This window comes from Streptomyces sp. RPA4-2 (assembly GCF_012273515.2).
Taxonomy (GTDB): Bacteria; Actinomycetota; Actinomycetes; order Streptomycetales; family Streptomycetaceae; genus Streptomyces; species Streptomyces kaempferi.
In genome coordinates this window covers 7,051,894-7,165,397 of the sequence record NZ_CP050975.2, presented here as the reverse complement: position 1 = coordinate 7,165,397, position 113,504 = coordinate 7,051,894, and the positions used below count along the sequence as shown (strand labels likewise).

Below are 113,504 nucleotides of genomic sequence, written 5' to 3'. Positions count from 1 at the left end.
GGCGACACCCAGGGGAGCAAAGTTGTCTAGATAACTTCGCTCCATAGCAAGCCGTCCCTCGGCGACGGCCCCGTGAACGAGAGATTGCCTCCGCCTGGGAGGAAGACGGAACTCTGGGGTTTCCCCGCGCGGGCCGAAAGGCCTGGATCCGGCCAACAGTGGCCTCTGACCTGCACATTCCGGTACTTACGACCCCCTGTGCAACCCGCGGAGGCCGCCGGGTCCACATTCCTTCACCCCACCGTCCGAAGGGATACGGCACGTCGCACCCTTCGCCGGGACGCACCTCCGCTGTGCACAGCCAAGGGTCGAGCGACCACACGTGCGGAGGGGGCGCGCGGGCTCCGGCCGGTGTTCTCGACGGCCCTGAGGACGACGTCCTGCGGCGCCTCGCACTCGACGGCGTACGTGGCGCCGTCGGCGGTGGTGAACCCCCGAACCGGCGCGACCGCGCGAGGTCGCCAACTGCCGGACGCGCTCGTCCGGATGAACGTCGTCGCCTTGGTCGGCGTCGGCGTCGGCGCCCCTCCCCGTCAGGCTCCGGCGGCCAGCAGCCCCCGCACCCGGCGGGCCGTCGCCTCGTCCCGGGCCGCCGTGAACGGCAGCGCGTTGCCGCCGGTGACGCGGAACGGCTCACCCGTCAGCGTCAGATGGGTACCGCCCGCCTCCTCGACCAGCAGCAGACCCGCCGCGTGGTCCCAGGCCGCCTCCCAGGAGAAGGCCGTCGCGTCCAGCTCGCCGCGGGCGACGGCCAGGTACTCCAGGCCGGCCGAGCCGCACGGGCGGGGCCGGACGCCCTCGGTGTTCAGGCCGAGGAGGGCTCGCTTCTGCTCGTCCGTCGTGTAGTCGGGGTGCGAGGTGGCTATCTCCAGGTCGCGGCCGGGCGCGGGTGAGCCGGAGCGCAGCGGCTGTCCGTCGAGGTGGGCGCCCCGGCCGCGGAGGGCGACGGCGAGCTGGCCGCGGGCCGGTGCGTAGGTCCAGGACGCGTGGACTACGCCGCCCAGCGTGAGGGCGACGAGCGTGCAGAAACCGGACTCGCCGCGGACGAACTGGCGGGTGCCGTCGACCGGGTCGACGATCCAGACCGGGGCCGCGCCCTGGATCGCGTCGTACGTCGCCGGGTCGGCGTGGACCGCCTCCTCGCCGACCACGACCGAGCCGGGCAGCAGCTTGGGGAGCGTGTCGGTGAGGTACTCCTCGGCCTTGCGGTCGGCGTCCGTGACGAGGTCGTGCGGGCCGCTCTTCTGGTCGATCTCGTGCGCGGCGAGCTGCCTGAAGCGGGGCATGATCTCGGCGGCGGCCGCGTGACGGACCGCTTCTTCGACATCGGCTGTGCGGTGGGCGAGAAACTCGTCGATGGTTTCGGTATGTCCGATCATGGCTCCATGACAGCACGCGTCACTGACAATCCCTGCCCGTCCGGTGCACTTCAGGTGGATTCGGGGTGAATTCCCGGGGCGCCGGGCCGGGACCGGGAGGTTCGGACCGGCGCCCCGGGCCCCCGGCTCAGCGTCCGACCGCGTACCCCTGCATCCCCCGCGGATTCGCCGCGGCGGACAGCACCCCGGTGCGGGGGTCCCGGGCGACCGCGCACAGCCGGCCTTCCGACCATGCGTCGGATACCTGCACGTCGTGGCCGCGGCGGCGCAGCTCCGTGACGACGGCGGGGTCGGTGCGGGACTCGACGGTGAGGCTGCCGGGGCGCATGCCGCGCGGGTAGAAGGACCCGGGGAAGCTGTCGTTGTGCCAGTTCGGCGCGTCGATCGCGCCCTGGAGGTCGAGCCCGCCGCGTACTTCGGCGCGCAGCGCGACGGCCAGGAAGAAGTGGGTCTGCCACTGGTCCTGCTGGTCGCCGCCCGGAGTGCCGAACGCCATGACCGGCACCCCGTCGCGCAACGCCAGCGAAGGCGTCAGGGTGGTGCGCGGACGACGGCCGGGCGTCAGGGAGTTGGGCAGTCCCTCCTCCAGCCAGGCCATCTGGAGCCGGGTGCCGAGCGGGAAGCCCAGTTCGGGGACGACCGGGTTCGACTGGAGCCAGCCCCCGCTGGGGGTGGCCGCGACCATGTTGCCCCAGCGGTCCACGACGTCGAGGTGGCAGGTGTCGCCGCGGGTGGAGCCGTCCGGTGCCACCTCGGGTTCGGCGGGCGCCCGTGCCACGGTGGGTTCGCCCGCGCCGGGTACGGCCAGCGCGTCGAAGCCGGCCTCCCCGGAGGCCACCCGCCGGGCGTGGTGGCTCATCCTCGGGGTGCGTCCGCCGGGGGCGCCGGGGCGCAGCTCGTACGAGGCCTCGTCGCCGATGAGGGCGCGGCGTGCCGTGTTGTACGCGTCCGACAGCAGCGCGTCGAGCGGCACCTCGGCCGCGTCCCCGTACCAGGCCTCCCGGTCGGCCATGGCCAGTTTGCAGCCCTCGACGAGCAGGTGGACGTAGTCGGCGGAGCCGTGCGGCGGCAGTTCCGGCGGGAGCAGGGCGAGCTGCTGCAGGAGGACCGGGCCCTGGCTCCAGGGGCCCGCCTTGCACAGGGTCCAGCCGCGCCAGTCGTACGTCGCCGGTGTCTCGTACGTCGCGGACCAGGAGGCGAGGTCGGTGGCCGTCAGGGTACCGGCGTGGCGCTCACCGCTGGTGTCCATGGTGGGCCGTCCGGCCTGGCGCACCAGGGCCTCGGCGATGAATCCGGTGCGCCAGACCTCCCGCGCCGCCTCGATCTCGGCCTCCCGGCCCTCCGCTGCGGACACTTCGGCGAGCAGCCGCCTCCAGGTGGCGGCGAGCGCGGGATTGCGGAAGAGCTCACCGGGTCGCGGTGCCGTCCCGCCCGGCAGGTACACCTCCGCGGACGAGGTCCACTCCGTCTCGAACAGCTCACGGACGGCCTCCACGGTCTCACCGACACGCTCCACGGGCGCGTGCCCGTCCTCGGCGTATCCGATGGCGTACTTCAGGACGTCGGCGAGGGACTTCGTGCCGTGGTCGCGCAGGAGCAGCATCCAGGCGTCGAAGGCGCCGGGGACGGCCGCGGCGAGCGGGCCGGTGCCGGGTACGAGATCCAGACCGAGCCCCCTGTAGTGCGCGATCGTCGCCCCGGCGGGCGCCCCGCCCTGCCCGCACAGCACCCGTACGGCGCCGCCCGCCGGGGCGAGGATGATCGGGACCTCTCCCGCGGGTCCGTTGAGGTGGGGCTCGACGACGTGCAGGACGAAGCCCGCGGCGACGGCGGCGTCGAACGCGTTGCCGCCGTCCTCCAGGACCGCCATGGCGGACTGCGAGGCGAGCCAGTGGGTGGAGGACACCATGCCGAAGGTGCCCTGGAGGGTCGGTCGGGTCGTGAACATGCTGTGTCACCTCGCTGTGCGGAGCGATCAACCTCGGGCCCGACTATGGCACTCGCGATCCCCCGGAGGGCAGGGCGCCCCGTCCCCTGGAGGGGCCGCGGACCGCGCGCTTCCCGACCGGAATCAATCGCCGCAGGTCGGCGTTGGTGCCGGTGGAACGAACGGAGGCGGAGCGGTGCACGGTGAGTACAAGATCCCCGGCGGCAAGCTCGTCGTGGTGGACCTGGACGTCGAGGACGGGGTGCTGCGCCACGCGCGCGTGGCGGGCGATTTCTTCCTCGAACCGGACGAGGCGCTGGACGCCGTGAACGACGCGCTGGAGGGCGCCCCCGCCGACACGGACGCGGCGGGCCTGGCGGCCCGTGTCGACGCCGCGCTGCCGGCGGGCACGGTCATGTACGGCCTGACCTCGGAGGGCATCGGGATCGCGGTGCGCAGGGCGCTCGCGCACGCCACCGACTGGACGGACTACGACTGGCAGCTGATCCACGAGGGGCCGCAGTCCCCCGCGCTGCACATGGCGCTGGACGAGGTGCTGACCGCGGAGGTCGCCGCCGGCCGTCGCCCGCCGACGCTGCGCGTGTGGGAGTGGGGAGCCCCGTCCGTGATCATCGGCAGTTTCCAGTCGCTGCGCAACGAGGTCGACGCCGAGGGCGCCGCACGGCACGGCATCGAGGTGGTGCGCCGGATCTCCGGCGGCGGCGCGATGTTCGTGGAACCGGGCAACACCATCACCTATTCGCTCTCGGTCCCGGAGGCGCTCGTCCAGGGCCTGTCGTTCCAGGACAGCTACGCCTATCTCGACGACTGGGTGCTCGGTGCGCTCGCGGACATGGGGATCAGGGCCTGGTACCAGCCCCTGAACGACATCGCGACGGAGCAGGGGAAGATCGCGGGAGCCGCCCAGAAGCGGGTGGTGGGTCCGGGCGGCGGTGCCGGTGCCGTGCTCCACCACGTGACCATGTCGTACGACATCGACGCCGACAAGATGCTCGAAGTGCTGCGCATCGGCCGGGAGAAGCTCTCCGACAAGGGCATCAGGAGCGCGAAGAAGCGGGTCGATCCGCTGCGCCGGCAGACCGGGCTCGCGCGCGAGGAGGTCATCGGGCGGATGATCGACTCCTTCCGCGGCCGCTACGGGCTCACGGACGGCGGGGTGACACCCGCGGAGCTGGCCCGCGCCGAGGAGTTGGCACGCTCGAAGTTCGGGTCGGCCGAGTGGACGGCGCGGGTCCCGTAAGGCCTGCCGTTCGGATCATGTGGCGGGACGCGGGGCAGCCGACAAGCCACCGCGCCCGGGTGCCGTCAGGACGGGCGGCGGTCAGGAAGGCCGGCCGTCAGGACGGCGAGGGGGCCCACGCCGTCGTGCCGAGCGTGTTCTCGGGTCCGATGTCGAGTGTCTCCGGTGGCCGCACGTCCACGGCGGCGCGTCCCTTCTGCGGGACGACCCGGAGGTACGTGCCGTTCTCGGCCGCCATCCGCCAGTACAGGGCCGCCCGCGCGCTCCCGCCCGGGGTCAGGGTGAACGGCTCGGCCCCCGGGTCCTCGGGGGCCATGGGGACCTTGTCGGTGCCCTGGACGGTTCGCACGCCGGTGAGCGGGGCGCCCTTCTCGTCGAGGACGCGGACGGAGGGGTAGCCGTTCATCCGGTACGGCCGCCCGGAACAGTTGGTGAGGGTGAGGCTCATCGCCCGCAGTCCCATGGCCCCGTCGACACGGCCGGCGTCGACGCGGACACCGGACGGCGGGCAGTCGCCGGCCGGCGGGACCGCGACGGCGGGCGAGGGGCCGGGCGCGGGCCGGTGGTCCGGCTCGGTGAAGAAGCCGCAACCGCTCACGGCGAGCGCCAGCGCGCCGGCGAGGACGGCGCTGCGGAGGGGTCTCGGACACGACGGTCTCGGGCACGGCACGGTCATTCGCCGATCTTCGCACGCCGCCACTGAGTGCCGCCTCTGGCCGTCACCAGTCCCGACTCGTAGGCGAACACGACCAGTTGGGCCCGGTCGCGGGCGCCCAGTTTGGTCATGGCGCGGCTGATGTGCGTCTTGGCCGTGAACGGGCTGATGACCATGTGCGCGGCGATCTCCTCGTTGGTGAGGCCGCGCGCGGCGAGCGCGGTGACCTCGCGTTCGCGGCGGGTGAGGCACTCCAGGCCCGGCGCGGTGGCCCGGTCCGGGGGCCGGGCCACGAACTCGCCGATCAGCGTGCGGGTCACGGACGGGGACAGCAGCGCCTCTCCGCGCGCGACGACCTCGATGGCCTGGAGAAGGTCGGCGGGCTCGGTGTCCTTGAGCAGGAAACCGCTCGCCCCGGCCCGCAGCGCCTCGAAGACGTACTCGTCCAGACCGTAGTTGGTGAGGATGAGGACGCGCACGGCGGACAGCCACGGGTCCGCGGCGATCCGCCGGGTCGCCTCGATGCCCGACATCACCGGCATCTGTACGTCGACGAGGGCGACGTCCGGCCGCTGGGCCCGCACCAGCGCGAGCCCCTGCTGCCCGTCGGCGGCCTCGCCCACCACCTCGATGTCGTCCTCGGCGTCCAGCAGGGCACGGAATCCGGCGCGCATCAGTGCCTGGTCGTCGACGAGCGCGACCCTGATCACGACACGTCCTCCGGTACTCCCAGGGGCAGTTGGGCATGGACGGAGAAGCCACCCCCGACGCGCGGGGCGGCACGCAGGGTGCCGCCGAGAGCCGTGACGCGTTCCCGCATCCCGGTGAGGCCGATGCCGGGCGTGGGCGGGCGGGACGGGTCGGCGCCGCCGTCGTCGTCCACGGAGATCGCCAGCTCGGCCGCCGAGTAGTCGAGCCGGACGGTCACCTCGGCCGGGCCCGCGTGGCGGGCGGCGTTGGTCAGCGCCTCCTGGACGATGCGGTAGGCGGCGCGGTCCACCGTCGCCGTCAGCGGCCGCTCGTCGCCGCTGACCGACAGCTCGACGGCGAGCCCGGCGGCGCGGGCCCGCTCCACGAGCAGCGCGGGGGTGCCGGTCGGCTCGTCGGTGCGCAACACCTCGAGCGTGGCGCGCAGTTCGCGCATCGCCTCGCCGCCCGCCGCCTGGATGGCGAGGAGCGCGGGCGGTACCTCCTCGCCGCGTTTGCGGGCGAGGTGGACGGCGACACCGGCCTGGAGCTTGACGATCGAGATGCTGTGGGTGAGCGAGTCGTGCAACTCGCGGGCGATCCGCAGCCGTTCCTCGCCGGCCCGGCGCAGGGCGGCTTCTTCCCGGGTGCGTTCCGCCTCCAGCGCGCGCTGTTCGGTCTGTCGCAGATACGCCTGCCAGTTGCGGTCGGCGAGGCCCGTCACCAGGGCGCACAGGAACCAGCCCGCCAGCAGCAGGGTTCGCTCGACGATCTCCTGCCGGGTGGGGCCCGTCGCGACGAAACCGGCCAGGAACGCGGCACTCGCGAGGGCGGCCACGCCCCGGTGGCCGGCGCGCGCGGCCGTGTGGACGGCGCCCAGGACGGGCAGGGCGGCGAGGGGCCCGGGGTGTGCGTGCAGAACGTACGCCGTCGTGGTGACCGTACTGACGGCGAGGACCTCGCGCGGTGCGCGGCGGTAGGCCGCGAGGGCCAGGGAGGCGAGGGCCATCAGGACGTAGTCGGCGGGGGCGGTGCCGTCGTCGAAGGCGGCCGCGGTCATGACGAGGGCGCCGACGACGATCGCGAGGGCGGTGTCGGCGAGCTGTCGGCGGGCGGCCCGGTCCAGCGTCATGTCCCGCACGATAGACGGCTGTTCGGCCGGTCGCGTCAGACCTGTGGAGGGGGCGCGGCCTACTCCCGGCGGAGTAGGCCGGGCCGCGCCCGGACCGGGTGGGGTAGCCCGGAGTGCCTTCGGCCGTACGACGCCCGCGCACCCCCCTGTGGACCAGTGTTGCCGTGTCGGTGGCCGTCGGCGCCGCATCACCCGCCAGGAGGAACCCCGTGCCCAGTCCCTTCCGCCACACCACTCCACCGGAGCCCGCGTCCGCCGCCGGACCCGTGCGCGCCGTCTACACCCAGCTCGCCAGGGACTTCGGCATCACGCGGGCGCCCACCTTCGTCGTGCTGTCCTCCGTGCCCGAAATCATGGCCTCCGCCTGGGCGTTGATGCGTGAGTCGCTGATCGCGGGCGACGGCGGCAGGACCGGGAAGGAACTCGCGGCGCTCGGAGTGTCCGAGGCCAACAGGTGTCCGTTCTGCGTGGACGCGCACAAAATGCTGCTGCACGCGACCGGCGACCACGCGCTCGCGGAGAGGGTGGCCCGTGGTGAGCAGCCCGCCGACGAGGACCAGGCGCGGGTGCTGGCGTGGGGCAGGGCGACCCGGATCCCCGGGGCTCCGGAGCTGACCCCGTACCCCTTCCCCGCCGCGCACGCACCCGCGTACATCGGCACCGCCCTCGCCTTCCACTTCATCAACCGTGTGGTGTCGGCGCTGCTGACCGAGCGGTTGCTGCCGGGCAACGTCCAGCGGTTCCGGGCCGTACGGAGCCTGGGCGGGCGGTCCCTGTCCAGGACGGTGCGCCGTCACCCCGCTCCCGGTGCCGGTCTGACCCTCCTCGACGGTGCCGGTCTGGCCCTCCTCGACCACGCGGGTCCCGGGCCTGACTGGGCGCGCGCGACCACGGTCGGGCCCGCCTACGCCGCACTGCGTGCCGCCGCCGGCGAGGGCGAGCGACTTCTCGACGCCGACGACCGGATCCTCGTACGGGAGACGCTCGGCGCCTGGGACGGCGCGCATCCGCCGCTCGCGTGGGACGGGCTTCCGGGCCGTGACCGCCCCGGGGCCCGCCTGGCACTCCTGGCGGCGCTCGCCCCCTACCGGATCACGGAGGAGGACGTGGCGGCCTGGCGCACCCCCGACCGTACCGACGCCGCTCTGGTGCGCCTCGTCGCGTACGGCGCGTTCGCCGCCGTCGACCGGATCGAGAGCGCGCTGCCCGTGCGCACGGCGAAGGAGGCCTCATGACGCGGATCGCCAACTCCGTTCAGGCGCAGGTGTGGAACGGTCCTCTCGGCGGCCACTGGGCCACCCACCACGCCCGCTACGACGCCCTCGTGTCGGGTCTCGACGACGCGCTCTTCGCGGGTGCCGCGATCGCCGCGGGCGACCGTGTCCTGGACGTCGGCTGTGGGGCCGGCGCGACGACCAGGACCGCGGGCCGGCTGGCCGCGCACGGACACGCGGTCGGTGTCGACATCTCGGCGCCCCTGCTGGACCGGGCGCGGGCGGCCACCGCCGCGGCGGGGGTCACGAACGTCGCGTACGAACTCGGTGACGCCCAGACCCACCGCTTCCCGGCCGCCGGATACGACGTGGTGATCAGCCGGGGCGGGGTGATGTTCTTCGCCGACCACGCGGCCGCGTTCCGGAACCTGGGACGGGCGCTGCGGCCGGGAGGGCGTCTCGCGTTCGTCTGTCCGCAGCCCGCCGGCCCGCATCTGGAGGAGTCGCGCGCCCTGAGTCTCTTCGCGAAGCTCCTCGACGCGCCGGACGCCCACACCGTGGCGGCGCAGACCGCGATGGCCTCGCTGTCCGACCCGGCTCGGATCCGTGAGGTGCTGGCGGGCTGGGAGAAGGTGAGTGTGACGTCGGTCGGCACGGAGGCGGTGTGGGGGCGGGACGCGGCCGACGCCGTCGGCTTCATCCTCTCGCGTACGCCCGGACGGGTCGTCGACCCGGTCACCCGCGAAGCCCTGGAGGACACTTTGCGCCCTTATACGACGGATCGTGGCGTGCGGCTGCGGGCGGCGGTGTGGCTGGTGACGGCGGAGTGGAGCCCTGGCGTCCGGCCGTGAACCACAGTCACCGCACAGGCACGGAGCGAGTTCGCCCTTCCGCCCCACAGAGAGTCATGTGACACTGTCGTCCCGTCCGCAGTGCGGACTCCTCCGCACCGTCCCCCACGAGAAGTGCGTCGTGCGTTCACTTCCTCTGCCGCTCGCCCTCACCGCGCGCCTGCTGCCGGTCGCCGTGCTCGCCTGCACGGGCTGGGTCATGTCGTCCGGTTCGTCTCCGGCGCCCGCGACTCCGACCGGACCCGAGCACAATTCGGCCCAGGACTCGCAGAGTCCCACCCAGCCCTCGACGACGGCGGCCGTGAAGACGTACACGGCCGCGCCCGCGCCGTGCACCAGCGTCACGACGAAGACGATCACGTCCCTGGTCCCCGGCACCAAGACGGCCGGCCAGGAGATCGCCTCGACCGACAAGTCCGTACGGCGCACCTGCTCCTGGAACGCGCTCAAGGGGTTCGACTACCGCTGGCTCGACGTGTCCTACGAGATCATGAGCTCGGACGCGGCGGCCCAGAAGTCGTACCAGGAGCGCGTGACGAAGAAGAGCGGCGGGGGCGCGGTGCCCGGCCTCGGCGACGGGGGCTACTCCGTCGTGAACCTCACCACCGAGGACAAGCAGCAGACCCGCGAGGGTGTGGTGATCGCCCGCGTGTCCAACGCGCTGGTGGCCGTCACCTACAACGGAAGCGACTTCGAGACGAAGAAGGCGCCCGGCACCGACGAGATCAACAAGGGCGCCATCAAGGCCGCCAAGGAAGTGGTGGCCACGCTGGAGAACGGCCGCAAGAGCTGACCGTCCTCCCTCGCGCGGTCGTGCGTCAGGCGTCGGCCTCCGGCCGGCCCCTCAGCAGCATCAGGCCCGTGTAGAGCACCAGCGACGTGCCCAGGCCCACCGCCCAGCCGTAGTCGGCGAGCGACGACAGCGCCGGGATGGGCCGCCCGTCGATCAGCGGGTGGAAGTCGGCGCCGCCGACGGCCAGGACACCGCCGGTGACGAAGGCGACGACGGCCCGCCAGTTCCAGCCGCCGTCGTACCAGTAACGTCCGCCGGCGCGGTACAGGTCGGCGAGGTCGAGCCTGGTGCGGCGCAGGATCCAGTAGTCGGCGATGAGGATGCCGGCGACCGTGCCGAGCAGACCGCCGACCAGACCGAGCCAGGTGAAGATGTAGCCCTGCGGGTCGGAGTACAGCTTCCAGGGGAAGATCAGCACACCGAGGACGCAGGTGGTCATGGCGCCGGCCCGGAAACTGATCCTCCTGGGTGCGATGTTGGAGAAGTCGAAGGCCGGGGAGACCAGGTTGGCCGCGATGTTCACGGACAGGGTCGCGACCAGCACGGTGACCAGCGCGAAGACGATGCCGGCGACGTTGTCCGTCTTTGCGGCCAGCTTGACCGGGTCCCAGATCGCCTCGCCGTACACGGCCTGCGATCCCGAGGTGACCATGACGGACAGGAAGGCGAAGAGCGTCATCGTGGTGGGCAGGCCGAGCGCCTGGCCCCAGGTCTGCGCCTTCTGGCTCTTGCCGTAGCGGGTGAAGTCGGGGATGTTCAGGGACAGGGTGGACCAGAAGCCGATCATGCCCATGAGCGAGGGCCAGAACAGCTTCCAGAAGCCGTCGCCCCAGCCGAGCTTGGAGGGTTGGTCGAGCAACGGGCCGAAGCCGCCCGCCTTGCTGCTCATCCACCACAGCATGACGCCGGCGCCGACGAGCACGAAGGGCGCCGCCCAGTTCTCGAAGCGGCGGATCGTCTCCATGCCCCGGTAGATGATCGCGACCTGCAGCACCCAGAAGATCACGAAGGACAGCCACATCGTCCACGCGTAGCCGCCGATGTGCGAGGCGTTCGCCCAGCTGTCCCCGAAGAGCTTCCCGGCGAGGAAGTAGATCGCCTCGCCGCCGATCCAGGTCTGGATACCGAACCATCCGCAGGCCACCAACGCCCGTACGACGGCGGGGAGGTTGGCGCCGCGGACCCCGAAGGAGGCGCGGGCGAAGACCGGGAAGGGGATGCCGTACTTGGGCCCCGCGTGCCCGGTGAGCAGCATCGGGACCAGCACGATCAGGTTGGCCAGCGCGATGGTGAACACGGCTTGCTTCCAGTCCATGCCCACGGCGATCAGACCGGAGGCCAGGGTCCAGGAGGCGGTGTTGTGGGCCATGCCGACCCAGAGCGCCGAGAAGTTGTACGTGGTCCAGGTCCGCTTGGCGACCGGGACCGGCAGCAGGTCCTCGTTGGCGTAGGGACCGCTGGGCGCCGGAGTGTCGGGGGCGATCTCCACCCGGCCGTCGGCGAGTGTGACCTGGGCGGTTGGCGGGCTGTCGGTGGGGACGGTCTCGGGCATGGGCAGGCCAATCAAGTGAGGAGTGACGGAAAGGCCGTGCGGGTGGCGCATGGGGGGTGCGCGGAGAGAGCGCCCTGGCCCCCTTCCCGGGACGGCGGGAAGGGGAGTACTAGGGCGTGTTGCGAAAGTCCCGTCGTCCGCCCGGAGGGCGGGCCTCGCGGCGTCTGGTGCGTGCTCTCGGTGGGCCGGGCGGAAGCCCGCGTACTGGACGTACTCGGGTTTTCGCCCGGTGCGGCGAGAGTGCGTGCCAGGCGTCGCGAGGCAGGCGGGACTTTCGCAACACGCCCTAGGGGCGGTGCGGGCCGGGCGAGAGGCGGGTGGCCTCAACGGCTCACTTTCCAGCAGTCGTTCAGATGGTCATCGGCCGTTGACGGCCGGGATGACCTTCGACCCGTAGGCGTCGATGGTGGCCTCCTGCGCGTCGTGCATGTCGTACAGGGCGAACTGGTCGACGCCCAGCTCGCGCAGCGCGTTCAGCTTCTCGACGTGCTGCTCGGCGGTGCCGATCAGGCAGAACCGGTCGACGATCTCGTCGGGGACGAAGGTGGTGTCGGGGTTGTCGCTGCGTCCGTGGTGGGAGTAGTCGTACCCCTCGCGGGCCTTGATGTAGTCGGTGAGTTCCTCGGGCACGGCGGCGGAGTGCTCGCCGTATTTGGAGACGAGGTCGGCGACGTGGTTGCCGACCATGCCGCCGAACCAGCGGCACTGCTCACGGGCGTGGGCGATCGCCTCCGGCGAGTCGTCCTCGGTGACGTAGGCGGGCGCGGCCACACAGATCGTGACCTCGGACGGGTCCCGGCCCGCCGCTGCCGCCGCGGTCTTCACCGCCTTGACCATGTACTCGGTCAGATAGAGGTCGGCGAGCTGGAGGATGAAACCGTCGGCCTCCTCACCGGTCATCTTCAGTGCCTTGGGGCCGTACGCGGCCATCCACACCGGGAGTTCGGCGCCGGGCCTGACCCAGGGGAACTTGATGACCGTGCCGCCGAGGTCGGCCTCCTCGCCGCGGCCGAGCGCCCGGATGACCTTCATCGCGCCGCTGATCCGGGCGAGCGTGTTCGGCTTGCGTCCGGCGACGCGCATCGCCGAGTCGCCCCGTCCGATGCCGCACACCGTGCGGTTGCCGTACATGTCGTTGAGTGTCGCGAAGGTGGAGGCGGTGACCTCCCAGGTGCGGGTGCCCGGGTTGGTGACCATCGGCCCGACCGTCAACCTCTCGGTGTGGGCGAGGATCTGACTGTAGATCACGAAGGGTTCCTGCCACAGCACGGCGGAGTCGAAGGTCCAGCCGTACGTGAAGCCGTTGCCCTCGGCCCGCTTCATCAGCTCGATGACGCGGGAGGCCGGGGGGTCGGTCTGCAGGACGAGTCCGAAGTCCATGGCGCCACTCCTAGGCACTCAGAGAAGGTACTGACAGGTGGAGCGCGGGGTGTAGACGCCGTGCCCGGCGCGTCCGGTGAACTCCCGCTCGGTGATGACCGGTTCGCCACGCGAAAGCACGGTCTCGACCCGGCCGGTGACACGCTTGCCCTCGTACGCCGAGTAGTCGACGTTCATGTGGTGCGTCTCGACGGACATGACCTGCTCGGCGTGCGGGTCGTAGATGACGATGTCGGCGTCGGCGCCCGGCGCGATGGTGCCCTTCTTCGGATACAGGCCGAACATCCGGGCCGGCGTCGCGCAGGCGATCTCGATCCAGCGGCGGCGGGAGAGGTGTCCGTCGACCACGGCCTGGTGCAGCAGGTCCATGCGGTTCTCGACGCCCGGCAGGCCGTTGGGGATCTTCGAGAAGTCACCGCGGCCGAGCTCCTTCTGGCCCACGAAGCAGAAGGGGCAGTGGTCCGTCGACACCACCTGGAGGTCGTTGGTGCGCAGGCCCCGCCAGAGCGCGGCCTGGTGCTCCCTGGGCCGCAGCGGGGTGCTGCACACGTACTTCGAGCCCTCGAAATCCGGCTCGGCCAGGTTGTCCGTCGACAGGAACAGGTACTGCGGGCACGTCTCGCCGAACACGTTCAGTCCCTCGTCGCGCGCCCGCGCCAGCTCGGCGACCGCCTCCTGCGCCGAGACGTGCACGACGTACAGGGGTGCCCCCGCGACCTGCGCGAGCTTGATGGCACGGTGGGTGGCCTCGGCCTCCAGGAGCGCCTTGCGGACCTCGCCGTGGAAGCGCGGGTCGGTCTCGCCCCGGGCCAGCGCCTGCTCGACGAGCACGTCGATCGCGATGCCGTTCTCGGCGTGCATCATGATCAGGCCGCCGTTCTCGGCGGAGCGCTGCATGGCGCGCAGGATCTGGCCGTCGTCGCTGTAGAAGACGCCGGGGTAGGCCATGAACTGCTTGAAGGAGGTGACGCCCTCCTGGACCAGCAGGTCCATCTCCTTCAGCGTGTCCTGGTTGACGTCCGAGACGATCATGTGGAAGGCGTAGTCGATGGCGCACTGGCCGTCGGCCTTGGCGTTCCAGGCGTCGAGTCCCTCACGCAGCGAGTGGCCGACGCTCTGCACCGCGAAGTCGACGATGGTGGTGGTGCCGCCCCAGGCCGCCGCCCTGGTGCCCGTCTCGAAGGTGTCGGAGGCGAAGGTGCCGCCGAACGGCAGCTCCATGTGGGTGTGGGCGTCGACCCCGCCCGGGATGACGTACTTCCCTGCGGCGTCGATGGTCCGCTCGGCCGTCCACGACTCGGCCGTCGGGGTGCCGCTCGCGGCGAGCGCGACGACCCGGCCGTCCTCGATCAGGACGTCGGCGTGCATCTCGTCGGACGCGGTGATGACGAGGCCACCACGGATGACGGTACGGCTCATGCTCCCTCTCCTTCCGGTCGTGCGTGCACTGGGGGAATTCCGAAGCTGTCAGAAGCTGAGGTCAACGCTGTTTCCTCGGGGGAGACCTGATGGGAAGGGCGGCCCGCGGGCCCGGCCCCCGCCGGCCGGGCCCACCAGGGACCGTCCGTCAGGGAGCCGTCAGCGGCCCGTACGCGCCCGGGGCGCGGTCCCGGTAGAACTGCCACCGGTCGCGCACCTCGCGGAGCTTGGCCATGTCCAGGTCGCGGACGACGAGTTCGTTCTCCTTGTCGCTCGCCACCTCGCCGACGAACTGGGCCTCCGGGTCGACGAAGTAGCTCGTCCCGTAGAAGTCGTTGTCGCCGTACTCCTCGACCCCCACCCGGTTGATCGCGCCCACGAAGTACTCGTTGGCGACGGCCGCGGCCGGCTGTTCCAGCTGCCACAGGTAGCCGGAGAGCCCGCGCGAGGTGGCCGAGGGGTTGAAGACGATCTCGGCACCCGCGAGACCCAGCGCGCGCCAGCCCTCCGGGAAGTGCCGGTCGTAGCAGATGTAGACACCGATCCTGCCGACGGCGGTGTCGAAGACCGGCCAGCCGGAGTTGCCCGGCCGGAAGTAGAACTTCTCCCAGAACCCCGCGACCTGCGGGATGTGGGTCTTGCGGTACTTGCCCAGGTAGGAACCGTCGGCGTCGATCACCGCCGCGGTGTTGTACAGGACCCCGGGCTGCTCCTCCTCGTACATCGGCAGGACGAGGACGATGCCCAGTTCCTCGGCGAGCGCCTGGAAGCGCCGGACGATCGGGCCCTCGGGGATCTGCTCGGCGTACTCGTAGAACGCCTTGTCCTGGACCTGGCAGAAGTAGGGCCCGTAGAAGAGCTCCTGGAAACACAGGACCTGTGCGCCCTGCGCGGCGGCGTCGCGGGCCGCCTGCTCGTGGACCTGGATCATCGACTCCTTGTCGCCGGTCCAGGCGGTCTGGAAGACGGCGGCGCGGATCACTCTGCTCATCGGGACCTCCGGTCGCTCGGTGTGCGAGGAGCCTAGAAAGCCCGGCAGGCGGCTTTGAGGTGCACCGTGTCACGTCTGAGGTGCGTTGCCGTTCCACGGTGTCACCCCCGCGTCGTCGCATGTTTCACCTGAGTCATCCGGTGTTTCACCGTCGTTGAGCGTCGTGCGCGAGCAGCGCGATGTGTACGGAGGCCGCCTGTTCGAAGTCGTCGAGGTCGACGGCGAGGCGCGCCTCTATCGCCTCCAGCCGGCGGTAGAGCGCGGGCCTGCTGACGTGGTGGAGCTGCGCGGTGCGGGACTTGTTGCGGCCCGTCGCGAGATACGTCCGCAGCACGGGCAGCAGCTCCGACTCCGCGTCGGCCCCGCACAGCAGCCCGTCCAGCTCCCGTTCGGCGAAGGACTGGACGTGCGGGTCGTCCCTGAGCAGCCGCACCAGACCGCGCAGATGGACGTCACGCAGCCGTACGAGCACCGGGTGGTCCTCCTGGCCGACGGGAGTGTCGGCGGCGGCCTCGGCGACGTGCAGGGCCTCTCGCAGGCCGCCGGGGACGTCGTCCCAGGCGTGACGCGCGGAGGCGGCCGCCACGGTCGCGGGGGCGCCGGTCTCGTGGCGCAGCCGGGCGGCGAAGTGCGCGGCCAGCGCCTCGGCGTCCTGGTCCCGGGCGAGGCTCAGCAGCACGGCGGTGGCCCCGTCGGCGAGTTCGGCGACGAGTCCGGACAGGCCCAGCAGCCTGAGCACACGGTCCAGTTGGGCCGGGTCGCCGTCCCGGACGGCCAGCGGCACGAACGACCGCCGGTTCACGGGCAGCCCCGCAGCGCGCGCTCGCGGGAGGAGCTGCCGCGCCGGTACGACCCCGCTCACGAGGTCGGTGAGCAGGCTCTGCGCGGACTCCTCCTCCCAGGTGTGCGTGGAGCCGGCGAGCATCCGGTGCAGGACCAGGGCCTCGGCGGCCCGGTCGGCGAGCAGCCGCCCGGTCACCGCGTCGCCGCGGTGACCGCACAGCACGATGCGGCCCCAGCGCTCGCCCCGGCCGCCCAGCTCCGCCCGGATCCACCCGTCGCCCTCGCTGCCGCCCGCCTGCCGGGCGATGCGCTCCCAGTCGCGCAGCACGTCGTCCACCGCGGACCGCTCCCCCGCGGTGGCGAGGACCCGGTGGGCGAGGTTGGTGACGACGACGGGGCAGGCCGCGTGGCCCGCGATCTCGTCGAGGATCCGCTGCATGGGGGCGCCCGAGGTGATGAGGCCGGTGAGCGTGGTGCGTACCGACTCGGACAGACTCACGGCCGCGAACTTGCTGCTGACCAGCCGGGACTGCACTTCTTCCGTCAACTCGGCGAAGGGGAAGGGGCGGTGCAGTACGACCATGGGCAGCCCGCACCGCTCGGCGGCCCGGCGCATCACGTCCGGCGGTGCGGGGAAGGCCCGGCCGAGTCCGAGGACGACGGCCGCGGCCTCCGCGCGGTGCAGCGAACGGATGTACTCGGCCTGCGCGTCCGGGTCGCCGGCCAGCAGCACGCCGGTGGTGAGCACCATTTCGCCGCCGCTGAGCATCACCCCCACGTCGGCGGCCTCCGCGACGTGCACCCAGCGCACGGGCCGGTCGAGGTGGCCCGCGCCCGCCACCACCTCGGGCTCTCCGGCGAGCACCCGTTCCAGGGTGAGGACCTGGCGTACCGACAGGGCGGTGTCCGAGGCGGTGGTCATGGCGACGTTCCCTTGCTCAGGTTCTCTTACCGGGTGCACCTCAGCGCGCGATCGAGGATCGCCGCGCCCTCCTCCGCCTCGGCGACGGTGAGGGACAGTGGCGGCGCGATGCGCAGCACGCTGGTGTCGTGACCGCCGCCCTTGCCGATCAACAGGCCTTCCTCGCGGGCCGCCTCGAGCACGGCGGCGGCGCCCTCGGGATGTGCCTCGTCGGTGCCGGGCTTCACCAGTTCGATGCCGATCATCAGTCCGCGGCCGCGGACCTCCCGTACGCCGTCGACCTGTGCGGCGATGGCCCGCAGCCGCTCGATGAGCAGCCCTCCGACGCGCCGGGCGTTGCCCTGGAGGTCGTGTTCGAGGAGGTAGGCGAGGTTCGCCAGCCCCGCCGCCATCGTGACCGGTGAGCCGCCGAAGGTCGAGATGGAGTTGGAGTCCAGGCAGTTCATGATCTCGGCACGGGCGACGACGCCGCCGATGGACATGCCGTTGCCGATGCCCTTGGCGAAGGTCAGCATGTCCGGCGGGCCCGCGGCGTCGTGCGCCTGCCAGCCCCAGAAGTGCTCGCCGGTGCGGCCCCAGCCGGTCTGTACCTCGTCGGCGATCCAGAGGATGCCGTGCTCGTCGAGGACCTCGCGGAAGGCCGCGTACAGACCGTCGGGCGGGATCGTGAAGCCGCCGACGCCCTGGACGGGTTCGGCGATCAGGGCCGCCGGCGGCCGGACGTGGCCGAGCAGGTCCCTGAGGTCCTCGACGCAGGCGGCGATGAACTCGGCGTCGGACAGGCCGGCGTAGGGACCGCGGGTGCGGACTCCGCCGTGGACGTACAGCGTCTGCAGCGGCGAGAGCGAGGTCGGCGACCAGCCCTTGTTGCCGGTGATGCCGACCGCGCTGAAGGACCGGCCGTGGTAGCTGTTGCGCATCGCCAGGATCTGGTTGCTGCGCCGGTGGGCGGTGGCGAGCAGCAGGGCCGTGTCGTTGGCCTCGGTGCCGGAGGTGGTGAAGAAGACACGGGCGTCCGGGATGCCCGACAACTGGGCAATGCGCTCCGCGAGTTCGACCATCGGCCGGTTGAGGTAGAGCGTGGAGGAGTGGATGATCCGGCCGGCCTGCTCGCTGACGGCCTTGGTCACCTCCGGAAGCGCGTGCGCGGTCATCGTCGTCAGGATGCCGCCGAAGAAGTCCAGGTACTTGTTGCCGTCGGCGTCCCAGACGTGGCGGCCCTCGCCGTGGGTGATCTCCAGCGGGTCCTGGTAGTAGAGGGCGAGCCAGTCGGGCAGTACCGCCTTGTGCCGTGCGTACAGGTCGCTCACGGCCGCACCAGCCCCTCGTACGCGTCGGGCCGGCGGTCGCGGTAGAACGCCCACTGCTGACGCACCTCGTCGATCAGGTCGAAGTCGAGGTCCCGGACGACGAGTTCCTCGGTCTTGTCGCCGGCGGTCTCCCCCACGAACTGTCCGCGCGGGTCGACGAAGTACGAGGTCCCGTAGAAGTCGTTGTCCCCGTACTCCTCCTGTCCGACCCGGTTGATCGCGGCGATGAAGTACTCGTTGGCGACGGCCGCGGCGGGCTGTTCCAGCTGCCAGAGGTAGGCGGAGAGGCCGCGGGAGGTGGCGGAGGGGTTGTAGACGAGCTGCGCGCCGTTCAGACCGAGTTGCCGCCAGCCCTCGGGGAAGTGGCGGTCGTAGCAGATGTAGACGCCGATCCGGCCGACCGCGGTGTCGAAGACGGGCCAGCCGAGGTTGCCCGGTTTGAAGTAGTACTTCTCCCAGAAGCCCTTGACCTGGGGGATGTGGTGCTTGCGGTACTTGCCGAGGAAGGTGCCGTCGGCGTCGATCACGGCCGCGGTGTTGAAGTAGAAGCCGGACTGCTCGACCTCGAAGACGGGCACGACGATGACCATGCCGGTCTCACGGGCGAGTTCCCGCATGCGGGTCACGGTGGGCCCGTCGGGCACCGGTTCGGCCCAGCGGTAGTGCTCGGGCTCCTGGACCTGGCAGAAGTAGGGGGCGTTGAAGACTTCCTGGAAGCCGATCACCTTCGCGCCCTGCCGGGCCGCCTCGCGGGCGTGCTCCTCGTGCTTGGCGACCATGGATGCGGTGTCGCCGGTCCAGGTCGCCTGGACCAGAGCGGCGCGTACGACGTTGGCCATGAGCTGCTCCTTCGACGGGACGTCAGAGAGCCTCTACGCCCGTAGACAAAGGCGGTAGAGGCTCGAAAGTAAGCCCCCTGGACAGCCTTGCCAAGACCATCGGGGTTAACCCGCTGAGTCGATCACGTTTCACACCCCTGTGGGTGAGAGGCTGACCGGGGTGTGGGCCGCCCGGGTGACTCAGGTGGTGAAGCCGGCCACGCGAAGGGCGTGCACGAGGTCCCAGTGGCGTTGTCCGGAGATCTCCCGGGCGGCGTCCAGCAGGAGCGGCACGAGCCGCGCCGGGTCGTTCTCCGCGCTGCGGGCGGCCTCCTCGGGGGTACGGACCCGCACGTAGGCGTCGAGCAGCGCCCGGATCTCGCGCCGGCGGCCCTCGTCGGCGAGGCCGAGCACGGCGGCCCCGATCTCCGGTGCGGGGCGGGCGACGCCCTGGCGCAGCATCTGCTGTCCGTCGGTGGTGCGGCCGGCCGCGGAGAGCGCGTCGGACGCGGCGAGCAGCCGGTCCGCGGGGAGCGAGGCGGCCTCCCACAGCAGGGTGGCCCAGTCCGCGTCGAGGCCCGCGTCGTGCAACTCCGCGGCGAGCAGCGGGAAGCGGGCGGCGGGCCAGTACGCGGCCTCGACGAGTGCGGCGTGCGCTTCACCGCTGCGGCCCTCGGCGCGCAGCCGGACCAGCGTCCGGACGGTCTCGGCGGTGGCCCGCCGGGCGTCCGCGTCCAGGGGCTCCGGCTGCGGCTCCGGCTCCGCCCGCTCCTCGGCGGCCCCGGCGAAACGCGCGCCGCGGGGCGTGCGGCGGTTCGGGGCGGCCTGGGTGGCGGGCAGCGGCGCCGGCGTCCCGGGGACGGGCACGGGGGCCGCGCCGGACTCCATCATCCCGGCGAAGCGCGCGCTGCCCCGGGGGCGGCGCCTGGAGCGCTGCCTGGGGGCCGCGGCGGCCTCGGGGGTCGCGGACCGCGCGGCCGGTGGCCGGGGCTCCTCGTGGGGCCGTACGGCCCCGGAGTGGTCCTCCGGCCGGGACTCGGGGTCGTACGCCTCGAACCCGGGGCCGGAGGCGGGAGTACCGGGCCCGAAGCCATCACCGCCCGCACCGGCGCCGGCGTCCGCGGAGGCCTCCCCGGACCCGGGGCGGCCGGTGTCTCGAGCGCCGGCCCGGACGCCGGGACCACCGGTGCCGAAGTCCCCGCCACCCGTGCCCGGTTCGGCGGGGAAGAAAGACTCGGAACCGTGGTGGAACGGCGCGGAACCATCACCTCGGACGCCGGGGCCGGCGGGGCCGGGGACACCCCCGGCCGCACCCGATCCGGCGGGCGCGAACGCCTGCCCGTCCGCCCCAGGACCACCGGGCGCAGGAGCACCGCCTCCGCCCCCGGCGCCTGCATCCCCCCTGGCGGCGGGTCGGCTCGGGGCGGACGGGGCGTCGGACGTGTCGGGCCCGGTGCGGGTGAAGGCTTCGGGGCCCGGCCCCGGAGTGGTGGCCGACGGGTCGTACGGGCCGGGATCGGCGGTCTCGGATCGAGGGGGCGTGGTGGGGTCCGCGAGCGGCGAGCGGTTCCTCGTCCGCCCGGGGAGGGCCGCACGGTGGCGGCCCGCCGTCTCCGTGGCCCGGGCCCCCGTGTCCTGGGAGCCCGTGTCGTCAGCCCACGTGTCCTCGGCCCACGCCTCGCCGGGACGGTTCCCGCGCACCTTGCCGTCCGCCGGACGGCGTGCGCCCCCGGCTGCCCCTGAAAAACCGAGCGCGCCCGATGCGCGGGTCCGCAGGGCGCGTCGGTCGAGGTTCTCCATGCGGTGCCGGAGCTCGACGCAGCGGGCGGTGGCCCGTTCGTGGTCGTCCCGGGCCCAGGCCAGGTCCAGCCGTACCGCGTCGGCGTCCCGTGGTGTGGCGGCTTCCGCCAGCAGCCGGTTCAGCTCGGTCCGGCGTTCCGCCGCGTAGCGCTGTTCACGGAGCATCACGTCGAGACGGTCACCGAGCGCGTCGCGCCCGCCGGGGCGGGCGTCGAACGCGGCGAGCGAGGCGCCGTGCAGCGAACGGGCCCGCCCGGCCTCCCGCTCCGCGGCCACGCCGCCGTACTCCGCGCCGAGGTCCTGCAGGAGCGCCTCGACCACGTCCCAGGGCGGCACCTCCCAGCCGTCCAGGCAGGCCCGCATTCCGTCGGGGTCACGCTGCCAGAACACCCCGCACCAGCCGCCGCCCTGATCGAGCCGCCGCATCAGCCCGTCCAGATAGCTCGCGAACTCCCGCACCTCACCGGGGAGTTGATCCACAGTCATCACACAACTCCCCACCCGACCGAAGTACTCCGGTCCGGTAGAAAACACCCCTCGTGTTACGGAACGACTACGGGGAGTTTTCGGGCCGGGAGCGGAGTCCGGTGATCGAGGTCGTCCATGGACAGCCCGAGCGCCCTCGCCAGCGCCGCCACGGTGAAGAAGGCAGGGGTGGGCGCCCGCCCGGTCTCGATCTTGCGCAGGGTCTCGGCCGAGACACCGGCGGTCGCCGCGACCTCCACCATGCTCCGGCCGCCGCGGGCTTCACGCAGCAACTGTCCGAGGAGCTCGCCGCGTTCGCGCTCTTCGGGGGTCAGCGGGGTACGCACCATGACCCCATTCTAATACCGGTATAGTAATTGGCATGGTGGAACTCAAGACGGACACATCGATCGACGCGATGCACGAGGCGGGACAGGTCGTGGGCAGGGCGCTCACGGCGGTACGGGAAGCGGCCGCCGTGGGCGTCTCCCTGCTGGAGCTGGACGAGGTCGCCCACCAGGTGCTGCGCGACGCGGGCGCTTACCCCCTTCCTCGGCTACCGCCCCTCCTTCGCGCCCACCCCGTTCCCCGCGGTCATCTGTGCCTCCGTGAACGACGCGATCGTGCACGGCATCCCGACCGGCTACCGGCTGCGCGACGGCGACCTGGTGTCCATCGACTTCGGCGCCGAACTGGGCGGCTGGGTCGGCGACTCGGCGATCAGTTTCATCGTCGGCCGGCCGCGCGCCGCCGACGTCCGCCTGGTCGAGACCGCCGACCGCGCCCTCGCGGCGGGCATCGCGGCGGCCGTCGTCGGAAACCGCATCGGGGACATCGCGCACGCCGTCGGCACGGTCTGCCGCGCGGCGGGGTACGGCATCCCGGACGGCTTCGGCGGCCATGGCGTGGGCCGCCGTATGCACGAGGACCCGCCCGTCCCCAACGAGGGGCGTCCCGGCCGCGGCCTGCCGCTGCGGCACGGCATGGTCCTCGCCATCGAGCCCATGCTCATCGGCGGCGGCACCGACGGCTTCCACGCGGCACCCGACGGCTGGACCCTGCGTACGGACGACGGCTCCCGCGCCGCCCACGCCGAACACACGGTGGCCATCACGGACTCCGGGCCCCGCATCCTGACGGCGCGCTGACCCCGGGCCCGCGCGAGCCGGCCGTGAACGGCGCGGGGCACCGCGCCGTTCACCCCCCGCCCCCGCCCTGCCGGGTGGCGCGAACCACCCGTCGGTCCGCTACGACGCGGGACGCACCACCATCGCCGATCCGCCCCCGCGCCGTACCGTCTCCGCGGCGGCCAGCCACTTGCCGTTCGGAAGGCGCTGGACGCCTGTCGCCGCGCCGATCTCGGGGTTGAGCTTGAAGGAGTGCCCGAGTGCCTCCAGCCGGGTCCTGAGCGCGCTGTCGTAGAGGCCCGGTTCGAGTTCCGTCTGTGCCGCGTTGCGCTGGCTGGCACGCGGCGCCGCGATCGCGTCGACGAGCGGCAGTCCGCGGTCCAGGAATCCGGTGAGCGTCTGCAGCACGGTGGTGATGATGGTCGCGCCGCCCGGCGAACCGAGTGCCACCACCGGCTCGTTGTGCCGGTCCAGCACGATCGTCGGCGAGATCGACGAGCGCGGCCGCTTGCCGGGACCGGGGAGGTTCGGGTCGTGCACGGCCGGGTTGGCCGGGGTGAACGAGAAGTCCGTCAACTCGTTGTTGAGGAGGAAGCCGCGGCCCGGGACGGTGATGCCGCTGCCGCCGGTCTGCTCGATGGTCAGCGTGTACGAGACCACGTCGCCCCACTTGTCGGCGACCGTGAGGTGCGTGGTGTTCTCACCCTCGTACGTCGTCGGAGCGGCGGTTCCCGCGGTGGAGCAGGCCGCCGGGTGGCGCGGGTCGCCCGGCGCGAGCGGGCTGGTCAGCGCCGCGTCGTCCTTGACCAGGCACGCACGCGAGTCGGCGTACCTCTGCGACAGCAGTTCCTTCGTGGGTACGTCCTCGAAGGCGGGGTCGCCGACCCAGCGCCCGCGGTCGGCGAACGCGATCCGGCTGGCCTCGATGTAGTGGTGCAGGTACTGCACGTCGCTCGCGTCGGAGAGGTCGGTCCGCTCCAGGATGTTGAGGGCCTCGCCGACCGTGGTGCCACCGGACGAGGAGGGCGCGATCGAGTAGACCTTCCGGCCGCGGTACGCCGTCTCCGTCGGCGCCTGCTTCTTCGCCCGGTACGCCGCCAGGTCCTTGAGCGACAGCTCTCCGGGCCGGGCGTTGTAGCCGGAACCGGTGTCCACCGGCGGCTTGTTCACGGTGTCGACGATGTCCTTGCCGAGGTCGCCGTGGTAGATCGCGCCGACTCCCCTGCGCCCCAGCTCCTCGTAGGTGCGGGCGAGGTCGGGGTTGGTGAAGGTCGAGCCGACCGCCGGGAGCGAGCCGCCGGGCAGGAACAGTTTCGCGGTGTCCGGGAAGTTCCTGAAGCGGGCCTCGTTGGACTCCGTCTGGGAGCGGAAGGTCGCGTCGACCGTGAATCCGTCGCGCGCGATCCGTTCCGCGGGCTTGAGCACGCTGCTCAGCCGTCTGCTGCCCCAACTGTCCAGCGCCGTCTGCCAGGTCGCGGGCGTGCCCGGCGTACCGACGCTCAGTCCGCTGGTGACGGCGTCGGCGAAGGCGAGGGGCTGCCCGTTCTCCAGGAACAGGCCCGAGTCGGCGCTCAGCGGTGCCGTCTCACGGCCGTCGATCGTATGCACCGTACGGGACCTGGCGTCGTAGTAGACGAAGTAGCCGCCTCCGCCCACACCGGAGGAGTAGGGCTCGGTGACGCCGAGGGCCGCGGCCGTGGCGACCGCCGCGTCCACCGCGTTGCCGCCCTTCCTGAGAACCTCGATGCCCGCGGCGGAGGCGTCGGCGTCGACGCTCGCCACCGCGCCGCCGTAGCCGACGGCGACCGGCGCCTTCGCCGGCGTGCCGACGGCGGCGGACACGGCCGCCTTCCCCGCGCCGGGGGGCGCTGCCGCACCGACCGAGACCACCGCGGCCGAAACCGCCAAGACCGCCAGATTCCGCGCAACAGGGCGACGCATCCGTACCTCCAGTCAACAGCCGTCCGCGCAGCGTAACTTCACCTCCGCCCTTCCGTCAGGACCCCCTCGAACACCGTTGCGCATTCCGGCTAGCATGCGCGCCCATGAATGACGACGTGCGCAACATCGTCCTCGGCGTGCTGGCGGCCGGCGTCAGTGCCGCCCTCGGCTGGCTCGCCCGTACGTATCTGTGGAAGCGCAGACTCCGGCGCAAGCAGGCGTTCTTCGGGCTGCCCGACAACTCCGAGTCGCTGCTGGTGGTCAACCGGGAGGCGGGCGGCCCGGAGCTGACGGTGATGCGGCACGACGTGTTCGCACTGCTCGAACTGTCCGCCCTGATCAAGGACTGTGGCGCGCACGCCCAGGTCATCGCGCACGACGCGACCCAGCAGGGCTTCGGGGAGCGTACGGAGTTCTGCGTGGGCGGCCCGTCGTCGAACCGGCGGATGGCGGCGCATCTGCACTCCCTGCTTCCGGGCGTCGACGTGAACGTCGACGCCGAACCGGGCCCGGACCGCGGCGCGTTCCAGATCGGCAGCGAGCGCTACCTCCTGGAGTCGGGCAAGGGCGAGTACGTGATCCTCGCCCGGCTGGTCGCCGGCCAGGAGCGCGGGACGCGGCCGGTGTTCCTCTTCTGCGGCCAGCGCGCGATCACCAACCAGGCCGCGACCCGCTACCTCGCCCGCAACCACGAGCGTCTGGCGCGCAAACACGGCGGGAACTCCTTCGTCCTGCTCCTGAAAGTGGTGAACTCGCAGGCGTACGGCCCCGATGTGGTCGAACTCGTCGCGGACGTGACCCGCGCCGCCAGGACCCCGCCGCCCACGCCCTCGCCGGCACCGACACCGACACCGACACCGGCGCGCAACTCGCGCCGCGCGTCGTAGGCTCCGGCGCCTTCCCGGAACCTTTACCCGTGCGTAACTTACCGACGGGTTACTTTCAGTAAGCGCGCGAGGTTACCGTCGGGTCACTTTCCACCGACACGAGTGAGGAGTGGCCCGTGGGACTCCATCGCCATGCCCTGCGCACGACCGCCGTGGGTGCCGTCTCGGCGGCCCTGATCACCGGCGGCACCCTCGGGCTCACTCCCACCGCCCAAGCGGCCACGGGCGGCGTCCGCTTCGTCGACATCACCGGGGACGGCGGCACGGTCCTCAAGGGCAACGTGGTCACCCCCGCGGACTCCGACGGCACCCGCACCTACCCGCTCATCGTGCTGCCCACGAGCTGGGGTCTGCCCCAGGTCGAGTACCTCGCACAGGCCCAGAAACTCGCCGACTCCGGCTATGTGGTGGTCGGTTACAACGTCCGCGGCTTCTGGCAGTCCGGCGGCGAGATAGAAGTGGCGGGCCCGCCCGACGTCGCCGACACCTCGAAGGTGATCGACTGGGCACTCGCCAACACCCCCGCCGACGCGCGGAGGATCGGCGTGGCCGGCGTCTCGTACGGTGCCGGGATCAGCCTGCTGGCCGCCGAGCACGACAAACGGATCAAGGCGGTCGCCGCGCTCAGCGGCTGGGCCGATCTCATCGACTCGATCTACTCGGGCCGTACCGAGCACACCCAGGCCACCGCGCTGCTCGGCGGCGTCGGCGCTCTCACCGGCCGCCCCAGCGCCGAACTCCGGCAGACCCTGGAGGGCTTCTTCTCCTCGGACCTCTCGAAGGAGCAGGAGATGATCGCCTGGGGGAGGAGACGTTCTCCCGAGACCTATGTCGACCAGCTCGACAAGAACGGTCCGGCCGTCTTCATGGCCAACGCCTGGGGCGACACGATCTTCCCGCCCAACCAGTACGCCCGCTTCTACGAGGAACTGACCGGACCCAAGCGTCTGGAGTTCCGCCCCGGCGACCACGCCACCGCCGAGCTCGCCGGCCTGTTCGGAGTCCCCAACGATGTGTGGAAGGACACCGGCCGCTGGTTCGACCACTACCTCAGGGGCGAGGACAACGGAATCGACCGCGAGCAGCCGGTTCAGCTCAAGTCCCGTTCCGCCGGCGGCTACGAGGGCTACCCGGACTGGAAGTCGGTCGGCGCCACCACGCGGAAGATCGCGCTGGCGGGCACCACCACGATCCACACGAACATCGACTCGGGCGCGGACGGCGGGATCATCTTCCTCTCCAGCGTCCTGGACCAGCTGGCCCGGGTCCCCCCGATGGCAGCCATTCCGCTGCTGCCGCGCCGCTGGGCGGCCGTCTGGCAGTCGGAGCGGTACGCGAGCGCCCAGCAGGTGCGCGGCACCGCCCGGCTGCACACGACGCTCACCCCGACCAAGGAGAGCGGCACCCTCGTCGCCTATCTGTACGACGTGGGGCCGCTCGGCCTCGGCAAGCTGGTCAGCAACGCGCCGTACACCTTCCACGGGCAGACGCCCGGCAAGCCGTTCGGCGTCGACCTGGACCTGTACTCCACGGCCTACGACGTCCCGGCAGGGCACCGGCTCGCCCTGGTCGTCGACACGGTCGACCCGCTCTACATCGAGCACAACCCGTCCGGCGCGCAGCTGACCTTCTCCTCACCGGCGAACGACCCGTCCTACGTGTCGATTCCCCTGCGCGAGCAGTGATCTCCGGCTGCCGCCGGCCGGGCATGGCCCTGTGAGCTGCTGCTCCCCCTACTGTCTCGGGGCGGTGGGGGGACGACCCCCACCCGGCAGCAGCGTCCCTGGTTCGGCCGGTGCCACCTTCACGGCCTCGGTCTTGGGACTGCGCCGCTCCCACCGGGACACCCGCTGGGCGAACCAGGAGAGCAGCATGCACATCCCGATGTAGATCGGCGAGATCACCATCACCACGGGGATGAACGGCAAATCGTAGTCGAGGTTGGACGCGATCAGTTTTCCGGCGTGGAGGAACTCCTCATAGGTGATGAGAAAACCGAGCGAGGTGTCCTTCAGCGCCACCACCAGCTGGCTGATGATGGCGGGCAGCATGGCCCGTACGGCCTGCGGTACGAGGACATGGGACATGACCTGGGTCTTGCGCATGCCGAGCGCGAACGCGGCCTCCCGCTGGCCGCGGTCGACGGAGTTGACGCCGGAGCGGAACACCTCGGCGAGCACCGAGCCGTTGTAGAGCGTCAGTCCGGCGACCAGCGCGGGCAGCGGCTGCACCTTCAGCGCCACGAAGATGAAGAAGATCATCACCAGCACGGGCATGGCGCGGAAGAACTCGACGACCAGCGTGGAGATCCATCGCACCGGGCCGTGGTCGGAGAGGCGTCCCGTGGCGAGCACCGCGCCCAGCGCCAGCGAGAACACGGCGGCCAGCGCGAAGGCCTTGAGCGTGTTGCCCAGTCCTCGCAGCAGGAGCTCCTGGATGCCCTTGTACTCGAAGGGCATCCACTTGGTGTGGGTGAACTGACCCGTGTCGAACAGGAGATAGAGGATCCAGCCGATCAGGGCGAGGATCAGGACGGTGGACACGACCCCGTACATCCGGTGCCGTCGCCGGGTCCTCGGCCCGGGGACGTCGTAGAGGGCGGTGGACCGGTGGGTGGTGGACCGCCGGGCCCGGGACCGGGGGGCGGGTGACCGGTGGGCGGTGGCGGTCATCGGGCGACTCCCCAGCGCTTTTCGAGAACGTTGAAGACCGCGCTGATGGCGAGGGTGATGATCAGGTACCCGACGGCGATCCAGACGAAGGTCCAGACGATGTTGTAGCCGAGTTCGCTGAGCGTCTTGTAGGTGCCGAGCAGTTCGGTGACGCTGAACGCCCCGGCGATGGCGGAGTTCTTGGCGAGGGCGATGAGGGTGGAGCCGATCGGCGGGATCACGGACCGGAACGCCTGTGGCAGGACGACCAGCGAGAGCGTCTGCCGGAACGTCATGCCGAGACTGCGGGCCGCCTCACCCTGTTCCCTGGGCACGGTGTTGATGCCGGCGCGCAGCGCCTCGCAGATGAACGCCGAGGTGTAGCAGCCGAGTGCCAGGACCGCGAACACCTGGAAGGGCAGGACGAGTCCGAAGCGTGGCAGTCCGAGCAGGACCGCGAAGAACAGCAGGGTGAGCGGGGTGTTGCGCAGCACCGCGACCCAGGCCGTGCCCATGGCCCGCAGGGAGGCGACCGGCGCGACCCTGAACGAGGCCATCAGGAAGCCCAGCAGGAGCGCCAGCACGGATGCGTAGACGGTGAGTTCGACCGTGCCGAGGAATCCCTCGGCGAAGGTGGAGAAGTTGTCTGTCAGTACGTTCACGTCGGCCTCGTTCAGCTCGCCGGGTAGCGGTCGATGGCGGGCGGGGTGGGCGCGGGCACTCCGGAGAGCCCGAGCGTCGCCTCGTACGCCCTCTTCCAGTCGCCGTTCTTCTCCCGGGCCTCCAGCGCGTCGTCGAGTGCGTAGCGCAGCGCGTTGTCACCGCGCGGGACGCCGATGCCGTAGGGCTCCTTGGAGAACGGCCTGCCGACGACCTTGAGTTCGTCGGGGGCCTTCGCCGCGTAGCCGATCAGGATCGCGTCGTCGGTGGTGACGGCGTCGACCTGGTAGGTGAGCAGGTTGTCGACGCAGACCGAGTAGGTGTCGTAGGCGACGAGTGTGGCCTTCGGGTAGTCCGTCTTGATGCGCTGGTACGGCGTCGAACCGGCCGCCGAGCAGACGCGTTTGCCGGCCAGGTCCTGAGGTCCGTGGATGTCGTTCTCGTCCTTGCGGACCAGCAGGGACTGACCGGCCATGTAGTACGGGCCCGCGAAGCCGACGAGCTTCTTGCGCAGGTCGTTGATGGTGTAGGTGCCGACGTAGTAGTCGATCTGGCCGTTCTGCAGGGCGGTTTCGCGGTTGGCCGAGGCGACCGTCCTGAAGTTGACGGTCTTCGGGTCGAAGCCGAGCGAGGCCGCCATCATCCTCGCGATCTCGATGTCGAAGCCGGCGTAGGCGCCCGTCGCCGGGTCCCTCTCGCCCAGGTACGGCTGGTCCTCCTTGACGCCGACGTTCAAGTGGCCACGCTTCCGGGCCCGTTGCCAGGTGGGAGAGTCGGGGAGTTCGAAGCCCTTCGCGACCTCGTAGGTGGGCAGCTTCTCCGCGGCCGGTCCCTTGGTGGGCGGGCTGCCCTCCTTGCCGCAGCCGGTGACGGTGGCGAGCAGCGCGGTGATCGCCACCAGGGCGAGGCGCACACGTGTGGTACGGATCATGCGGTGCACTCCCCCGCTCAGTGCTTGAGGATCTTGGAGAGGAAGTCCTTGGCGCGGTCGCTGCGCGGGTTGGTGAAGAACTCCTCGGGGGCGCGGTCCTCGACGATGCGGCCGTCGGACATGAAGACGACACGGTTGGCGGCGGAGCGCGCGAAGCCCATCTCGTGGGTGACGACGACCATGGTCATGCCGTCGCGCGCGAGTTGCCGCATGACTTCCAGGACCTCGTTGATCATCTCGGGGTCGAGCGCCGAGGTCGGTTCGTCGAACAGCAGTGCCTTGGGGTCCATGGCGAGGGCGCGGGCGATGGCGACGCGCTGCTGCTGGCCGCCGGAGAGCTGTGCCGGGTACTTGGGTGCCTGTGCGGCGAGGCCCACCCGGTCCAGGAGTTCACGGGAGCGCCGGTCCGCGTCCTCCCTCTTCCGGCCGCGGACCTTGATCTGGGCGAGCGAGACGTTCTGCAGGACCGTCTTGTGCGCGAAGAGGTTGAAGGACTGGAAGACCATCCCGACCTCGGCACGGAGCCCGGCGAGCGCCCTGCCCTCGTCCGGCAGCGGCCGGCCGTCCAACTTGATGGTTCCCGACTGGACGGTCTCCAGCCGGTTGATCGTTCGGCACAGCGTCGACTTGCCCGACCCCGACGGGCCGATGACGACGACCACCTCCCCCTTGGCGACGGTGAGGTCGACGTCCTGCAGGACATGCAGCTCGCCGAAGTACTTGTTCACGCCCTGCAGTTCGATCAGAGGATCGACAGCCATGCCCGGCCCCACCCACTCTCAGCTGTGTCGCAGATGCCGCAAACTATCCGGGCAAGATGGCGCTTAATACTCGACACGCACTTTTCGGGCATTAGCCGTATTTATCAAGTTTCAGGTTTGCGGCGCGCCAGTTCGGGACGGGCACGGCGGCCGCCGGATCACCCCTCCGACACCTCCGCGTACAGCTGGGACAGCTCGGGAGCGCCGCTGGCGGCCCAGGTGTGGCCCGAGGCGACGACGTCGATCTCGCGGCCGGACGTCAGCCGTACGACCGGCTGGCCGTTGGGCCAGATCTCCCAGGCGGCGCCGGAGACCGTGCGCACGATGACCGAACCGAGGTAGAGGCCCGCGTCGTTGCCGAGCCAGGGCAGGCTCTCCTCGTCGTCGCGCCAGCGCGGCAGCAACTGGTCCAGCGCCTCCAAGGAGGTCGCGGAGTCGTCGAGTTCGACACCCGCCTGGTGCGCCTGCGAGCGCAGCAGCTCGCACTCCGCGAGGAGTTCGGCGATGCCCGCGGGATCGTGGTCGCCTTCGGTGAACACGGCCACCCCGAAGGCGAGACCGTGCTTCTTGCGCCAGGTGCCCAAAAAAGGGATGTTCATACGCCCAGCGTGTCATTCCCTCCGTCCGACACACCACAGGCGCGCCCCGGAACGCACCCGCCCGCGCGCGGGTCACATGTCGAGGTCCACCACGACCGGCGCGTGGTCCGAGGCCCCCTTGCCCTTGCGCTCCTCACGGTCGACATACGCGTCACCGACCGCCTTGGAGAACGCCTCGTTGCCGTACACCAGGTCGATGCGCATGCCCCGGTTCTTGGGGAAGCCGAGCTGGCGGTAGTCCCAGTAGGTGAACGGGTGGTCGTACTTGAGGGGGCGCGGGACCACGTCCGACAGGCCCGTCTCGCGCAGCGAGGTCAGGGCGGCGCGCTCGGCGGGGGTGACGTGCGTGGCACCGTCGAACAGGGAGATGTCCCAGACGTCGTCGTCCGTCGGCGCCACGTTGTAGTCCCCGAGGACGGCGAACGGCCTGCTGCCCGCCGCGTCGCCCGCGACCGCCGCCTTGAGTGCCTCGAACCACTCGAGCTTGTACGCGTAGTGGGGGTGGCCGACCTCGCGGCCGTTGGGCACGTACACCGACCAGACGCGGACCGGGCCGCACGTCGCGGAGACGGCCCGGGGTTCCTCGACGCCCTCGTAGCCGGGGCCGCCGGGCAGTCCCCTGACGACGTCCTCCAGGCCTACGCGCGAGAGCACCGCCACTCCGTTCCACCGGCCGGTCGCGTGCACGGCCGCCTCGTACCCCAGCTCGCGCAGCTCGTCGACGGGGAACTGCTCGGCAGCGACCTTGGCCTCCTGGAGGCAGAGCACGTCCGTGCCGCTGCTCTCCAGCCAGGCCAGCAGCCTCGGGAGGCGGGCGGTGATCGAGTTCACGTTCCAGGTCGCGATGCGCATACCCGACAACCTACCGGGCGGGTACGACAACGGGTCCCCGCGGCCCGCTCACGCCCGGGGCCGCCCCGCGCTCAGACCTCCGCCGACGTCCCCGGCGCGAGCCGCAGGTGCTCGGCGCCGCCCAGGGCGCCGATCTGGTGGTCGTAGATCGGGCGGGCGAGGTCCGTGAGAAGCGCGTCGTGGATGTCGTACGCGCGCTGGGGCTTGACCTCGCGGACGTACTCGATGACCTCGGCGATCTTGTTCCACGGGGCCATCACCGGGAGCATCAGCGTCTCCACCGGCCGGTCCGGGACGGTGAGGGCGTCGCCCGGGTGGAAGACACGTCCGCCGTCGACGAGATAGCCGACGTTCGTGATGCGCGGGATGTCCGGGTGGATCTCGGCGTGCAGCTCGCCGTGCACCTGGACGTCGAAGCCCGCGGCGGTGAACGTGTCACCGTGGCCGACGGTGTGCACCCGGCCGGGGAAGGCCGCGGTGAGCCGGTCCGCGACCGACTTCAGGGTCCAGACCTCGGTCGCGGGCCCGGCCTCCAGGACGACCCTCAGCCGCTCCTCGTCGAAGTGGTCGGGGTGCTCGTGCGTGATCAGGATCGCGTCCGCGCCGACGGCCGCGTCCTCCTCGCTGAAGACGCCCGGGTCGATGACGAGCGCGCGCCCGTCCTTCTCCAGGCGGATGCATGCGTGCGACTTCTTCGTGAGCTTCATGAGTCCATCCTCCCCCCGCCGGGCGCCCCGGGGCCTGCTCAGCCTGGTGCTCCCACTGCCCGGATGATCACTCCTGGGGGGTGGTCTCCTCCCGGATCACCGCCTGCGCCACCCTGAACGCGCTGTTCGCGGCCGGGACGCCGCAGTACACCGCCGCCTGGAGGAGCACTTCCTTGATCTCGACCGGGGTGAGGCCGTTGCGCAGGGCGGCGCGGGTGTGGAAGGCGAGCTCGTCGAGGTGGCCGCCCGCGACCAGCGCGGTGAGCGTGACACAGCTGCGCGAGCGCCGGTCGAGGCCCGGCCGGTCCCAGATCTCCCCCCAGGCGTAGCGGGTGACGAAATCCTGGAAGTCCCCGGAGAACGCGTCCGCCGAGGCCAGTGCCCGGTCCACGTGCGCGTCCCCGAGCACCTCGCGGCGGACCTTGATCCCCGCGTCGTACGGGTCGGGCCTGCCGAGGATCTCGGGCTGGGCGAGGACGGCCGGGGCGATCTCGGCGACGGGCGCGAGCGGCGGGGGCGTGGCGAGCGCCGGCTTCACCGGGCCCGCCGGGATCGCCACCTGGCCGGTCGACGAGTCGTAGGCGGGCTGCCAGGCGGTGGAGAAGTGCCGTACCAGCAGGTCGGTGACCGCGGCGGGCTGCTCCACCGGCACCAGGTGCGAGGCACCGGGCACGACCGCGAGCCGGGCGTCCGGGATTCCGGCGACCAGCGTGCGGGCCTCGGCGGGCCCGGTGACCTGGTCGTCGGAGCCCACGAGGACGAGGGTGGGGACGCCGATCCGGCCCAGTTCGGCCCGTACGTCGAACGCGGCGAGTGCCTCGCAGGCGGCGATGTAGCAGCCGGGGTCGGTGGTGCGCACCATCTGTACGGCCCACTCGGTGATGGCGGGCTGGGCCGCGGCGAACCCGGCCGTGAACCAGCGCTCGGGCGAGGTGCGGGCGATCGGGTCGAGTCCGTTGGTCCGCACGATCACGCCGCGCTGGCGGAACTCGTCGGCCGATCCGAAGCGGGGTGAGGCGGCGATCACCGCGAGGGAGGCGATCCGCTCCGGGTGGCGCAGGGCCAGTTCGATCCCGAGGGCCCCGCTGAACGCGCAGCCCGCGTAGCCGAAGCGCTGCACCCCGAGCCCGTCGAGTGTGGCGAGCAGCCGCCCCGCGAGTTCGGCGAACGAGCCCGCCGGATAGGCGGGGGCCCCGCCGTGCCCCGGCAGATCGAAACGGAAGATCCGCCAGTTCTTCGCCAGCTCGGGGATCTGCCGGTCCCACATGTGCCAGGTGGTGCCCAGTGAGGGACCCAGGATCAGGACAGGTGCGTCTTCTGGCCCGTCGAAGCGGTATTGCAGGGTGTTCGGTGGTGTCTCGCTCACCCGTCTGACCCTCTCATGTATCACGACTGCCCCTGTGCCGGGGCATGGCTGTACGGTCCTGACCAGGTGGAAGACCTCCCGGGCAGCGTAGCGTTTGACGCCTCGGACGATTTCGCGTCGGGTCCCGCCCTCCTCGACACGGCGTTCGTCGCAGTCCCGGGTGCGCGCGTCGAAGCGCGGGCGAGTCCTCGCGATCCGGTGCGGGGCGGCATGGGAGAGTTCCGCTCCGTTCAGCCCGGCCAGTTCTTCCCGCGGGTTCGGGTCGGCACTGACGAGGACGGCCTTGAGCTGGTCGATCGCCTGGTTGATCGCCTGGGCGCGGGCCTTGACCGCCGAGCCCACCCTCCCCGGCCGGCGGTCGACACAACGCGAGCAGGACACCCGGGTCGGAGATCTCAACAGTCGGACCCCGCCGCAGGACAGTACTCGCCCATTCTCCCCACACTCAGAGCCGGGCGGCCCGGACCCGCAGAACATGCTCAATACCAGCTCATGAAACACACTGAATCCGACTCCGGCCGACCGCAACGGACCATGAAGGTCGACATCACGACCGAACCCGCCTTCCACGCGGGAACGTGGTGTCCTCAATTCCGGGCGTGCGGTGCGGGATCGGCGTCAGCGGCATTCCGGCTGCCGGCCTGTGTGGTCACCGTGGCCGTGCCGGTTACGAGCAGTTGCGCGCCTGGCCGCGCGCTCAAGGGGAGGTCATCGCGGTGGGGTTGGCGGGGACAGGGCCCATGGTGCCGAACGCACCGGGCTCCTGACCGCCAGAGGCATCACGGTCGTGGAGACCGACCGGTGACGGCGGCGAACAGGTCGACCTCAGGGAGCGAAGTGTCGACCGGCGAGCGGGCCGGCTCGTACTCCTCGGCGGGCCGGATCTCGCGCTGGACGTCGAACGGCACCCGGAACCACGGGCCGTCCGGGTCGATCGTGGGTGGCGTGGGCGAGCAGCGCCGGGTCGCGCACCTCGAGCCAGTGATGCGGCCCGCGGCAGTCGGCCGCATCGGCGACGGGCCGCACGCCCTGGCAGGCGGCGGCCCCGACCACGGAGACGGCCCCGAGGGCGGCGCGAAGCCGTCGCGGCCGCGCCTGTGCCGAACAACGCCTGACGGAGAAATCGATCCTGGTGTGGGACGGCTCGACGAGTGCCGTGCCGTCCAGACCTTCCCCGCGGGAATCAGCCGGGATGTCTCCGCGTTCCGTGGCTCGCCATCGGGAGCAGGCCGAGGGCCGGGCGCATCCGCAGCGGCCCCGCGTCGCGGCACGCCGCGCGCCGCGCGCCGCGCGGCCCACGTCGGCGCGACGACCACGTGGCGAGGAGACGCCGGGTCGTACGGCCCGGTGGCGAAACGGCGGGACCGCGGGTGCGGTCCCGGAACACGACCGCAGTCTGTTCCGGGACCGCACCTCAGGTGGGCGGCCGTCCCGTCGCCCGCCTTCCGGGGGGCGAGGGGTCAGACCCGGACGGTCTTGAGGGCGCGGGCCCAGGACTCCAGCTGGTCGAACAGGGCGGTCGCGGCATCGTCGTGCTGCTCGGCCGGCTTGAAGACGGAGAAGTTCTCGAAGTCGGTGAACAGCGAGAAGGACAGCTGCTGACGCACGTGGGCCAGCTGCAGTTCGCTCGCCACGGCCCGGAGGTGCTCGATGGCCCGAGCGCCGCCGAGGGAACCGTAGGAGACGAAGGCGGCGGCCTTGTTGTTCCACTCCCCGTACAGGTAGTCGATCGCGTTCTTGAGCACGCCGGAGGTGGAGTGGTTGTACTCGGGGGTCACGAAGATGTACCCGTCGAACTCGGCGATCTTGGCCGCCCAGGTCTTGGTGTGTTCGCCCTGGTACTGACCCATGGCGGGCGGCATGGCCTCGTCCAGGTGGGGCAGCGGGTAGTCGGCGAGGTCGACCAGCTCGTACTCGACGCCGGTGCGGGCGCCGGACCGGTCCACCACCCAGTCCGCGACAGCCTTGCCGTTGCGGCCGGGCCGGGTGCTGCCGAGGATGACGGCGATCTTCAGGTCGCTCATGCGGTCTTCTCCTTGATGGGCGGGCCGGTGCGAGGCCGGGCCGGCGGGTGCGCGGCGGGCGCGGATCGTGGCGCTGAGCCACAGGAACCGGCCTGCCATGCCTTTCATGGCTGTGATGTCGTGCGCGTATCGGTCCACTGTCGCCGTGGCCGTCAACTCGAGCTCCTCGTCGAGCATCTGAGCCCGCGTCACGGTGAACACGACCGGCGCCCGGACGCCGCGGGCCGTGAGGAGGCCGTCCAGCCTCCACGTGCCGTCGGCGTCGCGATGGGCACCAGTGGAGGTGAAGGTGATGTCCGGATGGCTGTCGGTGTCCAGGAACGTCCGCGACAGCACCTTCCGGTCCCGCGCCGCGCTACCGCTGCTGAAGCTGGTGGCGTCGGCGACGGCCCCCACGTGGGAGTCGGTGGCGGGCTCGGCGATGGAGACGGCCCCCGAACGCAGCGTGAAGCTGCCGCGGACACTCCCCAGACCGAACAGGTGTTTGGCGGAGAAATCGATGCTGGAACAGGACGGGTCGATGACGTACTCGCCCTGGGGAAAATCCTCGGCAGTCACTCCGGGCTCCCTCTCGCTTGAAATTTCATGTCCCACTCTAGGCGGGGACTCATGAAGATTCAAGTGTGAGCCTGGACGCATGAACGTTCACGCCGGATAGACTCCGGACATGCCCGAAGAGCCTCCGCACCCGACCGATCAGCGCCGCTGGCTGACCCCCGCGGAGCTGGAGACATGGCAGCGATTCGGCCTGATGCTGCACAGGCTGACCGCCGCCCTGGAGACACAGTTGCAGCAGGACGCGGGCCTGCGGTACGTCGAGTACTACGTCCTCGCCGGACTGTCCGACCAGCCGGGACACCGCATGCGCATGAGCGACCTGGCCGTCCTCGCCAACTCCGAACTGTCCCGTCTCTCCCACCTGATCAGCAGGCTGGAACGCCGGGGTTTCGTCCGTCGCGAGCCCGACCCCACCAACGGCCGCTACACCCACGCGATCCTGACCGACGCCGGCCACGCCCATCTCGCCGAAGCCGCCCCAGGACACGTGGCCCGGGTGCTCGACCTCATCTTCGACGGTCTGGTCCCCGCCGAACTGGACAGTCTGCGCACCGTCGCCGCGAAGATCAGCGAGAGGATCGACCGCCAGGAGCAGCGGAGCTGCCCCGGTAAGGACACCGCTTAGCAGCTTCCCCACCAGGACGCCGCCCGCCCGAGGTCATCTCCGGCGGCGACGCCACCGGATACACCGACCACCCCTTCCTGACGGGCTGACCGGCCGACCGGCCGTCGTCCCCCTACCTCTGCATGCCTCGTACCTCTGCATGGCTCATACCTCTGCGGCCCCTCGCAGGTCCTCCACGCCAGGCCTCCTGTGCCACCTCCTGACGGCCCCTGAGCCTCGGCGTGGAACGCCGTTACCCTGGGGGGATGACAAGCGGGATGGGAACCGGCCCTGTTCTGTTCAGCACGGTCGGCCTCCCTGAGGGCCAGCGTGTCGCCCTCTGGGAGGCGCACAACGCGGCAGCCCTCATCGGCGTGCACTGTCGCTCGTTGCGTGACGACGCGCTCGAGGCGACGGAGATCAACCTCCAGCTGCCGCACGTCGACCTGGCTCGTGTCGCGGGCGGTCCCCATGTCGTGGAGCGGACCCGCTCGGTCGTCCGGAACCTGCCGTCGGAGGCGATCGCGTGCTACTTCGCACTCACCGGGGACGCCTTCTTCTACCACGATGACGGGGTGCGGGTGCTGCACCCGGGACAGCTGATCGTCTGCGATGCGGACCGGCCCTTCATACGGGGCTTCTCGCAGGGGCTGGAAGAGCTGGCGGTGAAGGTGCCCCGGTCGGTCTGGCGGGATCTCGGCGGGCCGCAGCTGTCCCAGCCCATGGTCTTCGACGTCGACGAGGGCGCCGCGCAGGCCAGGGCGCTGGCCCGGATGGTCGGACGGGCGGTGCTGCCGCAGTCGTCCGAGGCCGTGGACGAGGACATCGTGCTGGAGCTGCTCGGCAGCGTGGTGTCGGGCCGCCCGCCGACCACCGCGGCCGTGCACCTCGCGACGGCTCGGGCCTACATCGACGAGCACCTGACGGAGCCGGGGCTTTCCGCGGCTCACGTCGCCCGGGGTATCGGGGTCAGCGAGCGGCATCTGTCCCGCGTGTTCGCCCACGGCGGTGAAAGCCTGCCGCAGTACCTCCTCGGCCGCCGTCTCGACCGCGCCCGCTCGATGCTCGCCGCGGGATGGCCCGGGAGCGTGGCCGAGGTGGGAGCGGCCTGTGGTTTCGGGTCCGCCTCCTATTTCTCGCACCGGTTCAAGGAGCGGCACGGTGTGGGGGCCGCTGATGTCCTGCGTGGTGGCCGCGTCGGGGGATGACCGCGGGCCGGTCCGCCGGCAAGGGGTGCCGGCGGCCGGTCGGCGCGGTCTGCCCGGGGCGGTCAGGTGCCGTCGGGGGCGAGCACGATGTCGAACCGCGCACGGGACCAGACCCGGTCACCGAGGTCACGTCCGTCGGGTGTCGGGCTGCCTGGTTCCTGCGTGTGGAAGTCCTTGACGAGGGACTCCTTCACACCGAAGACGGCGTCGCTGTCGAGGTGTTCGTCGCCGCGGACGAAGATGTGGGTGACGAGGGTGCGCAGAGCGGGAGCACTGACCATGAAGTGGAGGTGCGAGGCACGCATGGGTGACCGGCCGGTGGCCGCCAGGAGCTGCCCGACCGGGCCGTCGTGCGGGATGGCGTACGGAGTGGGGGTCAGCCCCCAGAAGCGGTAGCGGCCGTCGGGGTCGGTGAACAGGTGGGCTCGCGCGGCGGTGCGGTCGTCGTCGTACTGGGTGTCGTAGAAGCCGTCCTCGTCGGCTTCCCACACCTCGACGCGTGCCCCGGGGACCGGTTTGCCCGCGGTGTCGGTGACGGTGCCCTCGACCCAGCACGGTTCACCACTGGCGCCGAAGGCCATGTCGCCCCCCGGCTCGATTCCGGGGCTGTCCTCGACGAAGAACGGTCCGAACACGGTGGCTTCCGTGGCCTGGCCGTAGGCCTCGTTGTTGACGGCGACGGTCTGCATCGAGACTCCGAGGACGTCCGACAGGAGGATGAACTCCTGGCGCCGGTCGTCGGTGATGTGGCCGGTGCGGGTGAGGAAGTCGATGCCCAGGTCCCATTCCTTCTCGGTGAGCCGGACGTCCCGGACGAACGCGTGCAGGTGCTGGACGAGGGACTCCAGCACCTGCCGCAGCCGCGGGTCGGTGCAGTCGGCGAAGGACTCCAGGACTCGGCGTGTGACCTCGGCTTCGATTTCCCGCTGCTTGTCGTCGGGTGCGTCCTCGGTGGTGGCGGGGGTGTGGGTCATCGCGGTTCGGCTCCTTCCCAGGCCGTGCGGAGCAGGTCGGTGATCGCCGGCAGGGTGACAGGGCTCGGATTGCCGGCCGGGGCGGCGGCGACCACGGCCTCGGCCGCCGAGGCGATGCCGCCGGACGGCATGCCGAGGTCGCGGAGCGCGCGTGGTGCGTCGAGCTGGTCGCGCAGCCCGGCGAGACCTTCCCGGGCGCTGGGTGTGCCGAAGGCCTCGGCGAGGCGTTCCTCGGCCTCGGGGGCGGCGGTCCCGTTGAAGGCGAGGACGTACGGGAGGACGACGGCGTGGGTGGCGGCGTGCGGGAGGTTGAACATGCCTCCCAGGACATGGCAGATCTTGTGGTGGAGCCCTGATCCGGCGGACGCGAAGGCCAGGGCGGACAGGTAGGCGCCGTAGAGTGCCTGCTCGCGGCCGGGCAGCGCGTCGGGTTCCTTGACGACCATGGGCAGTCCCGTGCGGAGCGCCCGGACACCCTCCGCGGCGAGGGCCCGGTTGATGGGGTCGGCGCGGGGGGCCCACAGGGAGTCGACGCAGTGCGCCACGGCGTTCAGACCGGAGGCGGCGCTCAGGGCGGCGGGCAGGCTCAGCGTCAGCGAGGCGTCGTAGACGATCGCGCGCGGCAGGACCTTGCGGTCGGTGCCGGTGGTCTTGGCGGAGCCCTCGGTCAGCCCCCAGACGGGGGTGGCCTCGGAACCCGCGTACGTGGTGGGAACGGCGACGATCGGCAGTCCGGTGGTGAGCGCGACCGCTTTGGCCAGGCCGGTGGTCGAACCGCCGCCGATGCTGACCAGGACGTCGGCGTCGTGCGCGGCGGCTGCCGTACGGGCCCGTTCGGCGACCTCGACAGGGACGTGCATCACGACGTCATCGTGCCGGTGGACGACGGGCAGGCCGCTCGTGACGCGCTCGGCGATCTCGCGCTCACCCGCGCCGGCGATCACCATCACACGTCGGGCGCCCAGGGAGGCGATCTCGGCCGTGAGGCTCTCCGCCGCCTCGCCGGAGGCGAAGTGCACCCTTTGCGGCAGGGTGTCATGGACGAAACGCATCGTGGCTCAGTCCCTTCCCAGGATCGAGAGCAGGGCCTGTCGCAGCCGGCCCTCGGGGTCTTCGGGCAGGGTCATGGCACGCCACGCGATGTGCTTGTCCGGACGCACCAGCAGCACTCCGCTCTCCTCGACCTCGCGCAGCTTCGCCCAGTCGTAGTACAGGTCGGTGACCTCACGGCCCGGACCGATGACGACCGTCTCGAGCGGGACACCGAGTTCCTGGGCGATCTTCTCGCCGGCCTGTGCCCACGCCTCGCCGGCGATGCCGGTGAACAGCGTCCACCGGGTGTAGGGGGCGAGGTCCATCAGCGCGAGGCGGCGGCTGCTGTCGCCGACCCAGGCGTGCGGCAGGTGGGAGCCGGGAACCGTGGACATCTCGTAGTACAGGTCCGTGTCCCGGGTGGGGGCGGGGCGGGTGGACCCGTCGGACAGGACGGCCGAGGAGGCGTAGAACTGGCCCAGTTCGACGCCGTGCGCGTTGAACTCGTAGTTCTTCAGGTCCATGGCCCGTACGAGCGCGGCTCGTTTGGCGGCGCCGGCGGGGGTGTTGTCCTTGCGTTCCTCGATCGCGGCGGCCATGTCCGCCTCGGTCCGCGCGTCGAGGACACCGAGGGCCTCGAAGATTTCCACGAACTCCCGGCTGGACCGGTTGGCCCGCTTCACGATGCGTTCCGCGACGGGGGCGCGCTCGTCGGTGTAGCTGTCCAGCAGTGCCGGAGCGGCCTGGCCTCTGAGCACGGCGGCCAGCTTCCAGGCGAGGTTGTAGGCGTCCTGGACCGAGGTGTTGGAGCCCAGGCCGTTGCTCGGCGGGTGCCGGTGCACGGCGTCGCCGGCGCAGAACACCCGGCCGAGGTGCAGGCGGCTCGCGTACATCTCGTTGTTGCCCCAGAGGCTGGTGCCCGTGATCTCGACGTCCAGGTCCGGCATGCCCAGGAGGTTCCGTACGATCTGGATCGCCGCCTGCTCGTCGACGACGGGGGGCTCGTCGGCGATGTCGTAGCCCCACACGATCAGCCACTCGTTCCAGGGGCGGATCATGCGCACCAGGCCCGCGCCGATGCCGCCCACGTTCGAACCCGGCTGGACGACCCAGTACAGGACGGAGGGCCGGTGGGAGACGTGCCGGGAGATGTCCGCCTTGAAGGTGATGTTCATCGACCCGGCGATGTCCATCGCGCCCTCGAACGGCAGGCCGATGTCGGCGGCCACCTTCGAGCGGGCACCGTCGGCGCCGATCAGGTACTTGGCGCGAATGCTGTACTGCGCGCCGGTCAGCCGGTCGAGGACCTCGACGGTGACGCCGTCGGCATCCTGGGTGTGGGAGAGGTACTCGGTGGAGAACCGGGTGTGGGCACCACGCTGTGTCGCGTTCCGTACCAGGATCGGTTCGAGGTAGGTCTGGGGGATGTCCACGGTCAGGCAGGGGGAGGCGAGCCGGTAGTCGGCCTCACGGTCGGGGCGGGTCCCCCAGGTGTGGATGCGGCCGATCTCCTCGCCGGTGATGCTCGTGCAGAACACGGTGTCCCCGACCAGGCCGTGCTCGGTGGCGTCCGCGAGGACCTGGGGCTCGATGCCGAGGTCGCGGAAGACCTCCATGGCGCGCTGGTTGGTGATGTGCGCGCGGGGCGTGTTCGCCGTCCACCGGTACTTGGTGATCATGATGGTGTCGATGCCCAGTGTCGACAGCAGCAGTGCGGCGGTGGCGCCCGCCGGCCCCGAGCCTATGACGACGACCTCGGTGGTCACGATGGAGTCGGAGGGCAGTTCGGTCTCTGGGGTCCCGTCGTTGAATTCCGGCATTTCGTGATGGCCTTTCGTGAATCCGGCGTCACTGCCGGAAACGTCAGTGTGGGACCGGGTGGGCAGGCACGGAATGGCGTGGGCCGATGTCGGCGGGAATGCCAAGGAGTGGCGGATTCGGGAAGAACGGCGGGCCGCGGGACGCGCCGGGTGTGTGCCGGCGCGGACCTGGCCGGCCCCTTCTCCCCCGCATGCGGCCTTGCCGTGGGGGCCGGCGGAGACGTGCGCTCCGGTTCGGATCACCGGGACGCAGGACCACCGGGCGGGACCATCGGGCAGGACCTTCGGGCAGGACCTTCGGGCAGCCGGACATACCCCAAAGGCCAGGCCTCGCGCGAGGTTTGAGTGAGTGTCAGGTCGTAGCAGGAAGAAGCGGCAGTTCGAGGCGGCCCGCGAGTTCGTCGACGGTGATGCCGAAGGTCTCCCGCACCGCGACGCCGGCCGGGGTGATGTCGAAGACCGCGAGGTCGGTGTAGACGCGGTCGACGCAGCCCAGCCCGGTCAGTGGGTAGGTGCACCGCGGAACCAGCTTGGGGGCGCCGTCCTTCGCGAACAGCGTCATCATGACGAAGACCTTCTTGGCGCCGATCGCCAGGTCCATGGCGCCGCCGACGGCGGGGATGGCGTCGGGCGCGCCGGTGTGCCAGTTGGCTAGGTCCCCGGCCGCGGAGACCTGGAAGGCGCCCAGGACGCAGATGTCCAGGTGGCCGCCGCGCATCATGGCGAAGGAGTCCGCGTGGTGGAAGTAGGCCGCTCCGGGCGGTTCGGTCACGGGAACCTTGCCGGCGTTGGTGAGATCGTGGTCGATCTCCTCGCCCTGGGCGGCGGGTCCCATGTTGAGCATGCCGTTCTCGGTGTGGAGCACCACACCGGAGTCGGCCGGCAGGTGGTCGGCGACGGCTGTCGGCTGGCCGATGCCGAGATTGACGAACGCGCCGTGAGGGATGTCGCGGGCCACCAGGGCGGCGATCTCGGACTTGCCCAGCGGGCCGCGCCCGCTGTCCGCCGTGTGTCGGATCGGGGTCATGCGGTCGTCTCCTGTACCACGCGGTCGACATAGATGCTCGGCGTCACCACGGTCTCGGGGTCGATCATGCCGGTGTCGACGATCTCGCGGACCTGTGCGACCACGGTGGTCGCGGCGGTGGCCATGACCGGCCCGAAGTTGCGGGCCGTCTTGCGGTAGACGAGGTTGCCCATGCGATCGGCCCGGTGGGCGCCGATCAACGCGACATCGCCCCTGATCGGGTACTCCAGGACGTAGGTACGGCCGTCGATGACGCGGGTCTCCTTGCCTTCGGCGAGCAGGGTCCCGGCTCCGGTGGGGCAGAAGAAGGCGCCGATACCGGCACCGGCCGCCCTGATCCGCTCCGCGAGGTTGCCCTGCGGCACCACTTCCAGCTCGACCTTGCCGGCCCGGTAGAGGCCGTCGAAGACGTACGAGTCGGACTGCCGGGGGAAGGAGCAGACGACCTTGCGGACCCGCCCCTTCGCCAGCAGGGCGGCCAGCCCGGTGTCACCGTTGCCGGCGTTGTTGGACACGACCGTCAGGTCCTTCGCGCCCTGGCGGATCAGCGCGTCGATCAGGTCGACCGGCATTCCGGCCATCCCGAAGCCGCCGACGAGCACCGTCGAACCGTCCTCGATGCCGGCGACGGCCTCGTCGGCGTGGGCACACACCCGCATGGTCATCGGCCGGTCTCCGTGACGTTCTCCAGGACGACGGTGAGCGCCTGGCCCACGCCGATGCAGATCGCCGCGACGCCCCATCTCCCGCCGGACTCCTTCAGCCGGTGGGCGAGCGTGCCCAGAAGCCTGCCGCCGGAGGCCCCCAGGGGGTGGCCGAGCGCGATGGCCCCGCCCTTGGCGTTGACGATCGCGGGGTCGATCTTCCAGGCGTCCACGCAGGCCAGTGCCTGCACGGCGAACGCCTCGTTGAGTTCGACCGCGGACACGTCGGACCAGGTGATGCCGGCGCTCTTCAGGGCGCGGTTCGCCGCCTCCACCGGCGCGAAGCCGAACATCTGCGGCTCCAGTGCGAACACTCCCCGCCCGGCTACGCGGGCCAGCGGATCGGCACCGATACGCGTGGCGGCGGCCCCTGAGCCGAGCAGCACGGCGGAGGCGCCGTCGTTCAGCGGCGAGGAATTGCCCGCCGTGATCACACCGTCGGGGCGGAAGGCCGGCCTGAGAGCGGCGAGCTTGTCGATCGTGGACCCGGGCCTGATGCCCTCGTCCCGGGCGAGCGTGCCGCCTTTGCCGTCGGTCGCGACCGGCGTCACCAGGTCGTCGTAGAAGCCTGCCGCCCAGGCGGCGTCGGCGAGGTTGTGGGAGCGGACGGCGAACTCGTCCTGCCGCTCGCGCGGGACGCCGAAACGGTCGGCCAACTGCTCGTTGGCCTCGCCCAGGGAGACCGTCCACTCCTTCGGCATGCGCTCGTTGACCAGCCGCCAGCCGACCGCCGTGGACACGGCGGTCACGTCGCCGACGGGATAGCCGCGCTCCGGCTTGGGCAGCACCCACGGAGCCCGGGTCATCGATTCCACACCACCGGTGAGCACGATGTCGGCGTCACCGGTCTCGATGGCCCGGGAGGCCATGATCGCCGCGTCCAGGGAGGAGCCGCACAGCCGGTTGACGGTCGTGGCGGGAACCGAGGTGGGCAGTCCGGCCAGGAGCACGGCCATCCGGCCGACGTTGCGGTTGTCCTCGCCCGCGCCGTTGGCGTTTCCCCAGACCACGTCGTCGATACCGCTCGGATCGAGCTCCGGCACCTTCGCCAGGACTCCGTTCACGGCGAGCGCCGCGAGATCGTCGGGCCGTATGCCGGCGAGAGCGCCGGCGAACTTCCCGAAGGGTGTTCTTGCCGCTGCGTATACATAACTGTCGGTCACGTATTCACGGTAGGTCGCCCGCTTCATCGCGTCCAAGACACAGTATCGAGCAATTAATAAGGTGGCCTTATAAGATGGTGTCATGGAACTGCGTCAGGCCCGCTATTTCCTCACTCTCGCGGAGGAGTGCCACTTCGGGCGCGCGGCGGCCCGCCTGCACGTCGCCCAGCCGGCTCTCTCGCAGCAGATCAAGGCCTTGGAGCGCGAGCTCGGCATCGCCCTCTTCCACCGCTCGACCCGGCACGTGGAACTCACCGAGGCGGGCCGTCACCTGACCCCGTACGCCCGTACGCTGGTCACCGAGGCCGAACGCGCCCGCGTCCACATGGCGGAGCTCGCCACCGGCCACGTCGGCCGCGTCTCCGTCGGGTTCATCGGAACCGCCACCTACGACGTGCTGCCCCGCGTCGCCCGCACCGTACGGTCCCAGCTGCCTCAGCTCACCCTTGACCTGCGCGGCGAGCTGATCACCCCGGAGCTCGTGGAGGGCCTGCTCACCGGCACCTACGACCTCGCCGTGTCCCGTGCGGGCGCGGCCGGGGTCGAGGGGGTGCACCTCACACCACTGCGCACCGAACCCCTGATGGCCGTGCTGCCGGCCCACCATCCGCTGGCGGCCGACGAGCGGATCGCGCTGAGCGCGCTGGCCGACGAACCCTTCGTCATCCACCCCTCGCAGCCGCGGTCCGCCATGTACGACCGCGTCCTGTCGGCCTGCGCCCGGGCCGGATTCGAGCCTTCGTCCCTCATCGAGGTCGGCGAGACCGCGACCCTCGTCGTCCTGGTGGCCGCGGGACACGGCGTCGCCCTCGTGCCGCAGTCGGTGCGGAGCCTGCGGCTCGACGGCGTGACGTACGTACCGCTCGCCGAGACGGAGACCATCGATCTCATCCTGGCCCGCCGAGCGCACCGCAACTCACCGGCCGTGCAGCACGTCGCCTCGATCATCGAACAGTGCGTGCGCACCTGAGCCGCGACGCGTGCGCCCCTCGCCGGTACGGGTCTGAGTGGTCCCTCCGCGAAGCTACTCCCCGGGTGCGCCGAGGCCCGTGAGGGCGCCGACGGGGTCGAGGTCGGGGGTGCCGCGCGGCCACCAGTCGTCCTGACCCGGTTCCGATTCGTACGCGTACCAGAGACCGTCGTGGCCCAGGCGCAGTTGGGCGTGGCCGCGGGGGTGCGTGAGGTGGTTGCGCCAGGGGCGGAAGGCGGGGAGGTCGGCGGCGAGCAGGAGCGGGCGGGCTCGGTCGAAGCGGCCCGCGGGCGGGTCCCAGGACTCTTCGAGCACGCTCAGCCCCTCGATTCCGCCCTGGCGCCAGGCGGCGACCGCACGCGCCAGGTCGGCCGGGGTGCGGCCGGCGGCCGAGGCGAGCGAGGAGTAGAGGGCGCGCGTGGCCGCGGTGAGTCCGGAACCGGGGCGGGCGGCGGCGAGCCGGACCGCGTCCTGCCAGAGGGTCAGCTCCGCGACCGGGTCGCGGCCCGCGGTCAGCAACGCGTGCGCGCGGGCCGCCGCGTCCGTCGCCAACTGGTCCAGCGCGAACGGGTCGGGACCGCCCGGCGCGCCCGGGTAGGTCGGCGGCTGCTCGGGGTGCGCGGGCGCGGGCAGGGGTGCCGGAAGGGGCGGCAGGCTCCGGCGGGCGAGGGCGTCCCGGGCCCGTACGCCGGGAAGGGACGCCGGCTCCTGCTCCTGGGCGGCGCGGGCCGCACGGGCCGCGTTGCGGCGGGAGAGTCCGTCCAGCAGCTCATGCTCGCCCCGGCCGCGCAGCAGAAGCAGGACGAACGGGTCCTCGTCCAGCAGACGTGCCGTCTCGTAGCAGAGCGCCGCCGCGTGTTTGCAGGGGTGGCCGGAGTCGGGGCAGCTGCAGTGCGGTGCGAGGTCGCCGGGGCCGGGGAGCAGGTCGACCCCGCAGTCGGCGAGCGAGCGGGGCATCTCCTTGTCGAGCAGCGCCGCGATGTGACCGGGCCGCTCGGCGGCCGCGTCGAGGAAGCGGTCCCAGTCCCCGTCGTCCAGCGTCCGCAGGGCGACCTGCACGCGGTAGGGCCGGGGACGGCTCCCGTGCACGTACGCCAGCACCAGCCCCGGGGTGACCGTGATGGCGTCGACCCGCCCCTTGTCCGCGTAGGCCCGGCCCCGCGCCAGCCGCGCCGCGTCGAGCGCGCCCTCCTCCAGGGCGCTCACCCAGGCATTGCCCCACCACGTCCGCGCGAACGCCTCGGCGTCCGGCGTCCGTGCCGGGAGCGTGGGGAAGGTACGGCGCAGCTCGCCGTCCCGACCCGGCGACCCCATGGACCGCGGCAGCCGTCCCGCCCGGGGTGCGCTCCGGTCCCCCGGCACGACGGAATCGCCCTTGGGCGCGTCCGTCGACCAGGTGGCCCGGGCGTGCCCGGGGGGCACCTCGGTGGTGTCAACGCGCCCGGCGGTCGTGCGCCCGGTCGCCGTGCCTCGGGCGGACGACCCGTCGGTCTGCGTGACCCGGGCGGTCGATCCGGTGGTCTCCGTCCCTCCATCGGTCGTCGCCCCATCGGCCTCCGTACCCCGGGCGGTCGATCCGGCGGTCTCCGTACCCCGAGCGGTCTCCGTACCGGCGGTCGGCCCGGCGGTCTCCGTGGCCTCAGCGGGCTCGGCCCCCGCCATGGTCGCTCGGGGGGCTTCCGCGGGCCTGGCCCGGCGGTTGGGTGTCCCCGCGTCGGGCGTCTCCGGTCCCGCGGCGGTACGCGCGCCGGGCAGCGGCGTGGCGTCGGGGATGGGCGGTCGCGTCGTACGGGGCCGGGGATCGGTGTCGGGCAGCTCGAAGGCTCCGGCGAGGAGGTCCCGTACGTCCCGGGTCCTCGCTCCCGGGTCGTGGCCACGCGGGGTCCGCCGGGCCGGTGAACCGGTCGGCGGTGTCCGGTCGGTGAGCCGGCGTCGGGGCTCGGCCGCCTCGTCGCCGACGTCCGCCCGCGCCTGCCGTGCTTCGCTGCGTGCGGCGCGCAGGGCCTGGCGGGCGACATCAGCCGGACGCGTGACGCCCGGGGCCGTACCGACCTGGCCGTCCGGTCCCGTCGCGGTTTCGTCCACCAAAGGTTCGCCGGACGCCGCGGGCTCCGGGGCCGGCCCGGAAGTGCCCTCGACAGGCGGCACTTCACCGGCTCCGGCACCGGCACCGGCACCGGCTCCGGCTCCGGCTCCGGCTCCGGCACCAGGGACGCTCCCCCTTCCGGCGGCGCGGCGCAGCGCCTGGCGGGCCGCGTCGCCCGGTCGGCCCCCCGGAGTGACCGAGGTGACCGGGGTCGCCTCGGCCGGCGGGTCCGGCTCGTCCTCGGGCGCCGCTCCCCGCCCCTCCCGCTCCCGCGCGGCCCGCAGGGCACGGCGGGCCGCGTCGGCGGGACGCGCGCCCTCGGTCGCGAGGCGCGCGGAGCCTGCGGCGCGGGGCTCTTCCTGTCCGTCCGTTCCGCCGGGCTCCGGCCGTCCCTCGTCCGTGGAAGCGCTCACTCGGTCCTCCGGAGTGAGACCAGGTCCGACAGGTCGCGGTCGGTCAGCTCGGTCAGGGAGGCCTCTCCGGAGCCGAGGATCGCGTCGGCCAGCGCCCGCTTCGCTTCGAGCATCTCGGCGATGCGGTCCTCCACCGTGCCCTCGGTGATGAGGCGGTGGACCTGGACGGGCTGGGTCTGACCGATGCGGTAGGCGCGGTCGGTCGCCTGCTCCTCGACCGCGGGGTTCCACCAGCGGTCGAAGTGGATGACATGGCCGGCCCGGGTGAGGTTCAGACCCGTGCCTGCGGCCTTGAGGGACAGCACCAGGACCGGGGTGGCGCCGCTCTGGAAGCGGTCCACCATGTGTTCGCGTTCGGCGACCGGGGTGCCGCCGTGCAGGAGCTCCACCGGGACGGCGCGTGCGGCGAGGTGGGCGGTGATCAGGCGGGCCATCCCCACGTACTGGGTGAAGACGAGTGCCGAGCCGTCCTCCGCGAGGAGGGTGTCCAGGAGCTCGTCGAGCAGGGCCAGCTTCCCTGAACGGGCGGCGGGCCCGTGGGCGGCGGCCTGCGTGTCCTCCTTCAGGAACAGCGCCGGATGGTTGCACACCTGCTTGAGGGAGGTCAGCAGCTTGAGGACGAGGCCGCGCCGGGCGATGCCCTCGGCAGTCTCGATCGCGAGCATCGACTCACGGACCACCGCCTCGTAGAGCGAGGCCTGTTCACGGGTCAGCGGTACCGGATGGTCCGTCTCCGTCTTGGGCGGGAGCTCGGGGACGATCCCGGGGTCGGACTTCTTGCGGCGGAGCAGGAAGGGACGGATCAGCCGGGCCAGACGGGCCACCGCCTCCTCGTCCTCGCCGTTCTCCACCGCGCGTGCGTGCCGGGCGCGGAAGGACTTCAGGGGGCCGAGCAGGCCGGGGGTCGTCCAGTCCAGGAGGGCCCACAGCTCGGAGAGGTTGTTCTCCACGGGGGTGCCGGTCAGGGCGACGCGCGCGGGGGACGGGATGGTCCGCAGGGCCTTCGCCGTCGCCGAGTAGGGGTTCTTGACGTGCTGCGCCTCGTCCGCGACGACCATGCCCCAGGCCTGCTGGGCGAGCCGGGGCGCGGCCGAGCGCATCGTGCCGTAGGTGGTGAGGACGAAGCCTCCGTCGAGGTCGTCGAGGGTGCGCTCGGGGCCGTGGAAGCGGCGGACGGGGACACCGGGGGCGAAACGGGTGATCTCCCGCTGCCAGTTGCCCAGCAGCGAGGCCGGGCAGACGACCAGGGTCGGTTCGGCGTGGGCCCGGCGCAGATGCAGGGCGATGAGGGTGATGGTCTTGCCCAGACCCATGTCGTCGGCGAGGCAGCCGCCGAGGCCGAGCGAGGTCATGAGGTCCAGCCAGGCGAGCCCCCTGAGCTGGTAGTCCCGCAGGCGGGCCTGGAGACCCGGTGGCGGCTCGACGGGGACGACGCCGGCCGTCAGCCGGTCGCGCAGCGCGGCGAGCGCGCCGACCGGTACGGCCTCGACCGTCTCGCCGTCGACCTCCGCGGTGCCGGTCAGCGCCATGGAGAGCGCGTCGACCGGGTCCAGCAGGCCCAGTTCGCGCTTACGGGCCTTGCGGACGAGGGCGGGGTCGACCAGCACCCACTGGTCCCGCAGCCGGACGACCGGACGGTGGGCCTCGGCGAGCGCGTCCATCTCGGCCTCGGTGAGCGGATCCCCACCGAGCGCCAACTGCCAGCGGAACTGGAGGAGTTCCTCGCTCTCGAAGTATCCCGTGCCGTCCGTGGCCGATCCGGGGGCGGAGCGCACCACCGCGGCCGCGCTCAGGTCGTGGGCGAGGTCCCGGGGCCAGTGCACGGCGACGCCTGCCGCGCCGAGGCGGGTCGCCGCGACGCCGAGGAGGTCGGACAGCTCCTCCTCGAAGAGGGCGAGGACGTCGGGCACGTCCTGTTCCGAGAGGCGGTCCAGGGGTGGCCAGACGCGGGCCGCGCGGCGTACGGCGAGTGCCGCGTCCACCCGGGCGCGGGGACCGAAGGCCGCGTCGGCCCCTCCCGCCCACAGCGCGGCGGCGTCGACGACGAGCGTGGGGTCGGCGAGGCTGTGCACCTGGACGACGGCGGCGCCCGCGCGGCGCGCTCCCTCGCCGTCGTCGAAGAGCTGGTACGCCGACAGGTCCAGGCGGAGCGAGATCCGCACGCCCGCGTCCATGCCCGCGGCGACCTCCGCGGCCCAGTCGTGGGCGGCGGGCAGCCGCTGCGGTTCGCGGGCCGCGAAGGGCTTCCCCGAGGTGTGGGGAGCGGCGGGGGTGCGCGGCAGGGTGTCGGCGACCGCGTCCAGGAAGGAGCGGATCAGCGCTTCCGGTTCGGGCAGCCGCAGGGGGCCCTTGCCGGGGAGGGGGACGGCGTGTCCCTCGTACGGGAGGGCTGCGGCCAGCGCGCGCAGGTGCGCGATGTCGTCCGGGTCGAGCGGGCCCGCGCGCCAGGCGTCGAAGCCCTCGGGCGTCAGTCCGGGCAGCAGCCGGCCCCGCGCGACGAGGCGCAGGGCGTGCAGGGTGGCCGCGCCCCAGCAGGCCGTGGCGGGGTGGGCGGCGCGGTCGCGGCGGGCTCCGGCGAGCAGCGGCAGGGCTTCGGCGATCGGCAGGGTGAGCGCGGGGACCGTGCTCCGGCGGACACCCGAACCATGCGGCCGTACCACCGTGAGCCGGGTCGGGTCGTGGGACGGCCCGCTCGCGGCGTCGGCCGCGGAGGGCCGCGATCCCTTGTCCGGGTAGGCCGGCGTTCCCTTGTCCGGAGTGGGGGGCGGTCCGCCGTCCAGCGTGGGCAGTGGTCCGCGTTCCCGATCGGGCAGTGGTCCGCCGTCCGGGTCCCAGAAGGCGATTCGTCCGTCACGCGGCAGCGGTGCGGGCAGGAACACGGCGGCGAGCCGCACCGGCACGGCGATGTCGGCCCTCGGGGATGCCTCGCCCATACGTCCGGTCACCTCCCGCCCCTCGGTCGCGTCAGTTGTCTTCGACTCTACGGGCGGGGTCTGACAACGGGTCCCGGCGACGGCCCGGGACCGGTTCGTCACGGAACCGTGCGCGAGACGACGTACACCATGGGGAACGTCGGATTGGCCAGGTTGACCACGACGTCCTGGGTGGGCGCCGGGTCCTTCTGCTTGCGGGTGAAGCCCCACCACTGGCCGGGGACCGAGAAATTCCAGCCGGTGACCTTCTGGTCGCGGGCGCCGATGGCGATGTCGTCCTTCGTCAGCGCCTGCCGGTCGGCTCCCAGGCCGGCGAGGAAGGTGTCCAGGCCCGCGTTGGTGAGCTGGAACTGCGCGTAGAGGCGGCTGGTCTTCCAGTTGTTCGTCTCGTAGAACGCGACCTTGGCGGCCGGGTGCGGGATCTCCACCTGGTAGAGGCGGCGCTGGACCTTCGAGGGCCAGCCCGCCGTGAGACCGGTCGCCGAGTACTTGTCCTCTTTCTGCTTGCCGCTGTCGCGGCTCTGGTTGGCCGAGATCACCAGGTATCCGGCCGGGACGCCGATGAGCAGCACGATGATCAGCAGGGTCAGGGCCCGGCGGCGGAACTTGTGGCGCGGGTCCTCCGGCGGCCGCCGCGGCTCGTCCGGCGGTGACGCCTGGCGTGGCAGCGAGGCGGTCACGGCGTGCCCTGGGTCGTGCGACGGGACTCGGTGTAACGCTCGTACCGCTCGTAGCGCTCCACGCGGCGGCGCTTGGCGCGGCGGAAGCGGCGGGCTACGAGGCGTGCGAGGTCGGCGGCGCCGACCATGCCGGCATCGGGGCCGAGCTGGGCGCGGGCGATGCGGGCCTCGGGACGGTAGCCGCGGCCGGTCAGGTGCCGGCGGAAGGCGTCGCGGGCCGGGCCGATCAGGAGGTCGTCGGCCGCGCTGACGCCGCCGCCGATGACGAAGCAGGAGGGGTCGAGGGCGGCCGCCAGGTTGGCGATGCCGACGCCGAGCCACTGGCCGATGTCCTGGAGCAGCTCGATGCACATGGCGTCGCCCTCGCGGGCCAGCTCGGTGATCATCGGGCCGGTGATGTCGGCGATGTTGCCCTTGACGTGCTCGATGATCCCGTACGCGACCGGGGAGTCCGCGGCGGCGAGCTCGCGGGCCTCGCGGACCAGCGCGTTGCCGGAGCTGTACTGCTCCCAGCAGCCGCGGTTGCCGCACGCGCAGCGGTGGCCGCCGGGGACCACCTGCATGTGGCCGAACTCTCCCGCGACGCCGAACCTGCCGCGCCTGACCTGGCCGTCCTCGAGGAGCGCGCCGCCGATGCCGGTACCGAGCGTGATCATGACCAGGTTGTCCTCGCCGCGGCCCGCGCCGAAGCGCCATTCCGCCCAGGCGGCGGTGTTGGCGTCGTTGTCGACGAGGACCGGTACGGCGAGGCGGCCCGCGAGGCGGTCGCGCAGGGGTTCGTTGCGCCAGGAGAGGTGGGGGGCGAAGAGGATGCGGTTGCGCTCCGCGTCGACCCAGCCTGCCGCGCCGATGCCGACCGCGTGCACGTCGTGCCGGTCGGAGAGGTCCAGGACCAGCTCCACGATGGTGTCCTCGACGACCTTGGGGCTCTTGGACTTGTCCGGCGTCTCGGCGCGGAGCTTCTCCAGGATGTTGCCGTCGGCGTCGACGACGCCCGCCATCACCTTCGTACCGCCGATGTCGATACCGACGGTGGGGACGCGGGGCGCCGTCAGGTGGGAACGGCGCTCGCGCGTCCCGACGGTCCGCAGGACGGTGGCCCGCGCGGAGCCGCGGTGTGCGAGGTCGCGGTAGGTGCTCATCGGGCCGATTCTGCCTCACGCCGCCGTGCTTTGCTTCGCCGGGGGAGGCGTGGGGGGCGGGGGGCGGCTGTGGCGTGCCGTTACCTGTGGTGGCGGGCTGTGACGCGGAGCGAGGGGGCCGGGGGCCGTTCTCACGGTGCGGGGCGGTTGTGGCTGGTCGCGCAGTTCCCCGCGCCCCTGGGGAAGGACGCGCCGGCCCCCGCCCTGGAAGCGCCGCCGCCCGACGAAATCCGTAGGCCGATCTCACACCCCGGCCGGGAAGGAACGTCTCCCGGGCCGGGGCGAGAGGGGCCCGACGCGACGGCTACGTCGTGCGTTCCAGTTCGTGGCGGAGGTCGTCGAGTTCGCTGCCGCCCGCCATCTGGCGGGTGAGCTCGTCGAGGGTGATCTCCTCACGGGTGTGGCTGCCGAACATGGCGCCGCGCTTGAGGAGGACGAAGCGGTTGCCCACCAGGTAGGCGTGGTGCGGGTTGTGGGTGATCAGGACGACGCCCAGTCCGGCGTCCCTGGCGGCGGCGACGTACTTGAGGACGACGCCGGACTGCTTCACACCGAGCGCGGCGGTGGGCTCGTCCAGGACGAGGACCTTGGCGCCGAAGTACACGGCGCGGGCGATGGCCACGCACTGGCGCTCACCGCCGGACAGCGTGCCGATGGGCTGGTCGACGTCGCGCAGGTCGATGCCCATGCGCAGCAGCTCCGCGTGGGTGGTCCTGCGCATGAACTCGACGTCCATGCGCTTGAAGGGACCCGTGCCCTTCGACGGCTCGGAGCCGAGGAAGAAGTTGCGCCACACCGGCATCAGCGGGACGACGGCGAGGTCCTGGTAGACGGTGGCGATCCCGCGGTCCAGCGCCTCGCGCGGGGACGACAGCCGGGTCTCCTCGCCCTCGATGCGCAGCGTGCCCGCGTCGTGCTGGTGCAGCCCCGCGATGATCTTGATAAGGGTGGACTTGCCCGCGCCGTTGTCCCCGAGCACGCAGGAGATCTCCCCCGCGTGCACCACCAGCGAGACACCTTCGAGGGCGCGGATGTTGCCGTAGTACTTACTGACGTCGTCGAGCTCGACGAGTGCCGTGCCCTCCGTGGGGGCCGCTTCCGTCTTTTCCGCGTCCGTCGTCATTTCGTCACCTCCGCGCGCTTGCGGACCCAGTGGTTGAGCAGGGTCGCCAGGAGCAGCATCACTCCGAGGAAGAACTTGAACCAGTCCGGGTTCCATTCGGCGAACACGATGCCCTTGCTCACCATGCCGAAGATCAGCGCGCCGACCGCCGCGCCGACCGCGGAGCCGTAGCCGCCGGTGATCAGACAGCCGCCGATGACCGCCGCGATGATGTAGATGAGCTCGTTGCCGACACCCTCGCCGGACTGCACGACGTCGAACGAGAACAGCAGGTGCTGACCGGAGATCCAGGCGCCGAAGGCGACGCCCATGTAGAGGCCGATCTTGGTCTTGTTGACCGGGACACCGACCGCGCGGGCGGCCATCTCGCCGCCGCCGACGGCGTAGATCCAGTTGCCGACGCGGGTGCGCAGCAGGATCCAGGTGGCCACGACGACGAGGGCGAGCCACCACAGGATGGTGATCTTGAAGTCGACGCCGCCGATCGTGAACGTCGAGGCGAAGACGTCCTTGGCGGAGGAGAAGCCCTGCATGTCGGCGATCGACTTGGTGGAGACCGTGCGGCTGATCAGCTTGGTGAAGCCGAGGTTCATACCGGTCAGCATCAGGAAGGTGCCGAGCGTGATGATGAAGCTGGGCGGGTCGGTGCGGGTCAGCATGACGCCGTTGAAGACGCCGATCCCGAGCGTGACGACCAGCGAGACGAGGACGCCGACCCAGACGTTCGCCGTCAGCTGGTAGCTGAGCATCGAGGAGATCAGCGCGGAGCTGGTCACCATGACGCCCGCGGAGAGGTCGAACTCGCCGCCGATCATCAGGAGCGCGACCGGTACGGCCATGATGCCGATGGTCGACGAGGCGTACAGGACCGTGCTCAGGCTGGCGGCCCGTACGAAGCTGTCCGCGAAGATCGCGAAGAAGAGGAAGACCGCGATCGCGCCGACCACGGAGCCCAGCTCCGGCCGGCCCATGAGCTTGCGCAGCGGTGAGGTCTTCACGAGGCGTTCGTCGGCCTTGGTGCCGGGCGACGGCGCGGGTGCGGGTGCGGTAGCGGTCATCGGGTCCCCCGCTTCGTGTACTCCTCCAGCGCGGCGGCCTGATCCTTGGTGATGATCTGCGGTCCGGTGAGTACCGGCTTGCCGCCGCCGAGGACATCGGCGTTGTACTTGTAGAGCCAGAGCAGGTCCACGGCCTCGTACCCCTGGAGGTAGGGCTGCTGGTCGACGGCGAAGCCGAGCGTGCCGTCCTTGAGCTCCGCGGCCACCTTCGCGTTCAGGTCGAAGGTGTCGACCTCGGCGTCGCTGCCGGCGTCCTTCTTGGCCTTGACCGCGGTGTCCGCGTACGGGGCACCGAGCGTGACGACCGAGTCGATGGACTTGTCCGCCTGCAGCTTGGCACCGATGGAGGACTGCACGTCGGGCATGCTGGTGCCCTGGACGTAGAGGTCCTGCACGGTGCCGTGGAAGGTCTTCTTGACGCCCGCGCAGCGCTGCTCGTGACCGACGTTGCCCTGCTCGTGCAGGATGCACAGGGCCTTCTTGCGGCCGCGCTTGTTCAGCTCGTCGCCGACCGCCTCGCCGGCGATGGTCTCGTCCTGGCCGATGTGGGTGAGCGCGCCGAACGCCTTGGACTGCTCGGAGCCGGAGTTCACCGTGATCACGGGGATGCCGGCCTTCTCCGCGCGCGCCACGGCCGCCTTCATCGCGTCCGGCTTGGCCAGCGTGACGATGATGCCGTCGACCCGCTTGTCCACCGCGGCGTCGACGAGCTGCGCCTGCTGCTGCGCCTCGGCGTTGTGCGAGTACAGGAAGTTGATGTTGTCCTTGACGGCGGCCTGCTTGGCGCCGTTCTGCACGATGTCCCAGAACGTGTCGCCGTCGCCCGAATGGGTGACCATCGCGAAGGTCCACCTGGGCGTGTTCACCGCGGCCCTGCCCTGGGCGGACGCCTCCTTGCGGGCATCCTCGGCCCGCTTCCCGCCGGTGCTGCTGCATCCGGCGAGGGACGCTCCCAGCGCCCCTGCGAGCGCGATGCTTACCCAGGTCCGAGTCCGTGCCACGAGGCCGTGCCCTTCTTGCTGTGCTCCTTGGTGCGCCGGGGCCCGCGGAGCGGCCCGGCGGGCCGTTCCGTAGGCCCCGGGGGCCGGCCTCTCGCCGGCCCCAAACGCCCAAGTATCGAACACGGGGAGCGTGCATCCCATCAGCGGGTCCCGCGCGCGGTGTACTTCTCGAGCTGCGGCGCGTCCTTCTCGGTGACGATGGCCGGGCCGGTGAGGACCGTCTTGCCGCCGCCGAGCACGTCGCCGTTGTTCTTGTAGAGCCACAGCATGTCGATGGCCTCGTAGCCCTGGAGGTAGGGCTGCTGGTCGACGGCGAAGCCGACCTCCTTGGCCTTGAGCCGCTTGACCACCTCGGCGTTCAGGTCGAAGGTGTCGATCTCGGCCTTGCTGCCCGCGTCGGCCTTGGCCTTCACCGCGACGGCGGCGATCGGGGCGCCCAGCGTGATGACGGCGTCGATGCCCTTGGTGGCCTGCAGCTTCGCCTCGATGGAGGACTGGCTGGCGGGGGCGTTGGTCCCGTCGACGTTGAGGTTCTCGACCGAGCCGTCGAAGGTCTTCTTCACGCCGGCGCAGCGCTGCTCCAGGGAGACGTTGCCCTGCTCGTGGATGACACAGACGGCCTTCTTGAGACCGCGTTTGTCGAGTTCGTCACCGATGGCCTCACCGGCGACCGACTCGTCCTGGCCGAAGTGCGCGAGCGCCCCGAACTGCTTGGAGAACTCGGCACCGGAGTTGATCGTGACGACCGGGATGCCCGCCGCCTCGGCCTTGGCGAGAACGTCCTTCATCGCCTCGGGCTTGGCCAGCGTGACGACGATGCCGTCGACCTTCTTGTCGATCGCGGCCTGGACGAGCTGGGCCTGTCCGTTGGCTTCCTTGTCGTTCGAGTACAGGAAGTCGACGTTGTCCTTGCCGGCCGCCGCCTTGGCGCCGCTCTGGACGATGTCCCAGAACGTGTCGCCCTCGCCGGAGTGCGTCACCATCGCGATCTTCAGACGGGGTGTGCCGGCGGCCTTGCCGCCGCCGCTCCCGCTGCCACTCGCCTTGTCCTCCGAGTCCTTGCCGCCGGAGCTGCTGCACCCGGCCGCGAGCGCGATCACAGCTATCACCGCTGCTGCTGTTCGGGCTGTACGCATGGTGGGACCACCCTCTCTCCCGCCGCTCCTTTGCGGCTGAGGGGAGTTCTAGCTCCGGGTCCGCACACCAGTCAATGGGTTTGTCAGAACATTCTTACGATTGAGATTCGGCCATGCCCCAGCCGATTCATGCCCCCACCAGGAGCTTTTCGATCACGAGCGGAATTCACCACCCCACGAAGATCCAAACATTCACAACGACATGAGGATTCACGGCCGTACGACAATTCACCGCCGTACACGGATTCACCGGTATAAGCGGATTCGCGGATTCACGGACGTACGAGGAGCTGGAACTCGAAGGAGTAGCGGGAGGCGCGGTAGGTGTGGGTGCCGAACTCCACCGCACGCCCGGTGTCGTCGAAGGTGGTGCGCTGCATGGTGAGCAGCGGGGCCCCGGCGGGCTCTCCGAGCCGCTCGCCCTCCTCCTCGGTGGCCGCGCGGGCGCCGACGGACTGACGGGCACTGTGCAGGGTGATGCCCGCGGCACGCATCAGCCGGTACAGCCCGGTGGCCTCCAGCCGGGCGCTGTCCAGCTCCAGCAGGGCGGGCGGCAGATAGTTGCAGAGGTACGCCATCGGCTCCCCGTGGGCGAGCCGGAGCCGTTCCACCCGGTGGACGTCACTGCCCTCGGCCACGCCCAGCGCGGCCGCGACCTCGGCGGACGCCGGCACGACGGTGTTGACGCGCACCTGGGTCGCGGGGCGCTGCCCGGCCGCCTCCAGGTCGTCGTACAGGCTGCTGAGCTCCAGCGGACGCTTGACCTGGCTGTGCACGACCTGGGTGCCGACGCCTCTGCGCCTCACCAGCAGTCCTTTGTCGACAAGTGACTGAATGGCCTGGCGGACGGTCGGCCGGGACAGGCCGAGCCGTCCGGCCAGCTCGATCTCGTTGCCGAGGAGGCTGCCCGGGGTCAGGGTTCCGTGCTCGATCGCGGCCTCCAGCTGCTGGGACAGCTGGAAGTACAGCGGGACCGGACTGCTGCGGTCGACGCTGAGCTGGAGCGACACGGTCGGATCCACATCTGGTTTCGGCACGCGCCGAGCGTAGCTCCGGGAGATGTTGACGGGAAGTTGTGAAGTTCGATTGTCCGGACAAAGCATTGACACGGCGCCTGGCGCGCCCTCAGTTTGTTCCCATGCGCATCGGACTTATCGGAACGGGTCGTATCGGCACATTTCACGCGACCACTCTTGATCGTCATCGCGAAGTCGGCTCCCTCATCGTGACGGACGCGGACCCCGCGCGGGCCCAGGAACTCGCGGACCGTCTGGGCGCCACGGCGGCACCCGGCGTGGACGAGATCTTCACCTGGGGCGTGGACGCCGTGGTCATCACCGCGTCCACCGCCGCCCACGCGGAACTGATCGGCCGGGCGGCGCGCTCCGGGCTCCCGGTGTTCTGCGAGAAGCCCATCGCCCTCGACCTGGCCGGCACACTGGCCGCGCTCGCCGAGGTCGAGGCCGCCGGAACGGTCCTGCAACTGGGCTTCCAGCGCCGCTTCGACGCGGGGTACACGGCCGCGCGGGAAGCGGTCCGGTCGGGGCGGCTCGGCAGGCTGCACACCGTACGGGCGATGACGTCCGACCAGTCGCCGCCGCCGGCCGCCTATCTGCCGCTGTCGGGCGGTCTCTACCGGGACTGTCTGGTCCACGACTTCGACATGCTGCGCTGGGTGACGGGCCACGAGGTGGTGGAGGTCTACGCGATGGGCTCGGACGCCGGGCCCGCGATGTTCCGCGAGGCGCGGGACATCGACACCGCCGCGGCCGTCCTCACCCTCGACGACGGAACCCTCGCCACGGCCACCGCGACCCGGATGAACGGCGCGGGCTACGACATCCGCATGGAACTGGCCGGTGACCTGGACCAGATCGGCGTCGGCCTGGACGACCGTACTCCGATCGCCTCCACCGAACCGGCCGGCCCGCCGCCCGCCGACAAGCCGTGGACCGGATTCCTGGAGCGCTTCGGTCCCGCGTACGAGGCCGAGCTCGCCGCGTTCGTCGAGGTCGTCCGCGGTGAACGGGCCAACCCGTGCGACGGGCGCGAAGCCCTGCACGCGCTGCGTATCGCGGAGGCCTGCGAGCTGTCGCGGCTGGAGCGGCGCCCGGTGCGGCTGGCGGAGATCCCCGCGGGCCGGAACTGAGCCCGGCCTTACTCACCCCACCTCGTGCCGGACCCGGACCGTCCGGACCCTGACCGTCCGATGCGGCTCCCGGTCCGGGGCCACACCTGTACCCCCCGAGCACTCACCACCGCACCGGCCACGACCGGAGCACTCACCACCGCACGGGCAGCCTGCGCACACCGCGCATCAGCATCCCGGGCAGCGGCTCGCCCGGGGGGCCGTCGAGAGCGAGGTCCGGGCAGCGCTCCAGCAGCGAGCGCAGCGCGACCCGTGCCTCCAGCCGGGCCAGGGGCGCGCCCAGGCAGTAGTGGACGCCGTGCCCGAAGGCGAGATGGCCGCGCGGGGCGCGGCGGATGTCGAAGCGGTGCGGGTCGGGGCAGTGCGCCGCGTCGCGGTTGGCGGCGTCGAGCCCGATCATCACCGGGTCGCCCACCGCGACGGCCCGGCCGCCGATCTCCATCGGCTCCGCCGCGTAGCGGTACGTCGCCGTCTCGACCGGTCCTTCGAAGCGCAGCACCTCCTCCACCGCCCCGTCCAGCAGGGTCATGTCGGAGCGCAGCGCGGCGAGTTGGCCGGGGTGGGCGAGCAGGGTGTGCACCCCGTTCGTGATCAGGTTGACGGTCGTCTCATGGCCCGCGACCAGCAGGATGAATGCCATCCCGCGCAGCTCGGCGCGGGAGAGCCGGTCGCCGTCCTCGGCCCTGGTGCGGATGAGGTCGCCGAGCAGATCGCCGGCCGGGGCCGTACAGCGCTTGTCCTCGATCAACTCGTCCAGATATCCGGCCAGTTCCTTCACCGCCGCGAACTCGCCGACGCCGTCCGTCGGTGTCACGATCTCGTTCGACATCCTGCGGAACGCCGCCCGGTCGATGTCGGGCACGCCCAGCAGCTCGCAGATGACGGTGATCGGCAGCGGATAGGCGAAGGAGTCCACGAGGTCCGCACGCCCCGCGGGCAGCATCGCGTCCAGCAGCTCGTCGGTGATCTGCTGCACGCGGGGGCGCAGCGCCGCCACCCGGCGCATGGTGAACGCGCCCGTGACGAGTGAACGCAGCCGGGAGTGCTCGGGCGGGTCGGTGACGAGCACATGGCGGCCCATCAGTTCGTCCTCGAGAGAGGTCAGTCCCATCTTGGTGCTGTCCTTGGACAGTCTCGGGTCGGCGAGGGCGGCGCGCGCCTCCTCGTACCCGACGACGAGCCAGCACTCGTACGCGCCGGGGGCCGGCATGCGCACCCAGTGCACGGGGCCCCGCTCGCGCAGCTCCGCGTACACCGGATAGGGGTCCTTCATGAACCGCGTGCCGTACTCACCCAGATCGATCATGGCTCCACCCTCCCGTTGCCCCGAACAACGCGCGGGGTCCGCGCTCAGTGCCCGTCCTCCTCCAGGAGTCCGGCGTCGTACGTCAGCAGGGCGATCTGGACGCGGTTGTTGAGTCCGAGCTTGGCGAGGATGCGGGAGACATGGGTCTTGACGGTGGCGACGCTCATGTACAACTCGGCGGCGATCGCCGCGTTGGAGGCGCCCCGGCCGACGGCGACGGCGACCTCGCGTTCGCGGTCGTTGAGGACGGCGATCCGGTCGCGGGCGGTACCGCGGCGGGTGTCGGCGGGGCCGCCGGCCGCCTGCTCCATCAGCCGGCGGGTGACGGTGGGGGACAGCACCGGGTCGCCGGCCGCGACCCGGCGTACCGCGTCGACGATGTCGGCGGGCGGGGTGTCCTTGAGGACGAACCCGGCGGCGCCCGCGCGCAGCGCCCGCAGTACCTGCTCGTCGGCGTGGAAGGTGGTGAGGACCACGACCTGCGGGGCGTCCTGACGGCGGCGCAGCCGCTCGGTGGCCGCGAGGCCGTCGACCGTGGGCATCCGGATGTCCATCAGGACGACGTCCGGGCGGGTGCGGTCGACGAGAGCCTCGACCTCGCCGCCGTCGGCGGCCTCGCCGACGATCTCGATGTCGTCGGCGCCGCCCATCATGAAGGACAGGCCGGCCCTCACCAGCGGATCGTCGTCGACCAGAAGCAGTCGGATCGCTTTCATGGTGCCTACCGTAGTGACTGCGCCGGGGCGCGTCCGGCGTGACGATTCCGTCCCCCGGCCCGCGTCCGGCGACTACGGTCGGTCGACCGGGGCCGGCGCACCACGCCGGCCGACCGTGTGACGTGTGTGACCGACTTCCGGAGGAGTTTCCCCGTGCGCTATCGGCTCTTGGGTCGGACCGGCCTTCGTGTCTCCGAACTGTTCCTCGGCGCCATGACGTTCGGGGAGCAGGACGGGGTGGGCGCGCCGAAGGAGGAGTGCGCGCGGATCCTCGACGCGTACGCGGAGGCCGGCGGCAACGTGGTCGACACCGCCGTCAACTACCGTGGCGGGGCCAGCGAGGAGATCGTGGGCGAGTTGCTGAAGGGGCGGCGCGACCGCTTCGTGCTGTCCACCAAGTACACGATCTCCCGTGACGGAGCGGACCCGAACGCCGCCGGGAACCACCGCAAGAACCTCGCCCTCTCCCTGGAGACGAGCCTGCGGCGGCTGGGAACGGACTACATCGACATCTACTGGGTGCACATCTGGGACCGGAACACCCCGGTCGAGGAGACGATGCGCGCGCTCGACGACTCCGTACGGTCCGGGAAGGTCCTGTACGTGGGCATCTCGGACGCCCCCGCCTGGGTGGTGTCACGCGCCAACACCCTCGCCGAGTGGCGGGGTTGGTCGCCGTTCGCCGCGCTCCAGGTGCCGTACAGCCTGCTGAGCCGGGACGCCGAGCGCGAACTCCTGCCGATGGCCGAGGCGTTCGGCATGTCGGTCGCCGCGTGGAGTCCGTTGCAGAACGGCATCCTGTCCGGCAAGTACACCCGGCCGGGCGGTGTGCTCCCGGGCACGGCGACCCGGCTCTCCCCGGAGGCGATCGGGGAACTCGAGCGGAGTGTGGCCGAGGCCGTCCGGACGGCGGCCGACGAACTCGGCGCCTCTCCCGCCCAGGTCGCCATCGCCTGGACCATGGCCCGCTCCCCCGCCGTCCACCCCATCGTGGGCGCCCGCCACGTCACCCAGCTCGTCGACAACCTCGGCGCGACCGAACTGACCCTGCCCGCGGAGCTGGTGACCACCTTGGACGAGGTCACCGGCTTCCGCCCCGGCTTCCCGACCGACTTCATCGACGAGACATCGACATGGGTGTACGGAACGGCGGGCCGCCGAGTGACCCCCCGCACGCACTGACACTTTCGGGACGCGTCCCCACACCCGACGACCCACGCGAGGGGCCCGTACCGTCACGTCCCCTCCCTCACGTCCGGATCGAGCCGACCGGACCGTGGGCCACCGCGTCCCCACACACCCGCACCCGGCGACGCACGCGAGGGGCCGTGCCGGTACGCCGCAGCCCGTCGCTTACGCCCGGATCGAGCAGCGGCTCCCCTGCCCGGCCCACGTCTGATCCAGCGGCGACGGGCTCGACGTACCGGCACGGCCCCGCCCCACCACCACCCTCGCCGCTTAAGCACCCGCACCGCCCGCGCCGCCGCACCGCCCGCGCCGCCGCACCACCCGCTCAGCACCGCCCGGCACGGCCCCGCCCCACCACCACCCGCTCAGGGACACCCCTCACCCGCCCCAAGGCAACCACGCCAGCACCTCGAACCCCCCGTCCCCTCCACCCCGTGCGACAACCGCCCACCCGCGAGGGCGGCACGCTCGGTCAGTCCGATCAGCCCCTGCCCGGACCCCGGCACGTGCGGCACCTCCCCCGGCGGCGCCGGGTTGCGCACGGACACGGTCAGACCGTCCCCGAACCCACCCGAGACACGGACGGTGACCTCCGCGCCCGGCGCGTGCTTGCGCGCGTTGGTCAGCCCTTCCTGGGCGATGCGGTACGCGGTGCGGCCGACGGAGGCCGGCACACCCGCGGGATCGGCGACGACCAGATCGAGGACCACCTTCATACCCGCCTCCCGCGACTGCGCGACCAACGCGTCGAGCGCCGCGAGCGTCGGCTGCGGCCGCCCCGCGTCGTCGGCGTCCCCCGCGCGCAGCACGCCGATGATCTCCCGCAGGTCCTCCAGCGCCTCGTGCGCGCTCTCCCGGATCACCCCGGCGGCCCGCGCGACCTCCTCGCGTGGCGCGTCCGGCCGGAACTCGAGCGCCCCCGCGTGCACGCTCAGCAGCGTCAGCCGGTGGGCCAGCACGTCGTGCATCTCGCGCGCGATGGCCTCCCGGGCCAGCTGCTGCGCCTGCTCGGCCCGCAGCGCGGCCTCCGTCTCGGCCCGCCGCGCCCGGTCCCGCAGGCTCAGCACGAGCTGCCGCTTGGACCGTACGAACATGCCCCAGCCGACCACCGCGGCGGTCAGCAGCGCGGTGACCAGCACCGCGGCGAGGTACGGCAGATCGGGGTCGGGCCGCAGCCAGAAGTAGGCGGGGAGCAGCGCGAGCTGGCTGCCGGCGATCCAGGCCACGTACGGGAACGGCCGGTGCACGGCGAGGGTGAACAGGGCGACCAGCCCGGCGCCGCCCGCGGTGTTCGACACCATTCCGACGGGGATCATCGCCACGGCCAGCCCCAGCGGCCAGCGCCGGCGCAGCCAGACCGCGGCGCAGGCGAGCCCGCCGATCCACTGGTCGGCGACGGCCAGACCGTGCGGGACGTTCGGGTCACCCGTCAGCGTGTCCGCGGCGAGCGCTCCGATGACGACGGCCAGCAGAAACCATGCGAAGTCGACGATCCAGTCGCGCACGGTGCGCCGGGGCCGCCCACCCCTCCCGGTCCGTCCGGGATCGAGCTCGGCGGCCACCGCCGAGGGCAGCAGCCAGCGCCGCCCGGGCAGGAGCAGGGCGGGGGACACCGGCAGACCCGGCGCGGACAGGTTCCCCGGTATGCGCGGCGGCAGGTCAGCACTCACGGTCGACAAATCTACGCAGTCGGATCCGCCGTGACCTCTCCCCGTCCGCCATCTCCGACCAAAGTCGCAAAGGCGAGGACTTTCGTCCCTCCTCCACGCCCCGGCACGGAACTCCCGACGGACGTGCCTCGCCCCGCGGCCGATGAAGGTGGGGGGTCCGCGGGGCGAGGGTCCTGCCATGAAGCGAACGGTGAAGCGGTTCCTGGAGGCGCTGGGCGTCGTCGCGCTGGTGCGGGGCGCTCTCCGGCCTGGTGCACGGGGCGACCGGCCGCCTACGAGGGTGGGGCCCCGTAGAGCGGCTCGGTGTCCTCGACGGTTACGAGAGCTGCACGAGCGTCGCGCTCGTCGTCCTCGCGGGCGCGCCGTTCGCCGCCGCCGGGAGCCGGGGGTCCGGCTGAACACGGACCGGACCTCCGGTGAACCGGGTCACCCTCGGATTCAGCAGCCGAAGTTGATCAGGTTGAACGTGACGTAGTGGTCCGAGGTGTAGTAGTCCTCCCGCGTCTTCTTGCCGGTCACGATGCGCTTGGCGCCACGCGTCGGGGAGCCCGGCGTGATGACGGTGTACTCGTGGTAGTAGCCGGTGGACTGACTGGGCAGGACGCCCTCGCGGTTCTGGAAGACGACCCCGTCCTGCGAGTACGGGAAGGGGCCTCCGGACGCGATCAGGTCCAGCGTGTCGTAGGCCTGCGAAGGCAGCTTGCCGTAGCAGATGCTGCCCACGGCGGTCGCCGCGGCGTTGGCGGGGACGACCGCGCTCCCGCCGATGAGCAGCGCGGACATGAGAGCGACCAGGGAACCGATGCGAGTGATTCGTGGGGGGAATCTCATGACCCTAGAATGACGCGCGTAGACCTTGACATGTCAATGCCAAGGTCGATGATTTCTCCCGCCGCGTCCGATGAGTTTTCCGCGAGTTAACCTGCCGCCCGGCGTCCCCACACGGTCCCCGCGATCACGAGAACGCCGCCCACCAGCCCCGCCGCGCCCAGTCGTTCACCGCCGAGCGCGATGCCCGCGGCCGCGGCCCACAGCGGCTCGGTGCCGAGCAGCAGACCGACCCGGGACGGCGAGGTCCGGCGCACGGCCCACATCTGTACGAAGAAGGCGAAGAGCGTGCAGAACACGGCGAGGAACAGCAGCCCGGCCCACTCCCGCGCCCCGAAGTCCGCGGCCGTGGCCCAGGGCGTGGTGTCGGCGCCGGCCGACAGCAGCGCGAACACGAGGACCGCGGTGCCCAGTTGCACCGTGGTCAGCGGCAGCGCGCCGGCGCCGCGGACGGCCTTGCTGCGGGACATGACGAGTACGTGCACGGTCCGGGCGGCGGCCGCGAGCAGCATCAGCAGATCGCCCGGCGAGGGGCGGGTGAAGCCACCGCTCTGGGTCAGCAGGACCACGCCGAGTACGGAGACTCCGGCCGCGGCGAGGAAGGAGCGGGCGGGCCGGACACGGGTCACGGCCGCCTCGGCGAGCGGCGTGAAGATCATGGTGAGGCTGATGACGAGGCCCGCGTTGGTCGCCGAGGTGTGCACGACGCCGTAGGTCTCCAACAGGAAGATCCCGCTCAGGATCAGGCCCAGTGTCGCGGCCCCGCGCCACTGCGCGGCGCTCAGCGCGCGCAGGGAACGCCATCCCACCGCCACCAGTACCGGCAGTGCGACGGCGAAGCGCAGCACCAGTACGGCGATCACCGTCCGCGCGGTGGTGACGTCCTTGGCCGCGAGATAACTGGCTCCCCACACCGCCGCGACGAGCAGCAGCGGCAGGTCCGTGAGCCAGGCGCGGCGGGGCGCGAGCGCGCCTGGTACGGCGATCGTCGACATGGGAGCGGTCTCCAGCGGGGCGGGCGCGGGCGTGGAGACGGCACCGGCTCGCACGGGGGGGGGACGATCACCGTACCGACGGGAACGCGTGAGGGCTACACCTTTCCCGGGGACACGGCAGATTCCCCGGTCGGCCGCGCGCGGCGCCTTCGGCGGTAGTGTGCGGTCGACGTTGCAGTTTGCACATGCCGGGGCGTCCTGCGTCGCGATCGGACACGTCATCCACGGTGAGGGACGATGATCGTATCGGTGGTGTCGATGCCGGAGGGCGTCGTCGTGCGCACGGACCTTCAGGGGGCCCGCGAGCGTCTGACGGCCTCCGGTTTCGTGATCGTGGACATCGATCTGGGCGAGGAGCCCCCACCTGACGACGACCGGCCCCTGTCGCGTCGGCTCGGACTGGACGACGAGATCTGGGAGTGGCTCGGCGAACAGGAGGAGCACACGCGCGCCGACTTCCACGAGGGCACGGCCGCGGGCATCGTCCCCGTGGTCTGCGGCGACCGGATCGTCTACGTCCAGATCCACGCCGACGAGGAACACGTGATCACGGTCCACCGCGGGCCCGTGGAACTGATCGACACCTTCGTCGAGCGGCTGCGGCACGACCGCCCCGTCGACTCGGTCACCGCCCTCTATCTGATCCTGCAGGGCGTCCTGGAGAGCTTCCGCCGGGCCGTCACCGCGGCTCACCTGGAGGTCGAGGACCTGGAGGAGGCGATGTTCGAGGAGCGGCAGCCGCAGCACGCCCAGGCGCTGGCCCGGCTGCGGCGGCGCGCGGCCCACCTGCACCGCGCGTTCCTGCCCTACGCCTCGGTCGTCCAGGAGATCCTCGTCCGCCGGAGGATGACCGCTCACGGCATCCCGGAGGAGCGGCGGGCGATGAACACCTTGCACGAGCACACGGTGCAGCTGGTGCTGCTGGAGATCGAGTCGCTGCGGGACGCGACCCGCCGGGCGGCGGGCAGTTACGCGTCGATCGTCGCCGATCAGCAGAACCTCGTGATCAACAGACTGACCGTCGTCTCGATGATCTTCCTGCCGCTGTCGTTCCTGACCGGGTTCTTCGGCATGAACTTCAGCTTCCTGACCAACCGCCTTTCGAGCGAGGACTCCTTCCTGGCGCTCGGGCTGGGACTGCAGGCCGCTTCCGTGGTCGCCGCGCTCTACTACGTGCTCTATCGCACGCACTGGCGGCAGCTCAGGGAGAGCCGTTCCCGCGACGCCGCCGACGACCGGCCCTGACGCCCGCCCGCGAGGCCCCGCGCGCCGAGTGCGGCGCCGCGCACGGGCACGGCGCCGCACGGCGCGGAGTCAGCCCCCGAGCTCCTGGTGCCTGGCCTCCAGACCGGCCGCCCCGTCCTGCGTCAGCGAGCCGAACAGCCGCAGCCGGGAGATGCCGCCGTCCGGGAAGATGTCCACGCGCGCGTGGGTGCCGACGGCGGGCGCGGTGAGGGTGAAGCGATGGTTGGTGTCGGGCTGGAGGCGGGTACGCGGGAGGATCTCCCTCCACTCGCCGTCCTCGCCGTCGCGCACCGACACCGACGCCCAGCCCGCGCTGTTGCCCTTCAGGTAGGCCGTGTCGATCTCCAGGGCGCGGATCTCGGACCGGGCCACGAGCCGGTAGCGGATCCAGTCGTGCCCGGTGTCACGGCGGCGGCGCGTCTCCCAGCCGTCGTCCATCTTGCGGGAACGCCCCGGCTGGATGGTGTTGGTGGCGGGCGAGTAGAAGCGGTCGGAGGCGTCCTCGGCCCGGCCGCCGTTCTCCAGGGCGACGACGTCGAAGGTGCCGAGCGCGGAGAGCCACGCCGGGTCGGGGACGACCTCGCCGTGGACCCGCAGGCGTGCGATGCCGCCGTCGGGGTGCTGGTTGACGCGCAGGTGCGTGAAGCGCTGTTCGACGTCGACGGCGAATCCGTTCGCCGCGTGGCCGCCGACCGCCGTGCGCGGGACGAGGGTCGTCCACTTCACGTCGTCCGCCAGCAGCTCGCGCGGCGACGGGGAGCCGGGCATCGACACGCCCTCGACCGACACCGCCTGCGGGTAGTTGCCGCGGAAGTGGGCCGTGTCGACGACGATGCCGTGGATCACGCCGGGCGCGCCGAGGCGGACCAGCGCCCAGTCGTGGTCCTCTGCCGTCGGCCACGGGTGGTCGGCCGAGGCGCCGCGCCTGCGCCGGGTCTCCCAGCCGTCCATGATCTTGCCCTTGTGGCCGAAGTGCTCGGGGTCGAACTCGGCGCGCCCGGGGACAAGGAGGTTCTCCCGCTCGGCGAAGAACTCGTCGTTGGCGGCGACGACACCCGCGCCGAGCCGCCGGTCCGCGAGGTCGGCGTCCCGCGCGAACGGGAACTCGGCGGTGCGGTAGTCGGCGTACGGGTCGCCGCCGCCGTAGGGGTTCGCGTCGCCGGTGAAGCGGGGAATCGCCGTCACGATGATCAGGTCTGCCTTTCGGGAGTCGGCCGGTGCGGGCGCACGTGCGGGTGCGGGTGCCGGTACAACGGGTGCGGGTACGCCTCGTGGCCGCGGACGGCCACAGGAGCTACGGGGGCTACGGGCGCCGTGAGAGGAGTTCACCCGCCGGCTCGGTGAACCGGCCCTCGGACATGACGCGTTCGCCGCGCAGCCAGGTGGACTTCACGACCCCGGTGAGGGTCCTGCCCGCATAGGCCGTGACCCGGTTGCGGTGTTCCAGCGCGGCGGGGTCGACGGTGAACGTCTCGTCGGGCGCGAGGACGGCGAAGTCGGCGTCGTGGCCCGCCCGGATGGCCCCCTTGCGGTGGTCGAGGCCGACCAGCCGCGCCGTACGGGTGGACATCCAGCGGACGACGTCCTCCAGGCCGTGGCCACGCCTGCGGGCCTCGGTCCAGATGGCCGGCAGGCTCAGCTGCAGCCCGGAGATACCGCCCCAGGCGGTCGCGAAGTCGTCCGTCTTCAGGTCGGCCGTCGACGGCGAGTGGTCGGTGACGACACAGTCGATCGTGCCGTCGGCCAGCGCCTGCCACAGCAGGTCCTGGTTGGCGGCCTCGCGGATGGGCGGGCAGCACTTGAACTCGGAGGCGCCGTCCGGGACTTCCTCGGCGGTGAGCGTGAGGTAGTGCGGGCAGGTCTCCACGGTGAGCCGGACGCCCTCGGCCTTCGCCGCGGCGATCAGGGGCAGCGCGTCGGAGGACGACAGGTGCAGTACGTGCACGCGCGCGTCGAGGCGCCGGGCCTGCGCGATCAGGTTCTCGATGGCGGTGTTCTCCGCGTCGCGCGGGCGTGAGGCGAGGAAGTCCGCGTACCGCCTGCCGCCCTGGTGAGGGGCGGCGTCCAGGTGGTGCGGGTCCTCGGCGTGCACGATCAGCAGGCCGCCGAACCCCGAGATCTCGGCGAGGGACCGGGCGAGCCGGTCCTGGTCGAGCTCCGGGAACTCGTCCACGCCGGACGGCGACAGGAAGGCCTTGAAGCCGAACACGCCGGCGTCGTGCAGGGGGCGCAGGTCCTTGACGTTGTCGGGCAGCGCGCCGCCCCAGAACCCGACGTCGATGTGCGCCTTGGAACGCGCGACGTCCTGCTTCGTACGGAGGTGGTCGACCGTCGTCGTCGGCGGGAGGGAGTTGAGCGGCATGTCGACGATCGTGGTGATGCCGCCGGCCGCGGCGGCGCGCGTGGCCGTCCAGAAGCCCTCCCACTCCGTGCGGCCGGGATCGTTGACGTGCACGTGGGTGTCGACGAGACCGGGAAGCAGGACGTCGTCGCCGAAGTCCTCCAGACGCGCGCCGGGCGGCACCTCGGCATCGTGGGCGAGCACGGCCGTGATCCTGCCCCCGGCGACCGCGACCGACGCGGCGCGTGTTCCCTCGGGAGTGATGACACGCGTCGAGCGCAGCACCAGTTCGATCTCTCCGACCTCGGACACCCGGACCCCTCTCGCCGCCGCTGTCGCCTTCCGATACCGCTGTTTACTTCCACGTAACGGAATTCAACGTTCTGTTGAAGGAGTCTTCACTCCCGCCCTCCCGCCGTCAAGAGCACACTCCACCCTCCACCGCGGGTACGCACTCTCCTCCACCGCGGGTACGCACTCCCTGGATGTTTCCACAGAATGGAAATACACTTCCGCACAGCAGAACGTAGTCATGCGCCACGGAGGAGTCAACCGACACCCGGGTAGGCTGCATCACTGCCTGTCAGCCTCGAAAGGACCGCGCCGTGCCGACGTCCCGCGCCAGCGACGCCCCAGCGCAAAACGCCTCCGCCAAGTCATCCGCGCCGAGCGGCGGTGTCCAGTCCCTCGAGCGCGCCTTCGATCTGCTCGAACGCATGGCTGACGCCGGCGGCGAGGTCGGCCTGAGCGAGCTCTCCGCCAGCAGCGGGCTGCCGCTGCCCACCATCCACCGGCTGATGCGCACGCTGGTGGTCTGCGGTTACGTACGCCAGCAGCCGAACCGCCGGTACGCGCTCGGCCCCCGGCTGATCCGGCTCGGCGAGTCCGCGTCCCGGCTGCTCGGCACCTGGGCCCGCCCCTACCTCGCGCGACTGGTCGAGGAGACCGGAGAGACGGCGAACATGGCGCTGCTCGACGGGGACGAGATCGTCTACGTGGCGCAGGTGCCGTCCAAGCACTCGATGCGCATGTTCACCGAGGTGGGCCGCCGGGTGCTGCCGCACTCCACGGGCGTGGGCAAGGCACTGCTCGCGAACACCCCGGCGGACGAGGTGCGCGCGCTCCTCGCCCGTACCGGCATGCCCGCCGCGACGGAGAAGACGATCACCACGCCGGACGGTTTCCTCACCGCGCTGGAGGAGGTGCGCCGGCTCGGCTACGCGGTCGACGACAACGAGCAGGAGATCGGCGTCCGTTGCCTCGCCGTCTCCGTCCCCGACTCCCCCACCGCCGCCGCCATCTCGATCTCCGGCCCCGCGGGCCGTGTCACCGACGCGGCCACGGAGAAGATCGTGCCCGTGTTGCAGCAGGTCGCCGTGGAGCTGTCGGAGGCCCTGGCGAGCTCCGGCCCGAACGCCTGACGGGACCCGCCGCCCCGAATCCGCGCCGGGACGCGCCACCACGCGCGCCCGGCGCTCACCGAGCCGTCACGACCCATTCCGCCACCGCCGTGACGGCCCCGCGCGCTCCGCTCCCCTGCCCACGCCCATGCGTGGGCGCCCTCCCCGCGGCTCCCCCCGTGTCCGCGAAGTCTGTAGGCTGATTGGCCTGCCCCACAGGGCCAATGCGAGGGAGTTGGCATGGTGAACGGACCGGTCGTCCACGGAATGGACAGGACGCTGGGAAGCCGGCAGCTAGCCGGGCTCTTGTCCGCCGCGCCGCGCACCGACGGCCGCCTCGGATACCGCGCCCTCGCCGACGGGGTCCGCACGCTGCTCCTGCACGGCCGGATCGCACTGCACGTCCGGCTGCCCGCGGAACGCGAACTGGCCTCGACGCTCGGGATCAGCCGCGCCACGGTGACGGCGGCGTACGACCTGTTGCGGGAGGACGGGTTCGCGCGCAGCAGGCGCGGCGCGGGCACGTGGACGGAGCTGCCCGACGGCCACCGCCCGGCCAATGTGGCCTCCTTCCCGGCCGACGACGGGGTGATCGACCTGGCCGTCGCGGCGCCCGGCGCGCCCGAGCCGCAGCTCTCGGAGGCGTTCGCGGAGGCGGCCGGACAGCTGGCGCAGCACGCTTCGACACCCGGCTATCACCCTTACGGGATAACGGAGTTGAGGGCCGCCGTCGCCGAGCGCTTCACCCGGCGCGGGCTGCCGACACTGCCGGACCAGATCCTCATCACGAACGGGGCGCAGCAGGCCCTCTCGCTGACGCTGGGGCTGCTCGGGCGGCCCGGTGACCGGATCCTGGTCGAGAACCCCTCGTATCCGAACGCGCTCGACACGATGCGGCGTATCGGGCTGCGCACCACCCCCGTGCCCGTGACGGAGGACGGCTGGGACCCGGGGCTGATCGACGGCGCGCTGCGGCAGGCGGCTCCCCGGCTCGCGTATCTGATCCCCGACTTCCACAATCCGACGGGCCGTCTGATGCCGCCCGAACAGCGGCTGGCCGTACTGGAGTCGGTGCGCGCGACGGGTACCTGGCTGGTGGTCGACGAGACGATGACGGACATCGCGCTGGAAGTGCCCTCGGCCGTCCCGTTCGCATCGCTCGCCCCGCGTGGGACGGGCGAACAGATCGTGACCGTGGGGTCGTTGAGCAAGACGCACTGGGGCGGGCTGCGGCTCGGCTGGGTGCGGGCGGGCTCGCGGCTGATCACGGAACTGGCGACCGCTCGGGTGCCGGTGGACATGGGCGGTTCCGTCCTGAACCAGTTGGTCGCCCTCGGTCTGCTGGCGCGCACGGACCAGGTGCTGGCCGAGCGGCTGCCGAGGCTGCGGGCCCAGCGGGACGCGCTCGCCGAGTCGTTGGGCCGCCATCTCCCCGACTGGCGCTGGAAATCGCCGCAAGGCGGTCTTTCCCTGTGGATCGACCTGGGGCGTCCGATCGCCTCGCCGCTGGCCCGCGCGGCTCTCGCCCACGGGGTGCGCATCGAGGGCGGCGCCCGCTTCGGCGCGGACCCGGGCACCCATGAGTCCCGGCTGCGCTTCCCCTACACCCTGGCGCCGGAGGTGCTCGACGAGGCCGTACGCCGGGTCGCCGCGGCCCTGGACGGCCGCCTCGACGCGGCCGGCGCGGACACCGGACGCCCACGCTGGGTCGCCTGACCGCACCTGACCCGGCTACCGCGTCGCACCGTCCCCACAAATCGCCCAGCCCGGCTACCGCGTCCTCGGCCGTCCGGACAACTCGCCCGATCCGGCTACCGCGTCGGCGGCCGTCCGAACAGCTCGACCGCGCCGCGCACCTCCGCGAGGCCTGTCGCCAGCGCGCTGACCGAGCCGATCGCGCCCGCGATCAGCAGCAGGGAGCGGCGCAGCCGCGGGATCTCGGGGGCGCCGCTGAGGGCCATCGCGGCGAGCGCCGCGAGTTCGTCCTCGGCGATGCCCCGGTCGGGGAACTCCGCCGGGTGCACCGCGAGTTCACGGCGCAGCCGGGAGACGGCGGTCCGCAGTTCCGCCACTCTCGGGTCCTCGTCGCTGCCGGTCACTGACCTCTGCCCCAAGCTCCGCAACACAGCTCTCTCCCCCCTCGCCCATCCCGGCGCGCGGGTGTCTCGCCCGCACGCCCGCATGTCCTGCGTCCCGGGGCGTCGGTCGGGCGCCGAGGGACGCGGGCCAGTAAACGCCACCTGGTGAGGTGGGCGCCACAGGACGGACCGAAATTCAGCCTCCCGAAACCGTGCGGTCGACGCGCGGTCAGGTATGCAGGACGTATGACGCACAGGGAAGACCAGGTCGCCGGGCTGCTCCTCGCGGCGGGCGGGGGGCGACGGCTCGGCGGGCGGCCCAAGGCGCTGCTCGAACACCGGGGGCGCCCCCTCGTGGAGCACGCGGTCGGGGTGCTGCGAGCGGCCGGGTGCACGCGCGTCCACGTGGTGCTGGGGGCGGACGCCTCCGTCGTACGGGAGCGGGCACGGCTCGACGGATGCGTGCTCGTCGACAACCCGGAGTGGGAGCGCGGGATGGGTTCGTCGCTGCGGGCCGGGCTCGGCTCGCTCGACGGCACGGGCGCGCGGGCCGCGCTGGTCTCGCTGGTCGACCAGCCCGGCATCGGGCCCAGGGCGTTCGCCCGGGTGCTCGCCGCGTACCGGGACGAGACCTCCCTGGTCTCGGCCGCGTACGACGGTACGCGTGGCCATCCCGTCCTCTTCGGCGCCGCCCACTGGGCGGGCGTCGCGGCGAGTGCGACCGGCGACCGGGGGGCACGTGCCTATCTCAAGGAGCGGGACGCGGCGATCACCCTCGTCGAGTGCGGGGACGTGGCGAGGCCGTACGACATCGACACGGAGGACGATCTGGGACACCTTGAGTGAGCGGCGTGGCACTGAGCGCCATAGTGCCTTGACCCGGAGAATCTCGATATCAACAAATCATTGAACTTCCACCATGAGGAAACTACTATCCACTGTTCAGAAGCGCCGTGCTGCTCTCCAGGCGCTCACTGCCCTGCCCGGGTCGCCTGGCACCCGGTGCCACGCTCGCTGAAGGAAGTGACAGCTCATGTCCGCACCAGCGCCGTCCCCGCTGGCCATCGTCGACGCCGAGCCCCTGCCCCGGCAGGAAGAGGTCCTCACGGACGCGGCCCTCGCCTTCGTGGCCGAGCTGCACCGGCTGTTCACGCCCCGGCGTGACGAGCTCCTCGCCCGCCGCGCGAAGCGCCGCGCCGAGATCGCCCGCACCTCCACGCTCGACTTCCTCCCGGAGACCGCCGCGATCCGCGCGGACGACTCCTGGAAGGTGGCGCCGGCCCCGGCGGCCCTGAACGACCGCCGGGTGGAGATCACCGGCCCCACCGACCGCAAGATGACCGTCAACGCCCTCAACTCGGGGGCCAGGGTGTGGCTCGCGGACTTCGAGGACGCCTCCGCGCCCACCTGGGAGAACGTGGTCACCGGCCAGCTCAACCTGACCGACGCCTACACCCGGAACATCGACTTCACGGACCCGAGGTCCGGTAAGTCGTACGCCCTGAAGGCGGACGAGGACCTCGCGACCGTCGTCGTGCGACCCCGCGGCTGGCACCTGAACGAGCGTCACCTCGTCGCCGCCGACGGCACCGCCGTGCCCGGCGCGCTCGTCGACTTCGGCCTGTACTTCTTCCACAACGCGCGGCGGCTGATCGACCTCGGCAAGGGCCCGTACTTCTATCTCCCGAAGACGGAGTCGCACCTGGAGGCCCGCCTCTGGAACGACGTCTTCGTCTTCGCGCAGGACTACGTCGGCATCCCGCAGGGCACGGTCCGCGCGACCGTCCTGATCGAGACGATCACGGCCGCGTACGAGATGGACGAGATCCTCTACGAACTCCGTGACCACGCCTCCGGGTTGAACGCCGGCCGCTGGGACTACCTCTTCTCCATCATCAAGAACTTCCGTGACGGCGGGCAGAAGTTCGTACTGCCAGACCGCAACGCGGTGACGATGACGGCCCCGTTCATGCGCGCCTACACCGAGCTCCTCGTGCGCACCTGTCACCGGCGCGGCGCGCACGCCATCGGCGGTATGGCGGCGTTCATCCCGTCGCGGCGCGACGAGGAGGTCAACAAGGTCGCGTTCGAGAAGGTCAAGGCCGACAAGGACCGCGAGGCGGGCGACGGGTTCGACGGGTCGTGGGTGGCCCATCCGGACCTCGTCCCGATCGCGATGGCCTCCTTCGACGCGGTCCTCGGCGACCGGCCGAACCAGAAGGACCGGCTGCGCGAGGACGTGTCGGTCGCCGCCGGTGACCTGATCGCCGTCGACTCGCTCGACGCCAAGCCCACCTACGGCGGTCTGGTCAACGCCGTCCAGGTCGGCATCCGTTACATCGAGGCGTGGCTGCGCGGCCTCGGCGCGGTCGCCATCTTCAACCTGATGGAGGACGCGGCGACGGCGGAGATCTCCCGCTCGCAGATCTGGCAGTGGATCAACGCGGGAGTCGTCTTCGAGAACGGTGAGAGCGCCACGCCGGAACTCGCCCGCAAGATCGCCGCCGAGGAACTGGCCGCCATCCGCGCCGAGATCGGCGAGGAGGCCTTCGCCGCGGGCAACTGGCAGCGGGCGCACGACCTGCTGCTGACGGTGTCCCTGGACGAGGACTACGCGGACTTCCTCACGCTGCCCGCCTACGAGCAGCTGGCCGGCTGAACCGTCGAGCCGTCATCGCTCCGAGTGGCCCAGGGACCTGCCCGGGGCCACTCGGTCGCGTACGAGCCTCTTGACCGCCGTGGGCTCCGGGAAGCCCTGATCGCGGCGGTCCCAGACGATCTCGTCGTCGACGCGGACGACGAAGACGCCGCCCGTGCCGGGCTTGAGGGACAGCTCACCCAGTTCGGTCTCGAACGTGGTGAGCAGTTCCTGCGCCAGCCAGGCCGCACGGGGGAGCCAGCGGCACTGGGTGCAGTACTCGATCTGCACGCGGTGAGTGCTCACTGAGGGTGTCGTGGTCATTCGAGGTGCACCGACCAATCCTGTTCCGCCGCCGGTTTGCCGTGCAGGTCCGGCACCCGCTTGAGCCAGTTCGGCCGCTCACGCTCGGTCCGCGCCGCCCGGTCCGCGTCCTCGGCGGCGAGCTGTTCGCGGCTCGGGAAGTCCGTGGGCAGCCAGGCCGCCGACGCCTTCACCCGGGCGAGGAGGTAGCCGACGTACGCGTCCCGGGCCTCGTCCGGGGTCGCGAAACCGGGCTCGTCCGCGAGCCAGGCGTCCGGCACCTGGGCCGTGACCTCCCGCAGCAGCGCCTCCGACACCTTGGGTGCCAGCTCGGCGTCCGCCGCCTCGGTGTCCGGGGCGCAGCCGCCGAGCGCGTGGTGCCGGAAGTCGTAGGCCTTCTCCGGCGCGGAGGCGTCCCAGCGGTGGTGGAAGACGAGGGCGGCGCCGTGGTCGATCAGCCACAGGCGCGGCGGCGCGATGCCGAACGTGGGCCAGATCATCAGGTTCGAGCTGTGCACCGTGCGGTCGACGTTGACCGTCAGGGCGTCCAGCCAGATCACCCTGCCCGCCTCCAGCGGGTCGACGGAGAAGGTCCTGGCGACCTCCGGGGTGAAGTCCCGCGCGCCCGGCAGATAATCCATCCCGAGGTTCACCCCGGCGCTGGCGCGCAGCAGGTCCTGGACCTCCTGGTGGGGCTCGTCCTCCGCGACCGCGGGGTCGAAGTGCACGAGGACCAGCTCGGGGAAGCGGAGCCCGAGGGCGCGCGCCAGCTCACCGACGATCACCTCGGCGACCAGCGCCTTGCGGCCCTGCGCGGAGCCCGTGAACTTCACGACGTACGTGCCCAGGTCATCGGCCTCGACGAGTCCCGGCAACGAGCCGCCCTCGTGCAGGGGCGCGATGTAGCGAGTTGTGGTGACCTCTCTCATCATCCCTCAAGGCTCCACCGGTTTATTGCCTTACATGTCACGGCCATCTCCGATGCGGTGCGATATCGGGCGACGTCCCCGATCCGTCCCGGAGGGAGTCAGGGGAGTTTCGACCGGCATCGTCGTCACCCTCCCTCCCCGGCAGTCCGTCGACGGCAGTGCGGCCCTCGTCACCGGCCTCCGGCATGGAGTGAGCATAGTAACCCAGCGTGACAGGCGGTCCCCGTGATCCGGGGGCCCGCCTGCGCTGCCGCCGCTCGCACCGGCGGACGGCGGCCCCGGCCGCTCCCCCTGCTCCCGTCGGTCCGGAATGACAGGTTCCGCATCCTCCGGCCGTCGCTCTCGTTGGTGCGGTGTCCGCGTCGGATTTCGAGCCCGGAGCTACCGTGCCCGCTCCCGCAGTGCCGTCCCCGCCCCCCGATCTGTCGGCCGTCCGGGTACGGGACCCCTACCCCTTCTTCGCGTGGCTGCGCCGGCACTCGCCCGCCCACGCCGACCGCAGACCCGGGCGTCCCACCGTGTGGCAGATCTCCCGCTACGACGATGTCCGCGCGCTGCTGAGCGACGGGCGGCTGAGCAAGGACCCCGCCCGGGTATCCGGCTACGTCGCGGGGCCGACCGGGCTGAACCGACACCTGGTCCACGCCGATCCCCCGGACCACACCCGGCTGCGGACGCTGGTGAACGCCGCGTTCGTACCCCGGCGTATCGCGCAACTGGAACCGTTCATCGCGGACACCGCGAACCGGCTGCTCGACCGGATCGAGCAGCACACGCACGTGGACGTGATCGCGGATTTCGCGGCGCCTCTGACCTTCCGGATGATCTGCGCGATCCTCGGTGTCCCCGACGAACTCGACAACGCGGCGACCCGGGACACCCTGATGGCCACCATCGCCCCCGCCCCGGGCCTGGACCCCGCCCGGATGGAAGCCGGTCTGCACGCCCTGCTGGACAGCCTGATCGCCGACAAACGCGCGGGCGCCGAGCGCAGCGGAGTGGACCTGCTGGGCGCTCTCGTGAGGGCCAGTGACGACAGCGGGGCGATGAGCGAGGAGGAACTGCGCTCCACCGCCTACCTCCTGCTGCTGGTGGGCCACGACACCACCATGAACCTCATCGGCAACGGCATGCTCGCCCTGCTCCGCCACCCCGGCGAGGCCGCCCGGCTCACCGGACCGAAGGCAGGAGCCGGCCTGGTCGCCTCCGCCGTCGAGGAACTGCTGCGCTACGACTCCCCGGTGCGGGACGCCACGTTCCGGTGCGCCGCGCAACCGTTCACTCTCCACGGCCGGCTGATCGCCGAGGGCGACATCGTCAGTCTCCTGATCGGCTCCGCCAACCGCGACGAGGCCCGCTTCACCGACGCGGACCTGCTCGATGTGAGCCGCACGCCCAACGACCACCTCGCCTTCGGCTTCGGGCCGCACTTCTGTATCGGCGCCGCCCTGGCCCGCCTCGAAGGCTCCGTCGCCTTCCCGCTGCTGCTCGAACGCCTGGGCCCCGTCACGCTGGCCAAACCGGCCGACGAGTTGCCCTGGCGGCCCGCCCGGGTGATGCGCGGACTGGCCGCGCTGCCCGTCGTACGGAGCTGACCCTCCCTCTCCCCCCGTGACAGCCCCCCGACCAGGAGCCACCCGATGGACACCCAAGCCCCCGTGATGGTGACCGAACCACGCCCCGGCGTCCTGCTCATCACCCTCAACAGGCCCCGCGTCCGTAACGCCGTCGACCAGGCACTGGCCAAGGCCATGGACACGGCCCTCGTCCGGCTGGAGACCGATCCGGCGTTGAACGTCGGCATTCTGACCGGAACAGGCGGCCACTTCTGCTCGGGCATGGACCTCAAAGCCTTCCCCACCGACGGCGTCCCCGTCGTCGCCGACCGCGGGCTCGCGGGGCTGACCCGCGCGCACCTCCGCAAGCCGCTCATCGCGGCCGTGGAGGGCGCGGCCGTCGCCGGCGGTTTCGAACTCGCCCTCGCCTGCGATCTCATCACCGCCGCCGACTCCGCGTTCTTCGCGCTGCCCGAAGTCGCCCGCGGCCTCATCGCCGCCGAAGGCGGAGCCATCCGCCTGCCCGGGCGCCTCCCGTACCACGTGGCCATGGAGATGCTCCTGACCGCGGCTCCCCTGCCCGCCCCGGACGCGGCCCGCCACGGACTCGTCAACCAGCTCACCCGCGAAGGCGAAGCCCTCCACGCGGCCCTCGTCCTGGCCGAACGCGTCCAGACCCACCCCCAGGACGCCGTCCTCACCACGAAACAGATCGTCCACAGAACCCGCGGCCTCGACGACGACACCGCCTACGCCGTCCAAGACCCGCTCAGCGCCCCCGTGTTCACCACCGCGGCCGCCACCGAAGGCGCCCACGCGTTCACCCAGAAACGTCCACCCGCCTGGCACCGGTGAGGAGCCGCGGTCACGGACCCCCGGATCAGGGGCACTTGCCGAGACGAGTCTCGACGAGCCCCGGTGGCGAACCGTCCTCCCGCGCGAGCGCGACGTAGCGGTTCGCGATCACTTCTGTGAGCATTTTCCCAGGCTGTCTGGCGGATGCGCCCCATCCTCCGGCCCGAGGTGAGCATAGTGGTCGAGTGTGATCGTCGAGGGTGAGGGCCCCGGCCGGCCCGTGGACGCCATCACCGGCACGCCGGCCCCCCTGCGGCCGGTGAGGTGTCCGTCGCGGTCACCGGTGGTTCCCCGCCGAACCGGCGCCGACGTCCATGGCGGGCGGTCCCGAACCCCGGCACGCACACCGCACTTGGACAGGAGGAACGAACATGACCACGACCGACCACGACGACACAGCCGTGCTGGACGCCGCCTTCAAGGCCGACGCGCACGACCGGTACGCGGAACTGCGTGCCCGCGGTCCCATCCACAAGATGCAGATCCTGCGCGGCCTCGACACCTGGGTGGTGGTGGACCACGACCTGGCGAAGGCCGCTCTGACCCACCCCGCTCTGCTCAAGGACGCGACGCCGGCCGCCGAGGCCCTCGAAGCGGTCGGATTCACCGCTCATCGGCCGGAGTCCGGTCTGGGTGCCAACATGCTCAACGCCGACCCGCCCGACCACACCCGGCTGCGCGGTCTGGTCGCGGCCGCGTTCACCAGGCCCCGGATCGAGGCGCTGCGGCCGCGCGTCGCCGAGATCGCCGAGGGCCTCGCCGACGCGATGGCGCCGCTGGGCACCGCCGATCTCGTCCGGTCGTTCACCGGCCCGCTTCCCGTCCAGGTCATCTCGGAACTGCTGGGCGTGCCGGAGGAGGGCCGCGCCTCGTTCCGCGCCTGGACGTCCCAGGCCCTCGGTTCGCAGGCGGAGATGCAACGGGAGGCCTTCGTCAAGCTCAACGGCTATCTGGCCGAACTCGTCGCCGAGAAACAGCGTTCACCCGGTGACGACCTGCTGTCCGCCCTCACCGCGGTGTACGACCAGCGGGACGGCCGGCTGTCCAGGGCCGAGCTGGTGGGCACCGCGAACCTCCTGGTGGTGGCCGGTCACGACACGACGGTGAACCTCCTGGGCAACGCCATGGTGGCGCTGTTACGCCACCCCGAGCAGGCACTGCGGCTGCGCGAGCGGCCGGAGCTGCTGCCCGGCGCCGTCGAGGAGTTACTGCGGTTCGATCCGCCGGTCGAGTTCACACCGATGCGGTACGCGGCCGAGGAGATCACCCTCGGCGGCGCCCGGATCCCGCGCGGAGGCGCCGTCGTGGTGGCACTGACCTCGGTCGGACGAGCCGATCCCGCCATGACGGAGACGGAACGCGACGTCCTCGACGTGAGCCGCCCCGACGTCCGTCACCTGTCGTTCGGACACGGCATCCACCACTGCCTCGGCGCGCCGCTCGCCCGGCTGGAGGCGGAGGTCGGCCTCGAGACACTCCTGCGACGCTTCCCGGATCTGGCCACGGCGGTGCCGCCGGCCGACATTCCGTGGATACCCGTCGGCCTCATGCGCGGACCGGTCAGCCTGTCCGTGACCTTCACCCCGGCCCCCGCGACGGACTAGGCCGAATCCGACCGGCGTACGGCTCGGATGCCGCCGAGGACCACCCGTCGAAGACCACGTGAGGAGGCCCTCTCCGCACGCGCCCCGCCGTGCCATCGCCCCGTGCCATCGCCCCGTGCCATCGCCCCGTGCCATCGCGCCCCGTGGCAGCCGGTGGCGGTGGCACGGACGACGGGCCGGGCCGCGCGGGCCGGCGGCGGTCGGGTCAGTCGCCGGCCAGCGGGTTCGGCAGCGGCAGGTAGCGGGCGTCGGCGCCGTCCGCGCCGGTCCAGCGGAGCAGCAGGTTCGTCTTGCCGGGGAGAGTGGGGGCGGTGAGCAGGTCCGTGACCGCGTCCGTGATCCCGGGCAGGCCGTGACCGGCCAGTACGGTCCGTACGGCGGGCCAGGGGTCCCAGCCCGGGTGCCGCTCCGCGAGCAGGGCGGCCAGCTCGATCACGTTGTTGACGATCAGGCAGTAGACCAGCCGCTCCCACCCGGCGGCCCGGTCCACGTCCGTCAGCAGTTTCACGCCCTCCGCGTCCCGGAACAGCGCCTGCACGGGCGTGCCGGCGGCGTCCACGGCCACCAGGGTGTTCTGCAGGTGCGCCTCCAGGACGACGCCGTGTCGCGCGAACGCCTCCAGCACCGGCGGTACGACCTGGCGCAGATACGCCGTCCACCAGGCGGACGGATCACCGAGACCGTCGAGGGGGCTGCCCGCGAAGCCCTCCACCAGGGCGGCCGCGAGCAGTGGTGTGGTGCCCGGAGCGACATGCTCGCGCAGTCCGTCGCGGACGAGGACGGCGAGCTCCTCGAAGGCGAAGTCGGCGGTGCGGTACCCGCGGTCGCTCAGCCAGGCGGCGGGGGCGCTCATGGCGGTGAAGGCCGCCGCGGTCGCCGCGTCCGTGCGGCGCAGCTTCAGCAGGTCGTGCCGCCACAGCCGGCGGATGTCGTTGGTGATGCGCACGTCGAGGCTGAACTTGACGAAGAGGTCGTCCTCGGGGGCGTACAGCGTGCGGATGGCGGCCGTCGGCCACAGTGGGCGCGCCGTGCGGCCCAGGCGGACCAGCCGGCCGTCGGCGAAGGCGTCCCGGATCGCCGGGCGCGAGCCGACCAGGTCGAGCTGCCAGGGGTGGGCCGGCAGCAGCCGGTAGCCGTCCGGCGCCCGCCCGAGGACGTCGAGCGGCGTCGTGTCGCCCTCCTCGACGACCGTGTCCTCGCGCACGCCGAGCAGCTCCAGCGGGAAGCGGGCGTACGCCTCGGGCGCGTACGGCAGCCAGCCGGCGGCGGGGCCGCCACCGCGCGTCTTGGGCGCCGGGTGGTACGGATGCCCGGTGATCAGGGACTGCTCGGAGCGCACGTACGGGTCGGCGGGCGGCGTCGCGACCGAGCGCGCGGCGAGCAGCGCGGCCACCGTGTCACGGCTGTCGGTCATCTCCGCGGGCAGCTCGGAGTTGGGCAGACGGGTGAGGAGCAGCAGTTCCTCCGCCGTGAGCTCGACCAGGGCGGTGTGGTCGAGGCGCTGCCAGGCACCGTCGGCGTACACCTCGGGAGCGCGGGGCCGTCGTGTGCCCCGCACCCGCATCAGCCGGCCACTGGCCCGGAGCCGGAACGTACCGCGGTCCCCGGCGGGCTCCGCCACCTCCCGCAGCAGACAATTGAGCAGCGGCGCCGCGGCGTACGCGTCGGCGGCGTCTTCGCCCTCTCGGTCGCTCCCGGCGGGCGGAGGCAGTCTCGGCGGCATGGAGTCCACGCGGTCCATTCGTTCCCTACGGTGCACTGGTGATCATTATGTCTGTCGGCGCGGGCGACCGCGACGCAGCCCCCGTATCCAAGGAGCCCGACCGTGCACCGTCCCCCCATGCCCGAGGCCGAAGCCGCGCTCGCCGACGAACTGGGCAGCGTGCGCCCGGACCTGTCGGCGCCGTACGCGGACGGCCTCCCCGGCGCCCGGGCCGCCGTGCTGACCCGGTTGTGGCGGGCGCTGGCCCATGAGCCGCTGCCGTGGATCGCGCGCCGCGAGCGGGGGCGCGAGGGTCTCACGCTGCACCTCACGGACGGGCGGCGGCTGCACGGCCCGCACGCGGACCCGTACGCCACCGCCGCGTACGTCACCGAGCTGCGGCTCGACGACCGGCCGTACGACCGTCCGGACCGGCTGATGACGGCCCTGGCCGTCCCGCACGCCCCCGCCTTCGCGGCCGAACTCGGCCACAGCGCCGCTTCGTTGGCCCTCTCCCGCGCACATTCCGCTCCGGTCGGCCGGGAACCCGCGGCGAGCTGGGAGTGGGAGCAGCGGGTGGTCGACGGGCACCCCTACCATCCGAACTGCCGCTCCCGCCCCGGGTTCTCGGCGGCCGAGCAGCTCGCGTACGGCCCGGAGCACCGGCCGGTCGTGGAGCTGGGGCTGCTCGCCGTGGACGACTGCCTGGTGCGCGGCGAGTGGCCCAAGTGGCTGCGGGACGAGGACCGTGTGCTGATCCCGGTGCACCCCTGGCAGGCGGCGCACGTCCTCGACCGGCGTGACCAAGAGGGTTTCCCCGCGCATCCGTTGATGTCGCTGCGGACCCTGGCGCTGCCGGACGGCCCGCATGTCAAGACGGCCCTGAGCGCCCGGCTGACGTCCTCCGTCCGGGACATCTCGGTCTACTCGATCGAGACGTCGGCGACGGTCTCGGCGTTCGCGGAGGAGATCGCGGGCCGTACGGACGGTCTGCTGCACGTGACCCGCACCCTGGGTGCCGTGTCCGCCCACTCCCCCGCGCTGGCGGCGGTGCTGCGCGAGTCGCCGGACCTGTACGCCGACGCCGGCGAGCGCGTCGTCCCGGTGGCGGCCCTGGCGGCCACCGGGCTCCCCCGGTCCCCGGGCTGGACGGCGCGGTTCGCCCGTCTCGCGCTCACCGTCGGACTGCGGCTGCTCGACCTGGGGGTGGCCCTGGAGGCGCACGGACAGAACCTCCTGGTCGTGCTGTCCGGCGCGGGGGAACCGCTGCGGCTCGTCTACCGCGACCTGGCGGACATCCGCGTCAGCCCGGTCCGGCTGGCCCGGCACGGCATCGCGGCCCCCGCGATGTCCGGACGGATCGTCACGGACGACGAGACCACGCTGCGCCGGAAGCTGTTCGGCTCGCTGGTCGCCGGCGCGTTGGGCGCGACGGCGGGTTCCTCGGCCGTGCTGCGCGAGGACCTGGCGAGCGTGGTGGGCGACCTGCCCCGCACCCCCGACCTCACGGCGCTGCTCGACGGGCCCCTGCCGACCAAGGCGTTGACCCTGATGAGGCTGTCCCCGGAGACTCCCGGGGACATCTGGGCGCGGCTTCCCAACCCGTTCACCGGACGCCCGTCCTGAAGATCGTTTTGAAGCCCGGCACCTTTGATCAATAGGATCCGGCGATGATCACAAGACAACGGCTGGCGGCGGGAGTCTGCGCCCTGCTCGCCGCCCTGACGGCCGGGATCGCCTTCCCGGCCGGAGCGGTCGCCGACGAAACGGCGGCGCAGGCCGCCCCCAAGGTCGAACTCGTGCTGGACGTCAGCGGTTCGATGCGGGCACGCGACATCGACGGCGGATCACGAATGGCCGCCGCGAAGCAGGCGTTCAACGAGGTACTGGACGCGACACCCGAGGAGGTCCAGCTCGGCATACGCACCCTCGGCGCCAACTACCGGGGCAACGACCGCAAGACGGGCTGCAAGGACACCGCCCAGCTGTACCCGGTGGGAACGCTGGACCGCACGGAGGCGAAGACCGCCGTCGCGACCCTGAACCCCACCGGCTGGACACCGATCGGCCCCGCGCTGCTCAAGGCCGCCGCCGACCTCGACGGCGGCGACGGCACCCGGCGCATCGTCCTCATCAGCGACGGCGAGGACACCTGCCAGCCGCTCGACCCCTGCGAGGTGGCCCGGGAGATCGCCGCCAAGGGCGTCGGTCTCACCATCGACACGCTCGGGCTGGTGCCCGACGCCAAGACCCGCGACCAGCTCAGCTGCATCGCGGACGCGACCGGGGGCACCTACACCTCGGTCCAGCACAAGGAAGAACTCACCGACCGAGTCGGCCAGTTGGTCGACCGGGCGGCCGATCCGGTGGCGACGCCGGTCGCCGTCGAGGGCGCCGACGCCTGCGCCGAGGCCCCGGCCCTGAAGTCCGGGCTCTACACCGACCGTGAGGAGTTCGCGCAGCACCGCTGGTACCGGGTGGACGTCGAGCCGGGCAAGGAACTGCGCGCCTCGGTGAGCGTCGCGGCCGACCGCACGGTCAACCCCGACTACGGGGTGCTGCTGCGCGCCGTCACGGTGCACGGACGGGAGATCGTGCGGGGTGAGGCGGCGGGCAACGGCCGTACCGACGTCATCTCGACCGGTCTGCGGTATCCGAAGGCGGAGAGCGACGACGAGAACGCCGCGGCCGAGACCGTGTGCCTCCAGGTGTCCAACTCCTTCTCGGCGGCGAGCGGCGTGAAGACCACGCCCGGCATGCCGCTGGAGCTGACGGTCGACGTCGTCGACGGGCCGGACCAGGCGAGCGACGTGGCCTCCTTCGGCCTCGGGCGCGGCTGGTGGCTGCTCGGCGCCCTCGTCGTCATCGGCTTCCTCGCGGGTGTGCTGTGGGGCTGGCTCTCGCGCCTGCGGATCGCGATCTGGAGGACCAACTGATGCGTTTTCGACGTGTGTTGAGTACGGCTCTGCTGCTGCTCGGGGTCGCGGCGGCACCCGCCGTCGCCGACTCCTCGCCCTCCCCGAGCCCGTCGGGTGACGACAGCGCGCCCACCCGGGCCGGTACGTCGTTCCGTACGGCGACCGAGATCGGGCAGGGCTCGCGGGCCACCGCAAGCGGGTCCGCGGGCGACTACCTGTACTGGTCCTTCCCCGCGGACGCCGGTCAACGGCCCACCGTGAAGGCGACGGTGAAGCTGCCGCAGGCCTCGACGCGCGGGGCGTCCGAGACCTGGCAGGTCGACGTGTACGACGGACTGCGGCGGCGCCAGGCGTGCCAGTACGGGGCGCAGACGCGGACGGCGGCGCAGGACACGGCCACCGTGGAGCTGTCCTGCACCCTGCGCACGGTGCGCGCCTGGTCGGAGACCTGGGCCGACGACCCGCTGCCGGGCACGTACTACATCCGGCTGACGGCCACCGGACTGCCGGCGTCCGAACTGGGCCTGCCGGTCGGCGCGGAGGTGAAGGTCGACTCCAAGGACATCGGCGGCGCGGCCGCGGTGGACGGTTCGCTGGGCAAGCCGCTGGTGCCGGGGATCGCGACGAGCGCCAAGAAGTCCGACTCCGGTTCCGGATCGTCGAAGACCGCGCTGTCGTCGATCGAGCCCGACGACGGCTGGACTTCCGGCTGGTGGTCCGACCGCTGGGTGTGGACCGCGATCGGCGGCATCCTCGCGGCGCTCGCGGGCATCGGCGGCTACGCGCTGACCCGCGGATCGGGACGGCCTTCCCGGGTGCCCCCGGGCATCTAGGCACGCACGAGGGCGTGAACGCCGCCCGCACGAAGGCGTGGACGCCCGTACGACGGCGAGGGCCCGCCGTGCTCCCCCCACAGCACGGCGCGCCCCGTCCCCGTCCGACCCGCCCCCCGTCCGGGCCCCGGTCCGGCGGGTGGCGTGCGGGACACCCCCACGCTCGGGCGGCCTCCTGCCGTCGTAACGGCGTTCGAACCACCCGCGGTTGCCACCCTGTGGTCGCCGCCCCGCCGCCCGCAATGTTTTCGAGCACGCTGGAAGTGTCCGGCGCGGGCGGCACGCCCGCACCACGGAGTACGCGCCGGCCACCGAACACGCGGCCGGCGTACGGGTGTCACTCCCCGCGCAGCACCTTGGCGAGGGTGCTCTCCCCCGTGACCTCGATACGGCCCTCCCGCACCGCCTCCAGCACGGTCGAGGTCCCACGGCTCACCGCCGTACAGGTCGCGGTGTCCAGCGACAGCCGGACGTCCGGCTCCCGCGGGGCGGGCCCGTCCCCGTAGACCGGGCCGTCCTGGACACCCAGCCGTACATGGAACTCGCCCTCGTCCAGAAGGACTTCGATCAGTCCCTCACCCTCCCCCGCCAGGCCCCGCAGCAGCGGCAGCGCGAACCAGTGCGCCCGTACGGCGTCGGTGGCCCCGCGCTCGCCGAGAGCGGGCGCGCCCCATGCACCGAGGGCCTGCAGAACCGGGAGCAACTCGGCACCCCGGTCGGTGAGTTCGTAGACGTACGCGGCGCCGGGCGGCGGCAGCCTGCGCCGGGTGGTCAGCCCGTCACGCTCCATGTCCCTGAGCCGGGAAGCGAGAACGTCCGTGCTCACGCCGGGCAGATCCGCGTGCAGATCGGTGTAGCGGCGCGGGCCGCCGAGCAGCTCGCGGACGATCAGGAGGGTCCAGCGGTCACCGACGGCGTCGAGCGCGCGGGCCGCGGAACAGTACTGGTCGTAGCTTCGGCGAGGTGACATGCGACGCAGTCTAGACACGTTGTTGGACTTTCCAAGCACCTACTTGGTAAAACCAAGCAACACCACGAACCGGAGGACGCAGCTCATGGAGTTCCGGCAGTCCAGCAAACTCAGCGAGGTCTGTTACGAGATCCGCGGCCCGGTGATCGAGCACGCCGACGCACTGGAGGCGGCCGGCCACAGTGTGCTGCGCCTCAACACCGGCAACCCCGCGCTCTTCGGTTTCGAGGCTCCGGAGGAGATCCTCCAGGACATGATCCGGATGCTGCCCCAGGCGCACGGGTACACCGATTCACGCGGTGTCCTCTCCGCCCGCAGGGCCGTCGCCCAGCGCTACCAGGACCGGGGCCTGGAAGTGGACGTGGACGACGTCTTCCTCGGCAACGGCGTCTCCGAACTCGTCTCGATGGCCGTCCAGGCCCTGCTGGAGGACGGCGACGAAGTCCTCATCCCCGCACCCGACTTCCCGCTCTGGACGGCCGTCACCACGCTCGCCGGCGGCAAGGCCGTGCACTACCTCTGCGACGAGCAGTCGGACTGGTACCCGGACCTCGCCGACATGGCGTCGAAGATCACCGACCGGACCCGCGCCGTCGTCATCATCAACCCGAACAACCCCACCGGCGCCGTCTATCCGAAGGAGGTCGTCGAGGGCATCCTCGACCTCGCCCGCCGGCACGGCCTGATGGTCTTCGCGGACGAGATCTACGACCAGATCCTCTACGATGACGCGGTCCACCACTCGGCCGCGGCGCTCGCCCCCGACCTGGTGGTCCTGACCTTCTGCGGTCTGTCGAAGACGTACCGGGTGGCGGGCTTCCGCTCGGGCTGGCTGGTGGTGACGGGTCCCAAGCAGCACGCCCGCAACTACCTGGAGGGCCTGACGATGCTGGCCTCCATGCGGCTGTGCGCCAACGCGCCCGCCCAGTACGCCATCCAGGCCGCCCTCGGCGGCCGTCAGTCCATCCACGAGCTGACCGCGCCGGGCGGCCGGCTGCGCGAACAGCGCGACCGGGCCTGGGAGAAGCTCAACGAGATCCCGGGCGTCTCCTGCGTCAAGCCGAAGGGCGCCCTGTACGCCTTCCCGCGCATCGACCCCGAGGTGCACCGGATCCACGACGACGAGCGGTTCGTCCTGGACCTGCTGCTCCGCGAGAAGATCCAGGTCGTCCAGGGCACCGGCTTCAACTGGCCCCGCCCCGACCACTTCCGCATCCTCACCCTCCCGCACGCCGACGACCTGGACGCGGCGATCAGCCGGATCGGGAGGTTCCTGAGCGGGTACCGGCAGTAGCGGCGGGCGTCCGACGCCCGCGTTCACCCCAGACCGACCTCGCACCACACCGTCTTGGTGTACGGGTCACCGCACGTCGTCCCCCAGTGCGCGGCCAGCGCCTCGACCAGGAGGAGCCCCCGGCCCGACTCGGCCTCGGGCGGGGCCTGCCGGAGGGAACCCGGCTCGGGCGGACGGCGGTCCGGGCGCGGGTCCGTCACCTCGATACGGAGCGTCGCGTCGGCGCGGGCGGTGAGGGCCAGCCGGAAGTCCCGCCCCCTCTCCCGGCCGTGCAGCGCCGCGTTCGACGCCAGCTCCGCCACCAGCAGCGCGGCGGTGCGGTTCCCCTCGCAGCCGTAGGGCCAGCCCCACCTGTGCAGTTGGTCGGACGCGAGGAGGCGGGCCAGCCGGGCGCCTCTGCGGGTCGCCGACAGCTGGAGAGTGAAGTCGCGGGCGGCGGCGGCAATATCGACGTTCATGTCACTCAGCGTGGTCGATCGTCACTACGCTGAACAGTGACATCGGCGGTACGCGGGGTCACTGTCCGGTCGCGGTCCGGCGCTGTCCGGCCCGCGCCGCGTGGAGGTGGGGGACATGGACGTCACGGCCAACGAGCCGCGGCCGGCCGACGGCACCGACGACGACTCGGCGGCCGTGCTGCGCACGGTGGGCAAGGTCATCAAGATGTGGCGCGAACGGGCGGCGCTCAAGCAGTCCGAACTGGGCACCGCGATCGGGTACAGCGAGGAACAGGTGTCGTCCGTGGAGCGCGGACGACGGGCGCCCAGAAGGCAGTTCCTCGAAGCGGCGGATCAGGCGCTCGGGGCGGCCGGAATGATCGCCGGACTGGCCAAGGACGTGGAGGAGGCCCGGTACCCGAAGAAGGTACGGGATCTGGCGAAGCTGGAAGGTGAGGCCGTCGAGATCTGCGCGTACGGCAACACGGTGGTCCACGGTTTGCTGCAGACAGAGGAGTACGCGCGAGCCCTGTACGGCATGCGTCGCCCGCTGTTCACGGAGGACGAGATGGAACGGCTGGTCGCCGCGCGACTGGCACGCCAGGAGGTCTTCGCCCAACAGCCGCCCCCCATCTTCAGTTTCGTCCAGGAGGAGGTGACACTGCGCCGTCCACTCGGAGGCAGAATGGTGATGCGCAGACAGCTCGAACACCTCTTGGACATCGGCCGACGGCGCAACGTCGAGATCCAGGTCATGCCCACGGACCGCGAGGACCACGCCGGACTCGCGGGGTCGCTCCATCTGCTGAAACTCCGGGAAGGCGACACGGTGGGACACAACGAGGTCCAGCTCACCAGTCGGCTGATCTCCAATCCCAAGGAGACTCAGGTCCTCGAGATCCGGTATGGGATCATCCGGGCCCAGGCCCTCACGCCGCGGGATTCGCTGGCCTTCATCGAGAAAGCGCTGGGAGAGACATGAACACCGGTAGTTCCGAGCTGAAGTGGTACAAGAGCAGCTACAGCACGAACGACGGCCCTGAGTGCGTCGAAATCGCCGCCACCCCCCGCACGATCCACATACGCGACTCGAAGAACGCCCAAGGCCCCCACCTCGGCTTCACCCCCGACCACTGGACCGCCTTCGTCGCCTTCGCGGTCACCTCCTCCCCCTCCTGACGGCCACGCCCCACCCGTGCGCGTCCGTGGAGTCGGAGGTCCGGGCTCGTAGCCTGGGGGTCGCGTGAACCTTCGGCGAGCAGAGGAACCACAACCATGGGCGACCTCCTTCTCGTGCGGCACGGCGAGACCGAGTGGTCCTTGTCCGGGCGGCACACCGGATCGACCGACATCCCGTTGACCGAGAACGGCCGCGAGCAGGCCCGGCGGCTGGCCCCGCTGATCGCCTCGTTCCACATCTCCGCGGCGTTCGTCAGCCCGATGCAGCGGGCGCGGGAGACGGCGCGGCTGGCCGGGTTCGAGGGGGCGCGGGTCGACGCGGACCTGTGCGAGTGGGACTACGGCGGGTACGAAGGCGTGACGACCGTGGAGATCCACCGGGCCCGGCCCGACTGGTTCCTCTTCGACGACGGTGTCGTGCCCGGACCGCCGGAGCATCCCGGGGAGAGCCCCGGGCAGGTCGGAGCGCGCGCGGAACGGATGCTGGCCAAGATCGACGCGGCTCTCGCCGAGGTGCAGGGCAGTGTCGCCGTCTTCTCCCACGGGCACTTCCTGCGGGTGCTGACGGCGCGGCGGCTGGGGCTGCCCGCGAAGGACGGCGCGCTGTTCCAGCTCGCCACCGGGACCGTGAGCCGGCTGAGCACCGAGCACCGCCGGCATGTGGTGGCCGGCTGGAATGTCAGACCCGCCTCGTAGTCTTCGAATGGACCGACACCGGCCTGGTCCAGGGGAAGGGGTGCGCCATGACACGACCGCCGACTGCCGCGCAGCGGCGTGTGATCGACGCCGCCGACCCCGTGACCGGCCGGCTGAGGGGCACCGAGAGCCAGATCGCGGCGCTGGTGACACGCGGGCTCGCCTTCAGGCATCCGCGTCCGCCGCACGACCACTTCCTGACGCCCGCCGGACATCGCGTGCGGGAGACCCCCGAGGCACCCTCGGAAACCCCCGGGGCCGTCCCGGGTACGCCCGCTCCCCCGGCCGCCGACGCGGGGGTGTTCGCCGCGCGGGTCGGCGGCGAGGAGGCCGCGGCGGGCGGACCCTCCCGTGCGCGTGAGGTGCGCAGCGCCTGGGAGGGACTCCTGGAGCTGCGCCGGATGACCCGTCCGGACGGCGCCGTGGACCGCCCGTGCGGGTGGGAGCGTACGCATCTGGTGCAGGCGGCCGCGCTCGCCCTGGAGGCCGCCGGGCACCGCCCGGCGGGCGCGGACGCCGCGGCCGGCGGCTACCGGGTCCGGGCGACACCGCAGCCGGAGGCCGTCGCCGTTCACGAGCCCGGTCCCGAGGCGCTGCGGGCCTGCGCGGCCACGCTGGACAAGGCGGGCTGGCAGACCGGCGAGTACACGGAGCCGCGTACCGGCGTGCGGTACGTGCTGGCGTCTCCCCGGCGCGTCTGAGCACGCCGGTCGCGCAGCGGGGTGACGTCCGTTTTCGCCCGGGGCGAGGGCAGGACTTTTCGGCCTCTGAGCCGCGCCGCGAGGCGGTCTACGCGTCCAGCGGCTCCGGCCGGTGCCGGTCGTCGTAGGCCGCGCGGGACTCGGCGATCGTGACGCGGTGCCGCTCGGCCCAGTCCGTCAGGGACAGCAGGGTCACATGCAACTCACGCGCCACCGTTGTAAGTTCGTACTCGACCTTGGGCGGAACCGTCGGGTGGACGGTCCGCGTGACGAGTCCGTCGCGTTCCAGATTGCGCAGCGTCAGGGTGAGCATGCGGCGGCTGATGCCGTCGATGCTGCGCTCCAGCTCGGTGAAGCGGATCGGACCGTGCGCGGCGGCCACGAGGATCTGCACGCTCCATTTTCCGGCGACCCTGTCAAGAACTTCCCGGACCGGGCACGCCTCCGCGTGCACGGCCTGTGCGGTAACACCGGTGTTCCCCCGGGACATCCGAGTACCTCCTTATGCCGTACCCCATGGGCACTCACGATGTACCCCGTTACAAGTCGTGCACCTATGGAGTGTCCCGCACCCATGGACTTCACGGAACAGCGAAGTCCATGGATTACACGGAGGTCGTCGCCATGCCGTCCCGGAACCCGCCCCCGACACCGCCACACGTACCGGCACCGGCACCGGGACCGGCACCCGCACCCGCACCCGCACCGCGGACGTACTCCCGCCGGGCGTCGCTGATCGTCCTGTGCGCCGGCACCCTGATGACCATCCTGGACGGGAACGTCGTCACGGTCGCGATGCCCGCGATCCAGAGCGACCTGGGGTTCTCGGGGCCTGGGCTCGCCTGGGTGGTGAACGCGTATCTGATCCCGTTCGGCGGCCTGTTGCTGCTGTCGGGGCGGCTGGGCGATCTGGTGGGCCGCAGGCGGATGTTCACCACCGGGCTCGCCGTGTTCACGGCGGCGTCCGTGCTGTGCGGGGTCGCCACCGGTCCGGGCACGCTGGTCTTGGCCCGCGCCCTGCAGGGTGTGGGCGGGGCGATGACCTCGGCGGTGGTCCTCGGCATGCTGGTCGCACTCTTCCCCGAACCGCGCGAACAGGCGCGTGCCATCGCGGTGTTCAGCGCGGTCGGCGCCGCGGGCGGTGCGCTCGGGACGTTTCTGGGCGGGGCGCTGACGCAGGCCGCCGGCTGGCACTGGATCTTTCTGGTCAACCTGCCGATCGGGGTGGCCGCCTGGGTCGCCGCGGTGCGGATCCTCGCGCCGGAGAAGGGAGTCGGGCTGGGCAGGGGCGCCGACTGGACCGGGGCGGCGCTGGTCACGGCCGCACTGATGCTGACGGTGTACACGATCGTCGGCACCGGCGACCGGAGTCCGGGCGCGACACTCACCCTGGCCGGGCTCGCCGTGGCGCTCTACGCCGCGTTCCTCGTGCGCCAGACACGAGCCGCGCGTCCACTGCTGCGCCTGCGGCTGTTCCGCTCCCGTCCACTGTCGGGCGCGAACGCGGTCCAGATCCTGATGATCGCCGGCATGTACGGCTTCCAGTACATCGGTGCCCTCTACCTCCAGCGCGTCCTGGGATACGGCGCGTTGCTGACCGGGACGGCGTTCCTGCCGGCACCGGTCGCGATCGGGGCGCTGATGCTGGGCCTGTCCGCACGGACGATCGCCCGCTTCGGCCCGTACCGGGTCCTGCTTCTCGGGCTCGCCCTCGTCACGACGGGCATGGCTCTGCTCAGCCGGGCCCCGGTCCATGGCACGTACGCCGCCGACGTGCTGCCCGCGATGCTGCTGCTCGCCGCCGGGTTCGCGGCGGCGATGCCCGCGGTGACGGGACTCGCGATGGCGGGCGTCCGTGAGGAGGACGCGGGACTGGCCTCCGGGCTGTTCAACACCACGCAGGTGGTGGGGGGTTCACTGGGCCTCGCGGTCCTCACCACGCTGGCGGCGAGCCGCACGGAGCGCCTGACCGGCACAGGCGCTCCGTTCGTCACGGCGACGGCAGACGGCTACCGGCTGGCGTTCGCGGTGGCCACCGGGATCGCGGCGGCGGCCCTGCTGCTGACGGCCACCGCCCTGCGTCCAGGGGCCGCCTCCTCCACGCCCTCGACGGACGCCCGGCCCCTCCACGACGCGCACTCCCCCTCATGACCATCGGCTGAATGCCCAAACTGCCTGCTTTTAGGGCCTGTTGGCCGGGAAGCATCGCCAACTCGCCTCCTCCTGACGGGTATCCGCCGCGTCCAATCTCTGGTAGGAAACCTTCCTAACAGTAAGTGGACGCCTCACTCCCCTCATCGGAGGTACCGTGCACACCCCCCACATCCACACCTCACGACGCACCCTGCTCGCTCTGATAGGAGCCTCACTGGTGGCAGGTCCGGTCCTCGCGGCGCAGTCCGCGAGCGGTGCCGCGGCCGTCGGCCTGGACGACCCGACGAAGAAGGAGATCGCCATGAAGCTGGTCTCCAGCGCGGAGAACTCCTCGCTGGACTGGAAGGCTCAGTACAAGTACATCGAGGACATCGGTGACGGCCGCGGCTACACCGCCGGGATCATCGGTTTCTGTTCGGGCACCGGTGACATGCTCGACCTCGTCGAGCTGTACACCCAGCGCAAGCCGGGCAACGTCCTCGCCAAGTACCTGCCCGCGCTGCGCGACGTGGACGGCAGCGACTCGCACCAGGGCCTGGACCCCGGCTTCCCCGCCGACTGGCGCAAGGCCGCCCAGGACACGGCGTTCCAGCAGGCCCAGAACGACGAGCGCGACCGGGTCTACTTCAACCCGGCCGTCCAGCGGGGCAAGGCCGACGGCATCGGTGTGCTCGGCCAGTTCACCTACTACGACGCCATCGTCATGCACGGCGACGGCACGGACAGCACCAGCTTCAGCAGCATCCGCAAGCGGGCGCTGGCCAAGGCGAAGCCGCCGGCCCAGGGCGGCGACGAGGTGACGTATCTGAACGCCTTCCTCGACGCCCGGGTCTGGGCGATGAAGCAGGAGGAGGCGCACTCCGACACCACCCGGGTCGACACCGAGCAGCGGGTGTTCGTCAAGAACCGGAACCTCAACCTGAACACACCGCTGGACTGGAAGGTCTACGGGGACAGTTACCACATCGGCTGACGGCTCCACGGCCGACGGCGCGGGGCGCGGCACTCGTGATGCCGCGCCCCGCGCGCGTCGCCGGGACGTCTCCGTGCCGGTGGTGACGTCCGCGGGGTCAGTGGGCCGGGACGGCCTTCAGGTCCTCGCCGGCTTCCATGGGGTGGGTGACCTCGCCCGCGTCACGCCGCCGGCCCCCGTGGTTGAAGACGAGGTTGAGGAGCACGGCGGTCACGCACCCCGTCGAGATCCCCGAGTCCAGGACGATCCGCGCGGTCTGCGGGAAGGCGTGGTAGAAGTCCGGCGCGGTGATCGGGATGATGCCTACGGCCAGCGACACGGCGACGATCAGGACGTTGTTGTCCTTGTCCAGGCCGGCCCGTACGAGGGTCTGGATGCCGCTGGCGGCGACCGAACCGAAGAGGACCACACCCGCGCCGCCGAGCACCGGACGCGGTACGACCGCGATCAGTGAGGCCGCCATCGGGCACAGGCCCATCAGGACCAGGAAGCCGCCGCCCGTGGCGACCACGTACCGGCTGCGGACCCGGGTCATCGCGACGAGGCCGATGTTCTGGGCGAAGGCACTGCACATGAAGCCGTTGAAGAGCGGGCTGAGCGCGGAGCCGAGCGTGTCGGCCCGCAGGCCCGCCGCGATGGTCCGCTCGTCGGCGGGCCGTTCGACGATCTCGCCCAACGCCAGCATGTCCGCGGTCGATTCGGTCATCGAGACCACCATGACCACGCACATCGAGAGGATCGCGGCGAGCTGGAACTGCGGTGCGCCGAAGTGGAACGGGACCGGGAAGCCCACCACGTCCGCGTCGGCGACCGGAGTGAAGTCCGTGATGCCGAGGGGGATCGCGACGAGCGTGCCGGCGACCAGTCCGAGCAGCACGGCGATCTGCTTGACGAACCCGCGGGTGAAGCGGCGCAGCAGCAGCACGATCACGAGCGTCGCGCCGGCGAGGCCCAGGAAGGTCGGCGAACCGTAGTCGTGGGCCGCCGGGTCGGGGCCCTGCGCCCAGCCGAAGGCGACCGGCAGCAGGGAGACGCCGATGAGGGTGATGACGGACCCGGTGACGACGGGCGGGAAGAAGCGGACCGCCTTGCTGAAGAAGGGGGCGGCGACGAAGCCGAGGACACCCGCGACGACGACCGCGCCGAAGATGACCGGCAGCGCGTCGCTCCTGTCCTTGGTGGAGGCGACGATCGCGGTCATGGGGGCGACGCCGGCGAAGGTGACCCCGTTGACGAACGGCAGCCGGGCGCCGATCTTCCAGAAGCCGAGCGTCTGGAGGAAGGTGGCGAGGCCGGCGGTGAAGAGACACGCGGCGGTGAGGAAGGTCAGTTCGCTGCCGGAGAGGCCCGCGGCGGCGCCGACGATCAGAGGTGGGGCGACGACTCCCGCGTACATGGCGGCGACGTGCTGGAGACCGCTGGCGGCCATTCTCAGCGGCGGGAGTTTCTCGTCGACCGGGTGCTTCGACTCGTTGTGCGGTATTGCCTCGTTGCTGGGCGTCGATGGGGCGGCCACGGCGGCTCCTCCGGTCGGTTACGCGTCGGCTGCGACGCGGGTGTCAGGGAGGTGATGCGCGGTCGTGCGGGACCGGGACGATGGCCGTCACGAGGAGGCCCGTCCGGACGGCGGGGGCCGTCAGGAGGCGGGGCGTCCGGGTGACGGGGACCGTCCCGGTGGGCGCGCACGTCCATGCGCGCCCACCGGGGACGGCCGCCATGGACCCCGCTCGGGTCCATGGCCTCCGGCCGAGGGCCGTCCCCCCCGGCCGGAGATCTTCGGACTGCTCAGGCCCGCGCGGTGATCCGCGCGAGGCGCTGTGCCTCCGCCCGCGTGGAGCGGGCGACGGCGTCCTCGTCGACGTGCAGCAGCCGGCTGTTCTCGACGACCGGGAGGCCGTTGACGAGGGAGAGGGTGACCGGAGCCGCCGCGCCGAAGACCAGCGCGGTCACCGGGTCGGCGATCGAGGCGTGCGCCAGGGTGTCGAGCCTCCACAGCACGAGGTCGGCGAGCTTGCCGGGCTCCAGGGAGCCGATCTCCGCCGCCCTGCCGAGGACCTGGGCGCCGCCGAAGGTGCCGAGACGCAGCGCCTGTCGGGCGTTCAGGGCGGCTTCCCGGTGGGCGCCGAGGCGGTTGACGAGGAGGGCGTTGCGCAGCTCGGTGTGGAGTTCGCCGGACTCGTTGGAGGCGGTGCCGTCGACGCCGAGGCCGACCGGGACGCCGGCCGCGAGCATGTCGGGGACGCGCGCGATCCCGGCCGCCAGACGGGCGTTGGAGGAGGGGCAGTGGGCGACGCCCGTTCTCGTACGGGCGAAGGCGGCGATGTCGGAGTCGTTCATGTGGACGCAGTGGGCCATCCACACGTCCTCGCCGAGCCAGCCGGTGGACTCGAAGTAGTCGGTCGGGCCCATCCCGAACAGTTCCTTGCAGAACTGCTCCTCCTCGACGGTCTCCGAACCGTGCGTGTGCAGCCGTACGCCCTTGCGTCGGGCCAACTCCGCGCCTTGGGTGAGGAGTTCGGTGGAGACGGAGAACGGCGAGCAGGGGGCGACGGCGATCTGCGTCATGGCGCCGAAGGAGGCGTCGTGGTGCTCGTCGACGGTCGCCTCGGTGGCGGCGAGGGCGCCTTCGAGGGTCTCGACGGCGAAGTCCGGCGGCAGGCCGCCGTCCTTCTCGCTGCGGTCCATGGAGCCGCGGGCCAGGGTGAAGCGGACACCCGCCTCGCGGGCGGCCCGGATGATGGCGCCGGACAGGTCTCCGGAGCCCTTCGGGAAGACGTAGTGGTGGTCCATGGCGGTGGTGACACCACCACGGGCCATCATCGCGAGGGAACCCTGCGCGGCGGCGTACACCATCTGCTCGTCGATGCGCGCCCAGGTCGGGTACAGCGCGACGAGCCAGTTGAAGAGGTTGTGGTCGGTGGCGAGCCCGCGGGTGATCCACTGGTAGAAGTGGTGGTGGGTGTTGACCAGGCCGGGTGTGGCCAGGTGGCCGGTGCCGTCGACGCGGCGGACCACGTTCTCCAGCCCCTCGGGGGCGCTGCCCGCGCCGAGGGACTCGATGCGGTTTCCGGCGACGACGACGTACCCGGTGGCGTACTCGGTGTCGTCGGCGTCGACGGTCGCGATCGAACAGTTCTCGATGACGATGCGCTGGGCTGCTGCCATGATGCGTCCTTTTCGCTCTGCGGAGAGGGGACGGCAGGACCCCAGGAGGTTTGAGTGCCGCGGCGGTCGACGCCACGGGTGCCGATGGAGAGGGGTGCCCCCGGCCGGCCGGGGGCACCGGCTGGGGTCAGAGGTTGGTGAGGTCCACCGGGATGCGCGGCTCGCAGCCGTCACGCAGGACGGTGGCCTCGATCAGCCCGTAGGGACGGTCGGCCGCGTAGTAGACGGCTCCATCGGCGGTGTCGTTCTCCAGCCCGAACGGCTTCAGATCCACCAGGAAATGATGCTTGTTCGGGAGGGAGAAGCGGACCTCGTCGATCTCGCTCCGATTGTTGATGATGCGCGCGCCCATCTGGTACAGGGTCTGCTGCAGCGAGAGCGAGTACGTCTCCGCGAAGGCCTGGAGCATGTGCTTCCTGACCTGGTCGTAGGACTTCTCCCAGTTGGGCATCTTCTGCTCGTCGCCGCTCCAGTTGAAGCGCCAGCGGCCGGAGACCTCGGTCGCCAGGATGCGGTCGTGCGCCTCGGGCAGCGTCGTGTACTTGTCCTTGACGAAGCCCCAGAACTCGGAGTTCGTCGAGTTCATCACGACGAGGTCCTTCAGTCCCGAGACGACCTCCCAGGTCGCACCGTCGAAGGTGATCTGGGTGACCCGGGTCTCCTGGCCCTTGCGCACGAAGGAGTGCTTGACCTCGTCGGCGCCGATGAACCTGGAGTTGGCGTCCGAGGTCACGATGCGCTCCCAGGCGTACTCCTCGATCCGGATGCGCGCCGTCCTGATCGGCTCCTGGCTGGTCACGAAGTGCCGGGCGAGGTGGATGCCGAACTGCTCCGCGGACTCGATGCCGTGCTCCTTGGCGAAGGCGTACACCGTGTTCTTGGTGGTGTCCGTCGGCAGGACGTTGGCGTTCGAGCCGGAATAGTGGACCTCTTCCATGTCACCGCTCAGCGCCACGGACACGTTGAGGTCCTTGATGTGATGGGTGTCGCCGTCGCGCGTGATCCTGACGACCCGGTTCTCGGCCTTGCCGTACTGGTTCTGTCCCAGGACCACAGGGCGCGCGGGTCGGGAGTTGTCCGTCATCTGTCTGCTAGCTCCCTCGGTAAACGGAGTAGCCGAACGGGTTGAGCAGCAGCGGTACGTGGTAGTGCTCGCCCGGCGTCACGGCGAAGGTGATCGCCACCTCGGGGAAGAACACTCCGCTCGTACCGCTGTCCCGGTTCGCGGGGGCGTCCTGCTGCGCATCGGCTTGCTTCTTCTCGAAGTACGCCTCGACCTCGAAGTCGAGCCGTACATGGGTCGTCCCCTCCGGCAGCGCCGGCAGGTCCTTGCACCGCCCGTCCGCGTCGGTCGCGGAGCCGCCGAGCGGGCGCCAGTCGGCGTCGCGGCCGTCACGGGCCGCCAGCCGCACGGCGACGTCCGCGGCGGGGCGGCCGACGCTGGTGTCCAGGATGTGCGTGGACACGGAAGCCGTGGTGTCGGTGCTCGTGGGGTCGGTGCTCATGCCTCTTCTTCCTCCAGGAGTCGGCCGAGGCGGATGCGGTTGATCGCCGTCAGCTCGACGCGGACGATCTCGTACTCCCGCTCGGGAGCGTTGCCGAGGCGTTCCTCGACCGCGTCGCGCATCTGCTCGCCGGTCCGGCCGGTGGCGCAGATGAGGAAGACATGGCCGAACTTCTCCTGGTAGGCCAGGTTCAGTTCGAGCATCTCCGCCCTGAGCTTCTCGGAGGCGCCGGCCATGCCGCGCTGCTCCCGGGAGGAGGTCGGGTCGCCGGGTCTCGGCCGCCCGATCGGCGGGTGTCCGGCCATCGCCTCCGCCAGGTCCGCCACGGACAGTTCGGCCATGGCGGCGTCACTCGCGGTGAACAGGGAGTCGGGAGTGGCGAAGGGGCGCCGGGCGAGCAGGCCGCGCACCCAGGCCGCCGAGGCGCACACCTCGAGGAGTGCGGCGTACGCCGCCCGCTCCTCCAGGGCGTTGAACCGGGCGAGAGCGCCGGGTGTCGTACTCGACGTCACGGGATGCCTCCGTGGCCTTGTGCTGGACGGGCTGCGGACAGCTAACGCCCTCGAAAACATCACGTCAACACTTTGTTGAAAAATCCGGGTAACAAAAACCGCCGTCCGGGTGATCCGGACGGCGGCGGCCCCGCGATGGGCCTGCCGGCTGGAAGGGAAGGGCCCGCCGGACTCCTGACCTGCGCGTCCTCGCCGGCGGGGGCGCCCACCTCTTCGGAATCCCTCCGTCCCCTTCGGGCCCTCCGGACTCCCCTCAGAGCTGCTTCTCGCGGTTCAGGTAGTTGTAGACGGTGAAGCGGCTCACCCCGAGCGCGCCCGCCACGGTCTCCACGCCGTGCCGCACGGAGAAGGCCCCGCGCGCCTCCAGCACCCGTACGACCTCCTGCTTGGCCTTGCGGTCGAGGTCGGCCAGGGGCTTGCCGTGCTTGCGCTCCAGGGCGGCCAGGATGTGATCGAGCGAGTCGGCGAGCTGCGGCAGGCGTACGGCCACCACGTTCGAGCCCTCCCAGGAGAGCACGACGTCGTCCGGTCCGGCGTCGCCCGGCGCCAGCATCTCGCCGCCCATGGCGTCGACCAGCGGCTTGACCGCCGCGACGAAGGGATCGTCCCCGGTACCGGTCACTTATCGCCCTCCCCGACCACGTTCACCTGCAGCGAGACCCGCGTGGCGCCCGCGGCCAGAGCCTTGCGCAGCAGTGCGTCGACCGCGTCGAGCACGGCATCGGCGCCGCCCTCCGCGGTGTTGCCGAACGGACCGACGTCCACGGCGTCCAGCGCGGCCGCCTCGATGACCTCGCGGGCTACCAGCGCGTGCGGGGGTGCCTCGTCGAGGTCGAAGGGCTCGGTCGTGAACTCCACTCTCAATCGCACCCGCTCAACCTACTGCTCGGCGTCGATTTTCCGGCAGCCCCCTCTTGACAAGCCCCGCGACCCGGCGGCAATCTTCCATTAAGCAGAAACGAATTTCCGCAATGTGGAATTAAGTAGCGAATGGAACGGCCGGAGCGAACACCGGCCGGACCTGTCGAAACGGAAGGGGGCGCCGAGCCCATGACCGGTTTTGCATCGAGCACGGCCGCGGAGCAGCGCTTCAACGTCAACCTGTCGATCCTCTTCACGGAACTCCCGCTCCTGGAGCGCCCCGCGGCCGCCGCGGCGGCCGGCTTCACCGCGGTCGAACTGTGGTGGCCCTGGGTCGACTCCCCCACCCCCGCACCCGCCGAACTCGACGCCCTGAAGCGGGCGGTCGAGGACGCGGGCGTCCAGCTGACGGGCCTCAACTTCTATGCCGGGCGGCTGCCCGGTCCCGACCGGGGCGCGCTGTCGATCCCCGGCGTGGAGTCGGAGAGGTTCCGCGCCAACATCGACGTGGCGGCGGACTTCGCGCGGTCGCTGGGCTGCGGGGCGCTCAACGCCCTGTACGGCAACCGCGTCGAGGGCGTGGACCCGGCCGAACAGGACGCGCTCGCACTGGAGAACCTGGTCCTCGCGGCGCGGGCGGCCGACCGGATCGGCGCGATCCTGCTGATCGAAACGCTCAACCGGCCCGAGTCACCGGACTATCCGCTGGTGAGCGCCGCGGCCGGCGTCGCCGTCGTCGACCGGGTCAACGAGGCGACCGGCCTCGGCAACGCCAGGTTCCTCATGGACCTTTACCACCTGTCCATGAACGGCGAGGACCTGCCGCAGGCGATCTCCGCGTACGCCGAGAAGACCGGCCATGTGCAGATCGCCGACAACCCCGGCCGCGGTGCGCCGGGCACCGGCACGCTTCCGCTGGACGACCTGCTCGGGCAACTGCGCAAGTCCGGTTACGCGGGCTGGGTCGGCCTGGAGTACAAGCCGGGCGACCGCCCGAGCGCCGAGGCCTTCGACTGGCTGCCCGCCGAGGCCCGAGCCGCCCGCTGAGCGGCGCCCCACCGACGCAGAGCCTGTCAGAGAAGTCAGAAAGGCACCCTCATGAGCAAACTCCCGAAGGTCGCGTGGATCGGGCTCGGCATCATGGGCTCCCCCATGTCGGAGAACCTGATCAAGGCCGGGTACGACGTCACCGGGTTCACCCTGGAGCAGGACAAGCTGGAGCGGCTGGCCGCGGCCGGCGGCACGGCGGCGGGGTCGATCGCCGAGGCCGTGCGCGACGCCGACGTGGTGATCACGATGGTGCCCGCCTCCCCACAGGTCGAGGCCATCGCGTACGGGCCCGACGGCATCCTGGAGAACGCGCGGTCCGGAGCGCTGCTCGTCGACATGTCGTCGATCACGCCGCGGACCTCCGTGGACCTCGCGAAGGCCGCGGCGGCCAAGGGCATCCGGGTCCTCGACGCCCCGGTCTCCGGCGGTGAGGCCGGCGCCGTCGAGGCCGTGCTGTCCATCATGGTCGGCGGGGAGCAGGCCGACTTCGACGCGGCCGAACCGCTCTTCGAGGCGCTCGGGCGGACCATCGTGCTGTGCGGTCCGCACGGCTCGGGCCAGACCGTGAAGGCCGCCAACCAGCTGATCGTCGCCGTCAACATCCAGGCGTGCGCCGAGGCCGTGGTGTTCCTGGAGAAGTCCGGCGTGGACCTGAGGGCGGCGCTCGACGTCCTGAACGGCGGCCTGGCCGGCTCGACCGTACTGACGCGCAAGAAGGACAACTTCCTCAGCCGCGACTTCAAGCCGGGCTTCCGTATCGACCTGCACCACAAGGACATGGGCATCGTCACGGACGCCGCCCGCACCGTGGGGGCCGCGCTGCCGGTCGGCGCCGTCGTCGCCCAACTGGTGGCCTCGCTGCGTGCGCAGGGCGACGGCGGCCTGGACCACTCCGCCCTGCTGCGGGCCGTCGAGCGGCTCTCCGGCGCGCGGCTCTGAGACTTCCGGGCGGTGCCGCCGCCGACACCTGTCCTGTCGCGCCCAGGCGGTGGCACCGTCCGGAATCGACTTCAACAAACTGTTGACGTCGATAGACCCCAAACCTAGGCTCCACGAAGCGGACGGTCCACATAGCGGAAGAAGGTTTCCGCTGGCCCCGCTGCCCTCTCGTACGGAAGGTCCACGATGTCGAAGCGCGTGCTGACGACCGAGTCCGGCGCCCCGGTCGCCGACAACCAGAACTCCGCCACCGCAGGCGTCGGCGGCCCGCTGCTCCTCCAGGACCAGCACCTGCTGGAGAAGCTCGCCCGGTTCAACCGCGAGCGCATCCCGGAGCGCGTGGTGCACGCCCGCGGCTCGGGCGCGTACGGGCACTTCGAGGTGACCGACGACGTCACGGGCTTCACGTACGCCGACTTCCTCGGCACGGTCGGCAAGCGCACCGAGGTGTTCCTGCGCTTCTCGACCGTGGCCGACAACCTCGGCGGCGCGGACGCGGTCCGTGACCCCCGCGGCTTCGCGGTCAAGTTCTACACGGAGGAGGGCAATTACGACCTGGTCGGCAACAACACGCCCGTCTTCTTCGTCAAGGACCCGGTCAAATTCCCCGACTTCATCCACTCCCAGAAGCGCGACCCGTTCACGGGCAAGCAGGAGCCGGACAACGTCTGGGACTTCTGGGCGCACTCCCCCGAGGCGACGCACCAGGTGACCTGGCTGATGGGCGACCGTGGCATCCCGGCCTCGTACCGCCACATGAACGGCTACGGCTCGCACACCTACCAGTGGACGAACGCCGAGGGCGAGGCCTTCTTCGTCAAGTACCACTTCAAGACGAACCAGGGTGTGCGCTCGCTGTCGAGCGAGCAGGCGCGGGAGATCGCGGGCAACGACCCCAACTCCCACCAGACGGACCTGCTCCAGGCCATCGAGCGGGGCGTGCACCCGTCCTGGACGCTGTACGTGCAGATCATGCCCGCGGCCGAGGCGGCGGACTACCGCTTCAACCCCTTCGACCTCACCAAGGTGTGGCCGCACGGGGACTACCCGCTGCGGCGCGTGGGACGACTCGTCCTGGACCGCAACCCCGACAACGTCTTCGCCGAGGTCGAACAGGCCGCCTTCTCCCCGAACAACTTCGTTCCGGGCATCGGCCCCTCTCCCGACAAGATGCTCCAGGGCCGCCTGTTCGCGTACGCGGACGCCCACCGCTACCGGCTGGGCGTGAACCACACGCTGCTCGCGGTGAACGCCCCGAGGGCGACGGCCGCCCTGAACTACGGCCGCGACGGTCTGATGGCCTCCAACAACCAGGGCCGTGCGGCGAAGAACTACGAACCCAACTCCTACGACGGCCCGGCCGAGACCGGCCGCCCGTTGTCGGCCCCGCTCGCCGTGCACGGCCACACGGGCACGCACGAGGCCCCGCTCCACACCAAGGACGACCACTTCTTCCAGGCGGGTGAGCTGTACCGCCTGATGTCGCGGGACGAGCAGTCCCGTCTCGTGGCGAACATCGCCGGCGGCCTCGCGCAGGTCTCCCGTGACGACGTCGTCGAGAAGAACCTCGCCCACTTCCACGCGGCCGACCCGTCGTACGGCGACCGCGTGGCGGAGGCGGTCCGCGCCCTGCGCGAGGACTGAGCCTCTCCTCCGGCCGCCCGAGGCGGCGTTGGACCCGGATGAGGGGTGGTCCAGCGCTGTCCGGGCAGGACCGGGACCGCGGCGGCATGCGAGCCAGTGCGGTGGTCAAGGTTCCGGAGCCCCTTCTCGACCTGAGGGAAGGACGCCACGGTCCCGTCGCATCCGCCGCGGTCCCCGCCCCACCTCCCGGGTGCGGCCCGCGCCACGGCCCCCGGATCACGGTGGGCCCCCAGCCCCGTCCGGCGGCGCGACCGCGCTGTCACGCCCGGCCTCGCGCCGTCGGACGGACACCACCTCGTACTTCACCGGGCCAGGAACGCCGGATACGGGATCGTCGTCCGTATCCGGCGTTCCTGGGTGCGTCGGCGTGCGCATCCGTCCCGTCGGCAGCAGCCTGAGGGCATGGACTATCCCAGTATCGTTGTGCACGCCCCAGGGCTGGACGGGTCGCGGCGGGTCACCGCCGGGGACGAGACGCTCGGTATCGCCTATCACCTCGACGACGTCGTCGAGATCCTGCGGCTGGCGGACCTGGACGAGATCGAGGTCGAGGAGAGCGACATCATCGACTGGCAGGGCGGCGGCCCGGACGACTGGCCGGGGCTGTCGGAGCACCCGTCCGAGTGACGACCAGTCCCGCGCACCACCGGTGTACGCCACCGGACGTACGTCGCCTACGAAACCCTCAAATCAAGCTCTGAACAACGCTCCGGAGGCTTCACCCCACCCCGGGCGAGGGCACATTCTCGGCACATGAGGCCCGCCGGCACGGGGGCGGCGGGCCTCATGCCGAAGGTGACACGGGGGGCGGCCATGGGCGACGGCATGTCGGAGGAACCTGATCCGTATGCCGTCGCCCTGGTGCGTGGCGGGCCCCGCGCCGCCGTGACGGTCGCCGTGCTCGCCCTGCGGCTGCGGGGCGCGGTCGTGGCCGGCCGGCCGGGCACGATGCGGACGTCACGGGCGCCCGCGCTCGCGGAGCACCCGCTGGAACGGGCGGTGCACCCGCTGGAGCGGGCCGTGCACGCCTCCCTCTACCGCCCCGCGGGCCTGGGCGAGTTGCTGCGGCGGACGGGCGTACGTCAGGCGCTCGCACAGGTGCGGACCGAGCTGACCGAAGCGGGAACGTTCCGCACCTTCCCTCCCGGCCCCACCCTCGGCGCCCGGCGCCTCCTCAGGCGGACACGGGCCGAGCGTCCCCTGCCCACCGGCAGGGGAGGGCCTGTCGAGGCACGACATGCTCCTCGCGGTCGCGCTCCACGGCGCCGGGGCCCTCACCGTCCTGGAGCCGCGCTTCGCCGTGGACGCGGGGCTGGTGGGACGCGGCGGCACGGCCGACAAGGGGCTGCTGCCGCACTCCTGGGGCGGCGGGTGCGGCGGGAGCTACACCGACGGCGGCGGCTCGGACTCCGGATCGGGATCGGGTTGAGCCCCCTCACCCGGTGGGTCACAACTCCCTTGCCGCAAACCCCTCCTGACCGGTCATCGAGCATGCCGGGCACCTCGGCTTCGGGTCGCGAGCCGTAGGAACGACCCCGTACGGAACCGGGGTTCGCCCTTCGAGGCGGCGACGACGACGGCCCCGCCTCCGGACACGGAGGGCGGGACCGTACGGTCGGCGCGGGCGTCGGGCGACTCGCCGGGGTCAGACCTTCAGCGTCCTGATCGAGGTCGGCGCGTGGGCCGGGTCGGTCGCGATCTCCTCGAACTCGACGACGTTGCCGATGTCGTTCGTCGTCGACATGGAGATGTTGGTGACCCGCTCCAGGATCGCCTCGACGACCACGGGCACCCGGAACTCCGCGGCGAGCTTCTTGGCCTGTTCGAAGGCGGCACCCAGCTCGGCCGGGTCGGTGACCCGGATCGCCTTGCAGCCAAGGCCCTCGACGACCTTGACGTGATCGACGCCGTAGACGCCGAGCTCGGGCGAGTTGATGTTCTCGAACTCCAGCTTGACCTGGAAGTCGATGTCGAACGCCCGCTGTGCCTGCCGGATGAGGCCCAGGTACGAGTTGTTCACCAGGACATGGATGTACGGAATCCGGTGCTGGGCACCGACGGCCAGTTCCTCGATCATGAACTGGAAGTCGTAGTCGCCGGAGAGCGCGACCACGCAGGCCTCCGGGTCGGCCGTGGCGACTCCGAGCGCGGCCGGCACGGTCCACCCGAGCGGCCCGGCCTGGCCGCAGTTGATCCAGTGCCGTGGCCGGTAGACGTGCAGCATCTGGGCGCCGGCGATCTGGGAGAGGCCGATGGTGGAGACGTACCGGGTCTCCGGTCCGAAGGCCTTGTTCATCTCCTCGTAGACACGCTGCGGCTTGATGGGGATGTCGTCGAAGTGCGTACGGCGCTGGAGGGTGGCCCGGCGCTCCTGCGCGGCGGCGGCCCACCCGGACCGGTCGGGCAGCCTTCCCGCGGCCTTCAACTCCCGCGCCACCTCGACGAACAGCGCGAGGGCGGCCTTCGCGTCGGAGGCGATCCCGTAGTCCGGGGCGAAGATCCTGCCGATCTGCGTGGGCTCGATGTCGACGTGGACGAACGTGCGCCCCGCCGTGTAGACGTCCAGCCTGCCGGTGTGGCGGTTGGCCCACCGGTTGCCGATGCCGAGGACGAAGTCGGACTCCAGGAAGGTCGCGTTGCCGTAGCGGTGCGAGGTCTGCAGGCCCACCATGCCGGCGTTCAGCTCGTGGTCGTCGGGCAGGACGCCCCAGCCCATGAGGGTCGGGACGACCGGGACACCGGTCAACTCGGCGAACTCCACGAGGAGTTCGGAGGCGTCGGCGTTGATGACACCGCCGCCGGCGACGATCAGCGGGCGCTCGGACCCGCCCAGGAGGGTGAGTGCCTTCTCGATCTGGGCGCGGCCGGCGGTGGGCCGGTACGCGCGCAGCGGCTCGTACGTCTCGGGGTCGAACTCGATCTCCGTCTGCTGGACGTCGACGGGCAGGTCGATGAGGACCGGGCCCGGGCGGCCCGAACGCATCAGGTGGAAGGCCTGCTGGAAGACGCCGGGGACCTGCGCGGCCTCCAGGACGGTGACGGCCATCTTGGTGACGGGCCCCGCGATCGAGGCGATGTCGACGGCCTGGAAGTCCTCTTTGTGGATCACAGCGGTCGGGGCCTGGCCCGTGATGCACAGGATCGGGATCGAGTCGCCGAGGGCGGAGTACAGCCCGGTGATCATGTCGGTGCCGGCCGGTCCGGACGTACCGATGCAGACACCGATGTTGCCCGGGTGGGTCCGGGTGTAGCCCTCCGCCATGTGCGAGGCGCCCTCGACGTGCCGGGCGAGCGTGTGACTGATCCCGCCGGCGGCTTGCAGGGCCGCGTAGAAGGGGTTGATCGCCGCACCCGGGACGCCGAACGCGTTGCTGACGCCCTCGCGCTTGAGGATCTCGACTGCCGCGCGGGCAGCGGTCATACGAGCCATGGAGTACTCCTGCTTCGGCTGTCGGATTCGCGCTCCGTCGCGCCCCGCGGAGAGCTGGTGATTCCGTAGGTGATCCGTGGATGACTTCGCGTTCCGTTCCGCATGCGGCAATCATCAACTTCCGCATTACGGAAACTAACTTCTACTATCTGGAAACAATGTAGGTGGCGTGCCAGGAGCCGTCAAGGGCGGTCGCCCGGCGGGATCCCCTGAGGAAGGGCCCGGAGGAAGGCCCGATGGAAGGCCCCGGAGGAAGGTCTCGAAGCTGTCGGGGCGTTTCGCTGTCGGCGGCCCCCTCCCTGGAGGACGATGGACGCGCTGTCCCGACGTGACGTCCTGGAGTGGGCCATGGCCGAGAACGTGCCGGTGCGGTGCCCGGCCTGCCGCCGCGAGCATCTCTTCGCCGCGTCGTCGTACCCGTGCGTCTGCGGCGCCCCTGTCACTCCCGCGCTCGACCGCCTCGCGGATCCCGTGCCCGTGACACACCGCGTCTGGGACGACGACTGGGTGACGGTGCCCTGCGACGCCTGCGGCCGCGAGGACGAGTGGCCCCATCCGGAACTGGGCTGCGTGTGCGGGACCGTGCTGCGGGTTCCGGTACGAGGGATTCGGCCGGGAGGGGTACGGCAACCGCCGCGCGCCGGGACCGCGCCGGGCACCGCCGCCGGGCCGGACCCCGGCCGGGACGGGACGCCCGAGCGCTCAGCGCACACGGCCGGGGCCCCCACCCCGCACGCCGCCGAGGCACCCGCCTCACCCGGGACCGGGGCGACGGCCCCGCACGCCGCCGAGGCGTCGTCGGCAACCGATGCGGGCGCCGCGTCGGCGCTTGGCCGCCGAGGGCCCCTCCCACGGCGGTTCCGCTCCGGACGAAGGCCACCACGCCGACGTTCCGCCCCCGGCGGGCGGCGCGCCCGGCCACTCCCCGCTTCCCCCCACCGACCCGACACCCCGCCGGGCGTTCCAACCGGTCACCATCCGCACCGAGCGGGACGCCGTGACGGCCGCCGCGCTGTATCTGCGCTGGCTCGGCTACCGCGACATCCGCAGGGCCGACCAGCGACCGCCGTCGGGAATCGGGCTCGCGGCCCGGGGCGTCCTGGCCCAGGTGGAACCGACGGTCCGCCCCGCCTCGCTGCGCGACGTGGAGTGCCTGTGGCTGACGGCGATGAGCGAGTCCACCCGGTGCGTCTACTTCTCGCTGGCCGGCTACACGGACGACGCGCGCTCCCGCGCCGACCTGCTCGGGATCCCCCTCTTCGTCCTCGACCTCACGGGCACCCCACAGCCGGTCAACGCCCCCGCGGACGAACTCACCGCCACGGGGGCCTGACCGGCGGACGGCCACCGGGGAGCACGGGACAGCCCTCAGTCCCGGTCGGCGTACGTCTCGCGCAGTTCGATCTTCCGGACCTTGCCGGACACCGTCATCGGGAAGGCCTCCAGGATCCGCAGGCGGCTGGGGATCTTGTAGTGGGCCAGCCGGCCCTCGCAGAAGGCGCGCAGTTCCGCCAGCGTCGGCGGGTCGGCCGGGTCACGGGCGATGGCGCAGGCGAGCACCTCCTCGCCGTACCGCTCGTGCGGCACTCCGACCACCTGGACGTCGGCGATCTTCGGATGGGCGTAGAGAAACTCCTCGATCTCCCGGGGATAGATGTTCTCGCCACCCCGGATGATCATGTCCTTGATGCGGCCGACGATCTCGACGTAACCGTCCTCGCGCATCACCGCGAGGTCCCCGGTGTGCATCCAGCGGCCGGGGTCGACGGCCTCGGCGGTCTTCTCGGGCTCGTTCCAGTAGCCGAGCATCACGCTGTAGCCCCGGGTGCACAGCTCGCCCGAGGTTCCCCGGGGCCGGGTCACGCCGTCCACCGGGTCGACGACCTTGACCTCCAGGTGCGGAAGCACCCGGCCGACGGTGCCGGTGCGGTGCTCTAGGTCGTCGTCCCGGCGGGTCTGCAGGGAGACCGGTGAGGTCTCGGTCATGCCGTAGCAGATGGAGACCTCCGCCATGTGCATCTCGGCGACCACCCGCTTCATCACCTCGACCGGGCACGGCGAGCCCGCCATGATCCCGGTGCGGAGCGAGGACAGGTCGTACGTCGCGAAACCGGGGAGGTTCAACTCCGCGATGAACATGGTCGGGACGCCGTACAGCGAGGTGCAGCGCTCGTCCTGGACCGCGCGCAGCGTCGCCGCGGGGTCGAAGGACGGGGCCGGGATGACGATGCACGCGCCGTGCGAGGTCGCCGCGAGATTTCCCATCACCATGCCGAAGCAGTGGTAGAAGGGCACGGGGACGCAGACGCGGTCCTGCTCGGTGTAGGCGATCGACTCACCCACGAAGTAGCCGTTGTTGAGGATGTTGTGATGGGAGAGGGTGGCCCCCTTGGGGAAGCCGGTGGTCCCCGAGGTGTACTGGATGTTGATCGGGTCGTCGCAGGACAGCTCGCTCCCGCGAGTCCGGAAGTCCTCGTACAGATCGGGCGTTCCTCGCCGGATCAGCGCGTCCCAGCTCGGGTCTCCGATGTAGACGGTCTCCCGCAACTGCGGGCAGCTGCGCCGCACTTGCTCGACCATCGCCCGGTAGTCGCTGGTCTTGTGACGGAGGGAGGCGACGAGCAGCGAGATGCCGGCCTGCTGGAGGACGTACTCGACCTCGTGGGTGCGGTAGGCGGGGTTGATGTTCACCATGACCGCGCCGATGCGAGCGGTCGCGTACTGGACGAGCACCCACTCCGGGCAGTTGACCGCCCAGATCCCCACCCGGTCGCCCTTGGCGACGCCGGAGGCGAGCAGCGCGTACGCCAACCGGTCGACGTCGGCGGCGAACGCGGCGTACGTCCAGCGTCGCCCCGAGGGCACGTCGACGAGGGCCTCCCGGTCCGGCCAGGCCGACACCGTCCGGTCCAGGTTGGCCCCGATCGTGTCACCCAGCAGAGCGGTCCCGCTCGTGCCGTGCGTGTAGGCGGGTTCGGTCACCGGAAGTCCTCCTCGCGGTACTCGGCGTCCGAGCCCGCGGCCGTGGCCTCGCGCAGCTCGATCCGGCGGATCTTGCCCGACACCGTCTTGGGCAGCTCGCCGAACTCCAGGCGCCGGATGCGTTTGTAGGGCGCGAGGACCGTGCGCGAGTGCTCGAAGAGCACCTTGGCGAGGTCGGGGCCTGGTTCGTGGCCCGCCGCGAGGACGACGTACGCCTTGGGGACGGCGAGCCGCAGCGCGTCGGGGGCCGGGACGACGGCCGCCTCCGCCACCGCCTCGTGCTCCAGCAGCGCGCTCTCCAGCTCGAAGGGCGAGATCTTGTAGTCGGAGGCCTTGAAGACGTCGTCGGACCGGCCCACGTACGTGATGTAGCCGTCGGCGTCGCGTGCGCCGATGTCGCCCGTCCGGTAGTAGCCGCCCGCCATCGCCTCCGCGGTGCGGTCGGGGTCGCCGTGGTAGCCGGTCATCAGACCGACCGGCCGGCCCGACAGGTCGAGCGCGATCTCCCCCTCGTCCACGCCCGGCGCGCCGGAGACCGGGTCCAGGAGTTCGACGCGGAAGCCGGGGCTCGGCCGCCCCATGGAGCCCGTCTTGAGCCGCTGCCCGGGGCTGTTGGAGACCTGGACGGCCGTCTCGGTCTGCCCGAACCCGTCCCGGATGGTGACGCCCCAGGCCCGACGCACCTGTTCGATGACCTCGGGGTTGAGCGGCTCCCCCGCGGCGACGGCCTCGCGCGGGGGCGTCGGCAGCTGCGTCAGGTCGGCCTGGATGAGCATCCGCCACACGGTGGGCGGGGCGCAGAAGGTGGTGACCCCGGCCCGGTCCATCTCCGCGAGCAGCCGGCCCGCGTCGAAGCGCGTGTAGTTGTGGATGAAGACGGTGGCCTCCGCGTTCCAGGGCGCGAAGAGGTTGGACCAGGCGTGCTTCGCCCAGCCCGGTGAGGAGATGTTCAGGTGCACGTCGCCGGGCTTGAGCCCGATCCAGTACATCGTCGACAGGTGGCCGATCGGGTACGAGGCGTGCGTGTGCTCGACGAGTTTGGGGCGGGCGGTGGTGCCGGAGGTGAAGTAGAGCATCAGCGGGTCGTCCGAGTGGGTCACACCGTCCGGCTCGAACGACGCGTCGGCGGCGTACGCCTCCTCGTACGACTGCCAGCCGGGCCGCCCGCCGCCGACCGTGATCCGGGTGTGCCGGCCGGGCACCTCGTCGAACTTCGCGGTGTCCTCGGCGCGCGCGATCACGTGCCGGACCCGGCCGCGCTCGACGCGGTCACGCAGATCGGCCGGGCCGAGCAGGGTGGTCGCCGGGATGACGACGGCGCGCAGCTTCATCGCGGCGAGGGCCGTCTCCCACAGCTCGACCTGGTTGCCGAGCATGACGAGGATCCGGTCCTCGGCGCGGACGCCCCGCGCGCGCAGCCAGTTGGCCAGCCGGTCGGAGCGCTCGGACAGCGCGGCGAAGGAGAACTCGGCGCGCGCGCCGTCCTCCTCGACGATGTGCAGGGCGGTGCGGTCGTTGCCCCGCGCGATGACGTCGAACCAGTCGAGTGCCCAGTTGAAGGAGTCCGGGCGCGGCCACTCGAAGCCCTGGTACGCCGTCGCGTAGTCCTCCCGGTGCTCCAGCAGGAAGTCCCGCGCGGCGCGGAATCGCTCCGTCGCGTCCGTCGTCACCGTCATGTGTCCTCCTCGTTGCCGGACCACCGCCTAACATCGTGTATTCCGTTAGGGAGGTCTCACTACCCCCGAACGGGGGTGCGCCGCGACGAAGGGGCGAACAGGTGGCAGCAGAAGCGGCCGACGCGGTGGAGATGCGCGCCGCGCTGGTAGGGCTGCGGCGCGCCACGGGACTGCCGGTCGCGTTCGGCGGCCTGGTCGAGCCCGGGCGCGCTCAGGTGCGCATCAGCGAACTCAGCGGCACGGCGACGCCCGCGCTCAGCGCGCTCGCGGTGTCGTCGGGCAACGGTCTGGGCGGCAAGGCGGTGGCCCTCGCGCGGCCCTGCGCGGTGACGGACTACTCGGCCTCGCGGCAGATCAGCCACGAGTACGACGGGGCGGTCGCCACCGAGGGACTGTGCTCGGTGCTGGCGGTGCCCGTGGTCGTACGCCGCCGGGTGCGCGGCGTGCTGTACGGCGCCCTGCGGACGGCGCAGCCCCTGGGTGACCGCACGCTCGGCGCGGCCGTGGCCGCGGCCCGGGACGTGGAGCAGGCGCTGGTCGTACGGGACGAGGCGCGGGGTCTGCTGGCCGTCGCGCGGGAACCCGAGCCGGTGGCGGGAAGCGCC

97 protein-coding genes and 6 pseudogenes (1 of these 103 running past the window's edge) are annotated in these 113,504 nt (G+C 71.6%); 38 read left to right on the top strand and 65 right to left on the bottom strand.

Annotation, left to right across the window (positions count from 1 at the left end; genetic code table 11):
• Positions 1 to 533: 533 nt before the first annotated feature.
• Both HEP85_RS31275 and HEP85_RS31270 read right to left on the bottom strand, forming a co-directional pair.
• Positions 534 to 1,379 carry an inositol monophosphatase family protein gene (locus HEP85_RS31275; protein WP_329291399.1) on the bottom strand — a complete coding sequence of 282 codons (846 nt, stop codon included), beginning with the start codon at positions 1,377 to 1,379 and terminating at the stop codon, positions 534 to 536.
• Positions 1,380 to 1,506: 127 nt separating this feature from the next.
• The gene (locus HEP85_RS31270) at positions 1,507 to 3,327 is read right to left on the bottom strand and encodes a gamma-glutamyltransferase family protein (protein ID WP_168530874.1); all 1,821 of its coding nucleotides are present in this window, start codon (positions 3,325 to 3,327) and stop codon (positions 1,507 to 1,509) included.
• 175 nt (positions 3,328 to 3,502) lie between these two features.
• Between HEP85_RS31270 and HEP85_RS31265 the strand changes: the two genes are divergently transcribed.
• Complete coding sequence (locus tag HEP85_RS31265) at positions 3,503 to 4,567, top strand: lipoate--protein ligase family protein (RefSeq protein WP_168530873.1); 1,065 nt, start codon at positions 3,503 to 3,505, stop codon at positions 4,565 to 4,567.
• A 97-nt stretch (positions 4,568 to 4,664) separates the two neighbouring features.
• Here the strand turns inward: HEP85_RS31265 and HEP85_RS31260 are convergent, their stop codons facing one another.
• Genes HEP85_RS31260 through HEP85_RS31250 form a run of 3 tightly spaced genes read right to left on the bottom strand, consistent with a single transcriptional unit; the run spans position 4,665 to position 7,041 of the window.
• Positions 4,665 to 5,243, bottom strand: coding sequence for a DUF4232 domain-containing protein (locus HEP85_RS31260; RefSeq protein ID WP_329291394.1), 579 nt, complete (start codon positions 5,241 to 5,243; stop codon positions 4,665 to 4,667).
• Complete coding sequence (locus tag HEP85_RS31255; RefSeq protein ID WP_329291393.1) at positions 5,240 to 5,932, bottom strand: response regulator transcription factor; 693 nt, start codon at positions 5,930 to 5,932, stop codon at positions 5,240 to 5,242. The genes HEP85_RS31260 and HEP85_RS31255 overlap by 4 nt, the downstream gene beginning before the upstream one ends.
• Positions 5,929 to 7,041: a sensor histidine kinase gene (locus tag HEP85_RS31250; RefSeq protein ID WP_168530871.1), complete on the bottom strand. Its 1,113-nt coding sequence runs from the start codon at positions 7,039 to 7,041 to the stop codon at positions 5,929 to 5,931. Before HEP85_RS31250 ends, HEP85_RS31255 begins: the two co-directional genes overlap by 4 nt.
• Positions 7,042 to 7,250: 209 nt before the next feature.
• Between HEP85_RS31250 and HEP85_RS31245 the strand changes: the two genes are divergently transcribed.
• From HEP85_RS31245 to HEP85_RS31235, 3 genes are all read left to right on the top strand, one after another.
• Entirely contained in the window at positions 7,251 to 8,276 is a 1,026-nt protein-coding gene (locus HEP85_RS31245; RefSeq protein ID WP_168530870.1) for a carboxymuconolactone decarboxylase family protein, read from the top strand.
• The gene (locus tag HEP85_RS31240; RefSeq protein WP_168530869.1) at positions 8,273 to 9,106 is read left to right on the top strand and encodes a class I SAM-dependent methyltransferase; all 834 of its coding nucleotides are present in this window, start codon (positions 8,273 to 8,275) and stop codon (positions 9,104 to 9,106) included. Before HEP85_RS31245 ends, HEP85_RS31240 begins: the two co-directional genes overlap by 4 nt.
• Positions 9,107 to 9,227: 121 nt before the next feature.
• Positions 9,228 to 9,899, top strand: coding sequence for a hypothetical protein (locus HEP85_RS31235; protein WP_168530868.1), 672 nt, complete (start codon positions 9,228 to 9,230; stop codon positions 9,897 to 9,899).
• 25 nt (positions 9,900 to 9,924) lie between these two features.
• Here HEP85_RS31235 and HEP85_RS31230 read toward each other — a convergent pair whose 3' ends face one another.
• The 9 genes from HEP85_RS31230 to HEP85_RS31190 all read right to left on the bottom strand — a co-directional run bounded on the left by HEP85_RS31230 (position 9,925) and on the right by HEP85_RS31190 (position 21,689).
• Positions 9,925 to 11,451, bottom strand: a complete 1,527-nt coding sequence (locus HEP85_RS31230) for an NCS1 family nucleobase:cation symporter-1 (protein WP_168530867.1) — start codon at positions 11,449 to 11,451, stop codon at positions 9,925 to 9,927.
• A gap of 357 nt (positions 11,452 to 11,808) precedes the next feature.
• Complete coding sequence (locus HEP85_RS31225) at positions 11,809 to 12,831, bottom strand: TIGR03842 family LLM class F420-dependent oxidoreductase (RefSeq protein WP_168530866.1); 1,023 nt, start codon at positions 12,829 to 12,831, stop codon at positions 11,809 to 11,811.
• An 18-nt stretch (positions 12,832 to 12,849) separates the two neighbouring features.
• Entirely contained in the window at positions 12,850 to 14,250 is a 1,401-nt protein-coding gene (gene hydA / locus HEP85_RS31220; protein ID WP_168530865.1) for a dihydropyrimidinase, read from the bottom strand.
• A gap of 148 nt (positions 14,251 to 14,398) precedes the next feature.
• Positions 14,399 to 15,241 (bottom strand): nitrilase-related carbon-nitrogen hydrolase, encoded by an 843-nt coding sequence (locus HEP85_RS31215; protein WP_168530864.1) that lies wholly within the window; start codon positions 15,239 to 15,241, stop codon positions 14,399 to 14,401.
• Between the two features lie 145 nt (positions 15,242 to 15,386).
• Positions 15,387 to 16,946 carry a PucR family transcriptional regulator gene (locus HEP85_RS31210; protein ID WP_168530863.1) on the bottom strand — a complete coding sequence of 520 codons (1,560 nt, stop codon included), beginning with the start codon at positions 16,944 to 16,946 and terminating at the stop codon, positions 15,387 to 15,389.
• 26 nt (positions 16,947 to 16,972) lie between these two features.
• Entirely contained in the window at positions 16,973 to 18,256 is a 1,284-nt protein-coding gene (locus tag HEP85_RS31205; protein ID WP_168530862.1) for an aspartate aminotransferase family protein, read from the bottom strand.
• The gene (locus tag HEP85_RS31200; RefSeq protein ID WP_168530861.1) at positions 18,253 to 19,095 is read right to left on the bottom strand and encodes a nitrilase-related carbon-nitrogen hydrolase; all 843 of its coding nucleotides are present in this window, start codon (positions 19,093 to 19,095) and stop codon (positions 18,253 to 18,255) included. Before HEP85_RS31200 ends, HEP85_RS31205 begins: the two co-directional genes overlap by 4 nt.
• 180 nt (positions 19,096 to 19,275) lie before the next feature.
• Positions 19,276 to 21,360, bottom strand: a complete 2,085-nt coding sequence (locus tag HEP85_RS31195) for a hypothetical protein (protein ID WP_369657918.1) — start codon at positions 21,358 to 21,360, stop codon at positions 19,276 to 19,278.
• Between the two features lie 56 nt (positions 21,361 to 21,416).
• Positions 21,417 to 21,689, bottom strand: a complete 273-nt coding sequence (locus HEP85_RS31190) for a helix-turn-helix domain-containing protein (protein ID WP_168530860.1) — start codon at positions 21,687 to 21,689, stop codon at positions 21,417 to 21,419.
• Positions 21,690 to 21,721: 32 nt separating this feature from the next.
• Here HEP85_RS31190 and map point away from each other — a divergent pair.
• Positions 21,722 to 22,487 (top strand): annotated as a pseudogene (gene map, locus HEP85_RS31185) (type I methionyl aminopeptidase).
• Between the two features lie 99 nt (positions 22,488 to 22,586).
• Here map and ggt read toward each other — a convergent pair.
• A complete protein-coding gene (ggt, locus tag HEP85_RS31180) occupies positions 22,587 to 24,407 on the bottom strand; it encodes a gamma-glutamyltransferase (protein WP_168530859.1) in 1,821 nt (606 codons plus the stop codon).
• Positions 24,408 to 24,511: 104 nt separating this feature from the next.
• Here ggt and HEP85_RS31175 point away from each other — a divergent pair, with 104 nt between their 5' ends.
• Together HEP85_RS31175 and HEP85_RS31170 are read left to right on the top strand one after the other, a co-directional pair.
• A complete protein-coding gene (locus HEP85_RS31175; RefSeq protein WP_168530858.1) occupies positions 24,512 to 25,294 on the top strand; it encodes a hypothetical protein in 783 nt (260 codons plus the stop codon).
• A gap of 116 nt (positions 25,295 to 25,410) precedes the next feature.
• The gene (locus tag HEP85_RS31170) at positions 25,411 to 26,979 is read left to right on the top strand and encodes an alpha/beta fold hydrolase (protein WP_168530857.1); all 1,569 of its coding nucleotides are present in this window, start codon (positions 25,411 to 25,413) and stop codon (positions 26,977 to 26,979) included.
• 48 nt (positions 26,980 to 27,027) lie between these two features.
• On the opposite strand, the gene HEP85_RS31165 is transcribed toward HEP85_RS31170, so the two are convergent.
• The 11 genes and pseudogenes from HEP85_RS31165 to HEP85_RS31115 form a co-directional block, all read right to left on the bottom strand.
• Positions 27,028 to 27,849, bottom strand: coding sequence for an amino acid ABC transporter permease (locus tag HEP85_RS31165; RefSeq protein WP_248002535.1), 822 nt, complete (start codon positions 27,847 to 27,849; stop codon positions 27,028 to 27,030).
• A 113-nt stretch (positions 27,850 to 27,962) separates the two neighbouring features.
• The gene (locus HEP85_RS31160; protein WP_168530855.1) at positions 27,963 to 28,607 is read right to left on the bottom strand and encodes an amino acid ABC transporter permease; all 645 of its coding nucleotides are present in this window, start codon (positions 28,605 to 28,607) and stop codon (positions 27,963 to 27,965) included.
• 11 nt (positions 28,608 to 28,618) lie between these two features.
• Positions 28,619 to 29,536 (bottom strand): glutamate ABC transporter substrate-binding protein, encoded by a 918-nt coding sequence (locus HEP85_RS31155; RefSeq protein WP_168530854.1) that lies wholly within the window; start codon positions 29,534 to 29,536, stop codon positions 28,619 to 28,621.
• Positions 29,537 to 29,553: 17 nt separating this feature from the next.
• Positions 29,554 to 30,297: an amino acid ABC transporter ATP-binding protein gene (locus tag HEP85_RS31150; RefSeq protein ID WP_168530853.1), complete on the bottom strand. Its 744-nt coding sequence runs from the start codon at positions 30,295 to 30,297 to the stop codon at positions 29,554 to 29,556.
• 158 nt (positions 30,298 to 30,455) lie between these two features.
• Positions 30,456 to 30,896 carry a DUF6278 family protein gene (locus HEP85_RS31145; protein WP_168530852.1) on the bottom strand — a complete coding sequence of 147 codons (441 nt, stop codon included), beginning with the start codon at positions 30,894 to 30,896 and terminating at the stop codon, positions 30,456 to 30,458.
• Positions 30,897 to 30,968: 72 nt separating this feature from the next.
• Positions 30,969 to 31,748, bottom strand: coding sequence for an exodeoxyribonuclease III (locus HEP85_RS31140; RefSeq protein ID WP_168530851.1), 780 nt, complete (start codon positions 31,746 to 31,748; stop codon positions 30,969 to 30,971).
• 71 nt (positions 31,749 to 31,819) lie between these two features.
• Positions 31,820 to 32,455 (bottom strand): MBL fold metallo-hydrolase, encoded by a 636-nt coding sequence (locus HEP85_RS31135; protein WP_168530850.1) that lies wholly within the window; start codon positions 32,453 to 32,455, stop codon positions 31,820 to 31,822.
• Positions 32,456 to 32,522: 67 nt separating this feature from the next.
• Entirely contained in the window at positions 32,523 to 33,821 is a 1,299-nt protein-coding gene (pcaC, locus tag HEP85_RS31130; protein WP_168534191.1) for a 4-carboxymuconolactone decarboxylase, read from the bottom strand.
• Positions 33,822 to 34,600: 779 nt separating this feature from the next.
• A pseudogene (locus HEP85_RS31125) lies at positions 34,601 to 34,802 on the bottom strand (hypothetical protein); the annotation flags it as partial.
• Positions 34,803 to 35,281: 479 nt separating this feature from the next.
• Positions 35,282 to 35,845: an NADPH-dependent FMN reductase gene (locus HEP85_RS31120; RefSeq protein ID WP_248002534.1), complete on the bottom strand. Its 564-nt coding sequence runs from the start codon at positions 35,843 to 35,845 to the stop codon at positions 35,282 to 35,284.
• A gap of 117 nt (positions 35,846 to 35,962) precedes the next feature.
• Positions 35,963 to 36,484 (bottom strand): annotated as a pseudogene (locus tag HEP85_RS31115) (YceI family protein); the annotation flags it as partial.
• A gap of 28 nt (positions 36,485 to 36,512) precedes the next feature.
• On the opposite strand from HEP85_RS31115, the gene HEP85_RS31110 reads away from it, so the two are divergent.
• Together HEP85_RS31110 and HEP85_RS31105 are read left to right on the top strand one after the other, a co-directional pair.
• Positions 36,513 to 37,028 (top strand): MarR family winged helix-turn-helix transcriptional regulator, encoded by a 516-nt coding sequence (locus HEP85_RS31110; RefSeq protein WP_168530848.1) that lies wholly within the window; start codon positions 36,513 to 36,515, stop codon positions 37,026 to 37,028.
• Positions 37,029 to 37,273: 245 nt separating this feature from the next.
• Positions 37,274 to 38,215: a helix-turn-helix domain-containing protein gene (locus HEP85_RS31105; protein ID WP_168530847.1), complete on the top strand. Its 942-nt coding sequence runs from the start codon at positions 37,274 to 37,276 to the stop codon at positions 38,213 to 38,215.
• A gap of 62 nt (positions 38,216 to 38,277) precedes the next feature.
• Here the strand turns inward: HEP85_RS31105 and HEP85_RS31100 are convergent, their stop codons facing one another.
• From HEP85_RS31100 to HEP85_RS31075, 6 genes are all read right to left on the bottom strand, one after another.
• On the bottom strand, positions 38,278 to 39,189 hold the full coding sequence (locus tag HEP85_RS31100) for a dioxygenase (protein WP_168530846.1): 912 nt from the start codon (positions 39,187 to 39,189) through the stop codon (positions 38,278 to 38,280).
• Positions 39,186 to 40,241 carry a maleylacetate reductase gene (locus tag HEP85_RS31095; RefSeq protein WP_168530845.1) on the bottom strand — a complete coding sequence of 352 codons (1,056 nt, stop codon included), beginning with the start codon at positions 40,239 to 40,241 and terminating at the stop codon, positions 39,186 to 39,188. The genes HEP85_RS31100 and HEP85_RS31095 overlap by 4 nt, the downstream gene beginning before the upstream one ends.
• A 6-nt stretch (positions 40,242 to 40,247) precedes the next feature.
• A complete protein-coding gene (locus HEP85_RS31090; protein ID WP_168530844.1) occupies positions 40,248 to 42,041 on the bottom strand; it encodes an FAD-dependent monooxygenase in 1,794 nt (597 codons plus the stop codon).
• 352 nt (positions 42,042 to 42,393) lie between these two features.
• On the bottom strand, positions 42,394 to 43,068 hold the full coding sequence (locus tag HEP85_RS31085) for a 3-oxoacid CoA-transferase subunit B (RefSeq protein WP_168530843.1): 675 nt from the start codon (positions 43,066 to 43,068) through the stop codon (positions 42,394 to 42,396).
• Positions 43,065 to 43,733, bottom strand: a complete 669-nt coding sequence (locus HEP85_RS31080; protein ID WP_168530842.1) for a 3-oxoacid CoA-transferase subunit A — start codon at positions 43,731 to 43,733, stop codon at positions 43,065 to 43,067. The genes HEP85_RS31085 and HEP85_RS31080 overlap by 4 nt, the downstream gene beginning before the upstream one ends.
• A complete protein-coding gene (locus HEP85_RS31075; protein ID WP_329291359.1) occupies positions 43,730 to 44,935 on the bottom strand; it encodes a thiolase family protein in 1,206 nt (401 codons plus the stop codon). The genes HEP85_RS31080 and HEP85_RS31075 overlap by 4 nt, the downstream gene beginning before the upstream one ends.
• 82 nt (positions 44,936 to 45,017) lie before the next feature.
• Between HEP85_RS31075 and HEP85_RS31070 the strand changes: the two genes are divergently transcribed.
• On the top strand, positions 45,018 to 45,905 hold the full coding sequence (locus HEP85_RS31070; protein ID WP_168530841.1) for a LysR family transcriptional regulator: 888 nt from the start codon (positions 45,018 to 45,020) through the stop codon (positions 45,903 to 45,905).
• A gap of 54 nt (positions 45,906 to 45,959) precedes the next feature.
• Here HEP85_RS31070 and HEP85_RS31065 read toward each other — a convergent pair whose 3' ends face one another.
• From HEP85_RS31065 to HEP85_RS31025, 9 genes are all read right to left on the bottom strand, one after another.
• A complete protein-coding gene (locus HEP85_RS31065; RefSeq protein WP_369658141.1) occupies positions 45,960 to 47,990 on the bottom strand; it encodes an SWIM zinc finger family protein in 2,031 nt (676 codons plus the stop codon).
• Positions 47,991 to 48,400: 410 nt separating this feature from the next.
• Entirely contained in the window at positions 48,401 to 51,337 is a 2,937-nt protein-coding gene (locus HEP85_RS31060) for an SNF2-related protein (protein ID WP_369657917.1), read from the bottom strand.
• Positions 51,338 to 51,435: 98 nt separating this feature from the next.
• Positions 51,436 to 52,017: a sugar kinase gene (locus HEP85_RS31055; RefSeq protein WP_168530840.1), complete on the bottom strand. Its 582-nt coding sequence runs from the start codon at positions 52,015 to 52,017 to the stop codon at positions 51,436 to 51,438.
• A complete protein-coding gene (locus tag HEP85_RS31050; protein ID WP_329291352.1) occupies positions 52,014 to 53,159 on the bottom strand; it encodes an ROK family glucokinase in 1,146 nt (381 codons plus the stop codon). Before HEP85_RS31050 ends, HEP85_RS31055 begins: the two co-directional genes overlap by 4 nt.
• Before the next feature lie 304 nt (positions 53,160 to 53,463).
• Positions 53,464 to 54,282, bottom strand: coding sequence for an ATP-binding cassette domain-containing protein (locus tag HEP85_RS31045; RefSeq protein ID WP_168530838.1), 819 nt, complete (start codon positions 54,280 to 54,282; stop codon positions 53,464 to 53,466).
• On the bottom strand, positions 54,279 to 55,340 hold the full coding sequence (locus HEP85_RS31040) for an ABC transporter permease (protein ID WP_168530837.1): 1,062 nt from the start codon (positions 55,338 to 55,340) through the stop codon (positions 54,279 to 54,281). The genes HEP85_RS31045 and HEP85_RS31040 overlap by 4 nt, the downstream gene beginning before the upstream one ends.
• The gene (locus tag HEP85_RS31035) at positions 55,337 to 56,341 is read right to left on the bottom strand and encodes a sugar ABC transporter substrate-binding protein (RefSeq protein WP_168530836.1); all 1,005 of its coding nucleotides are present in this window, start codon (positions 56,339 to 56,341) and stop codon (positions 55,337 to 55,339) included. The genes HEP85_RS31040 and HEP85_RS31035 overlap by 4 nt, the downstream gene beginning before the upstream one ends.
• Positions 56,342 to 56,481: 140 nt before the next feature.
• Positions 56,482 to 57,477, bottom strand: a complete 996-nt coding sequence (locus HEP85_RS31030; RefSeq protein WP_168530835.1) for a sugar ABC transporter substrate-binding protein — start codon at positions 57,475 to 57,477, stop codon at positions 56,482 to 56,484.
• Positions 57,478 to 57,749: 272 nt separating this feature from the next.
• Positions 57,750 to 58,487, bottom strand: coding sequence for a GntR family transcriptional regulator (locus tag HEP85_RS31025; RefSeq protein ID WP_211118262.1), 738 nt, complete (start codon positions 58,485 to 58,487; stop codon positions 57,750 to 57,752).
• 128 nt (positions 58,488 to 58,615) lie between these two features.
• Between HEP85_RS31025 and HEP85_RS31020 the strand changes: the two genes are divergently transcribed.
• Positions 58,616 to 59,626 (top strand): Gfo/Idh/MocA family oxidoreductase, encoded by a 1,011-nt coding sequence (locus HEP85_RS31020; protein WP_168530834.1) that lies wholly within the window; start codon positions 58,616 to 58,618, stop codon positions 59,624 to 59,626.
• Positions 59,627 to 59,759: 133 nt separating this feature from the next.
• On the opposite strand, the gene HEP85_RS31015 is transcribed toward HEP85_RS31020, so the two are convergent.
• On the bottom strand, positions 59,760 to 60,932 hold the full coding sequence (locus HEP85_RS31015; protein WP_168530833.1) for a cytochrome P450: 1,173 nt from the start codon (positions 60,930 to 60,932) through the stop codon (positions 59,760 to 59,762).
• Between the two features lie 44 nt (positions 60,933 to 60,976).
• Complete coding sequence (locus HEP85_RS31010) at positions 60,977 to 61,648, bottom strand: response regulator transcription factor (RefSeq protein WP_329291345.1); 672 nt, start codon at positions 61,646 to 61,648, stop codon at positions 60,977 to 60,979.
• Between the two features lie 153 nt (positions 61,649 to 61,801).
• Here HEP85_RS31010 and HEP85_RS31005 point away from each other — a divergent pair, with 153 nt between their 5' ends.
• The gene (locus HEP85_RS31005) at positions 61,802 to 62,830 is read left to right on the top strand and encodes an aldo/keto reductase (protein WP_168530832.1); all 1,029 of its coding nucleotides are present in this window, start codon (positions 61,802 to 61,804) and stop codon (positions 62,828 to 62,830) included.
• 384 nt (positions 62,831 to 63,214) lie between these two features.
• On the opposite strand, the pseudogene HEP85_RS31000 reads toward HEP85_RS31005, so the two are convergent.
• The 3 genes and pseudogenes from HEP85_RS31000 to HEP85_RS30990 all read right to left on the bottom strand — a co-directional run bounded on the left by HEP85_RS31000 (position 63,215) and on the right by HEP85_RS30990 (position 66,329).
• Positions 63,215 to 64,437: pseudogene (locus tag HEP85_RS31000) on the bottom strand (histidine kinase).
• A gap of 507 nt (positions 64,438 to 64,944) precedes the next feature.
• Complete coding sequence (locus tag HEP85_RS30995; protein WP_168530831.1) at positions 64,945 to 65,337, bottom strand: ribonuclease domain-containing protein; 393 nt, start codon at positions 65,335 to 65,337, stop codon at positions 64,945 to 64,947.
• Positions 65,338 to 65,423: 86 nt separating this feature from the next.
• Entirely contained in the window at positions 65,424 to 66,329 is a 906-nt protein-coding gene (locus HEP85_RS30990; RefSeq protein WP_168530830.1) for a DMT family transporter, read from the bottom strand.
• 237 nt (positions 66,330 to 66,566) lie between these two features.
• Here HEP85_RS30990 and HEP85_RS30985 point away from each other — a divergent pair, with 237 nt between their 5' ends.
• A complete protein-coding gene (locus HEP85_RS30985) occupies positions 66,567 to 67,574 on the top strand; it encodes a CorA family divalent cation transporter (RefSeq protein ID WP_168530829.1) in 1,008 nt (335 codons plus the stop codon).
• A gap of 69 nt (positions 67,575 to 67,643) precedes the next feature.
• On the opposite strand, the gene alc is transcribed toward HEP85_RS30985, so the two are convergent.
• On the bottom strand, positions 67,644 to 68,759 hold the full coding sequence (alc, locus tag HEP85_RS30980; protein WP_168530828.1) for an allantoicase: 1,116 nt from the start codon (positions 68,757 to 68,759) through the stop codon (positions 67,644 to 67,646).
• A gap of 118 nt (positions 68,760 to 68,877) precedes the next feature.
• Complete coding sequence (gene allB / locus HEP85_RS30975) at positions 68,878 to 70,227, bottom strand: allantoinase AllB (RefSeq protein ID WP_168530827.1); 1,350 nt, start codon at positions 70,225 to 70,227, stop codon at positions 68,878 to 68,880.
• A 293-nt stretch (positions 70,228 to 70,520) separates the two neighbouring features.
• Here allB and HEP85_RS30970 point away from each other — a divergent pair, with 293 nt between their 5' ends.
• Positions 70,521 to 71,336: an IclR family transcriptional regulator gene (locus tag HEP85_RS30970; RefSeq protein WP_168530826.1), complete on the top strand. Its 816-nt coding sequence runs from the start codon at positions 70,521 to 70,523 to the stop codon at positions 71,334 to 71,336.
• A gap of 219 nt (positions 71,337 to 71,555) precedes the next feature.
• Entirely contained in the window at positions 71,556 to 73,031 is a 1,476-nt protein-coding gene (locus tag HEP85_RS30965; RefSeq protein WP_248002131.1) for a PLP-dependent aminotransferase family protein, read from the top strand.
• Positions 73,032 to 73,126: 95 nt separating this feature from the next.
• Here the strand turns inward: HEP85_RS30965 and HEP85_RS30960 are convergent, their stop codons facing one another.
• A complete protein-coding gene (locus HEP85_RS30960; protein WP_168530825.1) occupies positions 73,127 to 73,441 on the bottom strand; it encodes a DUF5955 family protein in 315 nt (104 codons plus the stop codon).
• 198 nt (positions 73,442 to 73,639) lie between these two features.
• Between HEP85_RS30960 and HEP85_RS30955 the strand changes: the two genes are divergently transcribed.
• Positions 73,640 to 74,239: an NTP transferase domain-containing protein gene (locus tag HEP85_RS30955; protein ID WP_168530824.1), complete on the top strand. Its 600-nt coding sequence runs from the start codon at positions 73,640 to 73,642 to the stop codon at positions 74,237 to 74,239.
• Positions 74,240 to 74,426: 187 nt separating this feature from the next.
• Positions 74,427 to 76,052: a malate synthase A gene (gene aceB, locus HEP85_RS30950; RefSeq protein ID WP_168530823.1), complete on the top strand. Its 1,626-nt coding sequence runs from the start codon at positions 74,427 to 74,429 to the stop codon at positions 76,050 to 76,052.
• A 12-nt stretch (positions 76,053 to 76,064) separates the two neighbouring features.
• On the opposite strand, the gene HEP85_RS30945 is transcribed toward aceB, so the two are convergent.
• A complete protein-coding gene (locus HEP85_RS30945) occupies positions 76,065 to 76,337 on the bottom strand; it encodes a SelT/SelW/SelH family protein (protein WP_248002130.1) in 273 nt (90 codons plus the stop codon).
• Between the two features lie 14 nt (positions 76,338 to 76,351).
• Complete coding sequence (locus HEP85_RS30940) at positions 76,352 to 77,266, bottom strand: HipA family kinase (protein WP_168530821.1); 915 nt, start codon at positions 77,264 to 77,266, stop codon at positions 76,352 to 76,354.
• 383 nt (positions 77,267 to 77,649) lie between these two features.
• Between HEP85_RS30940 and HEP85_RS30935 the strand changes: the two genes are divergently transcribed.
• The 3 genes from HEP85_RS30935 to HEP85_RS30925 all read left to right on the top strand — a co-directional run bounded on the left by HEP85_RS30935 (position 77,650) and on the right by HEP85_RS30925 (position 81,278).
• The gene (locus HEP85_RS30935) at positions 77,650 to 78,858 is read left to right on the top strand and encodes a cytochrome P450 (RefSeq protein WP_168530820.1); all 1,209 of its coding nucleotides are present in this window, start codon (positions 77,650 to 77,652) and stop codon (positions 78,856 to 78,858) included.
• Between the two features lie 45 nt (positions 78,859 to 78,903).
• Positions 78,904 to 79,674 carry a crotonase/enoyl-CoA hydratase family protein gene (locus HEP85_RS30930; protein ID WP_168530819.1) on the top strand — a complete coding sequence of 257 codons (771 nt, stop codon included), beginning with the start codon at positions 78,904 to 78,906 and terminating at the stop codon, positions 79,672 to 79,674.
• A gap of 371 nt (positions 79,675 to 80,045) precedes the next feature.
• A complete protein-coding gene (locus tag HEP85_RS30925; protein ID WP_168530818.1) occupies positions 80,046 to 81,278 on the top strand; it encodes a cytochrome P450 in 1,233 nt (410 codons plus the stop codon).
• A gap of 205 nt (positions 81,279 to 81,483) precedes the next feature.
• On the opposite strand, the gene HEP85_RS30920 is transcribed toward HEP85_RS30925, so the two are convergent.
• Positions 81,484 to 83,019 carry an IucA/IucC family protein gene (locus HEP85_RS30920; protein ID WP_329291324.1) on the bottom strand — a complete coding sequence of 512 codons (1,536 nt, stop codon included), beginning with the start codon at positions 83,017 to 83,019 and terminating at the stop codon, positions 81,484 to 81,486.
• A gap of 84 nt (positions 83,020 to 83,103) precedes the next feature.
• On the opposite strand from HEP85_RS30920, the gene HEP85_RS30915 reads away from it, so the two are divergent.
• Genes HEP85_RS30915 through HEP85_RS30905 form a run of 3 tightly spaced genes read left to right on the top strand, consistent with a single transcriptional unit; the run spans position 83,104 to position 86,731 of the window.
• Entirely contained in the window at positions 83,104 to 84,606 is a 1,503-nt protein-coding gene (locus HEP85_RS30915; protein ID WP_168530816.1) for an IucA/IucC family protein, read from the top strand.
• A 44-nt stretch (positions 84,607 to 84,650) separates the two neighbouring features.
• Positions 84,651 to 85,916, top strand: a complete 1,266-nt coding sequence (locus HEP85_RS30910; RefSeq protein WP_168530815.1) for a VWA domain-containing protein — start codon at positions 84,651 to 84,653, stop codon at positions 85,914 to 85,916.
• Positions 85,916 to 86,731, top strand: a complete 816-nt coding sequence (locus HEP85_RS30905; RefSeq protein WP_211118096.1) for a hypothetical protein — start codon at positions 85,916 to 85,918, stop codon at positions 86,729 to 86,731. The genes HEP85_RS30910 and HEP85_RS30905 overlap by 1 nt, the downstream gene beginning before the upstream one ends.
• 337 nt (positions 86,732 to 87,068) lie before the next feature.
• Here HEP85_RS30905 and HEP85_RS30900 read toward each other — a convergent pair whose 3' ends face one another.
• Entirely contained in the window at positions 87,069 to 87,701 is a 633-nt protein-coding gene (locus HEP85_RS30900) for a helix-turn-helix domain-containing protein (protein ID WP_168530813.1), read from the bottom strand.
• An 85-nt stretch (positions 87,702 to 87,786) separates the two neighbouring features.
• Here HEP85_RS30900 and HEP85_RS30895 point away from each other — a divergent pair, with 85 nt between their 5' ends.
• Complete coding sequence (locus HEP85_RS30895; RefSeq protein ID WP_168530812.1) at positions 87,787 to 88,995, top strand: pyridoxal phosphate-dependent aminotransferase; 1,209 nt, start codon at positions 87,787 to 87,789, stop codon at positions 88,993 to 88,995.
• A gap of 23 nt (positions 88,996 to 89,018) precedes the next feature.
• Here HEP85_RS30895 and HEP85_RS30890 read toward each other — a convergent pair whose 3' ends face one another.
• Positions 89,019 to 89,453, bottom strand: coding sequence for an ATP-binding protein (locus tag HEP85_RS30890; protein ID WP_168530811.1), 435 nt, complete (start codon positions 89,451 to 89,453; stop codon positions 89,019 to 89,021).
• A gap of 115 nt (positions 89,454 to 89,568) precedes the next feature.
• Between HEP85_RS30890 and HEP85_RS30885 the strand changes: the two genes are divergently transcribed.
• From HEP85_RS30885 to HEP85_RS30870, 4 genes are all read left to right on the top strand, one after another.
• The gene (locus tag HEP85_RS30885) at positions 89,569 to 90,414 is read left to right on the top strand and encodes a helix-turn-helix transcriptional regulator (protein WP_168530810.1); all 846 of its coding nucleotides are present in this window, start codon (positions 89,569 to 89,571) and stop codon (positions 90,412 to 90,414) included.
• Positions 90,411 to 90,611: a DUF397 domain-containing protein gene (locus HEP85_RS30880; RefSeq protein WP_168530809.1), complete on the top strand. Its 201-nt coding sequence runs from the start codon at positions 90,411 to 90,413 to the stop codon at positions 90,609 to 90,611. The genes HEP85_RS30885 and HEP85_RS30880 overlap by 4 nt, the downstream gene beginning before the upstream one ends.
• A gap of 96 nt (positions 90,612 to 90,707) precedes the next feature.
• Entirely contained in the window at positions 90,708 to 91,307 is a 600-nt protein-coding gene (locus tag HEP85_RS30875) for a histidine phosphatase family protein (RefSeq protein WP_168530808.1), read from the top strand.
• Positions 91,308 to 91,354: 47 nt separating this feature from the next.
• Positions 91,355 to 92,008, top strand: a complete 654-nt coding sequence (locus HEP85_RS30870) for a hypothetical protein (protein ID WP_365770070.1) — start codon at positions 91,355 to 91,357, stop codon at positions 92,006 to 92,008.
• Between the two features lie 88 nt (positions 92,009 to 92,096).
• On the opposite strand, the gene HEP85_RS30865 is transcribed toward HEP85_RS30870, so the two are convergent.
• On the bottom strand, positions 92,097 to 92,498 hold the full coding sequence (locus HEP85_RS30865) for a helix-turn-helix domain-containing protein (protein ID WP_168530806.1): 402 nt from the start codon (positions 92,496 to 92,498) through the stop codon (positions 92,097 to 92,099).
• Positions 92,499 to 92,608: 110 nt separating this feature from the next.
• On the opposite strand from HEP85_RS30865, the gene HEP85_RS30860 reads away from it, so the two are divergent.
• Positions 92,609 to 94,159: an MFS transporter gene (locus HEP85_RS30860; RefSeq protein ID WP_282189863.1), complete on the top strand. Its 1,551-nt coding sequence runs from the start codon at positions 92,609 to 92,611 to the stop codon at positions 94,157 to 94,159.
• Between the two features lie 157 nt (positions 94,160 to 94,316).
• Positions 94,317 to 95,135, top strand: a complete 819-nt coding sequence (locus HEP85_RS30855; protein WP_168530805.1) for a chitosanase — start codon at positions 94,317 to 94,319, stop codon at positions 95,133 to 95,135.
• 97 nt (positions 95,136 to 95,232) lie between these two features.
• Here HEP85_RS30855 and HEP85_RS30850 read toward each other — a convergent pair whose 3' ends face one another.
• The 7 genes from HEP85_RS30850 to HEP85_RS30820 all read right to left on the bottom strand — a co-directional run bounded on the left by HEP85_RS30850 (position 95,233) and on the right by HEP85_RS30820 (position 101,187).
• Positions 95,233 to 96,564, bottom strand: coding sequence for a nucleobase:cation symporter-2 family protein (locus tag HEP85_RS30850; protein WP_168534183.1), 1,332 nt, complete (start codon positions 96,562 to 96,564; stop codon positions 95,233 to 95,235).
• Positions 96,565 to 96,920: 356 nt separating this feature from the next.
• Entirely contained in the window at positions 96,921 to 98,300 is a 1,380-nt protein-coding gene (locus tag HEP85_RS30845; RefSeq protein ID WP_168530804.1) for an 8-oxoguanine deaminase, read from the bottom strand.
• A gap of 127 nt (positions 98,301 to 98,427) precedes the next feature.
• On the bottom strand, positions 98,428 to 99,384 hold the full coding sequence (gene pucL, locus HEP85_RS30840) for a factor-independent urate hydroxylase (protein ID WP_168530803.1): 957 nt from the start codon (positions 99,382 to 99,384) through the stop codon (positions 98,428 to 98,430).
• Between the two features lie 7 nt (positions 99,385 to 99,391).
• Positions 99,392 to 99,805, bottom strand: a complete 414-nt coding sequence (gene uraH, locus HEP85_RS30835; protein WP_168530802.1) for a hydroxyisourate hydrolase — start codon at positions 99,803 to 99,805, stop codon at positions 99,392 to 99,394.
• Positions 99,802 to 100,317, bottom strand: coding sequence for a 2-oxo-4-hydroxy-4-carboxy-5-ureidoimidazoline decarboxylase (uraD, locus tag HEP85_RS30830; RefSeq protein WP_168530801.1), 516 nt, complete (start codon positions 100,315 to 100,317; stop codon positions 99,802 to 99,804). The genes uraH and uraD overlap by 4 nt, the downstream gene beginning before the upstream one ends.
• 253 nt (positions 100,318 to 100,570) lie before the next feature.
• Positions 100,571 to 100,939: a helix-turn-helix domain-containing protein gene (locus HEP85_RS30825; protein WP_168530800.1), complete on the bottom strand. Its 369-nt coding sequence runs from the start codon at positions 100,937 to 100,939 to the stop codon at positions 100,571 to 100,573.
• Positions 100,936 to 101,187: a hypothetical protein gene (locus HEP85_RS30820; RefSeq protein ID WP_168530799.1), complete on the bottom strand. Its 252-nt coding sequence runs from the start codon at positions 101,185 to 101,187 to the stop codon at positions 100,936 to 100,938. The genes HEP85_RS30825 and HEP85_RS30820 overlap by 4 nt, the downstream gene beginning before the upstream one ends.
• Positions 101,188 to 101,367: 180 nt before the next feature.
• Here HEP85_RS30820 and HEP85_RS30815 point away from each other — a divergent pair, with 180 nt between their 5' ends.
• The 5 genes from HEP85_RS30815 (at position 101,368) to HEP85_RS30795 (ending at position 106,240) form a co-directional block, all read left to right on the top strand.
• Positions 101,368 to 102,225 carry a TIM barrel protein gene (locus tag HEP85_RS30815; RefSeq protein ID WP_168530798.1) on the top strand — a complete coding sequence of 286 codons (858 nt, stop codon included), beginning with the start codon at positions 101,368 to 101,370 and terminating at the stop codon, positions 102,223 to 102,225.
• Positions 102,226 to 102,276: 51 nt separating this feature from the next.
• Entirely contained in the window at positions 102,277 to 103,167 is an 891-nt protein-coding gene (locus HEP85_RS30810; RefSeq protein ID WP_168530797.1) for a 2-hydroxy-3-oxopropionate reductase, read from the top strand.
• Positions 103,168 to 103,353: 186 nt separating this feature from the next.
• Entirely contained in the window at positions 103,354 to 104,811 is a 1,458-nt protein-coding gene (locus HEP85_RS30805) for a catalase (RefSeq protein WP_168530796.1), read from the top strand.
• 402 nt (positions 104,812 to 105,213) lie between these two features.
• On the top strand, positions 105,214 to 105,438 hold the full coding sequence (locus HEP85_RS30800) for a hypothetical protein (protein WP_168530795.1): 225 nt from the start codon (positions 105,214 to 105,216) through the stop codon (positions 105,436 to 105,438).
• Positions 105,439 to 106,048: 610 nt separating this feature from the next.
• On the top strand, positions 106,049 to 106,240 hold the full coding sequence (locus HEP85_RS30795; RefSeq protein WP_369657916.1) for a hypothetical protein: 192 nt from the start codon (positions 106,049 to 106,051) through the stop codon (positions 106,238 to 106,240).
• Positions 106,241 to 106,456: 216 nt separating this feature from the next.
• Here the strand turns inward: HEP85_RS30795 and gcl are convergent, their stop codons facing one another.
• The gene (gene gcl, locus HEP85_RS30790; protein WP_168530794.1) at positions 106,457 to 108,241 is read right to left on the bottom strand and encodes a glyoxylate carboligase; all 1,785 of its coding nucleotides are present in this window, start codon (positions 108,239 to 108,241) and stop codon (positions 106,457 to 106,459) included.
• 348 nt (positions 108,242 to 108,589) lie between these two features.
• Here gcl and HEP85_RS30785 point away from each other — a divergent pair.
• A pseudogene (locus HEP85_RS30785) lies at positions 108,590 to 108,847 on the top strand (hypothetical protein); the annotation flags it as partial.
• 343 nt (positions 108,848 to 109,190) lie between these two features.
• A pseudogene (locus HEP85_RS30780) lies at positions 109,191 to 109,574 on the top strand (hypothetical protein); the annotation flags it as partial.
• Positions 109,575 to 109,609: 35 nt separating this feature from the next.
• Here HEP85_RS30780 and HEP85_RS30775 read toward each other — a convergent pair.
• Together HEP85_RS30775 and HEP85_RS30770 are read right to left on the bottom strand one after the other, a co-directional pair.
• Positions 109,610 to 111,223 (bottom strand): AMP-binding protein, encoded by a 1,614-nt coding sequence (locus HEP85_RS30775; RefSeq protein ID WP_168530793.1) that lies wholly within the window; start codon positions 111,221 to 111,223, stop codon positions 109,610 to 109,612.
• Positions 111,220 to 112,899 (bottom strand): AMP-binding protein, encoded by a 1,680-nt coding sequence (locus tag HEP85_RS30770; protein WP_168530792.1) that lies wholly within the window; start codon positions 112,897 to 112,899, stop codon positions 111,220 to 111,222. Before HEP85_RS30770 ends, HEP85_RS30775 begins: the two co-directional genes overlap by 4 nt.
• A 101-nt stretch (positions 112,900 to 113,000) precedes the next feature.
• Here HEP85_RS30770 and HEP85_RS30765 point away from each other — a divergent pair, with 101 nt between their 5' ends.
• Positions 113,001 to 113,504: the 5' portion of a response regulator transcription factor gene (locus tag HEP85_RS30765; RefSeq protein ID WP_369657915.1), read on the top strand. 336 nt of this gene lie beyond the right edge of the window; the window shows 504 of its 840 coding nt (coding positions 1–504); its start codon is at positions 113,001 to 113,003; its stop codon lies beyond the right edge, outside the window.

What these genes read in the sequence shown, in the direction of transcription:
- HEP85_RS31275 (WP_329291399.1), bottom strand. Translation starts at nt 1,379, where the DNA reads ATGATCGGACATACCGAAACCATCGACGAGTTTCTCGCCCACCGCACA.
- HEP85_RS31270 (WP_168530874.1), bottom strand. Translation starts at nt 3,327, where the DNA reads ATGTTCACGACCCGACCGACCCTCCAGGGCACCTTCGGCATGGTGTCC.
- HEP85_RS31260 (WP_329291394.1), bottom strand. Translation starts at nt 5,243, where the DNA reads ATGACCGTGCCGTGCCCGAGACCGTCGTGTCCGAGACCCCTCCGCAGC.
- HEP85_RS31250 (WP_168530871.1), bottom strand. Translation starts at nt 7,041, where the DNA reads ATGACGCTGGACCGGGCCGCCCGCCGACAGCTCGCCGACACCGCCCTC.
- HEP85_RS31240 (WP_168530869.1), top strand. Translation starts at nt 8,273, where the DNA reads ATGACGCGGATCGCCAACTCCGTTCAGGCGCAGGTGTGGAACGGTCCT.
- HEP85_RS31230 (WP_168530867.1), bottom strand. Translation starts at nt 11,451, where the DNA reads ATGCCCGAGACCGTCCCCACCGACAGCCCGCCAACCGCCCAGGTCACA.
- HEP85_RS31225 (WP_168530866.1), bottom strand. Translation starts at nt 12,831, where the DNA reads ATGGACTTCGGACTCGTCCTGCAGACCGACCCCCCGGCCTCCCGCGTC.
- hydA (WP_168530865.1), bottom strand. Translation starts at nt 14,250, where the DNA reads ATGAGCCGTACCGTCATCCGTGGTGGCCTCGTCATCACCGCGTCCGAC.
- HEP85_RS31215 (WP_168530864.1), bottom strand. Translation starts at nt 15,241, where the DNA reads ATGAGCAGAGTGATCCGCGCCGCCGTCTTCCAGACCGCCTGGACCGGC.
- HEP85_RS31210 (WP_168530863.1), bottom strand. Translation starts at nt 16,946, where the DNA reads ATGACCACCGCCTCGGACACCGCCCTGTCGGTACGCCAGGTCCTCACC.
- HEP85_RS31200 (WP_168530861.1), bottom strand. Translation starts at nt 19,095, where the DNA reads ATGGCCAACGTCGTACGCGCCGCTCTGGTCCAGGCGACCTGGACCGGC.
- HEP85_RS31195 (WP_369657918.1), bottom strand. Translation starts at nt 21,360, where the DNA reads ATGACTGTGGATCAACTCCCCGGTGAGGTGCGGGAGTTCGCGAGCTAT.
- HEP85_RS31190 (WP_168530860.1), bottom strand. Translation starts at nt 21,689, where the DNA reads ATGGTGCGTACCCCGCTGACCCCCGAAGAGCGCGAACGCGGCGAGCTC.
- ggt (WP_168530859.1), bottom strand. Translation starts at nt 24,407, where the DNA reads ATGCGTCGCCCTGTTGCGCGGAATCTGGCGGTCTTGGCGGTTTCGGCC.
- HEP85_RS31175 (WP_168530858.1), top strand. Translation starts at nt 24,512, where the DNA reads ATGAATGACGACGTGCGCAACATCGTCCTCGGCGTGCTGGCGGCCGGC.
- HEP85_RS31165 (WP_248002535.1), bottom strand. Translation starts at nt 27,849, where the DNA reads ATGTACGGGGTCGTGTCCACCGTCCTGATCCTCGCCCTGATCGGCTGG.
- HEP85_RS31155 (WP_168530854.1), bottom strand. Translation starts at nt 29,536, where the DNA reads ATGATCCGTACCACACGTGTGCGCCTCGCCCTGGTGGCGATCACCGCG.
- HEP85_RS31150 (WP_168530853.1), bottom strand. Translation starts at nt 30,297, where the DNA reads ATGGCTGTCGATCCTCTGATCGAACTGCAGGGCGTGAACAAGTACTTC.
- HEP85_RS31145 (WP_168530852.1), bottom strand. Translation starts at nt 30,896, where the DNA reads ATGAACATCCCTTTTTTGGGCACCTGGCGCAAGAAGCACGGTCTCGCC.
- HEP85_RS31140 (WP_168530851.1), bottom strand. Translation starts at nt 31,748, where the DNA reads ATGCGCATCGCGACCTGGAACGTGAACTCGATCACCGCCCGCCTCCCG.
- HEP85_RS31135 (WP_168530850.1), bottom strand. Translation starts at nt 32,455, where the DNA reads ATGAAGCTCACGAAGAAGTCGCACGCATGCATCCGCCTGGAGAAGGAC.
- HEP85_RS31120 (WP_248002534.1), bottom strand. Translation starts at nt 35,845, where the DNA reads ATGAGCGACCTGAAGATCGCCGTCATCCTCGGCAGCACCCGGCCCGGC.
- HEP85_RS31110 (WP_168530848.1), top strand. Translation starts at nt 36,513, where the DNA reads ATGCCCGAAGAGCCTCCGCACCCGACCGATCAGCGCCGCTGGCTGACC.
- HEP85_RS31105 (WP_168530847.1), top strand. Translation starts at nt 37,274, where the DNA reads ATGACAAGCGGGATGGGAACCGGCCCTGTTCTGTTCAGCACGGTCGGC.
- HEP85_RS31100 (WP_168530846.1), bottom strand. Translation starts at nt 39,189, where the DNA reads ATGACCCACACCCCCGCCACCACCGAGGACGCACCCGACGACAAGCAG.
- HEP85_RS31095 (WP_168530845.1), bottom strand. Translation starts at nt 40,241, where the DNA reads ATGCGTTTCGTCCATGACACCCTGCCGCAAAGGGTGCACTTCGCCTCC.
- HEP85_RS31090 (WP_168530844.1), bottom strand. Translation starts at nt 42,041, where the DNA reads ATGCCGGAATTCAACGACGGGACCCCAGAGACCGAACTGCCCTCCGAC.
- HEP85_RS31085 (WP_168530843.1), bottom strand. Translation starts at nt 43,068, where the DNA reads ATGACCCCGATCCGACACACGGCGGACAGCGGGCGCGGCCCGCTGGGC.
- HEP85_RS31080 (WP_168530842.1), bottom strand. Translation starts at nt 43,733, where the DNA reads ATGACCATGCGGGTGTGTGCCCACGCCGACGAGGCCGTCGCCGGCATC.
- HEP85_RS31070 (WP_168530841.1), top strand. Translation starts at nt 45,018, where the DNA reads ATGGAACTGCGTCAGGCCCGCTATTTCCTCACTCTCGCGGAGGAGTGC.
- HEP85_RS31060 (WP_369657917.1), bottom strand. Translation starts at nt 51,337, where the DNA reads ATGGGCGAGGCATCCCCGAGGGCCGACATCGCCGTGCCGGTGCGGCTC.
- HEP85_RS31050 (WP_329291352.1), bottom strand. Translation starts at nt 53,159, where the DNA reads ATGAGCACCTACCGCGACCTCGCACACCGCGGCTCCGCGCGGGCCACC.
- HEP85_RS31045 (WP_168530838.1), bottom strand. Translation starts at nt 54,282, where the DNA reads ATGACGACGGACGCGGAAAAGACGGAAGCGGCCCCCACGGAGGGCACG.
- HEP85_RS31040 (WP_168530837.1), bottom strand. Translation starts at nt 55,340, where the DNA reads ATGACCGCTACCGCACCCGCACCCGCGCCGTCGCCCGGCACCAAGGCC.
- HEP85_RS31030 (WP_168530835.1), bottom strand. Translation starts at nt 57,477, where the DNA reads ATGCGTACAGCCCGAACAGCAGCAGCGGTGATAGCTGTGATCGCGCTC.
- HEP85_RS31020 (WP_168530834.1), top strand. Translation starts at nt 58,616, where the DNA reads ATGCGCATCGGACTTATCGGAACGGGTCGTATCGGCACATTTCACGCG.
- HEP85_RS31015 (WP_168530833.1), bottom strand. Translation starts at nt 60,932, where the DNA reads ATGATCGATCTGGGTGAGTACGGCACGCGGTTCATGAAGGACCCCTAT.
- HEP85_RS31010 (WP_329291345.1), bottom strand. Translation starts at nt 61,648, where the DNA reads ATGAAAGCGATCCGACTGCTTCTGGTCGACGACGATCCGCTGGTGAGG.
- HEP85_RS30995 (WP_168530831.1), bottom strand. Translation starts at nt 65,337, where the DNA reads ATGAGATTCCCCCCACGAATCACTCGCATCGGTTCCCTGGTCGCTCTC.
- HEP85_RS30990 (WP_168530830.1), bottom strand. Translation starts at nt 66,329, where the DNA reads ATGTCGACGATCGCCGTACCAGGCGCGCTCGCGCCCCGCCGCGCCTGG.
- HEP85_RS30985 (WP_168530829.1), top strand. Translation starts at nt 66,567, where the DNA reads ATGATCGTATCGGTGGTGTCGATGCCGGAGGGCGTCGTCGTGCGCACG.
- HEP85_RS30965 (WP_248002131.1), top strand. Translation starts at nt 71,556, where the DNA reads ATGGTGAACGGACCGGTCGTCCACGGAATGGACAGGACGCTGGGAAGC.
- HEP85_RS30955 (WP_168530824.1), top strand. Translation starts at nt 73,640, where the DNA reads ATGACGCACAGGGAAGACCAGGTCGCCGGGCTGCTCCTCGCGGCGGGC.
- aceB (WP_168530823.1), top strand. Translation starts at nt 74,427, where the DNA reads ATGTCCGCACCAGCGCCGTCCCCGCTGGCCATCGTCGACGCCGAGCCC.
- HEP85_RS30940 (WP_168530821.1), bottom strand. Translation starts at nt 77,266, where the DNA reads ATGATGAGAGAGGTCACCACAACTCGCTACATCGCGCCCCTGCACGAG.
- HEP85_RS30930 (WP_168530819.1), top strand. Translation starts at nt 78,904, where the DNA reads ATGGACACCCAAGCCCCCGTGATGGTGACCGAACCACGCCCCGGCGTC.
- HEP85_RS30925 (WP_168530818.1), top strand. Translation starts at nt 80,046, where the DNA reads ATGACCACGACCGACCACGACGACACAGCCGTGCTGGACGCCGCCTTC.
- HEP85_RS30920 (WP_329291324.1), bottom strand. Translation starts at nt 83,019, where the DNA reads ATGGACCGCGTGGACTCCATGCCGCCGAGACTGCCTCCGCCCGCCGGG.
- HEP85_RS30910 (WP_168530815.1), top strand. Translation starts at nt 84,651, where the DNA reads ATGATCACAAGACAACGGCTGGCGGCGGGAGTCTGCGCCCTGCTCGCC.
- HEP85_RS30905 (WP_211118096.1), top strand. Translation starts at nt 85,916, where the DNA reads ATGCGTTTTCGACGTGTGTTGAGTACGGCTCTGCTGCTGCTCGGGGTC.
- HEP85_RS30900 (WP_168530813.1), bottom strand. Translation starts at nt 87,701, where the DNA reads ATGTCACCTCGCCGAAGCTACGACCAGTACTGTTCCGCGGCCCGCGCG.
- HEP85_RS30895 (WP_168530812.1), top strand. Translation starts at nt 87,787, where the DNA reads ATGGAGTTCCGGCAGTCCAGCAAACTCAGCGAGGTCTGTTACGAGATC.
- HEP85_RS30890 (WP_168530811.1), bottom strand. Translation starts at nt 89,453, where the DNA reads ATGAACGTCGATATTGCCGCCGCCGCCCGCGACTTCACTCTCCAGCTG.
- HEP85_RS30885 (WP_168530810.1), top strand. Translation starts at nt 89,569, where the DNA reads ATGGACGTCACGGCCAACGAGCCGCGGCCGGCCGACGGCACCGACGAC.
- HEP85_RS30880 (WP_168530809.1), top strand. Translation starts at nt 90,411, where the DNA reads ATGAACACCGGTAGTTCCGAGCTGAAGTGGTACAAGAGCAGCTACAGC.
- HEP85_RS30875 (WP_168530808.1), top strand. Translation starts at nt 90,708, where the DNA reads ATGGGCGACCTCCTTCTCGTGCGGCACGGCGAGACCGAGTGGTCCTTG.
- HEP85_RS30870 (WP_365770070.1), top strand. Translation starts at nt 91,355, where the DNA reads ATGACACGACCGCCGACTGCCGCGCAGCGGCGTGTGATCGACGCCGCC.
- HEP85_RS30865 (WP_168530806.1), bottom strand. Translation starts at nt 92,498, where the DNA reads ATGTCCCGGGGGAACACCGGTGTTACCGCACAGGCCGTGCACGCGGAG.
- HEP85_RS30860 (WP_282189863.1), top strand. Translation starts at nt 92,609, where the DNA reads ATGGATTACACGGAGGTCGTCGCCATGCCGTCCCGGAACCCGCCCCCG.
- HEP85_RS30850 (WP_168534183.1), bottom strand. Translation starts at nt 96,564, where the DNA reads ATGGCCGCCAGCGGTCTCCAGCACGTCGCCGCCATGTACGCGGGAGTC.
- HEP85_RS30845 (WP_168530804.1), bottom strand. Translation starts at nt 98,300, where the DNA reads ATGGCAGCAGCCCAGCGCATCGTCATCGAGAACTGTTCGATCGCGACC.
- pucL (WP_168530803.1), bottom strand. Translation starts at nt 99,384, where the DNA reads ATGACGGACAACTCCCGACCCGCGCGCCCTGTGGTCCTGGGACAGAAC.
- uraH (WP_168530802.1), bottom strand. Translation starts at nt 99,805, where the DNA reads ATGAGCACCGACCCCACGAGCACCGACACCACGGCTTCCGTGTCCACG.
- HEP85_RS30815 (WP_168530798.1), top strand. Translation starts at nt 101,368, where the DNA reads ATGACCGGTTTTGCATCGAGCACGGCCGCGGAGCAGCGCTTCAACGTC.
- HEP85_RS30810 (WP_168530797.1), top strand. Translation starts at nt 102,277, where the DNA reads ATGAGCAAACTCCCGAAGGTCGCGTGGATCGGGCTCGGCATCATGGGC.
- HEP85_RS30805 (WP_168530796.1), top strand. Translation starts at nt 103,354, where the DNA reads ATGTCGAAGCGCGTGCTGACGACCGAGTCCGGCGCCCCGGTCGCCGAC.
- HEP85_RS30800 (WP_168530795.1), top strand. Translation starts at nt 105,214, where the DNA reads ATGGACTATCCCAGTATCGTTGTGCACGCCCCAGGGCTGGACGGGTCG.
- HEP85_RS30795 (WP_369657916.1), top strand. Translation starts at nt 106,049, where the DNA reads ATGCTCCTCGCGGTCGCGCTCCACGGCGCCGGGGCCCTCACCGTCCTG.
- gcl (WP_168530794.1), bottom strand. Translation starts at nt 108,241, where the DNA reads ATGGCTCGTATGACCGCTGCCCGCGCGGCAGTCGAGATCCTCAAGCGC.
- HEP85_RS30770 (WP_168530792.1), bottom strand. Translation starts at nt 112,899, where the DNA reads ATGACGGTGACGACGGACGCGACGGAGCGATTCCGCGCCGCGCGGGAC.